The 112,091-nt window shown below is 69.5% G+C and carries 104 protein-coding genes, 1 tRNA gene and 2 pseudogenes (2 of these 107 cut by a window edge); 45 read left to right on the forward strand and 62 right to left on the reverse strand.

What is annotated here, in order from left to right; translation table 11 throughout:
* Positions 1-743 carry the 5' portion of an FAD-dependent oxidoreductase gene (locus ACVWWH_RS03445; protein WP_457315626.1) on the reverse strand. It extends 388 nt beyond the left edge of the window, so only the first 743 of its 1,131 coding nucleotides appear in the window; the start codon lies at positions 741-743; its stop codon lies beyond the left edge, outside the window.
* A 110-nt stretch (positions 744-853) separates the two neighbouring features.
* Positions 854-2,467 (reverse strand): AMP-binding protein, encoded by a 1,614-nt coding sequence (locus tag ACVWWH_RS03450; RefSeq protein ID WP_066500940.1) that lies wholly within the window; start codon positions 2,465-2,467, stop codon positions 854-856.
* Between the two features lie 315 nt (positions 2,468-2,782).
* On the opposite strand from ACVWWH_RS03450, the gene ACVWWH_RS03455 reads away from it, so the two are divergent.
* Both ACVWWH_RS03455 and ACVWWH_RS03460 read left to right on the forward strand, forming a co-directional pair.
* Positions 2,783-2,995 carry a helix-turn-helix domain-containing protein gene (locus ACVWWH_RS03455; RefSeq protein WP_229710858.1) on the forward strand — a complete coding sequence of 71 codons (213 nt, stop codon included), beginning with the start codon at positions 2,783-2,785 and terminating at the stop codon, positions 2,993-2,995.
* Positions 2,995-4,179 carry a type II toxin-antitoxin system HipA family toxin gene (locus ACVWWH_RS03460; protein ID WP_066500943.1) on the forward strand — a complete coding sequence of 395 codons (1,185 nt, stop codon included), beginning with the start codon at positions 2,995-2,997 and terminating at the stop codon, positions 4,177-4,179. Before ACVWWH_RS03455 ends, ACVWWH_RS03460 begins: the two co-directional genes overlap by 1 nt.
* A 27-nt stretch (positions 4,180-4,206) precedes the next feature.
* Here the strand turns inward: ACVWWH_RS03460 and ACVWWH_RS03465 are convergent, their stop codons facing one another.
* The gene (locus ACVWWH_RS03465; RefSeq protein ID WP_457315627.1) at positions 4,207-5,151 is read right to left on the reverse strand and encodes a helix-turn-helix transcriptional regulator; all 945 of its coding nucleotides are present in this window, start codon (positions 5,149-5,151) and stop codon (positions 4,207-4,209) included.
* A 166-nt stretch (positions 5,152-5,317) separates the two neighbouring features.
* On the opposite strand from ACVWWH_RS03465, the gene ACVWWH_RS03470 reads away from it, so the two are divergent.
* Positions 5,318-5,554 (forward strand): hypothetical protein, encoded by a 237-nt coding sequence (locus tag ACVWWH_RS03470; RefSeq protein ID WP_457315628.1) that lies wholly within the window; start codon positions 5,318-5,320, stop codon positions 5,552-5,554.
* Positions 5,555-5,584: 30 nt separating this feature from the next.
* On the opposite strand, the gene ACVWWH_RS03475 is transcribed toward ACVWWH_RS03470, so the two are convergent.
* Positions 5,585-6,874: a beta-ketoacyl-[acyl-carrier-protein] synthase family protein gene (locus tag ACVWWH_RS03475; protein ID WP_457315629.1), complete on the reverse strand. Its 1,290-nt coding sequence runs from the start codon at positions 6,872-6,874 to the stop codon at positions 5,585-5,587.
* Positions 6,875-6,885: 11 nt separating this feature from the next.
* On the opposite strand from ACVWWH_RS03475, the gene ACVWWH_RS03480 reads away from it, so the two are divergent.
* Complete coding sequence (locus ACVWWH_RS03480) at positions 6,886-7,503, forward strand: TetR/AcrR family transcriptional regulator C-terminal domain-containing protein (RefSeq protein WP_457315630.1); 618 nt, start codon at positions 6,886-6,888, stop codon at positions 7,501-7,503.
* Between the two features lie 185 nt (positions 7,504-7,688).
* Here ACVWWH_RS03480 and ACVWWH_RS03485 read toward each other — a convergent pair whose 3' ends face one another.
* The 3 genes from ACVWWH_RS03485 to ACVWWH_RS03495 all read right to left on the reverse strand — a co-directional run bounded on the left by ACVWWH_RS03485 (position 7,689) and on the right by ACVWWH_RS03495 (position 11,106).
* Positions 7,689-9,290, reverse strand: coding sequence for a 4-hydroxyphenylacetate 3-hydroxylase family protein (locus ACVWWH_RS03485; protein ID WP_457315631.1), 1,602 nt, complete (start codon positions 9,288-9,290; stop codon positions 7,689-7,691).
* A gap of 80 nt (positions 9,291-9,370) precedes the next feature.
* On the reverse strand, positions 9,371-9,931 hold the full coding sequence (locus tag ACVWWH_RS03490; RefSeq protein WP_457315632.1) for a flavin reductase family protein: 561 nt from the start codon (positions 9,929-9,931) through the stop codon (positions 9,371-9,373).
* A gap of 143 nt (positions 9,932-10,074) precedes the next feature.
* Entirely contained in the window at positions 10,075-11,106 is a 1,032-nt protein-coding gene (locus ACVWWH_RS03495) for an AraC family transcriptional regulator (protein WP_457315633.1), read from the reverse strand.
* A gap of 209 nt (positions 11,107-11,315) precedes the next feature.
* Between ACVWWH_RS03495 and ACVWWH_RS03500 the strand changes: the two genes are divergently transcribed.
* The gene (locus ACVWWH_RS03500) at positions 11,316-12,464 is read left to right on the forward strand and encodes an AI-2E family transporter (protein WP_457315634.1); all 1,149 of its coding nucleotides are present in this window, start codon (positions 11,316-11,318) and stop codon (positions 12,462-12,464) included.
* 19 nt (positions 12,465-12,483) lie between these two features.
* Here ACVWWH_RS03500 and ACVWWH_RS03505 read toward each other — a convergent pair whose 3' ends face one another.
* The 7 genes from ACVWWH_RS03505 to ACVWWH_RS03535 all read right to left on the reverse strand — a co-directional run bounded on the left by ACVWWH_RS03505 (position 12,484) and on the right by ACVWWH_RS03535 (position 19,969).
* Positions 12,484-13,116 (reverse strand): phosphatase PAP2 family protein, encoded by a 633-nt coding sequence (locus ACVWWH_RS03505; RefSeq protein ID WP_457315635.1) that lies wholly within the window; start codon positions 13,114-13,116, stop codon positions 12,484-12,486.
* Positions 13,117-13,158: 42 nt separating this feature from the next.
* The gene (locus ACVWWH_RS03510; protein ID WP_457315636.1) at positions 13,159-14,601 is read right to left on the reverse strand and encodes an MFS transporter; all 1,443 of its coding nucleotides are present in this window, start codon (positions 14,599-14,601) and stop codon (positions 13,159-13,161) included.
* Positions 14,602-14,725: 124 nt separating this feature from the next.
* Positions 14,726-15,076 carry a hypothetical protein gene (locus tag ACVWWH_RS03515; RefSeq protein ID WP_141305542.1) on the reverse strand — a complete coding sequence of 117 codons (351 nt, stop codon included), beginning with the start codon at positions 15,074-15,076 and terminating at the stop codon, positions 14,726-14,728.
* 10 nt (positions 15,077-15,086) lie between these two features.
* Complete coding sequence (locus ACVWWH_RS03520; RefSeq protein ID WP_457315637.1) at positions 15,087-16,523, reverse strand: dihydrolipoamide acetyltransferase family protein; 1,437 nt, start codon at positions 16,521-16,523, stop codon at positions 15,087-15,089.
* A gap of 10 nt (positions 16,524-16,533) precedes the next feature.
* Positions 16,534-17,514 carry an alpha-ketoacid dehydrogenase subunit beta gene (locus ACVWWH_RS03525; RefSeq protein WP_066500971.1) on the reverse strand — a complete coding sequence of 327 codons (981 nt, stop codon included), beginning with the start codon at positions 17,512-17,514 and terminating at the stop codon, positions 16,534-16,536.
* Positions 17,514-18,740 carry a pyruvate dehydrogenase (acetyl-transferring) E1 component subunit alpha gene (gene pdhA, locus ACVWWH_RS03530; RefSeq protein ID WP_457315638.1) on the reverse strand — a complete coding sequence of 409 codons (1,227 nt, stop codon included), beginning with the start codon at positions 18,738-18,740 and terminating at the stop codon, positions 17,514-17,516. The genes ACVWWH_RS03525 and pdhA overlap by 1 nt, the downstream gene beginning before the upstream one ends.
* Positions 18,741-18,898: 158 nt before the next feature.
* Positions 18,899-19,969: a histidinol-phosphate transaminase gene (locus ACVWWH_RS03535; RefSeq protein WP_457315834.1), complete on the reverse strand. Its 1,071-nt coding sequence runs from the start codon at positions 19,967-19,969 to the stop codon at positions 18,899-18,901.
* A gap of 156 nt (positions 19,970-20,125) precedes the next feature.
* On the opposite strand from ACVWWH_RS03535, the gene ACVWWH_RS03540 reads away from it, so the two are divergent.
* On the forward strand, positions 20,126-20,551 hold the full coding sequence (locus ACVWWH_RS03540) for a phage holin family protein (protein ID WP_066500981.1): 426 nt from the start codon (positions 20,126-20,128) through the stop codon (positions 20,549-20,551).
* Here the strand turns inward: ACVWWH_RS03540 and ACVWWH_RS03545 are convergent.
* Together ACVWWH_RS03545 and ACVWWH_RS03550 are read right to left on the reverse strand one after the other, a co-directional pair.
* Complete coding sequence (locus ACVWWH_RS03545) at positions 20,517-21,938, reverse strand: hypothetical protein (RefSeq protein WP_457315639.1); 1,422 nt, start codon at positions 21,936-21,938, stop codon at positions 20,517-20,519. The two genes, ACVWWH_RS03540 and ACVWWH_RS03545, sit on opposite strands and share 35 nt — an antisense overlap.
* Positions 21,935-22,465, reverse strand: a complete 531-nt coding sequence (locus tag ACVWWH_RS03550) for a hypothetical protein (protein WP_457315640.1) — start codon at positions 22,463-22,465, stop codon at positions 21,935-21,937. The genes ACVWWH_RS03545 and ACVWWH_RS03550 overlap by 4 nt, the downstream gene beginning before the upstream one ends.
* A gap of 185 nt (positions 22,466-22,650) precedes the next feature.
* Between ACVWWH_RS03550 and purB the strand changes: the two genes are divergently transcribed.
* Positions 22,651-24,102 carry an adenylosuccinate lyase gene (gene purB, locus ACVWWH_RS03555; RefSeq protein ID WP_066500991.1) on the forward strand — a complete coding sequence of 484 codons (1,452 nt, stop codon included), beginning with the start codon at positions 22,651-22,653 and terminating at the stop codon, positions 24,100-24,102.
* Between the two features lie 63 nt (positions 24,103-24,165).
* On the opposite strand, the gene ACVWWH_RS03560 is transcribed toward purB, so the two are convergent.
* Positions 24,166-25,233, reverse strand: a complete 1,068-nt coding sequence (locus ACVWWH_RS03560; RefSeq protein WP_066500994.1) for a YihY/virulence factor BrkB family protein — start codon at positions 25,231-25,233, stop codon at positions 24,166-24,168.
* A gap of 94 nt (positions 25,234-25,327) precedes the next feature.
* Here ACVWWH_RS03560 and ACVWWH_RS03565 point away from each other — a divergent pair.
* Positions 25,328-25,401, forward strand: a tRNA-Met gene (locus tag ACVWWH_RS03565).
* Between the two features lie 123 nt (positions 25,402-25,524).
* The gene (locus tag ACVWWH_RS03570; protein ID WP_066500996.1) at positions 25,525-26,094 is read left to right on the forward strand and encodes a hypothetical protein; all 570 of its coding nucleotides are present in this window, start codon (positions 25,525-25,527) and stop codon (positions 26,092-26,094) included.
* On the opposite strand, the gene ACVWWH_RS03575 is transcribed toward ACVWWH_RS03570, so the two are convergent.
* Positions 26,091-27,746 carry an FAD-binding dehydrogenase gene (locus tag ACVWWH_RS03575; protein ID WP_066500998.1) on the reverse strand — a complete coding sequence of 552 codons (1,656 nt, stop codon included), beginning with the start codon at positions 27,744-27,746 and terminating at the stop codon, positions 26,091-26,093. The two genes, ACVWWH_RS03570 and ACVWWH_RS03575, sit on opposite strands and share 4 nt — an antisense overlap.
* A gap of 55 nt (positions 27,747-27,801) precedes the next feature.
* Here ACVWWH_RS03575 and ACVWWH_RS03580 point away from each other — a divergent pair, with 55 nt between their 5' ends.
* Positions 27,802-28,473: a methyltransferase domain-containing protein gene (locus ACVWWH_RS03580; protein ID WP_066501001.1), complete on the forward strand. Its 672-nt coding sequence runs from the start codon at positions 27,802-27,804 to the stop codon at positions 28,471-28,473.
* Between the two features lie 39 nt (positions 28,474-28,512).
* On the opposite strand, the gene ACVWWH_RS03585 is transcribed toward ACVWWH_RS03580, so the two are convergent.
* On the reverse strand, positions 28,513-29,931 hold the full coding sequence (locus ACVWWH_RS03585; RefSeq protein WP_457315641.1) for a flavin monoamine oxidase family protein: 1,419 nt from the start codon (positions 29,929-29,931) through the stop codon (positions 28,513-28,515).
* A 103-nt stretch (positions 29,932-30,034) separates the two neighbouring features.
* Positions 30,035-30,796, reverse strand: coding sequence for a TetR/AcrR family transcriptional regulator (locus ACVWWH_RS03590; protein ID WP_457315642.1), 762 nt, complete (start codon positions 30,794-30,796; stop codon positions 30,035-30,037).
* A 276-nt stretch (positions 30,797-31,072) separates the two neighbouring features.
* On the opposite strand from ACVWWH_RS03590, the gene ACVWWH_RS03595 reads away from it, so the two are divergent.
* The 5 genes from ACVWWH_RS03595 (at position 31,073) to ACVWWH_RS03615 (ending at position 36,478) form a co-directional block, all read left to right on the forward strand.
* On the forward strand, positions 31,073-32,191 hold the full coding sequence (locus ACVWWH_RS03595; protein WP_457315643.1) for a nitrilase-related carbon-nitrogen hydrolase: 1,119 nt from the start codon (positions 31,073-31,075) through the stop codon (positions 32,189-32,191).
* Positions 32,188-33,234: an agmatine deiminase family protein gene (locus ACVWWH_RS03600; protein ID WP_457315644.1), complete on the forward strand. Its 1,047-nt coding sequence runs from the start codon at positions 32,188-32,190 to the stop codon at positions 33,232-33,234. The genes ACVWWH_RS03595 and ACVWWH_RS03600 overlap by 4 nt, the downstream gene beginning before the upstream one ends.
* Positions 33,235-33,346: 112 nt before the next feature.
* Positions 33,347-34,726: an APC family permease gene (locus ACVWWH_RS03605; protein WP_457315645.1), complete on the forward strand. Its 1,380-nt coding sequence runs from the start codon at positions 33,347-33,349 to the stop codon at positions 34,724-34,726.
* 91 nt (positions 34,727-34,817) lie between these two features.
* Entirely contained in the window at positions 34,818-35,918 is a 1,101-nt protein-coding gene (locus tag ACVWWH_RS03610) for a pyridoxal-phosphate-dependent aminotransferase family protein (protein WP_066501022.1), read from the forward strand.
* 65 nt (positions 35,919-35,983) lie between these two features.
* Positions 35,984-36,478 (forward strand): GNAT family N-acetyltransferase, encoded by a 495-nt coding sequence (locus ACVWWH_RS03615; protein ID WP_457315646.1) that lies wholly within the window; start codon positions 35,984-35,986, stop codon positions 36,476-36,478.
* A 156-nt stretch (positions 36,479-36,634) separates the two neighbouring features.
* Here the strand turns inward: ACVWWH_RS03615 and ACVWWH_RS03620 are convergent, their stop codons facing one another.
* Positions 36,635-37,300, reverse strand: a complete 666-nt coding sequence (locus tag ACVWWH_RS03620; RefSeq protein ID WP_457315647.1) for a GTP cyclohydrolase II — start codon at positions 37,298-37,300, stop codon at positions 36,635-36,637.
* Positions 37,301-37,454: 154 nt separating this feature from the next.
* Here ACVWWH_RS03620 and ACVWWH_RS03625 point away from each other — a divergent pair, with 154 nt between their 5' ends.
* Entirely contained in the window at positions 37,455-37,958 is a 504-nt protein-coding gene (locus tag ACVWWH_RS03625) for a GNAT family N-acetyltransferase (RefSeq protein WP_457315648.1), read from the forward strand.
* Here the strand turns inward: ACVWWH_RS03625 and ACVWWH_RS03630 are convergent.
* From ACVWWH_RS03630 to ACVWWH_RS03645, 4 genes are all read right to left on the reverse strand, one after another.
* Positions 37,948-38,997: an FUSC family protein gene (locus tag ACVWWH_RS03630; RefSeq protein ID WP_066502856.1), complete on the reverse strand. Its 1,050-nt coding sequence runs from the start codon at positions 38,995-38,997 to the stop codon at positions 37,948-37,950. The genes ACVWWH_RS03625 and ACVWWH_RS03630 overlap by 11 nt on opposite strands.
* A 121-nt stretch (positions 38,998-39,118) precedes the next feature.
* Complete coding sequence (gene rlmN / locus ACVWWH_RS03635; RefSeq protein WP_066501030.1) at positions 39,119-40,360, reverse strand: 23S rRNA (adenine(2503)-C(2))-methyltransferase RlmN; 1,242 nt, start codon at positions 40,358-40,360, stop codon at positions 39,119-39,121.
* A 125-nt stretch (positions 40,361-40,485) separates the two neighbouring features.
* Positions 40,486-41,670, reverse strand: coding sequence for a M20 metallopeptidase family protein (locus ACVWWH_RS03640; protein WP_457315649.1), 1,185 nt, complete (start codon positions 41,668-41,670; stop codon positions 40,486-40,488).
* Between the two features lie 38 nt (positions 41,671-41,708).
* A complete protein-coding gene (locus ACVWWH_RS03645) occupies positions 41,709-42,140 on the reverse strand; it encodes an ester cyclase (RefSeq protein ID WP_066501037.1) in 432 nt (143 codons plus the stop codon).
* Positions 42,141-42,311: 171 nt separating this feature from the next.
* Between ACVWWH_RS03645 and ACVWWH_RS03650 the strand changes: the two genes are divergently transcribed.
* Positions 42,312-44,534 carry an ATP-binding protein gene (locus ACVWWH_RS03650; protein ID WP_457315650.1) on the forward strand — a complete coding sequence of 741 codons (2,223 nt, stop codon included), beginning with the start codon at positions 42,312-42,314 and terminating at the stop codon, positions 44,532-44,534.
* Between the two features lie 13 nt (positions 44,535-44,547).
* On the opposite strand, the gene ACVWWH_RS03655 is transcribed toward ACVWWH_RS03650, so the two are convergent.
* From ACVWWH_RS03655 to ACVWWH_RS03680, 6 genes are all read right to left on the reverse strand, one after another.
* A complete protein-coding gene (locus ACVWWH_RS03655) occupies positions 44,548-46,461 on the reverse strand; it encodes an ABC transporter ATP-binding protein (RefSeq protein ID WP_457315651.1) in 1,914 nt (637 codons plus the stop codon).
* A gap of 74 nt (positions 46,462-46,535) precedes the next feature.
* Positions 46,536-47,258 (reverse strand): PadR family transcriptional regulator, encoded by a 723-nt coding sequence (locus tag ACVWWH_RS03660; protein WP_457315652.1) that lies wholly within the window; start codon positions 47,256-47,258, stop codon positions 46,536-46,538.
* A 98-nt stretch (positions 47,259-47,356) separates the two neighbouring features.
* A complete protein-coding gene (locus ACVWWH_RS03665; RefSeq protein WP_066501045.1) occupies positions 47,357-47,836 on the reverse strand; it encodes a carboxymuconolactone decarboxylase family protein in 480 nt (159 codons plus the stop codon).
* Positions 47,837-47,975: 139 nt separating this feature from the next.
* Positions 47,976-49,166, reverse strand: a complete 1,191-nt coding sequence (locus ACVWWH_RS03670; RefSeq protein ID WP_066501048.1) for a 4-hydroxybenzoate 3-monooxygenase — start codon at positions 49,164-49,166, stop codon at positions 47,976-47,978.
* A gap of 167 nt (positions 49,167-49,333) precedes the next feature.
* On the reverse strand, positions 49,334-50,083 hold the full coding sequence (locus ACVWWH_RS03675; protein ID WP_457315653.1) for an IclR family transcriptional regulator: 750 nt from the start codon (positions 50,081-50,083) through the stop codon (positions 49,334-49,336).
* A 143-nt stretch (positions 50,084-50,226) separates the two neighbouring features.
* Positions 50,227-51,306 carry a tellurite resistance/C4-dicarboxylate transporter family protein gene (locus ACVWWH_RS03680; protein WP_457315654.1) on the reverse strand — a complete coding sequence of 360 codons (1,080 nt, stop codon included), beginning with the start codon at positions 51,304-51,306 and terminating at the stop codon, positions 50,227-50,229.
* A gap of 89 nt (positions 51,307-51,395) precedes the next feature.
* Here ACVWWH_RS03680 and ACVWWH_RS03685 point away from each other — a divergent pair, with 89 nt between their 5' ends.
* The 3 genes from ACVWWH_RS03685 to ACVWWH_RS03695 all read left to right on the forward strand — a co-directional run bounded on the left by ACVWWH_RS03685 (position 51,396) and on the right by ACVWWH_RS03695 (position 53,790).
* Positions 51,396-52,016, forward strand: a complete 621-nt coding sequence (locus ACVWWH_RS03685; protein WP_457315655.1) for a HutD/Ves family protein — start codon at positions 51,396-51,398, stop codon at positions 52,014-52,016.
* A 185-nt stretch (positions 52,017-52,201) separates the two neighbouring features.
* On the forward strand, positions 52,202-52,912 hold the full coding sequence (locus ACVWWH_RS03690; protein ID WP_457315656.1) for an HD domain-containing protein: 711 nt from the start codon (positions 52,202-52,204) through the stop codon (positions 52,910-52,912).
* Between the two features lie 86 nt (positions 52,913-52,998).
* Positions 52,999-53,790: an IclR family transcriptional regulator gene (locus tag ACVWWH_RS03695; RefSeq protein ID WP_457315657.1), complete on the forward strand. Its 792-nt coding sequence runs from the start codon at positions 52,999-53,001 to the stop codon at positions 53,788-53,790.
* Positions 53,791-53,866: 76 nt separating this feature from the next.
* Here the strand turns inward: ACVWWH_RS03695 and ACVWWH_RS03700 are convergent, their stop codons facing one another.
* Entirely contained in the window at positions 53,867-55,405 is a 1,539-nt protein-coding gene (locus ACVWWH_RS03700) for a hypothetical protein (protein ID WP_457315658.1), read from the reverse strand.
* 239 nt (positions 55,406-55,644) lie between these two features.
* Between ACVWWH_RS03700 and ACVWWH_RS03705 the strand changes: the two genes are divergently transcribed.
* Both ACVWWH_RS03705 and ACVWWH_RS03710 read left to right on the forward strand, forming a co-directional pair.
* A complete protein-coding gene (locus ACVWWH_RS03705) occupies positions 55,645-56,196 on the forward strand; it encodes a flavodoxin domain-containing protein (protein ID WP_457315659.1) in 552 nt (183 codons plus the stop codon).
* A 38-nt stretch (positions 56,197-56,234) separates the two neighbouring features.
* Positions 56,235-57,470 (forward strand): MFS transporter, encoded by a 1,236-nt coding sequence (locus tag ACVWWH_RS03710; protein WP_457315660.1) that lies wholly within the window; start codon positions 56,235-56,237, stop codon positions 57,468-57,470.
* A gap of 255 nt (positions 57,471-57,725) precedes the next feature.
* Here ACVWWH_RS03710 and ACVWWH_RS03715 read toward each other — a convergent pair whose 3' ends face one another.
* Positions 57,726-58,436 (reverse strand): hypothetical protein, encoded by a 711-nt coding sequence (locus ACVWWH_RS03715; protein WP_457315661.1) that lies wholly within the window; start codon positions 58,434-58,436, stop codon positions 57,726-57,728.
* Between the two features lie 434 nt (positions 58,437-58,870).
* Between ACVWWH_RS03715 and ACVWWH_RS03720 the strand changes: the two genes are divergently transcribed.
* Positions 58,871-59,116: a hypothetical protein gene (locus tag ACVWWH_RS03720; protein ID WP_457315662.1), complete on the forward strand. Its 246-nt coding sequence runs from the start codon at positions 58,871-58,873 to the stop codon at positions 59,114-59,116.
* Between the two features lie 78 nt (positions 59,117-59,194).
* Here ACVWWH_RS03720 and ACVWWH_RS03725 read toward each other — a convergent pair whose 3' ends face one another.
* The 5 genes from ACVWWH_RS03725 to ACVWWH_RS03745 form a co-directional block, all read right to left on the reverse strand.
* On the reverse strand, positions 59,195-60,502 hold the full coding sequence (locus ACVWWH_RS03725) for an MFS transporter (RefSeq protein WP_457315663.1): 1,308 nt from the start codon (positions 60,500-60,502) through the stop codon (positions 59,195-59,197).
* Positions 60,495-61,952 carry an FGGY-family carbohydrate kinase gene (locus ACVWWH_RS03730; RefSeq protein ID WP_457315664.1) on the reverse strand — a complete coding sequence of 486 codons (1,458 nt, stop codon included), beginning with the start codon at positions 61,950-61,952 and terminating at the stop codon, positions 60,495-60,497. The genes ACVWWH_RS03725 and ACVWWH_RS03730 overlap by 8 nt, the downstream gene beginning before the upstream one ends.
* Positions 61,953-61,980: 28 nt before the next feature.
* Positions 61,981-62,769: an SDR family NAD(P)-dependent oxidoreductase gene (locus ACVWWH_RS03735; protein ID WP_447420187.1), complete on the reverse strand. Its 789-nt coding sequence runs from the start codon at positions 62,767-62,769 to the stop codon at positions 61,981-61,983.
* 98 nt (positions 62,770-62,867) lie between these two features.
* The gene (locus tag ACVWWH_RS03740; RefSeq protein ID WP_457315665.1) at positions 62,868-64,310 is read right to left on the reverse strand and encodes an FAD-binding oxidoreductase; all 1,443 of its coding nucleotides are present in this window, start codon (positions 64,308-64,310) and stop codon (positions 62,868-62,870) included.
* Between the two features lie 238 nt (positions 64,311-64,548).
* On the reverse strand, positions 64,549-65,148 hold the full coding sequence (locus tag ACVWWH_RS03745; RefSeq protein ID WP_447420189.1) for a glycerol-3-phosphate responsive antiterminator: 600 nt from the start codon (positions 65,146-65,148) through the stop codon (positions 64,549-64,551).
* Positions 65,149-65,329: 181 nt separating this feature from the next.
* On the opposite strand from ACVWWH_RS03745, the gene ACVWWH_RS03750 reads away from it, so the two are divergent.
* The 3 genes from ACVWWH_RS03750 to ACVWWH_RS03760 all read left to right on the forward strand — a co-directional run bounded on the left by ACVWWH_RS03750 (position 65,330) and on the right by ACVWWH_RS03760 (position 68,906).
* The gene (locus ACVWWH_RS03750; protein WP_066501085.1) at positions 65,330-65,671 is read left to right on the forward strand and encodes a YciI family protein; all 342 of its coding nucleotides are present in this window, start codon (positions 65,330-65,332) and stop codon (positions 65,669-65,671) included.
* Between the two features lie 187 nt (positions 65,672-65,858).
* Entirely contained in the window at positions 65,859-66,524 is a 666-nt protein-coding gene (locus ACVWWH_RS03755; RefSeq protein ID WP_066501109.1) for a peptidoglycan-binding protein, read from the forward strand.
* 12 nt (positions 66,525-66,536) lie between these two features.
* Positions 66,537-68,906 carry a hypothetical protein gene (locus ACVWWH_RS03760; RefSeq protein WP_457315666.1) on the forward strand — a complete coding sequence of 790 codons (2,370 nt, stop codon included), beginning with the start codon at positions 66,537-66,539 and terminating at the stop codon, positions 68,904-68,906.
* Positions 68,907-69,212: 306 nt separating this feature from the next.
* Here the strand turns inward: ACVWWH_RS03760 and ACVWWH_RS03765 are convergent.
* A pseudogene (locus tag ACVWWH_RS03765) lies at positions 69,213-69,395 on the reverse strand (hypothetical protein); the annotation flags it as partial.
* A gap of 673 nt (positions 69,396-70,068) precedes the next feature.
* Here ACVWWH_RS03765 and ACVWWH_RS03770 point away from each other — a divergent pair.
* Positions 70,069-71,013: an Ltp family lipoprotein gene (locus ACVWWH_RS03770; RefSeq protein WP_457315667.1), complete on the forward strand. Its 945-nt coding sequence runs from the start codon at positions 70,069-70,071 to the stop codon at positions 71,011-71,013.
* Positions 71,014-71,060: 47 nt separating this feature from the next.
* On the opposite strand, the gene ACVWWH_RS03775 is transcribed toward ACVWWH_RS03770, so the two are convergent.
* Genes ACVWWH_RS03775 through ACVWWH_RS03805 form a run of 7 tightly spaced genes read right to left on the reverse strand, consistent with a single transcriptional unit; the run spans position 71,061 to position 77,785 of the window.
* A complete protein-coding gene (locus ACVWWH_RS03775) occupies positions 71,061-71,465 on the reverse strand; it encodes a rhodanese-like domain-containing protein (protein WP_066501121.1) in 405 nt (134 codons plus the stop codon).
* A 2-nt stretch (positions 71,466-71,467) separates the two neighbouring features.
* The gene (locus ACVWWH_RS03780) at positions 71,468-72,100 is read right to left on the reverse strand and encodes a bifunctional 4-hydroxy-2-oxoglutarate aldolase/2-dehydro-3-deoxy-phosphogluconate aldolase (protein ID WP_066501122.1); all 633 of its coding nucleotides are present in this window, start codon (positions 72,098-72,100) and stop codon (positions 71,468-71,470) included.
* Between the two features lie 17 nt (positions 72,101-72,117).
* Positions 72,118-73,050 (reverse strand): sugar kinase, encoded by a 933-nt coding sequence (locus ACVWWH_RS03785; protein ID WP_457315668.1) that lies wholly within the window; start codon positions 73,048-73,050, stop codon positions 72,118-72,120.
* A 6-nt stretch (positions 73,051-73,056) separates the two neighbouring features.
* Positions 73,057-74,625 carry an N-acyl-D-amino-acid deacylase family protein gene (locus ACVWWH_RS03790; protein WP_457315669.1) on the reverse strand — a complete coding sequence of 523 codons (1,569 nt, stop codon included), beginning with the start codon at positions 74,623-74,625 and terminating at the stop codon, positions 73,057-73,059.
* Between the two features lie 24 nt (positions 74,626-74,649).
* Positions 74,650-75,963, reverse strand: a complete 1,314-nt coding sequence (locus ACVWWH_RS03795; RefSeq protein ID WP_457315670.1) for an alanine racemase — start codon at positions 75,961-75,963, stop codon at positions 74,650-74,652.
* A gap of 7 nt (positions 75,964-75,970) precedes the next feature.
* Positions 75,971-76,363 (reverse strand): RidA family protein, encoded by a 393-nt coding sequence (locus tag ACVWWH_RS03800; protein ID WP_457315671.1) that lies wholly within the window; start codon positions 76,361-76,363, stop codon positions 75,971-75,973.
* A gap of 51 nt (positions 76,364-76,414) precedes the next feature.
* Positions 76,415-77,785, reverse strand: coding sequence for an MFS transporter (locus ACVWWH_RS03805; protein WP_457315672.1), 1,371 nt, complete (start codon positions 77,783-77,785; stop codon positions 76,415-76,417).
* 151 nt (positions 77,786-77,936) lie between these two features.
* Here ACVWWH_RS03805 and ACVWWH_RS03810 point away from each other — a divergent pair, with 151 nt between their 5' ends.
* Positions 77,937-78,677, forward strand: coding sequence for a helix-turn-helix transcriptional regulator (locus tag ACVWWH_RS03810; protein ID WP_457315673.1), 741 nt, complete (start codon positions 77,937-77,939; stop codon positions 78,675-78,677).
* A gap of 865 nt (positions 78,678-79,542) precedes the next feature.
* On the forward strand, positions 79,543-79,896 hold the full coding sequence (locus ACVWWH_RS03815; RefSeq protein WP_457315674.1) for a hypothetical protein: 354 nt from the start codon (positions 79,543-79,545) through the stop codon (positions 79,894-79,896).
* Between the two features lie 439 nt (positions 79,897-80,335).
* Here the strand turns inward: ACVWWH_RS03815 and ACVWWH_RS03820 are convergent, their stop codons facing one another.
* The 5 genes from ACVWWH_RS03820 to ACVWWH_RS03840 form a co-directional block, all read right to left on the reverse strand.
* Positions 80,336-81,166 (reverse strand): type II toxin-antitoxin system Phd/YefM family antitoxin, encoded by an 831-nt coding sequence (locus ACVWWH_RS03820; RefSeq protein WP_457315675.1) that lies wholly within the window; start codon positions 81,164-81,166, stop codon positions 80,336-80,338.
* A gap of 271 nt (positions 81,167-81,437) precedes the next feature.
* The gene (locus ACVWWH_RS03825) at positions 81,438-82,574 is read right to left on the reverse strand and encodes a hypothetical protein (protein WP_457315676.1); all 1,137 of its coding nucleotides are present in this window, start codon (positions 82,572-82,574) and stop codon (positions 81,438-81,440) included.
* A 261-nt stretch (positions 82,575-82,835) separates the two neighbouring features.
* The gene (locus ACVWWH_RS03830; RefSeq protein ID WP_457315677.1) at positions 82,836-83,228 is read right to left on the reverse strand and encodes a hypothetical protein; all 393 of its coding nucleotides are present in this window, start codon (positions 83,226-83,228) and stop codon (positions 82,836-82,838) included.
* A 119-nt stretch (positions 83,229-83,347) separates the two neighbouring features.
* Positions 83,348-83,839, reverse strand: a complete 492-nt coding sequence (locus tag ACVWWH_RS03835; protein ID WP_457315678.1) for a hypothetical protein — start codon at positions 83,837-83,839, stop codon at positions 83,348-83,350.
* 393 nt (positions 83,840-84,232) lie between these two features.
* Positions 84,233-84,541 (reverse strand): hypothetical protein, encoded by a 309-nt coding sequence (locus ACVWWH_RS03840; RefSeq protein WP_457315841.1) that lies wholly within the window; start codon positions 84,539-84,541, stop codon positions 84,233-84,235.
* Here ACVWWH_RS03840 and ACVWWH_RS03845 point away from each other — a divergent pair.
* Positions 84,460-84,708 (forward strand): DUF1653 domain-containing protein, encoded by a 249-nt coding sequence (locus ACVWWH_RS03845; RefSeq protein WP_457315679.1) that lies wholly within the window; start codon positions 84,460-84,462, stop codon positions 84,706-84,708. The genes ACVWWH_RS03840 and ACVWWH_RS03845 overlap by 82 nt on opposite strands.
* A 63-nt stretch (positions 84,709-84,771) precedes the next feature.
* Here the strand turns inward: ACVWWH_RS03845 and ACVWWH_RS03850 are convergent, their stop codons facing one another.
* From ACVWWH_RS03850 to ACVWWH_RS03865, 4 genes are all read right to left on the reverse strand, one after another.
* A complete protein-coding gene (locus ACVWWH_RS03850; protein ID WP_457315680.1) occupies positions 84,772-85,356 on the reverse strand; it encodes a hypothetical protein in 585 nt (194 codons plus the stop codon).
* A gap of 1,774 nt (positions 85,357-87,130) precedes the next feature.
* A complete protein-coding gene (locus ACVWWH_RS03855) occupies positions 87,131-87,859 on the reverse strand; it encodes a hypothetical protein (protein ID WP_457315681.1) in 729 nt (242 codons plus the stop codon).
* Positions 87,860-88,058: 199 nt separating this feature from the next.
* Positions 88,059-88,400, reverse strand: coding sequence for a hypothetical protein (locus ACVWWH_RS03860; RefSeq protein ID WP_457315682.1), 342 nt, complete (start codon positions 88,398-88,400; stop codon positions 88,059-88,061).
* A 688-nt stretch (positions 88,401-89,088) separates the two neighbouring features.
* Positions 89,089-91,938 (reverse strand): ATP-binding protein, encoded by a 2,850-nt coding sequence (locus ACVWWH_RS03865; RefSeq protein WP_457315683.1) that lies wholly within the window; start codon positions 91,936-91,938, stop codon positions 89,089-89,091.
* Positions 91,939-92,118: 180 nt separating this feature from the next.
* On the opposite strand from ACVWWH_RS03865, the gene ACVWWH_RS03870 reads away from it, so the two are divergent.
* Both ACVWWH_RS03870 and ACVWWH_RS03875 read left to right on the forward strand, forming a co-directional pair.
* On the forward strand, positions 92,119-92,322 hold the full coding sequence (locus tag ACVWWH_RS03870; protein WP_457315684.1) for a hypothetical protein: 204 nt from the start codon (positions 92,119-92,121) through the stop codon (positions 92,320-92,322).
* Positions 92,323-92,380: 58 nt separating this feature from the next.
* Positions 92,381-93,049, forward strand: a complete 669-nt coding sequence (locus ACVWWH_RS03875) for an RES domain-containing protein (RefSeq protein ID WP_457315835.1) — start codon at positions 92,381-92,383, stop codon at positions 93,047-93,049.
* Here ACVWWH_RS03875 and ACVWWH_RS03880 read toward each other — a convergent pair.
* The 5 genes from ACVWWH_RS03880 to ACVWWH_RS03900 all read right to left on the reverse strand — a co-directional run bounded on the left by ACVWWH_RS03880 (position 93,046) and on the right by ACVWWH_RS03900 (position 97,219).
* Positions 93,046-93,984, reverse strand: a complete 939-nt coding sequence (locus ACVWWH_RS03880) for a hypothetical protein (RefSeq protein ID WP_457315685.1) — start codon at positions 93,982-93,984, stop codon at positions 93,046-93,048. The two genes, ACVWWH_RS03875 and ACVWWH_RS03880, sit on opposite strands and share 4 nt — an antisense overlap.
* A gap of 269 nt (positions 93,985-94,253) precedes the next feature.
* On the reverse strand, positions 94,254-95,129 hold the full coding sequence (locus ACVWWH_RS03885; RefSeq protein WP_457315686.1) for a hypothetical protein: 876 nt from the start codon (positions 95,127-95,129) through the stop codon (positions 94,254-94,256).
* Positions 95,130-95,422: 293 nt separating this feature from the next.
* Positions 95,423-95,914: a DUF6527 family protein gene (locus ACVWWH_RS03890; RefSeq protein ID WP_457315687.1), complete on the reverse strand. Its 492-nt coding sequence runs from the start codon at positions 95,912-95,914 to the stop codon at positions 95,423-95,425.
* Entirely contained in the window at positions 95,815-96,993 is a 1,179-nt protein-coding gene (locus ACVWWH_RS03895) for a ThiF family adenylyltransferase (protein WP_457315688.1), read from the reverse strand. Before ACVWWH_RS03895 ends, ACVWWH_RS03890 begins: the two co-directional genes overlap by 100 nt.
* On the reverse strand, positions 96,968-97,219 hold the full coding sequence (locus ACVWWH_RS03900) for a multiubiquitin domain-containing protein (protein ID WP_457315689.1): 252 nt from the start codon (positions 97,217-97,219) through the stop codon (positions 96,968-96,970). Before ACVWWH_RS03900 ends, ACVWWH_RS03895 begins: the two co-directional genes overlap by 26 nt.
* 192 nt (positions 97,220-97,411) lie before the next feature.
* On the opposite strand from ACVWWH_RS03900, the gene ACVWWH_RS03905 reads away from it, so the two are divergent.
* Together ACVWWH_RS03905 and ACVWWH_RS03910 are read left to right on the forward strand one after the other, a co-directional pair.
* Positions 97,412-97,708 (forward strand): type II toxin-antitoxin system RelE/ParE family toxin, encoded by a 297-nt coding sequence (locus ACVWWH_RS03905; RefSeq protein ID WP_457315690.1) that lies wholly within the window; start codon positions 97,412-97,414, stop codon positions 97,706-97,708.
* Positions 97,709-97,718: 10 nt separating this feature from the next.
* Positions 97,719-98,807 (forward strand): XRE family transcriptional regulator, encoded by a 1,089-nt coding sequence (locus ACVWWH_RS03910; RefSeq protein WP_457315691.1) that lies wholly within the window; start codon positions 97,719-97,721, stop codon positions 98,805-98,807.
* 97 nt (positions 98,808-98,904) lie between these two features.
* Here ACVWWH_RS03910 and ACVWWH_RS03915 read toward each other — a convergent pair whose 3' ends face one another.
* Together ACVWWH_RS03915 and ACVWWH_RS03920 are read right to left on the reverse strand one after the other, a co-directional pair.
* Positions 98,905-99,267 carry a hypothetical protein gene (locus ACVWWH_RS03915; RefSeq protein WP_457315692.1) on the reverse strand — a complete coding sequence of 121 codons (363 nt, stop codon included), beginning with the start codon at positions 99,265-99,267 and terminating at the stop codon, positions 98,905-98,907.
* 236 nt (positions 99,268-99,503) lie between these two features.
* Positions 99,504-100,274: a hypothetical protein gene (locus tag ACVWWH_RS03920; protein ID WP_457315693.1), complete on the reverse strand. Its 771-nt coding sequence runs from the start codon at positions 100,272-100,274 to the stop codon at positions 99,504-99,506.
* 52 nt (positions 100,275-100,326) lie between these two features.
* Here ACVWWH_RS03920 and ACVWWH_RS03925 point away from each other — a divergent pair.
* From ACVWWH_RS03925 to ACVWWH_RS03975, 11 genes and pseudogenes are all read left to right on the forward strand, one after another.
* Positions 100,327-101,112 (forward strand): annotated as a pseudogene (locus ACVWWH_RS03925) (IS110 family RNA-guided transposase); the annotation flags it as partial.
* A 392-nt stretch (positions 101,113-101,504) separates the two neighbouring features.
* A complete protein-coding gene (locus ACVWWH_RS03930; protein WP_457315694.1) occupies positions 101,505-102,860 on the forward strand; it encodes a cytochrome P450 in 1,356 nt (451 codons plus the stop codon).
* A gap of 29 nt (positions 102,861-102,889) precedes the next feature.
* Positions 102,890-104,008, forward strand: a complete 1,119-nt coding sequence (locus ACVWWH_RS03935; RefSeq protein ID WP_457315695.1) for a PEP/pyruvate-binding domain-containing protein — start codon at positions 102,890-102,892, stop codon at positions 104,006-104,008.
* A 36-nt stretch (positions 104,009-104,044) separates the two neighbouring features.
* On the forward strand, positions 104,045-105,955 hold the full coding sequence (locus ACVWWH_RS03940) for a PEP-utilizing enzyme (RefSeq protein WP_457315696.1): 1,911 nt from the start codon (positions 104,045-104,047) through the stop codon (positions 105,953-105,955).
* Positions 105,948-106,712 carry an SDR family NAD(P)-dependent oxidoreductase gene (locus ACVWWH_RS03945; RefSeq protein WP_457315697.1) on the forward strand — a complete coding sequence of 255 codons (765 nt, stop codon included), beginning with the start codon at positions 105,948-105,950 and terminating at the stop codon, positions 106,710-106,712. The genes ACVWWH_RS03940 and ACVWWH_RS03945 overlap by 8 nt, the downstream gene beginning before the upstream one ends.
* A 44-nt stretch (positions 106,713-106,756) precedes the next feature.
* Positions 106,757-107,080 (forward strand): 2Fe-2S iron-sulfur cluster-binding protein, encoded by a 324-nt coding sequence (locus tag ACVWWH_RS03950; protein ID WP_307007438.1) that lies wholly within the window; start codon positions 106,757-106,759, stop codon positions 107,078-107,080.
* A 1-nt stretch (position 107,081) separates the two neighbouring features.
* Positions 107,082-108,437 carry an NAD(P)/FAD-dependent oxidoreductase gene (locus ACVWWH_RS03955; protein ID WP_457315698.1) on the forward strand — a complete coding sequence of 452 codons (1,356 nt, stop codon included), beginning with the start codon at positions 107,082-107,084 and terminating at the stop codon, positions 108,435-108,437.
* Positions 108,434-109,156, forward strand: coding sequence for an HD domain-containing protein (locus ACVWWH_RS03960; protein ID WP_457315699.1), 723 nt, complete (start codon positions 108,434-108,436; stop codon positions 109,154-109,156). The genes ACVWWH_RS03955 and ACVWWH_RS03960 overlap by 4 nt, the downstream gene beginning before the upstream one ends.
* Positions 109,153-110,739 carry an aldehyde dehydrogenase family protein gene (locus ACVWWH_RS03965; RefSeq protein WP_457315700.1) on the forward strand — a complete coding sequence of 529 codons (1,587 nt, stop codon included), beginning with the start codon at positions 109,153-109,155 and terminating at the stop codon, positions 110,737-110,739. Before ACVWWH_RS03960 ends, ACVWWH_RS03965 begins: the two co-directional genes overlap by 4 nt.
* Positions 110,740-110,863: 124 nt before the next feature.
* On the forward strand, positions 110,864-111,664 hold the full coding sequence (locus tag ACVWWH_RS03970; protein WP_457315701.1) for an ANTAR domain-containing protein: 801 nt from the start codon (positions 110,864-110,866) through the stop codon (positions 111,662-111,664).
* Between the two features lie 53 nt (positions 111,665-111,717).
* A protein-coding gene (locus ACVWWH_RS03975; protein ID WP_457315702.1) for a VOC family protein crosses the window boundary here: on the forward strand, positions 111,718-112,091 show its 5' portion. It continues 307 nt past the right edge of the window; 374 of the gene's 681 nt are visible here — the first part of the coding sequence; the start codon lies at positions 111,718-111,720; its stop codon lies off the right edge, out of view.

The raw sequence follows: 112,091 nt of genomic DNA on the forward strand, positions 1-112,091 counted from the left end.
TGGATGAACGTGGGCCACGTCGCGGACGCCTCGGCCGGCGACTCGGCGTAGGGGAAGTGGTAGGCCTGCTCCTGCCGGACCTCGAGGTGCGGCATGGCGCCAAGGAACCCCTCCGGCAGGGGAAGCGCCCCGAGCAGCCGCGGCAGCCAGCCGCCCGCGGCGACGACCACCCGGCCGGCGCGCAGCGTCCGCCCGTCCTCCGCGGTCACGACGAACGCGGGCCCGTCGCGGACCACGGACTCGGCGGCCCAGCCGGTCTCGAGCCGGGCGCCGTGGTCCGCGGCGGCGCCGACCATCGCCATCACCGTCTCCTGGGCATCGATCACCCCCGCACCGGGGTGCCACAGCACGTCGGTGTCGAACGCGATCTGGGGCCACCTCCCGCGGGCCTCCTCGGCGCCGAGCAGCTCGTGCCCGACCCCGCAGGCCGCGAGGACCCCGGCGAGCGCCGCGGGGTCGCGCTCGGCGCCGTAGTCGACGGACCCGGTGGCGGTGATGAGCTCGCGGCCGCCGAGCCGGGCCAGCTCCGCCCAGCCCTCCTCCGAGCGCTGGAGGAGCCGCGTGTAGAACTCGTCCTCGTATGCGTAGCGGAAGATCCGCGCGGAACCGTGGGAGCTGCCGGCATCGTTCGCGGGGGTCGAACGCTCGAGGACGGTCACCTCGTGGCCGCGGGCCGCCAGGTGCCAGGCGGTGGAGGCGCCCGCCAGCCCGGCCCCGATGACGGCATACTCGGTCGATTCCATGGTCCTGCTCCTGAGTCTTTCCTGGATCCGCTGCCCTTCCAGTAATCCATCAGGGGCGCGCTCAGCGCCAACCGGGACCTGCTGCGCGCACCAACGTGTCGCCGGAGGCCTCAGCCCCGCTCCGCCGCCCGCAGCTCGCGCCGGAGGATCTTGCCCGAGGAGGACTTGGGGATCGCGTCGAGGAACTCGACGGCGCGGACCTTCTTGAACGGGGCGACGTGCTCGGCCACGAACGCCATGACGTCCTCGTCGCCCAGCTGGGCACCCGGCTGGCGGACGACGAACGCCTTGGGGACCTCCTCGCCGTCGTCCGCCCGCACCCCGATCACGGCGGCGTCCGCGATCTGCGGGTGGGTGAGCAGCACCGCCTCGAGCTCTGCCGGCGCGATCTGGTAGCCCTTGTACTTGATGAGCTCCTTGAGCCGGTCCACGATCGTCACCACGCCGTCCGCGCGGACCGTGGCGATGTCCCCCGTCCGCAGGAACCCGTCCGGATCGATCGTCGCGGCGGTCGCGTCCGGGCGGTTGAGGTAGCCGAGCATCACCTGCGGCCCCCGGACCAGCAGCTGCCCGGGCGCGCTCACGGCCTCTGGGCCCTTCTCCGCCGGGGGCAGCGGGATCTCCTCGTCCGTGGCCGGGTCGAGCAGCTTGCACTGCGTGTTGGGCACCGTCACGCCGACCGAGTCCAGGGGCATCCGGCCGGCCTCCGAGAGCGGCATGATGTGCGAGGCCGGGCTCAGCTCCGTCATGCCGTAGCCCTGCAGCATCGCGCAGCCGAGGCGGGCGGCGACCCCCTCGCCGAGCGCTGCATCCAGCGGCGCCGCACCGGAGAACGCGACGCGCACGCTCGAGAGGTCGTACTGCTCCACGAGCGGGTGCTTGGCGAGGGCCACCGCGATGGGCGGGGCGATGAACAGGTAGGTGCAGCGGTGGTCCTGGGTGATGCGCAGGAACTCGGCGAGGTCGAACTTCGGCATCGTGACGAGCCGCGCCCGCTGCAGGAAGGCCGCGTTGACGAGCATGGTGAGGCCGTAGATGTGGAAGAAGGGCAGGACGGCCAGGAGCGTGTCCTGGGCCGTCACCCCCAGCAGGGGCCTGCCCTGGGCCACGTTCGCCACGAGGTTGTAGTGGCTGAGCATGACGCCCTTGGGGGTGCCGGACGTGCCCGAGGAGTACGGCAGGACCGCGACGGCGTGCGGGTCCACCTCGACATCCGGCGCGTGCAGCCCGGCGGAGAGCGCCTCCCCGAGCGAGGGGTGCGCCGCGCCGGAGGGCGACGGGCCGCCGTCGAGCACCACCACCCGTTCCGGCGGGATGCCGGCCTCCCCCGCGGCGGGCTCGGCGCGGTCCAGGAACGGCGAGACGGTGAAGAGCCACGTGGCGCCGGCGTCGGCGAGCTGGCGGCCCGTCTCCTCGGCGGTGTAGAGCGAGTTGACCGTGGTGACCGCCGCCCCGGTGCGCAGGATCCCGTGGAACACCACGGCGAAGGCCGGCACGTTGGGGCACATGAGCCCGAGGGTGGTCCCCGGGCCCACCCCGTGCGCGGCGAGCCAGCCGGCGAGGGCGTCGATGCGGGCCACGAGCTCGCGGTAGGTGGTCTCGGCCCCGCTCGTGCCGTCCACCATCGCGACGCGGTCCAGGTCCTCTTCTGCCAGGCCGCCGAACAGGTACTCGTGGAGGGGCACCTCCGGGATCTCGACGTCCGGGTACGGGCTCGCGAACATGGGTTCTCCTTCGGATCCGGCGGATCGGCGCACGACGGCGGCACTCGCCGCTGTGGACATCGTGCTGTGCCGTCGGGGCCGGGGCAAGGGGCGGAGAGGCGCGCCGGGCCGGGGTGGCGGCGGGGTGGGCGGCTGGTCGACGCCGGGGTGGGCGGCGGGATGTTGCCGGATCCGGCCGCTGCAGGGCGTGGGCCCGCGGCCCGGCCGGGAAAGCGGCAGGATCTTGCCGGATGCGGCCCCAAGGGGGACACTGGTTCCCAATGACAAGCAGACCGGCAGGATCCTGCCGGGAGGAGCCTGCCGGGAGGAGGCGGCGTGGAGGACTCCGCGCGAGAGGCGCTGGCGGCGCTCGGTGCGAGCATCAGGGCCGCGCGCAAGGACGCCGGCATCACGCAGGCGACCCTGGCCGAGCTCGCCGGGACATCGGAGCGGACGGTGCGCGACATCGAGCGCGGCTCGCCGAGCCCGAGCATCGGTGCCGTGATCGCCGCAGCTCGCGCCGTCGGCCTCACGGTCGGCGCGAGCTGATGTCCCACGACCTCTCCGCGCTGAGGTTCATCGACGAGGCGGACGTGTACAAGGCCGGGGTCCTGGCCGGCAGGCTCTGGCGCGACGAGCGGGCGCGCATCAGCTTCGCCTACCGGGACGAGTACGTCGCGGCGCAGGGCCGGCCCGTGGCCCGGACGCTGCCGGTGGGGGCGGAGACCGTGGGGCCCCTGCACGGCCTCCCCGCGTTCTTCGCCGGCCTCCTGCCCGAGGGGCACCGGCTCAGCGTGCTGCGGTCCGCGGCCAAGACGAGCCTCGACGACGAGCTCACGCTCCTCCTCGCAGTCGGGGGCGACGTTCCCGGCGACGTCCAGGTGGTCCCCGCGGGCACGGCGCCGTCGGAGCCGGAGCCGCTCGCCGACCTCGACGCGGCGCCGGCGGACTTCTCGCGGCTCGCCGACGCCCTCGACCTGCACGGGCTGCCCGGCGTCCAGGACAAGGTCAGCGCCTCCATGCTCTCCGCGCCCGTCGCCTCCCCCCACCACCGCTGGATCCTCAAGCTCGATCCGCCCGGAACGCCGCACCTCGTGCTCAACGAGGCGCTGCACCTCGCGGCTGCCCGGGCGCTGCGGATCCCCGTCGCGTCCGCCCACGTGGTGCGCGACGCCCAGGGGGTGCCCGGGCTCCTCGTCTCCCGGTTCGACAGGATGCACGAGGACGGCCGCTGGCGCCGGCTCGAGCTGGAGGACGGCGCCCAGATCCTGGGCATCCTGCCCGCGGCGAAGTACTCCGTGGCGGCCGAGGACCTCGTCGCCGGCGTGGCGGGGGCGTGCCGGGCACCGGCGGTCGCCGTCCGCAACCTGTACCTGCAGTTCCTGTTCGCGTGGCTCACCGGAAACGGCGACCTCCACGCCAAGAACGTGGCCGTCCTGACCGGCCCGTCCGGGCATCGCGCCCCCGCGCCGGTCTTCGACCTCCCCAGCACGGTGCTCTACGGCGACATGACCATGGCCCTTCCGGTGGCCGGGCGGACCAAGGGCCTGCGGGCCCGGCACTGGGCCGAGTTCGCCGCGTCGATCGGCCTGCCCGAGCGGGCCGCCGCTTCCGCGACCGCGCTGGCACTCAAGGCCGCGGCCGGCGCGGACCTCGCGACGCTCCCCTTCGAGGGCTCGCCGCTCAACCGGGCCCTGCGCGAGCTGCGGCACCGGAGGGCGGAGCTCGACTAGTCCCCCACGGCGCCGCCCGCGCGCCCCTCAGGCCCCGGCCGCGGCGAGCCGCTGCGCGAGCTCGCGCATCGTGTCCCGCAGCTCCGGCGGGTCGATCACCGTGACGGGCCAGCCCAGCCGGACCACGTGGTAGGCCACGTAGTCGAGGTCGTCCGTACCGGCGGTGAGGAGGGTGGTCTCCCCCTCGGGCTCGACGACGGCCATGGTGGACGGCACCCGTTCGGCGACCTCGTGGGCCGGGGCGTGGATGCGGACCTTCGCGACGAACTGGTAGGGCGCCTGCGTGATGGACGACTGGATGTACTCGACCGCGTCCGGCGCCTCGCGGGGCCTGAAGCGCCAGCCGGTGCCGCGGGCGGCCGCCATGCGGTCCAGCCGGAAGGTCCTCCAGTCCTCGCGGTCCAGGTCCCACGCCATGAGGTACCAGCGGCGGGCCGCGGCCACGAGGCGGTACGGTTCGACCCGGCGCTCGGACCGCTCGCCGCCGGACTTCGTGTAGTCGAACGTGGCCCGCTCCGGGGTACGGATGGCCCGCGCGAGGGCCACGAGGACGTCGGCGTCAACGGCCGTCACGGGGCTGTCCAGGCTCACCGTCGCCTCGATGACGCCCTTGACCTCCGCGCGCAGCCTGGCCGGGAGGACCTGGTCGAGCTTCGCGAGCGAGCGGACCGCGGCCTCGCCGAGCCCGGTGACCGTGCCGCCCGCTGCAAGGCGCAGGCTCACGGCCACCGCCACGGCCTCCTCGTCGTCGAGCAGCAGCGGCGGCAGCGCCTTCCCGGCGCCGAGCTGGTAGCCGCCCCCGGTTCCGTGCTCGGCCCGCACCGGGTAGCCGAGCTCCCGCAGGCGGTCCACGTCGCGGCGGATGCTGCGTGTGGTGACCCCGAGCCGCTCGGCGAGCTCCGCGCCCTTCCAGACCGGGCGGGACTGGAGCAGGTTCAGCAGACTCAGGACGCGCTGCGTCGTGTCGTTCATGGCTCCATCATGGACTCCGACTGCGGACAGAAGCTGTCCGCAGTGCGGGTTCTCCTGCGCGTCGTGCCGACCGCCGAAGCAGCGGACCGCCCCTGTCCTGCACCCCCGGGACACTGGTCTCGGGACAGCGGGAAGCACCGGGAACGGGCAGGACAAAGGAGTGGCCATGGCCGCACAGGGGACCGTACAGCAGCTTCGGGGCAGGGCGTGGACCGGGCCCGGGAGCATGCGGGACACGGCGCGGGAGGCGGGCCGGCTGCCCGAGGTGCTGCGCGCCGTCGTGCGCAGGTGGGACGGCGCGCTCCGCGCCTGGCGCGCCGCGGACCGGCGGGGACAGGGGCTCGACGACCGGCGCGAGCAGGTGCGGCGGGACATCGCCCTGCTCGGCCCGCCCCCGTGGTGAGCTCCGCTGGCCGCCCGCGGGCGGCCGGCGTCAGGCGCGGGTGAGCAGCAGGCTCACGTTGTGGCCGCCGAACCCGAACGAGTTCGAGACGGCGGCCTCGACGCGCGCCTGGCGCGGGGCGCCGGCAACGACGTCGAGGTCGATCGCCGGATCGAGGTGGTCGAGATTGCGCGTGGGCGGGATGATGCCCGATTCGAGCGTGAGCGCGGTGAGGATCGCCTCGACCGCACCGGCCGCGCCGACGAGGTGCCCGAGCGCGCCCTTCGGCGCGGTCACCGCCACGTCCTCGCCGAGCGCCTCGCGGACGGCGAGGGCCTCGCTGATGTCGCCGACGTGGGTGCCGGTCGCGTGCGCGTTGACGTGCTGGATGTCGCCGCCGTCGATGCCCGCGCGGCGCAGGGCCTTGCGGATCGCCTTGATCTGGCCGATGCCCTCGGGGTCGGTGCCGGTGATGTGGAACGCGTCCGCGGTGACGCCGTAGCCGGAGAGGGCGGCGCGGGTCCGGGCCCTGCGCGCTCGGGCATGCTCAGCGCGCTCGAGGACCACGACGCCGGCCCCCTCGCCGAGCACGAACCCGGTGCGGCCCGCGTCGAACGGTCGGGAGGCGGCCTCGGGGTCGCCCTGGGCCTTGGAGAGCGCGCCGATCTGGGCGAAGCCGGCGATGGTCAGCGGGGTGATCGCGGCCTCGGCCCCGCCGGCGATCACGATGTCCGCCTCGTCGCACTCGATGAGCCGCGCAGCGTGGACGATCGCCTCGGCGCCCGAGGCGCACGCGGAGGCGGGGGCCATGGCGGCGGCCCTGGCGCCGTATTCGATGCTCAGCTGCGCGGCGGCGGCGTTGGCCATGAGCATCGGGACGGTGCGCGGGGAGACTCGGCGGGAGCCTGCGGCCTCGAGGATGTCGTCCTGGGCCAAGAGGGTCCCCACCCCGCCGATGCCGGTCCCGATCACGACGGCGAGCCGGTCGCCGTCGACCTCCGGCGCGCCCGCGTCGGCCCACGCCTCGCGCGCGGCGATGACGGCGGCCTGCTGGCTGCGGTCGAGGCGGCGCGCCTGGACCGGCTGCATGGCCAGCTCGGGCTCGACGGCGAGCCGCCCGGCGATGTGGACGGGGAGCGAGGGGTCGAACCCCGAGAGCGCGCGCACGCCGGAGCGGAGGGAGAGCATGCCTTCCCAGAGTTCGGGCACGGTGCCGCCGAGCGGCGTCGTGGCGCCCATTCCGGTGATGACGATCTCGGTCCCCATGATGTCCTCCGCGTAGACGAGCCCCCCGACGGCAGCTTGTATGCCGTACAAGAGGGGAGGCTGCTTGTACAGCATACAATTCAGTCATGGGTCCCGTCGAGACACGCGCCGCCGCCGCCGCACGGCGCCTCCTCGCCCCGCGCAAGGGGCGCGGCGCGGAGACGCGCCAGCGCATCGTCGACGCCGCGGCGGCCCTGTTCGCGACCCGCCCCGCGGACTCGGTCACGGTCAGCCAGATCGCCGCCGCCGCGCGGGTCTTCCCGAACCAGATCACCTACCACTTCGGTTCGAAGGACTCGCTCTTCATCCACGCCGCGTTCGTGCTGCTCCTGCGGGACGCCGGGCGCATCGAGGGCGTGGGAACGCGGCTCTCGACGGCCGAGGCGTTCCGGCGCGCCATGGCGCGGACGGTCCTCGTGACCCCTTCCCTGCCCGTGGTCATCAGCGCGCTCGCGCTCGCGCGGGCCAAGCCCAAGCTGAGCCCCGTGGTCAAGGGCCACCTGAGCCTGCTGTTCCGCATCTCCGAGCACCACCTCGAGAACGTGCTCGGGCTGCGCGGCTGGGCGATCGACCGCAGCCTGCGCCAAGAGGTCAAGACGTTCTGGTCTGCCGCCTTCGGCGCCATCCTCATCGCCGAGTCCGGCTACCCCGGCACCCAGGCCGACCTCGACCTGGCCGGCACCCTGACCATCCGGGAGCCCTAGGGGCACCCGCAGGAGGTGCCCTCCAGAAGCTGACCTCCAGAAGGTGTCCTCCAGAAGGTGACTCCCAGAAGGTGCCCTTCAGAAGGACATGGAGGCGACCCCCAGAGTCTGGGGGTCGCCTCCTGAAAGTCACGTCCTGAAAGTCACCTCCTGAGAGTCAGGTCCTGAGGGTCAGATCCTGCGGGTCAGCGGTTGAGGAAGATGCTCACGTCCTCGTTGCCGATGAGGTCAGGCACCGTCCAGCCGTCGAGGTCGTACTCGGCGAGGCACTGGTCCGCGAAGCCCTTCATGGCCGCCGTGGTGCCGTTGGCCTGGGCCGCCATGAGCGTCTCGAGCCGCACGCCCTCGTGGTTGCCCGCGTAGTTGCGCTCGTAGAGCTCGTGCCGGCCGCCGAACTCGCTGCCGATCGCGTCCCAGAGCAGCTTCATGAGCTTGACGCGGTCCACGGCCTGGATGCCCTCGGAGCCGCGGATGTACTTGTCCAGATACGGCCGGATCTCCGGGGTCTTGAAGTCCAGGGCGCTCGAGTTGAGGTAGATCAGCCCGGAGGCGACGTCCTGCTCGATGATCTCCTTGATCCGCGGGTACCCGACCGACATGAACACGCGGTAGGACATCGCGTAGTCCGCCTTCGGCAGGACCGTCCCGTTCGGGCCGGCGTCGGGGTTCAGCGCCATGGCGTCCGCGAGCCCATAGAACATGTTGCGCCAGGCGATCACCTCGCCGGCCCGCGCCTGCACCCCGCGGAAGTCCTTGGTGCCCGTGATCTCGAGGGCCTTGAGGAGCAGTCCGGCGATGAAGTCGAGCTTCACGGCCAGGCGGATCACGCCCTGGAAGGAGAAGCGGTTGAGGAAGCCGGTGGCCGGGGTGAAGTTGTTCATCTTGTCGATGTCCCCATAGGCGAACACGTTCTCCCACGGGACGAGCACGTTGTCGAAGACGAACACGGCGTCGTTCTCGTCCAGCCGGGAAGAGAGCGGGTAGTCGAACGGCGTCCCCATGACCGCGGCCTGGTGCGCGTACGAGGCCCGGGAGATGAGCTTCACCCCGGGCGAGTCCATCGGCACGGTGCAGATGAGCGCGAACTCCTTGCGCTTGATCGGCAGGCCGTAGTGGGCGATGAAGTTGTACTGCGTGATGGCCGAGCCGGTGGCGACCACCTTGGCGCCCGAGACGATGAGCCCGGCGTCGGTCTCCTTCTGGACCTTCATGAACACGTCCCCGGCCTGATCCGGCGGGAGGTGCCGGTCCACGGGCGGGTTCACGATCGCGTGGTTCCAGTACAGGACCTTCTCCTGCGACTCGTGGTACCAGCGGTTCGCGTTGTCCTGGTACGGCTCGTAGTACTCGGGCATGCCGCCGAGCGTGCCGAGGAAGGAGCCCTTGTAGTCCGGCGAGCGTCCGAGCCAGCCGTAGGACATGCGCGCCCACGCCTCGATGGCTGCGCGCGAGGCCTTCAGGTCCTCGACGCTGCGGGCGGCCTTGAAGAACGGGTGGGTGAGTCCGCCGGAGCCGGTGTCCGTGGGGACCAGGAGCGTCGATGCCGTCTCGTCGCGGTGGAAGCCGTCGTAGAGCCGCGCGACCATCCGGACGGAGTTCCTGAACGCCGGGTGCGTCGTGACGTCCTTGACGCGCTCGCCGTAGATCCACACCTCCCGGCCGTCGCGGAGGGACTCGATGTACTCGTCGCCGGTCTGCGGCTTGAGCGGGTTGGCGGGCGTGGTGCGGACGCTCATGTCCGGCAGGGCTGCGGCCTGGGTGCTGGGCTGGTCGAGGATCTCGGTCATGCGGCGGTTCTCCTTTCGCGCGGCCGACGGCGGCGCTGCCGCGGCCTGGGGTGGGCTGGCTGAGGTTTCGTGCGGGGAGCTCAGACGGAGGCGAACTCCCGCAGCGGCGTGAACTGGGCCCCGTGGCCGTCGCCGCAGTAGTCCCACGGCGCGCCGCCGACGAGGCCGCCGAGGTGGTGGAACTTCCCGCCGAAGAACAGCAGGGGCGGCACGGGGGCGATCTCGAGCGCGGCGACCTCGCCGACGACGATGAGGTGATCGCCGCCGTCGTACACGTTCCACGGGCGGCACTCGAGGGTGGCGGCGTTGCCCGCGAGGACGGGCACCCCGGTCGTGCTCGAGCCCCAGGCCGGGCCGCCCTTCATGGGGTGGCCGGCGAAGTGCAGGCACGTGTCCTGCTGGGCGAGGCTGAGGATGTTGATCGCGAAGGGCCGTCCGCCCGCGTAGTCGGCGAGCTTCGAGCCGCGCATGAGCGTGACCTGGGCGAGCGGCGGGTCGAGGGACACGGCGGTGAAGGCGCTCACGGTCGCGCCGTGGGCCTCCCCCTCGTCGTTGCGGGTCGTGACAACAGTGACGCCGGTTCCGAAGCGCCCGAACGCGTGGCGCAGTTCCCGCGGGTCGATGGCTGGGGTGGTGGTCATGTCGGTCCTCCTGGTGGTCCGGCGATCGGGCCGCCGGGACTTCCATGAGTGTTCCAGCTCACATCCGGGCCCTGCGCAGGTCCGGCGCCGCCTGTCGGGCTGGTGCAAAAAGGCGTCCGCAGGGTGCAAAAGGGTGCCGGCCGTCAGGCAGGGCGCACGGGCACCGCGGCGCCCCGATCGCGGCGGGCCTCGCGCGGCGTCGTGCCGAACCTCGCCCTGAAGGCCCTGGCGAAGTAGGCCTGCGAGGAGAAGCCGCAGCGGGCAGCGATGGCGGCGATCGGCGTCGTGCCCTCCCCCGGGTCGGCGAGGAGCGCAGCGGCCCGCTCGAGCCGGCGCCTGAGCACGTAGGCGCCTGGCGGCTCGCCCGCCTCGGTGAAGACCCGGGCGAGGTGGCGTTCGCTGATGCCCACCGCGGCGGCGATCTGGGCGGGGCAGAGCCCCGGGTCGGCGAGATGGTCGTCGATGAAGCATCTCGCGGCGGCGAGATACGCTTCGGCGGCGCCCCCGCCCCGGCCGATGAGGAGGAGGCGCAGGAGTTCGATGGACGAGTGTTCGACCCCGTCCGTGGCGGCACCGGAGCGCTGGGCGTTCGCCCCGTCGCGGTCGCAGGCGGCGAGCGCCGCGTGCACGAGCCGCGCGAGGGTGCGCATGTGCCGGTTGGCCGGCCCCGGCTCGTGGAAGTCCACGACGACCGGCCGCCGCAGCCGCCGGCCGCCCGAGAGCTCGAGGTACGTCCCGCGCGGGACGGTCAGGACCATCTCCTCGACGCCGCGGTGGAAGCCGCGCATGAACGGCTGGTCGGCGTCGTAGATCACGGCCTGCCCCGGCCGGAGGGCCTCGAAGCCCCCGGGGTAGTAGAAGAAGGCCTCGCCCTTGAGCGCGAAGAACACGCCGATGAGGTCCATCGGGTGCTTCCTGATGTAGCTCTCGGAGCGCTCGATCACCTGGGCGCTCCCCCTGACCCGGGCGAGCCTGACGGCGGCGAAGTGGAGGTTGACCTCGGTCGCGGCGAGCGGGGAATCGTCCATAGTGCGGATGTCGAGGTCGATCAGGGCCCTGGCGTTGTAGGCCGACCAGAGTTCGAGGCGGTTCGCGGCGGCGACCCCCTCGGTCGAGAAGGCCAGCGAGCGGGGACGGTCCCGGCCGTCGGCGGGGAGAAGCTGCTCAGCGGGCATCACTCGCCTTCCCGCCGGGGCGTCACTGCCTCCGGCTCAGGTGTGGTCTGCATCACTCATGGATTACCCGACGCTAGATCGGGGCATCACTAGAGGGGAATCGACCCCTTCCGCTGAGCTGAAGCAGAAGTAGCGCGGCTCCCCGGCGCTCCCGGCGGACGGCGGTACCCTGAGCACGCTCTACGGCAACCGACCGGAATGAGGACTCCATGTCCGTCACGCCCGACCCTCCCGCCAAGCGGCAGCTCGCCGCGCTCTTCACCGATACCCTCGGCCGGGCCGGCATCCGCTCGGTCCAGGCCCTCGCCGTCGGCGCCCTCGCCTGGGCCGTCATCTGGGTCCTGCTGAGGATCCCCCTCGTGGTGATCCCAGTGGTCATCGCGGCCATCCTCTCCAGCGCGATCGCGCCCCTCGTCCGCTGGCTGCACGCCCACGGGTGGCCGCGGGCCCTGGCGGTCCTGTCCTCCTTCGTGGCGATCCTCGCGGTCTTCGGCGGGATCATCACGGGGATCGTGTTCCTCATCCGGGCCCAGGCGCGCGAGCTCGCCGAACGGTTCACCGCCGGCTTCGAGCAGCTCCATGCCTTCCTCAACAACGGCCCGGCCCGCATCAGCGACCAGCAGATCACCCAGGCCCGCGATTCCCTCCAGCACTTCTTCACCTCGGGCAGCCTCGGAGCCGAGGCGCTCACCGGCGCCCGCACCGCGGGAGAGATCCTCACCGCGCTCATCCTCATGGCCGTGATCCTGTTCTTCTTCCTCAAGGACGGCAGGCAGATCCTCGACTTCGTGCTCTGGTTCATGCCGCCGTCCCATCGGGACAAGGCCCGGCTCGCAGCCGACCGCAGCGCGCACGTGCTCGGCGGCTACGTGCGCGGCACCGTGCTGGTCGCCGCCGCCGACGCCATCATCGTGGGCACGGGCCTGGTGATCCTGCACGTGCCGCTGGCCCCGGCGCTGGCCGTGTTCGTCTTCATCGGGGGCTTCATCCCGATCCTGGGCGCCACGCTCGCGGGCTTCCTCGCGGTCGGGGTGGCCCTCATCTCCAATGGCCCGGTCGTGGCGCTCATCGTCCTGATCGTGGTCCTGGTGGCGAACCAGATCGAGCACCACCTCCTCCAGCCGCTGCTGATGGGCCGGGTCCTCTCGATCCATGGGCTGGCGATCATCCTCGCCCTCGCCTCCGGGACGGTGCTCGCCGGCATCATCGGCGCCCTGCTGGCCGTGCCGGTCACGGCTGTGGCCTGGGCCATCATCAAGACTTTCACCGGCCGCGGGGAACCCGCGGAGCCGGCCGAGCCGACCGGACCGGTCGGGACGGACCTCGGCCCCGCGCCCACGGCCCGGTCCGAGTCCTAGCCTGCGGCCCGGGACGCGGTCAGCCGACCTCCAGGAACAACTGCCACAGGCCCACGATCACGATCGGCCCGAACAGGGCACCGGTGACCACCTGGGCGAGCGTGTGGGCGCGGAGCACCACGCGGGCCCAGCCGACCGCGAGGACCACGAGCAGCAGCGGCCACCACGCAGAGCCGAAGAGCACGAGCACCGACACCGCGGCAGAGGACACGGCCGCGGCGTGGCCGCTCACCTTCCACCAAATGCTCACGATTGCGAGGACGGCGATGCCCGCAATGAGCGCCAGGACCATCGCGACCACAGAGTGCGGCGCCCCCGCCCAGACGAGGACGCCGAGCCCGAGGAGCACGCACACGATCGCCATGGCGAGCACGGGGGCGCGCTGGGACCTCTTGCTCACGTGGTGGTCGACCACCTTGCCCGCACGCACGAGCGCGAGAAGCACCACGAACGGCAGCACCGACGTGAACAGGAGCGCGACGGCGCCGTACCACCAGGTGCCGGGCCAGCCGGGGCTCGCCGCCGGGCTCAGCAGAAGCTGGACCGCGATCGTGAACGGCGGCTGGAAGACCTCGCTGAGCGCCCGCGCGACGGCGGTGGCGCGCCCCTGCGGGGACGGCGCCGAGGGCGTCGGGCGATGGCTGGTGAGCACCGTTCCAGTGTTCCATGCCCGGGCTGGCCGGCGCCGCCCGGATCAGGGCGAGATGTGGTCGAGGTGCCTGTTGCGGGTGTGCGGGGTGAACTGCACCAGGACCGCGGCGATGACGAGGAACACGGAGATCAGCCCGAGCGCCCCGATCACGGGCAGCATCGGCAGGATCGGGGTGATGACCATGACGCCGATGCCGCCGCCGATGTGCCCCGCCCCGTCCACGATCGCGAAGCCCGTGGTCCGCGCCCGGGTGGGGAACGACTCGGCGGTCAGGGCGTAGGTCGGCGAGACCCACAGGTTGAACCCGGCGAAGATGAGGATGGAGCCGATCATCGCGATCCCCACGTTGGTCCCCGCGGCCGCCACCACCAGCGAACCGATCAGGGTCACCACGGCGCCGACGGGCAGCCAGTAGCGGCGCTCGAGCCGCTCGACGATCACGCTCATCACGGCGGCCTCGGCCACGAACCCGAGGGTCCCGACCGCGGCGATGACGCCGGCCTCGGGGGGCGGGTAGTGGAGGGCCGCGAGGACCACGGTGAAGCCGGCGGCGAAGGCGTAGACCGTGATGTACCCGATGAACCAGACGAAGAACAGCAGCACCATGCGCTTCACGTAGAGCGGGTTCGTGAAGAGGTCGCGGTACGGGACGGGCGACGGCGGCCTGGTCGCCCCGTGCACGTCCGTCACCACCGGTTCGGCGAGGGGCCCGTGCTGGGCGGCGCGCGCCTCCATGTCCTTCACCACGGCATCCGCTTCGGCGAAGCGGCCCTGCCCGATGAGCCAGCGCGGTGACTCGGGCAGCTCGAACCGCAGCAGCACCGCGACCACGGCGAGGATCGCCCCGACGCCGTACATCCACCGCCACCCGGTCTCGAACCCCGGCCCGGCCACCGCGAAGGGCAGGCCGAGCGGCCAGGGGGTGGCCGGCGTCGTGAGGATGAGCCCGAGCCAGATGCCCACGAAGGCGCCGAGGGCGGACATGATGAAGATGATCGTGGTGAACCGGGCGCGCGCGTGCCGCGGCGCCATCTCGTTGATGTACGTGTTGACGATCGCGAGGTCGGCACCGATCCCGATGCCGGTGATGGTGCGGGCGATGTTGAAGTTGGCGTAGTCGCCCACGAACGCGTTGTACAGCGACCCGAGGCCGGTGAGGAGCATCGTGACCATGAGCATGTTCCGCCGGCCGATCCGGTCCGCGATGGGGCTCAGGACCAGCGTTCCGAGCACGTAGCCGGCCAGGTTCAGCAGCACGGGCAGCGGCAGCGCCCCCAGCGCCGTCTCCGGGGTGCAGCCCTTGTTGAGCTGGACGCACGTCTGGATGAACGAGACGTTGATGTCGAAGATGTCGTAGAAGGTGAACAGGAACCCGAGGCCGATGATCCCGATGAAGAGGTAGGACAGGCTCCATACCTCGAGCCGCTCGAGCCGGGCGATGATCTGCGGGCCCGTCGCGGCGGCGCTCACGGATCCGGCATCCATGGATGCAGCCACATGGATCAACCTCCCGCAGCCCAGGGATGGTGCTCGCTGCGCCAGAGACTGCCCTGGCTGCCGCCTCCATGGTGCGCCCGCCGCCCAGCCGCCACAAGATGCGGCGGAGCCGTCAGCCCGCGGCGGGATCCGGGCGGACGTAGGTGAGGTCCCAGGGCTGCTGGCCGTGGGAGGACTCCAGCCATCCGTCCCGGGCGATCTCGGCCCGCAGCTCGGCCAGGCTCGCCTCGAGCCCCGGCGCCCAGGCCTCCCGGGGGGCGGTCCGCCCGAGGGCGGGCCCGGCGAACGTGGCCCCGCGGTAGAGGATCCGCCCGTCGTCGGCGCGTGCCACGAACCGCATGGGCGAGCGCCCGTACTGGGACGTGAGCGTGTACAGGACGCGCGCCCACCAGGGCACCGAGGCGGGGTCCTCGAGCTCGATCCGGAGCGTGCGCGCGCTCCCGGGCTGTTCAGCGCTGCCCATGGTCCCTCCCTCAGTCGAGCAGGAGCGCGGGCTCCTCCATGATCGCCGCGACGTCCGCCATGAACCGGGCCGACAGGTCGCCGTCGACCACCCGGTGGTCGAAGGAGCCGCCCAGCGTGGTGATCCAGCGCGGGATGACCTCGCCGGAGACCACCCACGGCTTCTGCCGGATCGTGCCGAACGCGACGATGGCCACCTCGCCCGGGTTGATGATCGGGGTGCCGATGTCGATGCCGAGGGCGCCGATGTTCGTGATGGTCATCGTGCCGCCCTGCATGTCCGCGGGCTTGGTCTTCCCGGCGCGTGCCGTGGTGGCGAGCTCGTTGAGGGCGATCGCGAGCTCGCGGAGCGAGAGGTCCTGCGCGTCCTTGATGTTCGGCACGAGCAGGCCCCGCGGCGTCGCGGCCGCGATCCCGAGGTTCATGTAGTGCTTGATGTGGATCTCGTCGCCGCCCGGCCCGGCGACCCACTCGGAGTTGACGCTCGGGTTGCGGGCCGCGGCCCAGATGACCGCCTTGGCCAGGATGAGCAGTGGGGAGACCTTCACGCCCTCGAAGTCGCGGGACTTCTTGAGCCGCTGCACGAACTCCATGGTCCGGGACGCGTCGACGTCCACGAAGATGCTCACGTGCGGCGCGCTGAAGGCCGAGTCGACCATCGCCTTCGCCGTCGCCCTGCGCACACCGCGGACGGGGACGACCTCGACGCGGCGCTCGCTCGGCCGCTTCGTGTGGTCCCAGAACGTGGGCGCCGCCGCCTGCTCGCGCTCGCGCTGGGCCTGGTAGGACTCGAGGTCGGCCCGGGTCACCTCGCCGCGGGCGCCGGTGGCCGGCACATCGGAGAGGTTGATGCCCAGCTCCTTGGCGATCCGCCGGACCGGCGGCTTGGCGAGGACGCGGGAGAGGAGGCCGACGACGGCGTTCCCCGGCTCGGGCTTCTGGCTCGCCTCTGCGGCTCCGCCGCTCGGGGTGCTGTCGCCCGCCGGCACCACCGTGGGGGTGGTGGGCTGGTGCGGGGCGGCAGGGGTCTGGCGGCGGGGGCGGCGCTTGGCCGCGTCCGCCTTCGGGCCGGAGCCGACCAGGGGCCCGCTCTCCACGCCGGGCTCCTGCATCGTCGGGACCGGGGACTCGACCGGAGCGGACGGCGAGGCGGGAGCGGACGGCGAGGCGGGAGCGGACGGCGCGGGCGCGGCGTCGTGCGCCTGCACGGCATCGCCGATCGCGATGATCGGGGTGCCCACCTCGATGGTGACGTGCTCGCCGGCGAGGAGCTCCACCACGGTGCCGGCGTACGGGCTGGGGAGCTCGACGAGGCTCTTCGCCGTCTCGATCTCGCAGATGACGTCGTTGATCGCCACCGTCTGGCCCGGCTGGACCTTCCAGGACACGATCTCGGCCTCGGTGAGCCCCTCGCCCACGTCGGGGAGGGAGAAGATCTGCTGCGTCACGGGGCGGCTCCTAGTACGCGAAGGCGCGGTCGAGGGCTTCGAGGATGCGGTCGATGTCCGGGAGGTAGTGCTCCTCGACCTTCGCCACGGGGTAGGGCATGTGGAAGCCGCCGACCCGGATGACGGGCGCCTCGAGCGAGAGGAAGGCGGCCTCGCCCACGCGCGAGGCGATCTCCCCGCCCATCCCGCCGAAGGTGGGTGCCTCGTGCGCGACGATGAGACGGCCCGTCTTGGTCACGGAGGCGATGATCGCGTCGAAGTCGATCGGGGAGATCGAGCGCAGGTCGATCACCTCGACGCTGCGCCCGTCCTCGGCGGAGGCCTCGGCGGCCGCGAGTGCCACGGGGACCAGCGGGCCCCACGCGACGACGGTCGCGTCCGTGCCCTCGCGCACCACGTGGGCCCGGAAGGGGTCCGCGCTCGCGCCGGGATCCTCGGTGTCCACCTCGCCCTTGAGCCAGTAGCGGCGCTTGGGCTCGAAGACGATGACCGGGTCTGCGCAGGCGATGGCCTGCTGCGTCATCCAGTAGGCGTCGTGGGCGTTGGAGGGCGTGACGATCCGCAGGCCCGCCGTGTGCGCGAAGAGCGCCTCGGGGGACTCGGAGTGGTGCTCGACCGAGCCGATGCCGCCGCCGTAGGGGATGCGGATGGTCACGGGGACCGTGAGCTGGCCGTTGCTGCGGGCGTGCATCTTGGCCAGCTGGGTGGTGATCTGGTTGAAGCCGGGGAACACGAACCCGTCGAACTGGATCTCGGCGACGGGCCGGTAGCCGCGCAGCGAGAGGCCGATGCTCGTGCCGATGATGCCGGACTCGGCGAGCGGGCTGTCGACGACCCGGTCGGGGCCGAAGTCGGACTTGAGCCCCTCGGTCACGCGGTACACGCCGCCGAGGGTGCCGATGTCCTCCCCCATGAGCAGGACGCTCTCGTCCTGCTCGAGGGCGGCGCGCAGGCCGGCGTTGATCGCCTTGGCGATGGTCATGGTGGGCATCAGCGGCCGCCTTCCCTCGTCGCCTCGGCAGCCGCGTCCGCGAAGCCTGCCTCGTAGTCGCGGTGCCACGCGAGCTCCTGCTCCACGAGGGGGTGGGGCTCGGCGTAGACGTTCGCGAACGCGTCCGCCAGCACGGGCGCGGTGAACTCGAGGATGTCGGCGCGGGCCTTGGTGGCGAGCGCGTCGCCGTCCGCGGCGACCTGCTCGAAGAACGCCTCGTCGGCGATGCCCTCGGCGCGCAGGTGCTTCTCGAAGCGGGCCAGCGGGTCCTTGGCGAGCCAGGACTGCTCCTCGTCGCTGAGCCTGTACTTCGTGGGGTCGTCCGCCGTGGTGTGGGCGCCCTGGCGGTAGGTGTAGGCCTCGATGAGGACCGGGCCCTTGCCGGCACGGGCCCGCTCGAGGGCCCACTGGGTCACCGCGTAGACGGCGAGCACGTCGTTGCCGTCCACCCGCACGCCGGGGAACCCGTAGCCCTTGGCGCGGTTGAAGAGCGGAATCCGGGACTGGACCTCGGCGGGAACGGAGATGGCCCATTGGTTGTTCTGGCAGAAGAAGACCACGGGCGCCTTGAAGCTGGCCGCGAAGACCATGGACTCGTGCACGTCGCCCTCGGAGCTCGCGCCGTCGCCGAAGTAGGCCACGACGGCGCCCGGCTCGCCTGCCTCCTCGCCCCGGGCGGCCGCGCGGGCCTGGTCGCGCTGCATCCCCATCGCGTAGCCGACGGCATGGGGCGTCTGGGCCGCGAGGACGAGGGTGTACAGGTGGAAGCCGGTGGCCCTGGGGTCCCAGCCGCCGTTGGAGAGGCCGCGGAAGAGCCGCAGCAGCTCGGCGAGGTCGACGCCGCGGGTGAGGGCGACGCCGTGCTCCCGGTATGTCGGGAAGACGTAGTCCTGGGCCTGGGCGGCGGTGCCGGAGCCGATCTGGGCGGCCTCCTGCCCGCGCAGCGGGACCCACAGCGCGAGCTGCCCCTGCCGCTGGAGCGCGGTGGCCTCGGTGTCGAACCGCCGGATCATGGCCATCTGCCGATACATGCCTCGGAGGGAATCTTCGCTCAGGCCCTTGATGGACTCCGCGAGCTTCGAGTCGCGCCGGAAGCGCCCGTCCTCGTCGAGGAGCTGGACCATGGCCCCGTGCCCCTCCGCGCCGTCGTGCGCGTGGGCCTCGAGCTCCATCGCGAGCTCATCGGGGATGTCGCTGAACTCGGTCGTGGGAAGTTCTACTCCCATACCGCCTCCTCGCCTGCCGTGGGGACCGATCCCGGAGCACCGGGCGGTGGGCCGGACTCATATTCCCCGTCAGGAATGCATTCTTGCGTCGGAATATAGGGGGCGACCCAGCTGACACTCTACCGAGGGGAGCTGGGCCGCCGCGAAGTGGAATTCTTCTAGGAAGACTGCGGGACCTTTGTGAAAGCCCTACAGAGTTCGATGAACCGCGAGTTCGCCTCGGACTCGCCGATGCTCACGCGGACGCCCTCGGTCCCGAAGGCCCGCACCGAGAGGGCCTGCGCGGCCGCCTGCTGGGAGAACTCGGGCGTCGCCTCGCCGAGCGCGAGCCAGACGAAGTTCCCCTGGGCGTCGGGCACGTCCCAGCCGAGCTCCCGCAGGGCCGCCGTGACGCGCTCCCGCTCGTCGACGAGCGTTTGTACCCTTCCTACAACATCGCCGAAGTGCTCGAGCGACGCCACGGCGGCGGCCTCCGCGATGGAGGAGACCGCGAAGGGCACGGCGGCGACCCGCAGGTACTGCGTCACCTCGGGGTGGGAGATCGAGTAGCCCACCCGCAGGCCGGCGAGGCCGTGGGCCTTGGAGAACGTGCGCAGCACCACGACGTTCGGGTACTTCCGGTACAGCTCAATCCCGTCCACGGCCTCGGGGTCGCGGACGAACTCCTGGTACGCCTCGTCCACCACGATCAGCACGCTGCCCGGGACCGACTGGATGAACCGCTCCGTCTCGGCGCGGCGCAGCGCCGGTCCGGTCGGGTTGTTGGGCGTGCACAGCAGCACGACCTTGGTGCGCTCGGTGACGGCGGCGGCCATCGCGTCCAGGTCGTGGCGTCCGTCGGCCAGCACCGGCACCTGGACGCTGCGGGCCCCGGCCAGCCCCACCGAGATGGGGTAGGCCTCGAAGGAGCGCCACGCGTACACGACCTCGTCCGGGGTGCCGTCGTCCTGCTGGCCCGCGAAGGCGGCGAGGATCTGGTTCAGGGCGCCGAGGCTGCCGCCGCCGGTGACGATGTCATCGGCCGGGACGTCCAGGAACCCCGCGAGCGCGGTGCGCAGGCGGGTGGACACCGCGTCGGGGTAGCGGTTGACCGCCGATTCGCGGGCGATCGCCTCGGCCACCGCGGGGAGCGGGCCGAGCGGGTTCTCGTTCGAGGACAGCTTGTAGCTCGTGAGGCCCTCCACGGGTGCGGGAGGGCGGCCAGCGGCGTACTTGGGAAGCCGGTCCATCACGGGTCGGGGGGTGACGCCCGTGGTGCCGGCCGCGACGGCGGCGGCGTCGGCGCCGTCGTGCTCGTTCAGCGGTGAAGTCATGACCTACAGCCTAACCGCCGCCCCCACACCTGTGCCGCGCTGGCGGGCCCGGCGCTGTGGGAGCATAGGCGCATGATGCGCTTCCTCCTGCACGTCATTGTCAGCGCGCTTGCCCTCTGGGTTGCGGCGTGGATCCTGCCCGGCATGGACATCACCACCACGGCCGCCGCGGGCGCGGCGGCGAACGCGGGCGCCGGCACGGCGAGCAACACCGTGGGGATCGTGCTCGGCTACCTGTTCCTCGGGCTCATCTTCGGGCTCGTGAACGCGGTCGTGAAGCCGATCGTGAGCTTCCTGTCCCTGCCCGTCACCTGCCTCACCCTCGGCCTGTTCGCGCTCGTGATCAATGCCGCGATGCTCGGGCTCACCGCGTGGATCTCGGGCTACACCCCGGTGCACCTCACCCTCGACTCGTTCGTGACGGCGCTACTGGGCGCCATCATCGTGGCCATCGTCTCCGCGGTCACCGGCTGGGCCCTGGGCCTGCGGAAGGACTAGGAGCACCCGCTCCCCCGGCCAGTCGTGGCGTCAGGGGCGTCGTGGTGTCGGTTCCCGTGTACACGAAGCGCTCGCGACGCGCCGCCGTGGGCGTCGCGCCTCCACCCGCCGCGCGGACCACTCCGGCGCCTACCACGCCCGTCCCGACCACGGTGCCGAGGACCGAGGCGTAGCCGCGGACGGACGGGTCGCTGGACAGGTCGAGCGCACGGGCATCTGCTGCGTACTGCGTGATGTCGTGGGCGCCCACGATCCCTCCGCCGTCTGCGTGCTCCGGCGTCTGCACGTCCACGACGTTGGGGCGAGGGACCGGGAACGACCCCGAGAGGGCAGGGACGACGTCGGCCTCGTTCGAGACGGTGAGCGCCGGGATGTCCTCCGGGATGGGGAACGCCGTGGGGATCCCGCCGAGCAGGGTCACGGCGGCGACGGGGTAGCGGGAGCGGAAGTCCTTGTCCCCGAGGAGTCCGAGGACATGCAGCGAGCCCTGGCTGTGCGCGTTGAAGACCACGGAGTCACCGGCCATCAGCTCCTGGTCCGCGAGGGCGCGCTCGATCAGCTGGCGCGCGTGGCTGTCCCTGCCGTCCATGCCGTCCAGGTTGCCCTCGATGTCGAAGACGCCGCCCTGGGCATCGTCCGGCGCCCACGATTGGGTGCCCGGGACCGTGACCACCACGGCGGTGGATCCGTCGGCCCGGGGGATGCGCTCCACGAGGACCGACGACGGCGGCACGGGCGTCCCGTCCTCGAGCGGCGCCGCGCCCTGCGCCTGCCTCAGGCTCTCCGCTGCGTAGGCGAAGGTGGAGGCATCCCCGCTTCCGGGGGCCACCTCGTGGCGGACGACGCTGATGCGGTCATCGGGCGCACCCGCCGGCATCCACGGAGACAGGCCCGGGACGGTGTCGCCCACCGCCGTGGCAACTCCCCGCAAGGCCGCCGCGCCCAGCCTGCCCGGAGGGATCCCGATGAGGTTCCACAGGTAGCCCGACGGCACCAGGCCCGAGACTGCCAGCCGTGCGCCGAGCGGCAGCCCGATGCCTCCGATCGCGGCCCACCCCTCCGCCGCAAGGTAGCCGGCCTTCGCGGCGGCGACGCCGTCCCTCGCGCTGCGGAGGTCGAGCGCCGCGCGCATCGCCTGCCCGACCAGGTCCGCGGCGCGGGCGTCGAAGGCAGCCCCGGTCGCACTGCCGGCGCAGACGCCCCGCCAGGCCGCGGCGCGCGCCGACTCCAGCCGGCCGATCACCGCGTCGGCACAGGAGAGCGCTGCCGTGAGGGAAGCCGCGGCCTCCTGGAGGGCCTCGGCGTTCACCCGGAAGGCCTCGCCGCCCGTGACCGTGAACGTCGACGGATCGCGCGCAGCCGTCCGATCGGACCCGTCCCCGCTCACCGGCACCCCGCCTCCGCACCCGGCGCGGAGGCCGGGTCCGGCAGCCCGCGCGCGAACACCGGGCCAACAGGCGCCGGAAGGCGCAGGGCCGGGCCGCGCGACGGCAGGGGCGCGATGGGACCCGTCCGCCCCTCGACCACCAGCCCCCTCGTCGGAGCCGCACTGGCGAAGGGCACGGGGGCCGCGCCGCGGCAGCCGGCAGCCTCCGACTGCACGGATCCCACGGTCAGCGCGAGGCCGGCCAGCGCCGTGGCGATCGGCGCGAGCTGGGCCGTGAGCGCCGCGGCCGTCCCCTTGAACGCGGACGCGGCCGGCCCGTCCCAGTCGGCGGCGCCGGCGCGGGCCACCGCGGCACGCGCGCCTTCGAGCTCCTCCCCTGCCGCGGCGAGCTGTGCCGCCGCTGCCCGCAGTTCCGCCTCGTCATGCCCGCACGGCCGGCCCTCTCCCGGCCCTCCCCCGGCCTCCGGCCCGTCGAGCCCCGAGGCCGACCCCCACCCGCTGAAGCCGCTGCCCGACGTCCCGGCCATGGTCCCTCCCCCGCTACCAGCGCTCCTGGCGGAGCCCCATGCCCCGACGCTAGGCGGGCGGGGAGATCCGCGGCGACCGACCGGCGTCGTATGTGGACAACGCGCCCGGCGCGCACGCGGAGGACCGCCGGGGCGGCCGCAACCGCCTGTCACAGCCTGCAGGGGCCCGGGCCGGGCATGGAAGAATGGAGGCCATGGCTGATTCCCCCTCGCGCATCCCGTCCGGACGTCTCTCCCTGGCCGTGGCCGGCGAGGACGCCGCCAGGCCCATCGCCCTCGGACCGCTCGACGGCCGCTACCGCCCCGCGGTCGCGCCGCTGGTCGACTACCTCTCCGAGGCCGCCCTGAACCGGGACCGTGTGGCCGTCGAGGTCGAATGGCTCATCCACCTCACCAAGAACTCCGTGCTCCCGGGCGCCGGGCCGCTCACGGCCGAGCAGGAGGCCGGGCTCCGGGCTATCGTCACCGAGTTCGACGCCGCCTCCGTCGCCGAGCTGGCCGAGATCGAGGCCGTGACAGTCCACGACGTGAAGGCCGTGGAGTACTACATCGGCCGCCGCCTCGAGGGCCTGGGCATCAAGGACCTGACCCCGATGGTGCACTTCGGCTGCACCTCCGAGGACATCAACAACCTCTCCTACGCCCTCGGGATCAAGGGTGCCGTCGAGGACGTCTGGCTGCCGGCGGCGCGCGCGCTCGTGGAGCAGGTCGCCCAGATGGCGCGGGCCAACCGCGACGTCCCGATGCTCTCGCGCACGCACGGCCAGCCTGCCACGCCCACCACCCTCGGCAAGGAGCTCGCGGTCATCGCCCACCGCCTCACCCGCCAGCTCGACCGCATTGCCCGCACCGAGTACCTCGGCAAGATCAACGGCGCCACCGGCACCTACGCCGCCCACTACGCCTCCGTGCCCGGCGCGGACTGGCAGCAGGTCTCCCAGACGTTCGTCGAGGGCCTCGGCCTCACGTGGAACCCGCTGACCACCCAGATCGAGAGCCACGACTGGCAGGCCGAGCTGTACGCGGACATGGCCCGCTTCAACCGGATCCTGCACAACGTGTGCACGGACATCTGGAGCTACATCTCGATCGGGTACTTCGCCCAGATCCCCGTCGCGGGCGCCACCGGTTCCTCGACCATGCCGCACAAGGTCAACCCGATCCGCTTCGAGAACGCCGAGGCGAACCTCGAGATCTCCTCGGCCCTCCTCGACACGCTCGGCGCGACGCTCGTGACCTCCCGCTGGCAGCGCGACCTGACCGACTCGTCCTCCCAGCGCAACATCGGCGTGGCGTTCGGCCACTCCCTGCTGGCGATCTCGAACGTCGCCAAGGGCCTCGAGCGCCTCGACGTCGCCGAGGACGTCCTCGCCGCGGACCTCGACACGAACTGGGAGGTCCTCGCGGAGGCCATCCAGATGGTCATGCGCGCCGAGGCGATCGCCGGGGTGCCGGGGATGGACAACCCCTACGAGCGGCTCAAGGACCTCACCCGCGGCCACCGCGTGGATGCCGCGCGCATGAAGGAGTTCGTCTCCGGGCTCGGCCTCTCCGCCGATGCCGAGGCCCGCCTGCTCGCCCTCACCCCGGCCACCTACAACGGGGTCGCCGGCCGGCTGGTCGACCACCTCGGCTAGCCTGCCGCGCACGACGGCGCGCCGGCACCTTGCGGTGTCGGCGCGCCGTTCGCGTCTCCCGGCCTACTCCTGCGGGCGGGCGAGCCCCTGCCGCAGCTCGCGCGCCTTGCGGATGTCCTCCTGCGCCACCTTCTGCTTCTTCTCGATCTGCGCGGTGTCCTTCGGCGGCAGCTGGATCGACTCCTCGGCCCCGATCCCCGCCTGAAGCTCGCGGCCGCGCTCCGTCTCGGCGTCGAACTCGGCGCCGAAGAGCAGGGACATGTTCACGAGCCAGAGCCACAGCAGCAGGATGATGACGCTGCCGAGGGCCCCATAGGTCTTGTTGTAGTGGCCGAAGTTGGCCACGTAGAACCCGAAGCCGGCGGTGGTCACCGCGAGCACGACCAGGGCCATGAGCGAGCCGGCAGTCACCCAGCGGAACTTGGGCTGCTTCACGTTCGGGGTGAAGTAGTAGAGCGTCGCGATGAGGACGATCACGAGGGCCAGCAGGACCGGCCACTTGGCGATGTTCCAGACCATGACGGCCACGCCGCCCAGCCCGATCACATTGCCCACGGCCTCCGCGACGGGGCCGCTGAGGACCAGCATGGCGGAGACGATCGCCACGAGGATCACCGAGGCGATCGTCACGGCGAGCATGGTGCCGCGGAGCCGGACGAAGCCCCGGCCCTCGCCGACCTCGTAGATGCGGTTCATCGCCCGTCCGAACGCGCCGACGTAGCCGGAGGCGGACCAGAGGGCACCGAGGATGCCGCCGATCAGGGCGAGCCCGGCGGCAGGGCTCTTCACAAGTTCCTCGACGGGCCCGCGGACCGTGTCCGCCGCGGCGCCGGGGGCCACGGACTGGACGATGTCCATCATCCCGTTCACGGTCGTCTCAGCCTGGCCGAAGAGCCCGAGGATCGAGACGAGGGCGAGGAGCGCCGGGAACAGGGAGAGCACCGCGTAGTACGTCAGCGACGCCGCGAGGTCTGGGCAGGCGTCGTTGCTGAACTCGCGGAAGGTCTTCAGGGCGATGTACTTCCAGGAAGGCTTCGTGACGTCGCGGATGCGTTCCGGCTTCACGTCGTCGTCGGGCGCTGGGGCCGAGGACTCCTTCTGCGCGGTCTGGGCAGCGTTCTGGTCGGTCATGCGCGGTACTTACCCAGACCGGCCGGGGGGCAATCGGACCATTCGGCCGCCGATTTCGCCTCCGGCCGCGGCGCGTGTAAAGTAGATCAAGCGCCGCGGGGTGGAGCAGTTCGGTAGCTCGCTGGGCTCATAACCCAGAGGTCGTAGGTTCAAATCCTGCCCCCGCAACTGACGAAGGCCCCCGGTCCACACGGACCGGGGGCCTTCTGCATGCCCGAACCCGCCGAGTCCGTGTACGGGGCGGCCAGCGGGGCCTATCATCAAGGGGACTTCCATCCTCAGGTGGTCGGCATGTCGGACTCCGAAGAACATCGTCCCCCGTCGTGGTGGAGCACCCTCCCCGGCATCCTCACCGGTGTGGCCGCGCTGATCACCGCCCTGGCGGGTCTGTTCTTCGGCCTCGTCCAGCTCAACTCGCAGGGGACGGCCGCCACCACCGTGAAGAGCTCGGCCGCCGCTAATCCGGCGCGCCCAGCCCAAAGCTCCATCCCGGAAACAGCCATCGCCTCGGCACCCCCTGCCGCCGTCCAGGTCACCAACCAGCCCCAGCGTGTCGGTGACCTCGAGTACACCGTGGTGAGCGCGTCGGCCAGGCCCGACGCCGACGGCCTGAGCGCCATCGAGTTCACCGTGCGCTGCTTCAACTACGGCCGGTATGACGCCAACTTCTGGGATGCAGGGTTCCGCGTCGCGGCCGGTTCGGACGTCTACTCACCCACCTCCGGCCTCGACGTGGTCGTCCCGTCGGACTCGAGCACCACGGGAGTGGTCCGGTTCGTCGTCCCTGCCAGCGCGCGGTCTCTCACCCTCACATTCAGATTCCCGGCTGGGGAGAGGTCCGTCCCGGTCTCGCTGTCCTAGGCCCCGGCGGAACGCCCCGCCACGCGGCCGGAGAAGAGGCAGCCGCCCAGGAACGTGCCCTCCAGGGCGTTGTAGCCCATCATCCCGCCGCCCCCGAAGCCGGCCGCCTCCCCCGCGGCGAACAGCCCGGGGACCGGCCGCCCCGACGGGGCCAGGCAGCGGCCGGAGAGGTCGGTCTCGAGGCCGCCGAGGGTCTTGCGCGTGAGGATGTTGAGCCGCACCGCGATCAGCGGGCCGTGCCGGGGATCGAGGATCCGGTGCGGCGCGGCGACCCGGATGAGCCGGTCGCCGAGGTACTTCCGGTGCGCGCGCAGGAAGGTGACCTGGGCGTCCTTGCCGAAGGCGTTCTCGATCTCGGCGTCGCGCGCCTCGAGCACCGCCCGCACGGCCGGCTCGGACACGAGCCCTGGCTCCCCCACCCGGTTCATCCCCTCGACGAGCTCGCCCAGGGTCCGGGCGACCACGAAGTCCTCGCCGTGCTCCTTGAACGCCTCGATCGGAGCCGCCGCGCCCGGCCGCAGGCGTGAGGCCAGGAGCCGGAAGTCCTTGCCGGTCAGGTCCGGGTTCTGCTCGGACCCGGAGAGCGCGAACTCCTTCTCGATGATCGACTGCGTGAGCACGAACCACGAGTAGTCGTACCCCGTGGCCCGCAGGTGCTTGAGCGTCCCGAGGGTGTCGAACCCGGGGAACAGCGGCGCCGGCAGCCTCCTGCCCAGGGCGTCGAGCCACACCGAGGAGGGACCGGGCAGGATCCGGATCCCGTGGTTCTCCCACACCGGATTCCAGTTCCGCAGCCCCTCCGTGTAGTGCCACATGCGGTCGCCGTTGATGACGCGCGCACCGGCCGCCTCGGCGATCGGGAGCATGCGCCCGTCCACGTGGGCCGGCACACCCGCCACCATGGTGCGCGGCGGGGTGCCGAGGCGCTCGGGCCACAGCCTGCGGACCATGTCGTGGTTGCCGCCGACCCCGCCGGAGGCGATCACGATCGCGCCCGCCTCCACCTCGAACTCCCCCACCACGCGCCGGCCGCTCGCCGTCCCGCGCTCGGCGTCCGACGGCGCGAGGCGGGCTCCGCGCACGCCGGTCGCGGCGCCGTCGTGGGTCACCACCTCGTCGACGCGGTGCCGGAACAGGAAGCGGATGCGGGCGGCGTCTGCGTGCGCCCGGGCGCGGCGGACGAACGGCGCGAGGACGCCGGGGCCGGTGCCCCAGACGAGGTGGAAGCGCGGCACGGAGTTGCCGTGGCCGTCCGCGCGCCCGTCGCCGCGCTCGGCCCAGCCCACCACCGGGAAGAAGCGCACGCCCATGCCGTGCAGCCACGCGCGCTTCTCGCCGGCCGCGAAGTCCAGGTAGGCCTCGGCCCAGAGCCGGGGCCAGTAGTCCTCGGGGCGGTCGAACTGGGCGGAGCCGAACCAGTCCTGCCGGGCCAGGGCGAGCGAGTCCCGCACGCCCATGCGCCGCTGCTCGGGCGAGCCGACGAGGAAGAGGCCGCCGAGGGACCAGTGCGCCTGGCCGCCGAGCGACTGCGGCGGCTCCTGGTCGAGGACCACGACCTCCCGGCCGGCGTCCGCGGCCTCGACCGCCGCCACGAGTCCCGCGAGCCCGGCCCCCACCACGCACACGTCCGCCTGGACCGTCTGATCTGCCATGGGCCCAGCCTTTCCGCCCATCCCGCGCGCGTCAACGGTGCCGCATACTGGAGCCATGTCCGGCTGCTGCGGGCCCGGCCCCGGGAACACCGACCCGACGAGGTACAGCGCGGTCTTCACCCCGTCCTTCTCCCGCAGCATCACGAGGCGCTACGAGCGGAAGGGCCTGCGCCCCGTCGAACAGCGGATCGTGGACTTCCTGGCGGGCACCGGCATCGAGGGTGCGAGCGTCCTCGAGATCGGGGGCGGCGTGGGCGAGATCCAGCTCGAGCTCCTCAAGCGCGGGGCCGGCCGCACCGAGAACCTCGAGCTCTCCGACGCCTACGAGTCCAACGCCGAGCGGCTCGTCGAACGGGCGGGGCTGGGCGGGCGCGTCTCGCGCCGCCTCGGGGTGGACATCGCGGAGACGCCCGACGCCGTCGGGCCGGCGGACGTCGTCATCCTCCACCGCGTCGTGTGCTGCTACCCCGACTACGTCAAGCTCCTCGGCGCGGCGGCCCGGCACGCGCGGCGCGCGCTCGTGTTCAGCTACCCGCCGCGGAACCTGTTCCACCGTGCCGGATTCACGGCCGTCAACGCCTTCATGCGCGCCACGGGCAAGACGTACCGGGGCTACACCCACGACCCCGCGGCGATGGTCGACGTGGTCCGCCGGCACGGGCTCGACCCGGTGTACGCGCACCGGGGCCTCGCGTGGCACATCACCGGTGCCGTGCGTGCCCGCTGACGCGCGTCAGAGCGGGGCCCGCGTCAGAGCGGGGCCCCGTCAGAGCGCCGGGGACAGCGCCTCGATGGCCTCCTCCGCGGCGCGCCGGCCCATGCGCAGGGCGCCGTCCACGTGCTGGTACCCCTCGGCCGCGAGGTCGGAGCAGGCCCAGTGGATCGGGCCGACCGGCCTGCGCTGGTCCGCGCCGTACCGGGAGAGGCCGCCGAGGTCGAAGCTCGCCGCGTAGGCGCCGCGGGTCCACTCCTCCGAGCCCCAGTCCGACTCGTAGTAGACCTCCGGGGTGAGGGCGTCGTCGCCGAGGTAGTGGGCGATCGAGGCGAGGATCGCGGCCCTGCGCTCCTCGGGCGAGAGGCGGAACACCGCGTCCGCCTTCTCGTCCGAGACGAAGCCCACGAGGGTGCCGCGGGAGTCGCCGTGGTTCGTGTTGTCGTAGACCTCCTGGACGAGCTGGTCCGCGCCGAAGCACGTGCCGGAGAGCTTGGCCTCGCGCCAGAACGGGCGGTCGTAGACGGCGTGGACCTTGATGACGAGGCCCATGGAGAGGTGCTGGTGCAGCTGGTGCTGGCGCCGCGGCAGGGCCGGGACGTAGGAGATGCGGCTGTAGAGCGTGGGCGGGACCGCGAGGATCGCCCGGCTCGCGGTGACCGTGACGCGGCCGGCGGTGCCGCCGTCGGCCGTCGCGGTGACGCTGCCGATCCCGCCCTCGCTCCCCTCCCACTCCAGGGTGCGGACCGGGGCGCCGAGGACCACGGCGTCGCCGAGCTCGGCGGCCATCGCCTCGCTCACGGACTGCATGCCGCCCACCACGCGCCTGTCGAGGATGAAGTCCTCGTCGAGGAGGTTGCTGAACGACCCGGCCGAGGCGGCCATGAGGACTGCCTGCAGGGCCGAGAACGCGTGGGCCGGCTTGGTCAGCATGCCGCCGGCGATGAAGAGGCCCACGAGGTTGCAGGCCTCCTCGTCAGCGGACTGGCCGCGGAGCCAGTGGTGGAAGCTGACCGTGTCGAGCCCGCGCGCCTTCGGGTGGGCCCACGGCTGCTCGGCGCCGAGCTCGGCGGCGAGGGCGTCGAGGATGGCGGTGAGGCGCTCGACCTCGGCGAGGGTGCCCGGGGAGACCGGGAAGTCCGCACCGGCGTAGACCGTGCGGGTGCCGTCCGGGGCGACGTAGACGTTCTCGCCCTCGCGGTAGCGCTGGAAGGTCTCCTTGCCGAGCTCGTCGACGAGGCCCAGGAGCTCGGTCTGGTCGGGGCTGATCCACTGGCCGCCGATCTCGAGGAACGCGCCGTCGATCGTGTCGCTCCAGGTGCGGCCGCCCACGCGGTCGCGGGCCTCGAGGACGACGACGCGCTGGCCCTCCTTCGCGAGGGTCCGGGCGGCCATGAGGCCGGCGGGGCCGGCACCGACGACGACGACATCGGCCTCGCGGGTCCGGGCGGCAGGGGTCTGGGGCTGGGACATGATGGTCTTCCTTCGACAGGAGGGGATGTGGGGGAGGTCTCAAAATGAATGTAGTTCATTAGAAGGCCCCCCACAACCCCCTCCCTCCCTCCCCGACGCGGGGTCACCTCCCACCCGACGCGGGGTCACCTCCCACCCGACGCGGGGTCACCTCCCACCCGACGCGGGGTAAGCCGCGTGTGGCGCGCACCGCCGCCAGCGTGCCCCGTAGACCAGCGACGAGTGCGCTGAGCCCCAGGCCGAAGGCGGCGTCAGCCGAGGCGGCACCCCTCGCCGGACGCGCGGAGACAGCAGCCGCGAAGGTGGGCGCGAGCTCAGGGCGATCGCCGACGTCAAAGATCCCCTCCGGGGCCGAAACATCCATGGCAGAACCGAGGACGAACGACTCGACCGCAACGATCACATCGACGACCATGTCCTCGGGCCATCCGCCATCGCGGAGCCCCGCAGCCACGCGCTCGTACATGGCGAGGGTGTGCGGGGCGCCGGCCACCGGGAAGACCGCGATGATGGGGATGAGCGGGGGATGCGGCGCGAAGGCCTCGCGGTACGAGTAGGCCCACCGCGTCAGCGCCAGGTCCCAAGGATCCGCGCCGAAGCCGGAAGTGTCGATCGTCTCGCAGACGTCGTCCTGGACCCAGTTGAGGACCTCGTCCTTGGACTTCACGTGGTTGTAGAGCGCGGACGGCGCGGTCCTGAGCTCGCGGGCAAGGGCTGCCATGGTGAGCCCCTCGTAGCCGGTCCGGGCGACGACGGCGAGCGCCGCCGTGGTGATCTTCCCCCGCGAGAGGACAGGGCTCGGGGGACGGCCGCGGCGGCGCGGCGCGGCCTGAGTGGACGCCTCGCGGGAGTCGGGGGATTCCATGCCTCGGAGTCTAGGGGACCGCGAGGAGCCCTTTTCGAGCTCGGGCGGTGGGACCTGACCCCGCGTCGCACGAGACCTGACCCCGCGTCGCACGAGACGTGACCCCGGGTCGCTGGAGACGCGACCCCGGGTCGCTGGAGACGTGACCCCGGGTCGGAGGGGGGGTTGACCGTGGCGCAGGTCACTGCTCTAATAAACGAACGCGATTCATTTAGGCGCCCACCCCGCGCCCCCTCCGGGTCATCTCAGACCCCCCAACTTCCCCGAAGGACTTCCATGCACGAGATCCTTGCCCTGCAGCCCCCGGTGTCGTGGGCCCGCACGGAAACGGACGCTCCGAGGCGCGCTCCCCTGTGCGTCGGCGTCGTCCAGCACCGCTGGCACGAGGACCCCGCGGCGACCGAGGCCGAGCTCGAGGAGGGCATCCGCCGCGCTGCCGCCCGCGGAGCAGCGGTCGTCTTCCTCCCCGAGCTCACGCTCTCCCGCTACCCGGCGGACACGCTGCCCGACTACACGCCCAGCAGCATCGCCGAGGACCTCGAGACCGGCCGCACGCTCGCGTTCGCCCGCCGCGCCGCCGCCGCCCACGGCATCTGCGTCCACGCCAGCCTGTACCGCAGGGGCGCCGCAGGGGGCCCCCTCGGCTACAACACCGCGATCCTCGTGGCCCCCGACGGCAGGCTCCTCGCCGCCACGGACAAGCTCCACATCCCGGTGACCGAGGGCTACTACGAGGACAGGTTCTTCCGCCCCGGCCCCGAAGCGGGCAGCCCGTACCCCGTCCACTCCCCCGCCGAGCTCGGCGGGGCTCGCCTCGGCCTGCCGACGTGCTGGGACGAATGGTTCCCCGAGCTCGCCCGCGCCTACTCGCTCGCGGGCGCGGAGATCCTCGCCTACCCGACCGCGATCGGCTCCGAGCCCGGTCACCCCGACTTCGACACGGAACCGCTGTGGCGGCAGGTGATCGTGGGCAACGGGATCGCCAACGGCACGTTCATGGTGGTCCCGAACCGCTGGGGCGCCGAGGGCCTCGTGACCTTCTACGGCTCGTCCTTCATCTCGGACCCGTACGGCCGGATCCTGGCCCGCGCCCCGCGCGAGGGCTCGGCCGTGCTCGTCGCGGACCTCGACCTCGACGCGCGCCGCGACTGGCTCACCCTCTTCCCGTTCCTCACCACCCGCCGCCCGGACACCTACGCCGCGCTCACCGCGCCCGTGGACCCCGCGCACCCGTTCGGCACCACCGGCCGGCCCGGCTCGCCCGAGCCGGCACCCCACTCCGGCGGGACGCACGACGGCGGCGACGCACCGGCGTCGTCCGGCTCACCGGCGGTCCGCTCACCGGCGGTCCCCTCGGCAGCAGGAACGCAGCAGCTAGAAGGGGCGCGCGCATGAGCTGGCGGATGCCCGCGGAGACCGACCCGCACGAGCGGCTGTGGATGGCCTGGCCCTCCGGCGGGTACACGCTCGGCGAGACGACCGAGGACGCCCACGAGGCGCGCGCGGCCTGGGCGGCCGTGGCCCACGCCGCGCGCCGCTACGAGCCCGTGACCATGGTGGTCCGGCCCGAGGACCGCGCGATCGCCGAGGCGTACCTCGGCCCGCGGGTCGGCCTGCTGGAGGCGGCCCTCGACGACGCCTGGATCCGGGACATGGGCCCGAGCTTCGTCCTCGGCACCCCCGCAGATGGCGGCCCCGCCCGCCTCGGCGCCGTCGACTGGGTGTTCAACGGCTGGGGCCAGCAGGACTGGGCCTCGTGGGAGGACGACGCCCGGATCGGCGGCACGGTCGCCCAGACCGCGGGCGCAGAGCTCGTCCCGAGCAGCCTCGTGAACGAGGGCGGCGGGATCCAGGTCGACGGGCGCGGCACGGTCCTGCTCACCGAGACCGTCCAGCTCGACCCGGGCCGCAACCCGGGCGCCACGAAGGCCCAGGTCGAGGCCGAGCTCGAGCGCACCATCGGCGCACGCCACGCCGTCTGGCTCCCCCGCGGCCTCACGCGGGACTCGGAGCGCTTCGGCACGCGGGGCCACGTGGACCTGGTCGCGGCGATCCCGAGCCCGGGCACCCTCCTGGTCCATGTCCAGCACAGCCCCGAGCACCCGGACCACGAGGTCACGGGCCAGATCCTCGAGGTCCTGCACGCCTCGCGCACCGCGGACGGGACGCCGTGGACCATCATCGAGGTCCCGGCCCCGGCCCAGCTGCACGACGGCGAGGGCTGGGTGGACTTCAGCTACATCAACCACGTGGCCGTCAACGGCGGCCTCGTGGCCTGCACCTTCAACGACCCGCACGACGAGAAGGCGCTGCGCATCCTCGCCGACGCCTACCGCGGCCGGCACGTGAGCGCGGTCGACGCGCGGGTCATCTTCTCCCGCGGGGGCGGGATCCACTGCATCACCCAGCAGCAGCCGGCCACCCCGGCGCACGCCTGACCACCACGCGCACAGCCTCCACCCGAGGGGTGACTGTCCCCAGCCCGGCCCCGGGCCCCACCCATCCGCCGCCGTTTGTGACGGCGGACACACACGAAGGACAATACTGCTGATGTCCCAGAACTCCTCCACGCTCAAGCGGTCGCTGGGCCTGTGGGCCATCGTCGGCCTCGGCCTCGGGTACATGACCCCGACCACTGTCTTCGACACGTTCGGCATCGTCTCCGGCGAGACCAACGGCGTGGTCCCGCTGGCCTACCTCGTGGCACTCGTCGCGATGGTCTTCACCGCGATCAGCTACGGCCGCATGACCCGCTTCTTCCCCTCGGCCGGCTCGGCCTACACGTACACGTCCGAGACCATGCACCCCAACGTGGGCTTCCTCGTCGGCTGGGCGTCCCTGCTCGACTACCTCCTCCTGCCGCTCGTGAACGCCGTGATCGTGCGCATCTACATGGAGTCCTTCTTCCCGGACGTGCCCTCGTGGATCTGGGTGGTGGCCTACGTGGTCATCATCACCGCGATGAACCTGTGGAGCATGAACTCGACCTCGAAGATCAACGGCATCCTCGTGGTCTTCGAGATCGTGCTGATCGGCGCCTTCGTGGTCCTGGCCTGGAACGCCCTCGCCCACGGCACCGGCACCGGCGCGGTGTTCAGCTCGGCCCCGCTCTTCCACGGCGGCGTGGACGCCTCCGCGGTCATCAGCGGCGCGACCGTGGTGTGCTTCTCCTTCATCGGCTTCGACGCGATCACGATGTACACGGAAGAGGCCAAGGACGCCACCACCGTGCCGAAGGCGATCGTCCTGGCCCTGCTGATCGGCGGGACCATCTTCTTCATCGCCGCCTGGTTCGGCCAGTCGGTGTTCCCCACGCTGGACGGCTTCGACAACACCGACGACACCCTGCCCGAGATGGCGCTCAAGGTCGGCGGCGAGCTGTTCAAGGTCCTCTTCACCTCGGCCGCCTTCGCCGCGACGGTGGCCTCGAGCCTCGCCTCGCACGCCTCGGTGTCCCGCATGATCTACGTGATGGGCCGCAACGGCCGCGGCCCCGTCTCGCGGTTCTTCTCCTTCGTCCACCCGCGGTTCCGCACCCCGTCCTTCGCGGTGCTGTTCGTCGGCGCCGTCTCCCTCCTCGCGATCCCGTTCACGCTCGAGTTCATCTCCTCGATGATCAACTTCGGCGCGCTCATCGCCTTCACGTTCGTGAACCTGACCGTGGTGGTGTTCTTCGTGCTGCGCAAGAAGGAGATCCGCACGCCGAAGGAGATCCTGGTCAACATCGTGCTGCCCGTGGTCGGCATGGTGCTGACCGGCGTCCTGTGGGCGAACCTGCAGATGGACGCGCTGGTGTACGGGGCCATCTGGCTCGGGATCGGCGCCGTGTGCCTGCTCGTGATCACCCGTGGCTTCCGCCGCACGGTCAACGTGAGCATGAACGAGGAGGACGCCGTGGAGCTCGAGCACCTCGCCGGCCCCCGCGTCTGACCTCACCTCCTTCCCCGACGCACGACGCCGCCGGGCCGGGTCCGCGACCCGGCCCGGCGACGTCGCGCCTCGCCGTGGGTAGGGTGGGCGCATGAGGGAGATCCTGCCGTTCCGCTACCTGTTCGGACCCGGCCCGGGGAACGCATACCCGGAGGTCATGGCCGCGCTCTCGTTCCCCGTGATCGGGCACCTGGACCCGGCGTTCATCGAGCGGCTGGACCGCGTCTCGGCCGGGCTGCGCGAGGTGTGGGGCACGGCGAACGCGCGCACATGGCCCGTCTCGGCCACCGGCTCGGGCGGCATGGAGGCGGCGTTCGTGAACTTCGTCGAGCCGGGCGACCCGGTGGTCGTGGCGGTCAACGGGCTCTTCGGCGAGCGGATGTGCGAGGTGGCCCGGCGCTGTGGGGCCGAGGTGGTGCGCGTGGACCACGAGTGGGGGCAGCCGGTCGACGCCGAGCGCGTCCTCGCCGCCCACCCGTCGCCGAAGATCATCGCGGCCGTGCACGCCGAGACGTCCACGGGCGTCCGCTCCGACATCGCCGCCCTCGGGGCAGGCAAGGGGGACGCGCTCCTGCTGGCCGACGCCGTGACGTCGATCGGCGGCCTCGAACTCCTCGCGGACGAGTGGGGCGTCGACATCGGCTACGCGGGCACCCAGAAGTGCCTCGGAGTCCCGCCCGGCCTGTCCCCGTTCACCGTCTCCGAGCGCGCGTTCGAGCGGCGGGTCCGCGAGCCGCGCTCCTGGTACTTCGACATCGGCCTGCTCGGCGGGTACGTCGGCGCCGCCCAGGGCCGCACCCGGACCTACCATCACACCGCGCCGGTGACCATGATCGCCGGGCTCGAGGCCGGGCTCGACCGGATCCTCGCCGAGGGGCTGCCCACCGTGTGGGCCCGCCACGAGGCCGCCGCGGACGCCCTGCGCGAGGGGCTCGAGGACATGGGACTGGAGCTGTTCGCCGCCGAGGGCAGCCGCCTGCCGAGCCTGACCACCGTGCGCGTCCCGGACGGCGTCTCCTCCGCGCGCGTGCGCCGGATCCTCCTCGAGCAGTACTCGATCGAGATCGGTGCCGGGGTGGGCGAGTTCGCCGACACCGTCTGGCGGATCGGGCTCATGGGCCCCAACGCCAACCCTGCCTCGGTGACGCTCGTCCTCGGCGCGCTGGGCGAGGCGATCGGCGCCGTGCGCTGACGCCCGTGGACTGGGCGGCCGGGGACGCCGGGGCGGCTTCGGGGTGGGGCCGAAGGAGCTGGGCCGTGCGCCCCGCCGTCCCGGGCGACCTTGCGGCCGTGAATGCCGTGGTCCGCGCCGCGGGGCGCCCCGACTGGGCGGCCGCCGCCCTCGCCCCGCGGCCGGACCGGATCGCCGTCGTGGCGCTGGCCGACGGGGAGCTGGCCGGCCCGGCGCTGGCCGACGGCCGGCTGCTCGGCTGCGCCAAGACCCACGTTTACCCCGCGCCGGACGGCGGGGCGCCGGCCGGCCACTACCTCGGCGGCATCGTGGTCCACCCCGCCGCCCGACGCCGCGGAGCCGGGCGCGCGCTCACCGAGGCCCGGCTGGCCTGGATCTGGGAGCGTGCCGACGCCGCCTACTGCATCACGAACGCGCGCAACGCGGCCGCGATCGCGCTGCACGGGGGCCTGGGGTTCCGGCAGGTCGCCTCGGGCGCCTCGTTCCAGGGGGTGACGTTCGACGGCGGCCGCGGCCTCGTGCTCGAGGCGCGGCGGCCGGCGTCGTGCGCCGGACAGTGACCGGCGAACGGGACCGGAATCCGGCGCCGCCCAAGACCGACCTGCTTTCAGCGCCCACGCCGCGTGTCGGGAGGGGACACGCCGCGCATCGGCGCCCGAGGCCGGTGAAAGCCGGTCGGTTTCGGCGGCCAGGGCAGGGCCCGGCCTGGCCAGGGGCTAGGCGGAGTCCACCTCGACGTCGCCGGCCGCGGCGAGGTCCAGGGTGTGGAAGGTGTGGTCGCGCTTGGCCTTGAGGTAGCGGACGTTGCTCGCGGAGAGGTGCACCGCGGTGGGCACCTGCTCGGCCACCTGGATTCCGAGGGCCTCGAGCTGGAGGGCCTTGTCCGGGTTGTTGCTCAGGAGCCGGATGCGCGTGGAGCCCAGCGCCTGGAGCATCTGGGCGGCGGCCTCGTAGTCGCGCTCGTCCTCGCCGCGGCCGAGGGCCCGGTTGGCGGCGTAGGTGTCGAGCCCCTGGTCCTGGAGGGCGTAGGCGTCCAGCTTCTCGTACAGCCCGATCCCCCGACCCTCCTGCCGGAGGTAGAGCAGGAACCCGCCGGCCGTGGAGATCCGCTCCACGGCCTCGCGCAGCTGGGGCCCGCAGTCGCACCGCTCGGAGCCGAGCACATCCCCGGTGAGGCATTCGCTGTGCGGCCGCACGAGCGGGGGCTCGCCGCCCTCGCCCGCCCGCTGCAGCGCGTCCTCCCAGTCGCCGAGGCCGAGCAGGAGGTGCTCGCGGCCGTCCACGAGGCCGCGGAACGTGAAGACGTCCGCCGTGACGGCGAACCCGCCGGCTAACCTGAGCGGCACTCGCACCCGCGTGCGCACCTGTGCTCCAGCTGACATGGCCCCTCCATCTTGGCGGGCACCCGGCGCCCGCCACGCTCTGCTTCTCGTGTACCGGACTTTACCCAGCCGTTCGACATTCCTCACAGCACCGTCATGGAGCCGAAACACACGCCCCGTAGCGTCAGGGCATTCCCTTCATGAAGGAGGCGGCATGCAGACCCACCCCAAGCTGACGATCCGGCTGGTCCCGTGGTCCAACCCCGTGGGACGCGACCTGCGCGCCGCCCAGCAGGCGGAGCTCGACGCCCGCTACGGCCACACCGAGCACGAGGCGGGGGACCCGCCGTCGGCCGCGGACACTGCCGTGTTCCTCGTCGCCTACGAGCGGGCCACGGGCCAGCCGCTGGGCTGCGGCGGCCTGCGGTGGGTCGAGCGCACCACGGCCGAGGTCAAGCGGGTCTATGTGCTCCCCTACGCACGGGGGGCGGGGATCGCGAGCTCGATCCTCGTGGCGCTCGAGGCCGAGGCCTATGCGGCGGGCGTGACGCTCATGCTCGCCGAGGCCGGGTCCGCCCAGCCCGACGGGAAGATGTTCTACGAGGCGTCCGGCTACCGCCGCATCGCGAACTTCGGCCCGTACGCGGACCTGGCGGACTCGGTCTGCTACGCCAAGCCGGTCATGACCCCGGTGCGGGTGCACGCGGTTACGGCGTGACGGGCCGGCTCCGCAACCGCCGCCAGGCACTGGGAGCCAGCACCACGGCCACGCCGACCGCCGCGCCGATCACCGTGTCGATGAAGCGGTCGTGCAGCAGGTCCAGCGGGTCCACGCGCACCACGAGGAGCGTGGACATGAGGGCGAGCGGGGTGACGCACACCTGGGCCAGGAAGTACTGCCGGGCGATGAGCATCTCGGCCCCGAACTGGCAGGCGGCGATGAGCAGGACCATCGCCCACGCCTCGGGACGGAGCGCAACGATCGCGGCGAGCACCGTGAGGCCCACCACCGTGCCGAGGACACGCTGCAGGCCCCGGGCCACGCGGTGCCGGGTCGTGTGGCCCACGAGCGGCACGACAGCGGCGACCATCGCCCAGTAGTTGTGCCCGAACCCGAGCAGCTGCCCCACGATCGTGGCGACCACCCCAGCGACCGCCGCCGCGACCAGGTAGCCGAGCGACTCGAGCCACAGGGCCCGGCGCTCCTCGGCACCGAGCCGCACCCGCCACGCGGCGCGGACCGCGCCCCACGTGAGCGGCGTGCGGTGCGCGGGGTGGACGCGCGACGAGAGGCCGATGAGCAGGCAGAGCACCACCGTCCCGGCGGCCGTGAGCATGGCCGGTCCGAGCGGGGGCTGATGCGGGACCGAGGCGATCGCCGCGTAGGCGAAGATGTGGAACAACGAGCCGGCCGGCCGCAGCCTCCAGTAGCCCACCACCACGGTGCACGCCGAGGCCACGATGGTGGTGCCGGCCACGATGGTCCACGGGCTCACGAGGTCGCCGGGGCTCAGCCGGGCGGTGAGCGTGGCCGCGAGGATCACGGCCAGCATGAGCAGGCCCGCGCGGACCTGCGCCACGATCCGCGCCCGGTGCGGCTCGTTGCGCCCGTAGATCCCGGCGAACGCGCCGAAGCTCGCGAAGATCGCCAGATCGAGCCGGCCCAGCACCACGAGGGCGATGAGCGGGATGAACAGCCCTGCCGCGACCCGGAGCGCCGCCTGGTGGTCCTGACGCGCCGGCCCGATGCTGAACAGCAGCTGGTGCACGAACTCCCGCAGCCGGGAGCCGGCGACGGCGAGCGGCCCACCTGGGTGCGTGACGGCGTCGTGCGCCGGGGAACTCGAGCCGGTGCTGCGCCCTTCGCTCACCGGGCCCCTACTCCGCGGCAGCAAGCTGGCCGCACGCGCCGTCGATCTCCTTGCCGCGCGTGTCGCGCAGGGTCGTGGGGACGCCGGCGGCGCGGAGGGTCTCGATGAACTCCTCCTGCACGTGGCGCTCGGAGGAGGTCCAGATCGAACCGGGGGTCGGATTGAGCGGGATGGGGTTCACGTGGACCCAGCCGCGGCCGCGCTGGTTGAGCTTCTTGGCCAGGAGCGCCGCGCGCCAGGCGTGGTCGTTCATGTCCTTGATGAGCGCGTACTCGATGCTCACGCGGCGGCCGGTCTTGACGTAGTAGTCGTGCGCGGCGTCGAGGGCCTCGTCGACCTTCCAACGGTTGTTGACGGGGATGAGCTCGTCGCGGAGCTCGTCATCGGGCGCGTGGAGGGAGAGGGCGAAGGTGACGGGCAGGTCCTCGTCGGCGAGCTTGCGGATCGCCGGGACGAGCCCCACCGTCGAGACGGTGATGTTGCGGGCGCTCATGCCCAGGCCCATCGGGACCGGGTCCACGAAGCGGTGCACGGCAGCCATGACGCGCTTGTAGTTGGCCAGCGGCTCGCCCATGCCCATGAAGACGATGTTGGTGACGCGCTCGTCGTCGTGCTCCTTCACGCCCAGCTCGCCGGCCGCGATGAGCCGGTTGGCGGCCACGACCTGGTCCACGATCTCGGCGGTGGACATGTTGCGGGTCAGGCCGGCCTGGCCCGTGGCGCAGAACGGGCAGTTCATGCCGCAACCGGCCTGGCTCGACACGCACAGGGTGATGCGGCCCGGGTAGCGCATGAGGACGGACTCGACGAGGGCGCCGTCGAAGAGGCGCCAGAGGAACTTGATGGTGTTGCCGTCGTCCGTCTTGAGGCGGCGGACCTCGGTCAGCAGCGGCGGGAACAGCTCCCCGACGAGCTCCTCGCGGCCGGCCTTGGGCAGGTCGCTCATGGCCGCGGGATCCGTGGTCCAGTGCTGGAAGTAGTGGGTGGAGAGCTGCTTGGCGCGGAACGCGGGCAGGCCCAGCTCCTTGACCTTGGCCTGGCGGTCCTCGAGGCTCAGGTCCGCGAAGTGCTGCGGGGGCTGCTTGACGCGGGGGGAGGCGAACTGGAGCAGCGGGCGGCCCTCGGCGGTGCGCTGCTGCTCCCAGCCCTCGGCCGTGGGCAGCACCTGGGGGCGCTCCTGGGCGCGCAATGGTGCAGTCCTGGCGGCGGGCTGGCTTTCCGGGTTCGTGGGTCGCGTCGGGGAAGTCATCCTTTCCATCATCCCACGTCCGTTTGTTCATCCTCCAGCCGCCCCACTATGATTCCGCTCTCCCTCGCCGCCCGCTCGCAGACGCACGACGGCGCGTCCCCCACCCGCGCGGTTCGCCCGCCCGTTCACAGATCCACCAGGCGGAGCAGCGCCCTGCAGAGGATGCGGGCTGTCCCGAGGACAGCGCGCTCATCGATGTCGAACCGGGGATGGTGGTGCGCGGCATGTCCCGGGCCCCCGCACCCGACTCCGAGGAAGAGCCCAGGCACCCTCTGGGAGAATTCCGCGAAGTCGTCGCTCGCGGTCTGCGGCGGGATCTCGACGATCTCCGCGAGAGCGTCCTGTTCGATCACCGCCCGCACTGCAGAGGCCAGCCGCGGGCTGTTGGCCAGGACCGGCGCATGCCCCGCCCATTCCACGCGCGCCCGGCAGCCGAGGGCCCCGGCAACCCCGGAGAAGATCTCACCGACCCGCCGCACAGCGCGCGCCCCCGCCGCCGGGTCTTCCCAGCGCACGTTCCCGAGGAGGGCCACGTCTTCCGGCGCCGCGTTCGCGGCGTCTCCGCCATGCACCGAGCCGATCCCGACCACGAGCAGCTCCCCGGCAGGCGTCTCGCGGGCCACGAGGGCCTGGAGCACGGCCGTGATGTGGGCCGAGGCGAGGACGGCGTCGGCGTACTGGCCGGGAGTGCCTGCGTGGCCGGCTCCCCCCGAGACGGTTGCGCGGAAGAAGTCAGCACCGGACAGGAGGGGACCGGGGTTGATGGCCACGGTCCCGTACGGCAGCGCGGCCAGGACGTGCGCGGTAAGGGCGGCGTCAACGCCGTCGAGCACGCCGTCGGCGAGCACGGCAGCGGCCCCGGCGAGGAGCTCCTCGGCGGGCTGGAAGCAAAACCTCACCGAGCCGGGGAGGGCGTCCCGGTGAGCAGCCAGGACAGTCGCGACGCCGAGCAGCGCGGCCAGGTGCGCATCGTGGCCGCAGAGGTGGGCGGCCGACCCGTCTGCGGCGAACTCCGATCCCGGCGCCTCGCGGACCGGGAGGGCGTCCAGCTCTGCCCGGACCAGGATGCGCGGGCCTGATGGAGCCCCCTCGAGGTCCCCGACGACGCCGGTGCGGCCGACCCCGGTCCTCACCGACAGCCCGAGGTCGCCGAGGAGCCGAGCGACCTCGGCGGCCGTACGGTGCTCTTCGAACCCGAGCTCGGGGTGCGCGTGGAAGTCCCGCCGCAGACGCACGAGCTGCGGCTCGAGCTCCACGAGCCGGCGGTCCGCCTCCGCTGCCAGGGCGGCCGCCGCGGGAGCGGACGGCATGGCCACTGTGGAGCTCGCCGATCTGACGGGTGCGGCGCTCACGGTGCCGCCCCCTCGGGGGCCGGCAGGAGTCCGAGCTGCGCGAGCATGGCGAGCTGGTCGACGACGTGCCAGTGCTCGGCGAGACGGTCCCCGGCGACGCGGTAGATGTCGATGCCGGCGATGTCGAAGGCCTTGCCGGTGGCGGGGACGCCGAGGAACGTTCCGACGTGGGTCCCCCGATGGCGCCAGCGGACGACGATGCGATCGCCCTCGGCGATGACGTCCTCGACCGTGAAATGCGGCTCGAGCGCGGAGACGAGTGCCGACACGCGGTCGTGGAGCCCCTCCCGGCCGTCTCCCTGGCCGGGAAGCGGATCGTTCTCGAGGTAGTCGGGGGCGGCGATCTCGTCGATGACCTCGAGGTGCCGGCCGTTGAGCACCTCGTCGTAGAAGCGGGCCACGAGCCTGCGGGATGTCTCGGTGGACATGGCATCCTCCTTGGTGGGTTGGGCGATGCCCTCAGGGTCCCTCGCGCCGGTCGCGGTCGCCATGACGGGTACCCACCGAGTAGCCCACCGAGTCGGCGCCCCGGGTTCGGGTGATCAGGCTCCCGCGATACCCGGGACGGCCCTACCCTTGGCGTAGGGAGAAGGTGGCGCATGGGAGCGGACCTCGAGCTCGCCCGCGAGCTCCGCCGGTTGCGTCTGGCCGCCGGGCTCACGCAGGAGGGCCTCGCCGAGCGCGCGGGCATCAGCGTCCGGGCCGTGAGCGATGCGGAGCGCGGCCTGCGCACCCGGCTGTATCCCGGCACCGCCACCCGGATCGCCGCCGCCCTCGGCCTCGACGGGACCGCTCGCAACGGCTTCGCAGCCCTGGCCCGAGGCCGCTCCGCGCCGGCCAGCGAGCTCGCCCCGCTCCCGGCGCCGCGAACCCCGCTGCTCGGACGGGTCGAAGCTCTGGCCGGCATCGTCTCCCTCCTGCCGGAGCCCTCGACCAGGCTGGTGACCCTCATCGGGACGGGAGGGGTGGGCAAGACGCGGCTGGCGCTTGCAGCGGCCAGCGAGTGCGCGCCGTCGTTCGACGACGGCGTAGCGTTCGTGCAGCTCGCCAGCTGCCACGACGCGAAGTCCGCCGGGCTCGCGATCGCGACGGCCGTGGGGGCGAACACCTCGCGGAAGACGGTCGTGGACATGGTCTGTGCGGCGATCGGCGCGCGCAGGATGCTCCTCGTGTGCGACACGTGCGAGCAGGTGCCGGACGCGGTGCCGCTGATCGGCGAACTGCTCGCGCGGTGCCCCGCGGCCACGGTCCTCGCCACGAGCCGAGCGCCGCTCCGGCTCGGCGCCGAGCGCCTCGTCCCGGTGGAGCCGCTCGGGCCGGCCCCCGCCCGCGAGCTGTTCGCCGAGCGCGCGGCCGCCGCTCGGCCGGCCCTGGATCTCGCCGGCTCAGAGCCGCTCGTGGATGAGATCTGCGCGCGGGTGCAGCGCGTCCCGCTCGCCATCGAGCTCGCCGCGGCGCGCGTGGCGCACCTCGGCCTCGCTGATCTGCGCGACCGTCTGGACAGCCAGCTGTCCGTCCTCACAGGTGGCCTCGTTGACGACGACGCCCGGCACCGCACGATCGAGGCCACGGTCGAATGGAGCTACGGCCTGCTCGGGGCACGCGCCCAGACGGCGATGGCCGAGCTCGCCGTCTTCGACGGCTGGACACTGGCGGCCGCCGGCCAGGTGCTCGGCACCGATCCGGTGCCCCTCGTGAGCGACCTCGTCGACCACAGCCTCGTGGGCGCGCCCGAGCCGACGGCCGAGCACGGGCGGTACCGGATGCTCGACGTCGTCCGCGAGTTCGCTGCGGCCGCGCTCGCAGCATCCGGCCACGAGGACGCCGTGCGGGACCGTCACGGCGCCTGGTTCCTCGACGCCGCCGGAGCCGCCTCCTCCGCCATGCGGCACGCGGACCAGCACCGTGTCCACCGGGAGATTGCCGCCGACCTCGGCAACCTGAGGCTCGCGTTCGACAGGCTCCGGAGCCTGGGCCGGGGCGGCGACGCGCTGCGCCTCGCGACCTCGCTCTGGATGTTCTGGCTGTGGCACGGCGGCTTCTCGGAAGGCCGCGCCTGGCTCCGCTCGGCCTTGGCGAGCCCCGGGGACGCCAGTCCGTCCCTCGCCGCCACAGCGCGGTGGGGCGCCAGCTGGCTCGCCTACCACCAGGGCGACGTGGCCGAGGCCCGGATCCACGCCGACGCCCTCGCGGCCCTCGCCGAGGCAAGCGGAGCGATCGGCGAACGCCGCAACGCGCTCACGCTGCACGGCATGATCGCCCTCGCGGACCGGCGTCTCGACCGCGCCAGCGGCCTGCTCACCGAGGCACTCGACGCCGCCCGGGAGCTCGCGGCCCCCTGGATCCTCGCCGTCTCCACGCTCAATGACGGCGCCGGCCTCACGCACATCGGCCGGCTGGACGAGGCCTCGCACCGGTTCGCCGAAGCCCGGGACCGGTTCGCCGAGCTGGGCGACGACACCTACCGGGCCCGGGCCCTGCGCCACCTCGCCGCAGTCCGGCTCCTGGCCGGCAGCCCGGCCGCCGCGCGGGAAGACCTCGAGGAGAGCCTCGCGATCGTCAGGGCAGCTGATGACCGGTGGGGCTTCGCCGAGACGGCCGAAGTCCTCGCCCACGCCGCTGCAGCCGCCGGCGACGCGGGGCGCGCCGGCGCGCTCGAGGCGAGGGCCGCCGTCGTGCGTCACTCCCTCGGCGTGGTCCCGCACCCCTTCGACGCGATCCTCGCGGACCGGCATCTGGGCCCGCTGCGCGGAACCGAGGCGTTCAGGCGGGGCTGGGCCGAGGAGGCTCAGGGCGCTGATCCGTCCTGGGCGCTGCAGTGAGGAGACGCGGGTCTCAGGGCTGCCGGGCCGGGGACGGCGCCGAGGCCTGCTCACGGTAGAGCCGGGCGTAGGCGCCGTCCGCGGCGAGCAGTTCCGCGTGGGTGCCGTGCTCCACGATGCGGCCGCGGTCGACCACGTAGATGACGTCGGCGCCCACGACGGTGGAGAGCCGGTGCGCGATCGCGATCGTGGTCCGGCCGTGCGAGGCGGCGTCGAGGGCCTGCTGGACCACGCGCTCGGAGATGGTGTCGAGGGCGCTCGTGGCCTCGTCGAGGATGAGGACCTCGGGGTCCTTCAGCAGCACGCGCGCGATCGCGATCCGCTGCTTCTCGCCGCCGGAGAGCCGGTAGCCGCGCTCCCCCACCACCGTGTCGTACCCGTCGGGGAACGAGGCGATCGTCTCGTGGATGTTGGCCGCCCGGCACGCTGCCTCGAGCTCCCCGAGCGTCGCATCGGCCTTGGCGTAGCGCAGGTTCTCGGCGATCGAGGCGTGGAACAGGTACGTCTCCTGGCTCACGACGCCGATATGGCTCACCAGGGATTCCCGCTGCAGGTCGCGCACGTCGTGGCCCGCGAACAGGACGGCGCCGGAGCTCGCCTCGTAGAAGCGCGGGATGAGGTAGGAGACGGTGGTCTTGCCCGCACCGCTCGGGCCGACGAACGCGGCGTACTGGCCGGGCTCGATCGTGAACGAGACCTCGTCCAGAGTGGCCCGGTCCTCGCCGCGGGCGTCGGGATAGCGGAACGTGACGTCCCTGAACGCCACCTCGCCGAGGCGGGGCGCCCCATCCGGCAGGGGTGCGGCGTGGGGTGCGTCGGCGATGGCGGGCCTGAGGTCGAGGTACTCGAAGATGCGGGCGAACAGGGCGCCGGAGGTCTGCAGGTCGAGGGCCACGCGCATGAGCGCGATGAGCGGGAAGAGGAGGCGCGCCTGGACGTTGGTGAAGGCCACGACGGTTCCGGCGGTGATCGCCTCGGTGCCGAGCGGCCCCGCTCCCCCCGTCAGCAGCAGCCCGGCCACGAGGTAGACGATCGCAGGGATCGAGGACATGAAGATCGTCACGAGCGCGAAGAAGTACTGCCCGCTCATGGCCTGGCGGATCTGCAGCCGCACGAGGTTGCTGTTCTCGGCGGAGTACCGGCCGATCTCGTCCGGCTGGCGGTTGAAGCTCTTGGACAGCAGGATCCCCGAGACGCTCAGGGACTCCTGGGTTATCGCCGTCATGTCGGAGAGGGACTCCTGCGTCTTCGTGGCGATCCGGGCGCGGACCTGCCCGACCCGGCGCTGCGCGACCACGAGGAACGGCATGAGCACCACGGCGATGAGCGTGAGCTGCCAGTTGAGCGCGACCATCGCCACGAAGGCCGCGATCACGGTCACGACGTTGCCGACCACGCCGCTGACCGTGTTCGCGAGGACGGTGGCCACCCCGCCCACGTCGTTCTGCAGGCGGGACTGGATCACGCCCGTCTTGGTGCGGGTGAAGAAGCTCAGCTCCATGGACTGCAGGTGTGTGAAGAGGCGCACCCGCAGGGAGCCCATCACGGCGTTGCCGACCGTCGAGGTGAGGTACGTCTGCCAGACCCCGAGCAGGGCCGAGAGCACGTAGGCGCCCACCATGAGGGCCACGAGTTCCCCGAGAACGGAGAGCACCGGGTGGCCGCCGGCGGGGAACAGGCCCTGGTCGAAGATCCGCTGGGTCAGCAGCGGCGGCGCGACGGAGAGCGCCGCGGAGGCAAGGACGAGCACCACCGTGAGCACGAGCGCGACGCGGTGCGGGCGGAACAGCTCCGCGATGCGTCCGAAGAGGTGCGGGATCTTCGGCGCCTCGGCGTTGAGCTTGCGCTGGAGCGCCGCGTCCGCGGCCGAGACGCGGCCGCGGACCACGGGGCCGCCGCCCCGCCAGGGTGGTGGCATCTGTGACATGCTCCTACTTTCCGCCCGGTTCCCGCGTAGCCCAAGCGATCCGTGTTCGCCCCGAGAGGATCGGGGCGTCCTAGCTAGTCCTCGGCAAGGATCAGGTAGAGGGCCTTGCGGGCCTCGTCGATCTTCGCGGCAGCCTGCGCGCGCTGCTCGTCCGTGGCGGCCGAGCGGAACTGGTGCAGCACACCCATGAACTTGCCCACGCTCTCCATGAACGCCTCGGTGGCCTCGCTTCTTCCGGGCGCGGCCTCCCAGGCCTTGGTGAGCTCCTCGGCGTGGTCCGCGACGTAGGCGCGGCCGGCCTCGGTCAGGGCGTACTCGGTGCGCTTGCCCTCGCCCACCTGCTCGACGAGCTCCTCGTCGACGAGCTGCTGCAGCGTGGGGTAGACGGACCCGGGGCTGGGCTTCCAGATCCCGTTGGTCTTGGCTCCCGCGGCCTGGATGATCCCGTAGCCCGTGAGCGGCTGCTCGGACAGGAGCGAGAGGATCATCGCCCGGACGTCGCCGCGGCTCGCCCTGCGGCCGCCGCGCGGTCCGAAGCCCGGCGGGAAGCCGTGGCCGCCGGGTCCGTGGCCGCCGGGTCCGTGGCCGCCGGGTCCGTGGTGGCCCGGGCCGAAGCCGTGGACGCCGAACCCGTGGCCGAAGCCGATGCCGCCCGGGCCCGGGCCGCCGGGCGTGAAGTCCCCGGGGCCTCCGGGGCCGAAGCCTCCTGGTCCGAATCCGCCCGGGCCGAAGCCCCGGCGCGGACCGCGAGGGCCGTCGTGGTGGTGCAGCGCGTCGTGATGGTGATGGGAACGCATGGTGGTTCTCCTCTCGTGATCGATACTCAACGATATATCGTTGAAGGTCGGAGAACAAGAGGTGGGACCACGAACGGCCGATCGCCGGGGAGGAAGGGCTAGGGCTGGACCTTGTGCCGGCTCACGATCGAGACCCGGTTGAACGCGTTCATCGTCACCGCGGCCCAGGCCAGCGCCGAGAAGCGGGCATCGCCGAGCTCGGCCCGCGCCTTGGCGAGGGTGTTCAGCCGCTCCTCGTCGTCGGGCAGAAGCGTGACGGCCTCGGCGACGTCGAGCGCGGCCCGCTCGAGCACCGTGAACAGCCCGGCCTCGCGCCACGCGGGCAGCACGTGCAGCTTCCGCTCGGGCACGCCCGCCTCGACCGCGAGCCGGCCGTGGAGGTCGAGGCAGTAGGCGCAGCCGTTGATCTGCGAGATCCGCACCGAGGCGAGTTCGACGACGGCGCGCGGCAGGCCGGCGTCGTCCGTCGCCTTCCGCACGGCGAGAGTGAGGGCGTTGAGGGCCTTCCACGACGTGGGATCTGACTTGTCGAGGTAGAAGGAGGGCTCGTCGGTGAGGTCCGGGGCAGGGTTGGTCATGAACCCATCTTCGCCCGCGGCCCCGCGCCGGGGCTGCAGCGCCCGGCCGCAACGCGCAGGAGGTGACCCCCAGATTCTGGGGGTCACCTCCTGAAAGTCAGCTCCTGGGAGCCACCTCCCGCGGGTGGGCGGCGCCCGGCTACTTGCCCTGCCACCCCGTGTAGCACTCGGCGATGTAGGCCCGGCCGTGCTCGGACTCGAGCAGCGAGCGGAGCTCGCCGAGCTGGCGCGCCCGGAAGAAGTCGTGGTTCTCCTCGCTCGGGACGGTGTGCAGGAGCGTGGTCATCCAGTACGAGAAGTACTGGGCCTTCCAGACGCGGTCGAGCGCGCGGTCCGAATAGGTGTCGATGAGCGCGGTCGAGCCGGACTTGAAGTACGAGTCGAGGGACTCGAAGAGGAGCTTGACGTCGTGCAGCGCGAGGTTGAGGCCCTTGGCGCCGGTGGGCGGGACGGTGTGGGCGGCGTCGCCGGCGAGGAACAGGTTCCCGTGCCGCATGGGGGCCTGCACGAAGGAGCGGAACGGCAGCACGACCTTGTCGGTGATCGGACCCTCCTTGAGCTCGAACCCGTTGCCGTTGACCCGCAGTCGCAGCTGCTCCCAGACCTGCTCGTCGGTCCAGTCGGCGGGGTTCGTCGTGGGGTCGCACTGGAAGTACATGCGCTGGACGGTGTCGGTGCGCTGGGAGATGAGCGCGAAGCCGTGGGCCGAGTTGGCGTAGATGAGCTCGGGGGAGCTGCGCGGGGCCTCGGTGAGGATGCCGAACCACGCGAACGGGTACGCGTTGAAGTAGGTCTTGCGGCTGGCTTCGGGGATCTGGTGGCGGCAGTAGGAGCGCGAGCCGTCGGCGCCCACGAGGATCTGGGCGCGCAGCTCGAAGTCGGCGCCGTCCGCGTCCGTGAAGTAGACCTTGGGGGTGCCGAGGAGGTCGTAGACGTCCGTGTTGGAGCACGAGTAGCGCACGTCGCCGCCGTCGGCCTCGCGACGGGCAGCAAGGTCGTCGAACACGTCGTTCTGCGGGTACAGCCACACGGACTGGCCCACGAGGCCCTTGAAGTCGATGCGGTGGCCCACGCCGTTCACGCGGAACTCGGTGCCCTCGTGCTCGTGGCCGTTGCGGAGCACGTTGTCCACGCCGGAGTTGACGAGCAGGTCCACGGACCCGGCCTCAAGGATGCCCGCGCGGATGGTGGCGGAGATCTCCTCGCGGCTGCGGATCTCCACAACCGTGCTCTCGATCCCGGCCTGGTGCAGGAGGTGGGAGAGCATGAGGCCGGCGGGCCCTGCGCCCATGATGGCCACCTGGGTGGTGATGACGGTGCGATCGCCCATGATCGTTCCTTTCGGGGTCGTGGAGCACTGGGCCGGCGGGATCCGCTGCGGCGTGCGTCTCCCTTGAGTGTGACGCCGCTCGCTCGCGCCGCGAACTCTGATTCCGTTGATCGGAACGACGAGCCGAAAACGAGAGTCGACGTCTCGGCGTCGTGCGCCCGGCGGCCCTACTCCCCCGGCACGCCGAGCTGCCGCCCGATCCCCCGCGCCGCCGTCTTGAGGGGCGGCACCAGCTGCTGCATCCGCACCTCGGCGAGGGGCACGACGACGCCGATCGCCGCCACCGCGCGCCGCTGGCGGTCGTAGATGGGGACGGCAATGCCCCACGTGTCGGGATCGACCACGCCGGCGAGCTCGGCGTACCCGTGCGTCGCGGCGGCGGCGAGGAGCTGGCGCACGTGCTCGGTGGTCGCCTTGCCGGCCGGATCGCGGAAGCGCGCGAGGTAGGCGGCCTGGACGTGCGGCGGCTGGGCGGACATGAGCGCCACACCTGCCGAGGAGACGTGCACGGGCATGCGCCCGGCCACCTTGGCCCGGTTCGCCACGGAGCCGCGGCGCGAGAGCCGCTCGACGAACAGGACGTCGTCCCCCTGGAGCACCGCGAGGTTCACATTCTGGTTGAGGACCTGGTGGATGTCGTCCATGAACGGCAGCGCGGCCTGGCGCAGCACAAGCGTGGGCGAGTTGCGGTTCACGAGCTCCCAGAGCCGCAGCCCGAGCTGGACCTTGCCGCCGGGCGCCTGCTCGAGGAGGCGGTGGCCGGCCAGCTGGTTGACGAGGCGGTGCGCGCTCGTGAGCGGCAGGCCCGCGCGGGCTGCCAGCTCGCCAAGAGGAAGGGAGCTGACGCCCTCGGGGAACGCCTCGAGGATGCGCACCACGCGGTCCACCACCGAGTCCCCCGATGCCGAGTTGGCCATGGCTCCGCTCTCTCACTCCTGACCGATTCCGTTCAATGGTCCCACGGATTCTGAAGGTCAGCTCCTGAAGGGCAGCTTCTGGAGAGCACCTTCTGGGAGTCACATGAGGTGACACTCAGAAGCTGACCCAAAGGAGGTGACACTCAGACGGGGCGGGGCGTCCGAGGCCGGGCGAGGGTGGACCACAGGTGCCAGAGCATCCCGACGAACGCCGCCGTGAACGCGGCCACGGCGACCCACAGCTCTGCCCGGCCGATGAACTCGACGATGGGCAGCCGGTCCGCCCGGCCAAGGTAGATGCCGGCCACGGCATACATGCCGAGCGGGAAGATCACGCTCCATAGGCCCGGCTCGTACGCGAGGGGGACGCGGTGCACGAGGTGCCGCCACCATCCGGCGGCGAGGAGCACCGGGAAGAGCCAGGAGGCGAAGGCCCAGAACACCACGGACGCCCCCGCCACGAGACCGCGCGTGGCGTCGACCATCGGCGCACCCGCCATCTCGGCGATCCGCGCCCCGGCCAGGACGCTGATCGCCATGGCACCCATCGCCACGAAGTAGTTCGGCCGCAGGTCCTCCGGCCGGATCGGGTACGTCATGAGCCGGAGCGACACGAAGATGCCCACAGCGGCATACAGGATGAGCCCTACCGACCAGGCCACCACGGCGATGAGGGCGAGCGCGGGCCGCCAGTCATCCCCGGCCGCCTGCTCGACCGACGCCGAGGCCACCGCCACCGACTGGCTCGCCACGCACCAGATGAACCAGGACCCGTTCGCGTGCCGGACCACCGGGCGTTCCTCCCGGCCCAGCACCGCTGTCCACGGCACCACATAGCCGAGCACCGCCCACGCGGCCGCGGCCACGGCGAGGAGCGCAGCCGTCGCGCCCAGCCAGCCGGTCATGCCGAGCCGGACACCGAGCACGTTCGTCCCGGCAATGAAGGTGAAGAACCCGAACGCCCGCCCGGGGTCCATGAAGTCCCGCGACATGTCGGCACGGAACCTCGCCAGCCGTGTCAAGCTCAGGACCAGGATCACCGCGTAGGAGGCGCCGCAGACCGCGAGCAGCAGGGCCGAGAGCCAGTGGATCTCCTCGAGCTCGAGCCCGACGGAGATGATCCCGGAGGCCATCGTGAGCGCGAAGTACCCGGGAGTGAGGGTGCGCACCGCCTCGCCCACGCGCGGGCCGAGGGCCTTCGGGAAGCTCGGGGCGGCACTCATGGCACCCAGCTTAGGCCGCGGCCGGGCCCCACACCCGCGGCCCGGCACGGGCGCCCCCGTAGCCTAGGAGCACCGACGGAAGGACGCCCATGCCCCCGCACATCATCCGCTTCGCCGATCTCGCGCCCACCTGCTGGCGCAACGGCGGCGGCACCACGGTCGAGATCGCCCGCGGCGGCGTCCCAGCAGGCGACCGCCAGGACTCCCCCGAGGACTGGGACTGGCGGCTCAGCATCGCGGACGTGGAGCGCGCCGGCCAGTTCTCGGCCTTCGAGGGGATGGACCGGGTCCTCACGGTGATCGAGGGCGAGCTGCTCGTGCTCACGGTGGACGGGCGCGAGCACGGTCTCGAGCGCTACCGCCCGCTGAGGTTCGACGGCGCTGCCCCCGCCAACGCAGCCCTCCCCACGGGCCCCATCCGCGACCTCAACCTCATCACCCGCCGCGGCGCCTGCTCGGGCTACGTGACCATCCTCGAGCTGTCGAAGAAGCGCGCCCTGCCGCTCGCCCCCGGCCAGCTCGGCGTCCTCCTGCAGGGCGATGCCGTGGCCGCGCTCCACGGGGACGCCGGCGGGGCAGCCGCGGACGACGGCGCCACTCCCCTCGCGCGCTACGACACCCTGGTCGGCGGCGAACCTGCTCCGACGGTGAGCGGCCGCGGCTTCCTGGCCGTGGTCTCCGTTGTGGAGGCCGAGGAGCGGGGTGCATAGCCCCGGGCATTTCGACACAACTCGTGGCCAGATCCGCCGCGATCTGCCGCAGGAGCCGCCGAGTTGTGTCGATATGCCCGGCGCCTGCCCCTCACAGCGTCCTGGAACCACGCGCCACAGCACCCCTTCCACCCAGCGGAAGCCCCCCGTGGCGCGGCCCACGCCCACCGCGGTGCACTGGTCCCATGGGTCCCAAACGTACCGCCGCCGCCAACCATGTGGGGCGCGATGTGAGCGCGTCCATCCCCGCCGAAGCGGACGGCGTGTTCGGGCTGGCCACCGGGCTCGGGGACCGGCTCGGCCTCGAACTGGCACAGATCTGGCCGCGCGCGGTGGTCCACCTGGGGGTGCGCAGCAACGACGCGCACACGCTCTACGCGGTGGCGATCGCCCGGTCGCTGCTCGCGGCCTACCCCGAGGCCGATGCCGGCGTGGTGCTGCCGGCGATCATGCTGCACGACATCGGCTGGTCCGCGGTGCCCCCGGGCGAGGTGCTCGAGGCCATCGCCCCCGGCGGCGGCCGGCCAGACCTCGTGCTGCTGCACGAGAAGGAGGGCGCCCGGCTCGCCGAGGGGATCCTCGCCGCAGCGGGCGTCCCGGACGAGCGGGCGGCCCGGATCGCGGAGATCATCGATGGGCATGACTCGCGCCGCGAGGCCCTCTCGATCGAGGACGCGATCGTCAAGGATGCGGACAAGACCTGGCGGCTCACCCCGCACGGCCTGGACACGGTGATGGACTGGTTCGGACTGGACCGCGGGCAGGCGCTGCGCCTGTGTGCCTCGCGGGTAACCGGGCACCTGTTCACCGACGCCGCGCGGTCGCTCGCCCGCGGCCTCGCGGCGGTCGAATCGGCCAACCTCTGGCCCGAGCGGGCAGCGCTAGAGTTGCCGTAGCCGCGCCGGCGCTGGATCCCGGCGGGGCAGGGCCGCCCCGAGGGGCGAGCGGAGAGCTAGGCGGGCAGGCGGGCGAGGAGGCGCGGATGGCTGGCGGCAGCAGCGAGCCCGGCCGCACCGTGACGTCCAAGGCGCTCGCGATCCTCTTCGCGTTCGAGTCCGGGCGCCGGTCGCTGAGCCTGTCCGAACTGGCCGAGGCCGCGCACCTCCCCCTGAGCACCACCCACCGGCTGGTGGGCGAGCTCGTCGACTCGGGCGCCCTGGCCCGCGACCAGCAGGGACGCATCCAGCTCGGGATCCGCCTCTGGGAGCTGGGACAGAATGCCGGCCGCGCCCTGCGCGACACCGCCCGCCCCTACCTGCAGGACCTGTTCTCCCTCACCGGCGAGACGTCCCACCTGGCCATCCGGGAGGGCTACGAGGTCCTCTACATCGACCGGATCTACGGCACCAAGCGGGTGCCGCGTGCCTCCCGGGTGGGCGGCCGCCTCCCGATGCATGCCACGGCGGTGGGCAAGGTGATCCTCGCGTTCGAGGAGGACTGGGTCCGCGACGCCTACTTCAACCGGCAGCTCGAACAGCCCACGGCGTTCACGCACGTCAATCCGGCGCGGCTCGCCGAGGAACTCGTGCAGATCCGCGAGCAGGGCTACGCCACCACGGCCGAGGAGGTGCGCCTGGGCTCCGCCTCCCTCGCGGTCCCGGTGTTCCACACGGGCCGGATCGGCGCGGGCCTGGGGATCGTGGTCCTGTCCTCGCAGGCACCCGGAATGCTGCGCCACCTGCCCACGCTGCGCGGCATCGCGGCCCAGATCGAGCGGGCCACGGCGCACATCCCCCTCGAGACGCTCCGCGCGAGCGCCAAGATCGAGAGGTGACGGACGACGGCGGGCCGCCGCCCGCCGTCGTCGGCCGCCGGAGAGCCGGCGCGCGGCTGCAGGCTCCGGCGGCGCGTCAGAGTCCGTCGACGATGGCGGCGGTCGCCTCGAGGTAGGCCTCCTGCGTCTCCGGGGCGAGGTTCTCGAAGATGATGTCGGCGCCGTCGTCCAGGGCCTCGTCATGCGGGGCGACCACGATCTTGCGCACGTAGTGGCCGAAGTGCTCGCGGATGCGGGCCAGCCGCTCCTCGTTCGCAACGGCCCGGGCCTTGCGGTTCTTGGAAGGGATGGCGGGCTGGGTGACCAGGAGGATGCCGCGGCTGAGCTTGTCCGCGAAGCCCATGTCCACGAGGGTGTCCACGGTTGCGGCGAGGGTCTTGGAGGAGTCCTCCTTGTTCATCGCCACGAGCACGATCTCGTCTGCGATCTCCACCGCGGCCTGCCAGGTCCCGGCGGTGGAGGCGTTGCCGGTGTCCACGAGCGCGAGGTGGTAGAACTGCCGCAGCACCGTGTGGAGCTGCACGAACGCGCTCCCGTCGATCACTTCCTTGTCCCCGGCCTGGTTCTGGGAGGCGAGGACGTGGAACTTGTTCTCGCCCTGGGCGCGGACGTAGTTGACGAGCTCGTGGGCGTTGGAGGGCTGGGCGAACCGGTCGATGTTCGCGAGGAGGTCCGCGGCCGTGTGGTCGTGGCTGGCCTGCATGGCGCGGTCCCCGAGCGTGCCCTTGTTCTCGTTGTTGTCCCAGGCCAGCACATTGCCGCCGCGGACGCGGCCGAGGGTTGCGGCCGTGAGGTAGCAGCTCGTGGTCTTCGAGGCACCGCCCTTGAGGTTCACGAACACCACGCACTTGTGGCCGGCCAGGCCCCGCTGCACCGAGGCGCGCCACTCGCGGCGGGTCATCTCGCGGTCCCCCGGCGCGAGCCGCAGGGCGCCGCCGGAAAGCGTATTCATCGCGCCCTGCCAGCCCTCGCGCGCCGGGCTCTGCGGCACGGCCGGCCGGGAGGCGGCGAAGTCGGCGGCCGTGGGACGGCGGCGGCGCTCGCGCAGGGGCGACTCGGCCCGGGCGTCGTCGCGGGCCCCGTCGCGGGTCGGCGCGGGCTCGGGTGCAGGAGCGGGCGCGGACCGCGGCGCCGCCGGCTCGAAGGAGGCCGGCTCGAACGACGCCGGCTCAGACGCGGCAGGCTCGAAGGCAGCCGGCTCGAAGGACGCAGCCTCAAAGGCCGCCGGCCGGGCGGGCGCGTGCGAGGGGAAGGCGGGCGCGACGGACGCGGGATCGACCTGGACCGAGGCGTGACCGGGGGCGTGGGCGGGCGCCGGCGGGAACCCGGAGGCGTCGAACCCGGTCGCCTCGAACCCGGTCGGGCCGGCGGAACCCTGCGGGGCGTCCACGGCGAACTCGCCGTTGCCGTGGACGAGCAGGCGCTGCTCGCCGGCCGGTTCGGAGATCTTCAGATGCACGGGCGCGTCGATCTCGGCGGCGGTGGCCACGGCGGTCGCGTGGACCGATTCGCGGGCCGTCTCGAGATCGGGATAGGCGGCGCGCCACGTTCTGCCGTCGGAGCCGGTGATCTGGGCCTCGCCCGTGATGGACAGCACTGCGTCGATCTGAGTCATCGGTCCCTCTCTCTTCCCCCGCGGTGGGCACCCCTGCCCCGGACCGGGGCCACGCGGCTGCGGGACGGGGCGGCCACCCCCCACACAGACCGCCAAGGCAGCTTACGGCATCAGTGAAGTCAGTGATAGTTCAGTGCCTCCGGCCGTCCCCGCCGATTCGGGTCTTTGTGCCGTGTCGCCTCCGGCCGACTCAGAACAGAATCGCTCTACAGCCCTGAGGACTCCTGGAGGGGGCGACCGTGAAGCGCGTTATCCTCGCCTATGGAGCGGCCGGCGGACACATCGCGAAGATCAGCGACGTGGTCTCGGAGGTCCTCCGCTCCCACGATATCGACGTCACGTTCCTGGACGTGAACGCGGACCGGGAGGCCGACCCGGCCGCGTACGACGGCGCGGTCGTGGGCGCCTCCATCCATCTGGGCCGGCACGAGAAGCACATGGTGGAGTTCATCCGGACCTACGTGGACGCGCTCAACCGCATGCCCTCGGCGTTCTTCTCGGCGAGCCTGGAGGTCGAGGCCGACCCGGACGAGGCCAAGGGCCTCGTGGAGCAGTTCGAGCGGGAGACCGGCTGGCGGCCGGACCGGGTCGCCCTGTTCGGCGGCGCGCTCGTTCACGCGCACTACGGGTTCGCCCGTCGGCACCTCATGAAGAGGCAGGACGAGGGGCAGAAGCCGGGGCTCGGAACGGACGTGAGCCGCGACTATGTGTACACGGAGTGGGACGCCGTCCGCCGGTTCGCTGAGGACTTCGCCGCGGACGTCAACGCGAGCGGGACGCACCGGGCCTGATCCTTGGCACCCTCTCCCCCGCGTGCAAGCCTCGGACCGTGACCCCCGTGAGGCGCCCGCGCTGGCTGACCCGCAACGTCGCCACGCTCTCCGGCGTGAGCTTCCTGCAGGACGCCGCGAGCGAGCTGCTCTACCCGATCCTGCCGATCTTCCTCACCACCGTCCTCGGCGCCCCGGCCGCCGTGGTGGGCGCGGTCGAGGGCGCGGCGGAGGGAGCGGCGTCGCTGACCAAGATCGCGGCCGGCCGCCTCGCGGACCGCTCCTCGAAGCGGCGCCTCATCGGCCTCGGCTACGGGCTCGCGGCGGTGGGGAAGCTGATCATCGCCCTCGCCGGCTCGTGGCCCGTGGTCCTGCTGGCGCGCTGCGTGGACCGGCTCGGCAAGGGGGTCCGGGGCGCGCCCCGCGACGCGCTGCTGATGGACGGGGTGGGCGAGGGCAGCCGCGGGAGGATCTTCGGCTTCCACCGCATGGCGGACACCCTCGGCGCAGTGGTCGGCCCTTCCCTCGGCCTCGTCCTCTACGAGCTCTTCCACCGGCAGATCCCGCCGCTGCTGTGGGTCGCCGTGGTCCCCGCCGTCCTCTCGGTGCTGCTCGTCGCCGCGGTGCGGGAACAGCGCAGGGCCCCCGCCGCCGTCGTGCGCCAGACAGCGCCGCGACGCACGACGCCGGCCGCGCACCCGGGTGCCCCGGCCCGCCTCCCGGCGCGGCTGCGGCTGCTCATCGGGGGGCTTGCGGTGTTCTCGCTCGTGAACTTCCCTGACGCGCTCCTGCTGCTGCGGGCGCACGATCTGGGCCTGACGACCGAGGGCGTGATCGGCGCGTACATCCTCTACAACGTCGCGTACGCGGGGCTGTCGTACCCGGCGGGGGCGCTCTCCGACCGGGTCCCCCGCCATCTGGTGTTCGCCGCGGGGCTGGCGTGCTTCGCGGCGGGCTACCTGGGGCTCGGGCTCATCACCGATCCGGGATGGGTGTTCCCGGTGCTGATCGTGTACGGCGGGTTCGCGGCGGCGACCGATGGTGTGGGCAAGGCATGGGTCTCGAGCCTCGCCCCGGCGCAGGTGCAGGGCCGGGCGCAGGGCCTGTTCCAGGGGCTCACGGGCGGCGGCGTCCTCGTCGCCGGGATCTGGGCAGGCCTCGCGTGGGGCGACGCCGGCCGCGTGCCGCTGCTGGTGAGCGGGGCCGCGGGGCTGGTGCTCGCCGTCGGCCTCGTCGTGGCGGGCCGTCGGCTGGGCGCGGCCACCCGGCCGGGCGCTGCTCCTCCCGCTCCGTGAGCAGCGGGGGCGGTGCCGAGCAGCGGCCCCGGACCGCGGAGGCCACGAAGGCTCCCGCGGCCCGAGGCGCGCTGCGGGCCCTCTACATGGGATCGGGCCAGTTGCCGATGCCGCTGGCGGGCTTGATCGAGGCGGGGGTGCCGAGGATCGCTCGGCGGCCGTGGATGTTCATGGTGCATCTCCTGGGTTGACATGGGCGCGCGAAGGCGCGGGGACGATATCTGTCGCCCGTGAAGAGGGCAGACTCGTCCCCTGTCAGCCGGGAGTTGAGCCGGGATCGAACGTGCGGGAGGCAGGCGCGGGGGAACGTGGGGCCCTGTCGCGCCCGAGGACCAGCAGAGCCGGGATGAGCACAGACCCGGCGAGGGCCAGCGGAAGCGGCGAGGGGGCGCCCAGACGGCGCGCGGTCCCGGGCGCCCCTGACGCCGGCGCGGGGGCCAGAGGCAGGGTCTGCCGGCCGCCCGGAGCCGTGGAATCAGTGCTGGCGGACCCTGCGCGGGCGCCCAACTGGGCCGACCCCACGGCGTGCAGAGGGTCCCAGGGCGCTGCGCTGCCCGAGATGCGGCCGGTCCGGACGGCTGCGGGAAGCGGGGTGGCTGGGTGCACCGGGGCCGCTGCGGGAGCGGGAGCTTCGGCGACAGCGCCGGAGGTGCGCGTCCCGGCCGACGCCGGAGCCCCGCGCGGGGACGTGGTGCCCGTCGGCGCTGGTAGCCGGCCCAGGATCGACGCGGGGTCGGCCACGGCGGACGCCACGCCGTCGCCGAGGGACCGCACCACGAGCGCGACCTGTGAGGCGGCGCTGTCCGCGACCGGCATGAGCGGCCTGAGCGGGCCCGCGAGCAGGGGCGCCGCCGAGGACGGTGCCGCCTCGACAGCCGAGGCGAGGGACGACGTCGTGGTCCGCACCGTGGAGGCCACGGCCAGCTGGGCGGTCTGGACCGCGGGCTGCCCGGCCAGCGCTGTCACGGCTGGAACGGGCGCGGGCGGCGCGGGCAACGAACCGCTCGATGCCGAGGCTGCGGAGGCTGCGGCGCCCGAGAGGAGAAGCCATCCGAGGCCGAAGCCGGCGGCGAGACCAGCCCGACGAGCGAGGGCTAGGACGAGCGCACGAGATCGTGACCCAGGCGTTGACCGCACTTCCCCCTCCTCCCAGACAAGGGTTCGCTTGCCACGCAGTGCGCCCATGCTAGGCCGGACGGACCGGCACCGCCAGACTCGGATCGGCGTCGTGGGCGGCCAGACCCGGCAGCGGGGACTCGGGCTTGTCCTGGCGGTTGTGCAACGGCTTCCGGCCAGCGGAAGCCAGCCCACATCTGGCTTTCCCTGTCCACAGCAGCGCCCCTACACTCGACCCCGCAGCCCTGTGGTCGTTAAGCAGAAGCGTCACGAGGAGGACCGTCATGGTCGATGTCACCGGCATGCTCCATTCCCTTCGGCCCGAGGAGCTCGAGACGCTCCGATCGCGCGGTCCCGCCCAGATTCTGGACGAGGCACTGCTGGAGGCCATCGATACCGCGGCTGGCGGTCCCGGGGAGGGACGCGGCTACTACGTGGTGCACGGGCACCTGTGGCCGGTGGAGAACCGGGAGTACCACCTCCGGTCTGACGTTGCCGAGGAGCTCTTCGGGCCGGAGGCGCCCGCCTGAGGGTCGTCAAGGTCGTGGAGGAGGGCGGTGGCCCGTTGCCAGGCTGCACCGCCCTCCTCCGTCCCTGAAGCTGCGGGACTAGCCTGCCGCGGGAAGCGCTGCTCCCACGCTGGCGGCCTCTGCGGTCCTCCGCTTCTTCATGAGCACCGCGAAGTAGGCCGCCGCACCGGCCCCGATGACGCCGATCGCCGCCGTGACGATGAAGAACAGGCTGTTGGCGCCCGCGACGTCCTTGCCGAACGCTGCGTAGATGGCCCCGCTGATCTGCGGGATGACGATGTCGGGGAGGTAGCCGACGAAGGAGATGATCCCGATCGCGATGCCGGTGGCCGCGGCGGGCACGCGGCAGTCGTCGAGCAGGGACCAGTAGACGCCGCGGATGGCGTAGAGGAACAGGCCCACGGCCACCACGAGCACGTCGGCCAGGGCGGTGGAGCCGCTGGGGAGGAGGCTCAGGCCGACCAGCCCTGCTGCCGCCGCGGTCATGGAGACGGCGAGAACGCGGGACTTGCCGAGCCGGTCGGCGAGGTAGCCGCCGCCGAATCCGCCGATCGGGCGCATCCAGAGCATGATCACGGTGACGACGCCGGCGTTGACGGGCGAGACCGCGAGGTTCACGTTGAGGAATCCGGAGAAGTAGTAGTGGGCCCAGAAAAGGGTGTAGCCGCAGAAGAGGACGATGCTCATGACCCAGACTTCGCGGATCTTGAGGATGCGGCGCACGGCGGCGAACGTGGACTCGACGGGCTCTTCCCGGGTGGCCTTCGCGGTGGTGTCCCCGTCAGAGAGGACGAAGAAGATCAGCACGGCGATGGCGATGAGGACCGCGCAGTACATGTAGACGACGGCCTGGAAGCCGGACTTGGAGGACGCAAAGTCGGGGGTGCCGCTCCCGGCGAAGACGGCGAAGAGTCCCACGGCGCAGCTGGCGAGGATCGCCTCGACGAGCCCTCGTCCGCCGTCGAGCGCCCCGAAGTACTTGCCCTCTTCGCTCTTGTCGGCCAGGAGGCTCACGGTCTTGAGGATCGCGCTCCAGAAGGTGAAGACGGTGGCGAAGCCCCACGCGAGGTAGACGTACAGCAGCGTGGACTTGTCCGGGACCTGGGCGTAGAACAGCCCGGTGATGGCGGTGACGGCCAGCGAGAACACGATCAGGTAGCGCACCGGGATCCGGTCGGCCAGCCAGCCGCTGGGGATGTAGCCGATCACGAAGATGATCCCCAGCATCGAGTAGAGGTCGGCGAGTTCCGCGTTGCTCAGGTGGAAGACCGTCAAAATCGTGGCTTCGAAGTTCTGGCGCAGGTAGACCAGGGGGTAGATCGAGCCGGCGGCAAGGATGAGCAGTGCAAGCTGAAAAATCTTCTTCGATCTGCCGAGCTTAGGCATGGGAGATGGCTCCTTTGTCATCTGTGAGGATCTGGTGGATTCGTTCGAGGATGGGGTCCGTCTGGCGGGGTATCTCCCCCGCGACGGCGCAGAGTTCGCCGTAGAGCCTGGCGTTGCCGGGCGTGGGCTCGAAGCGGTCGTGGCGGTGCACCATGTGCTCGCGGGCCTCGTCGAAGCCGGCGTAGATTCCGCAGGCCACGGCGGTGCAGATCGCGGCGCCGAGGCCGGCAGCGTTGCGGACGGAGTTCCTGACCACGGGGACGTTGAAGACGTCAGCGAAGATCTGTGCCGCGAGGTCGCTGTTCGAGCCGCCTCCGGAGAGGACGAGCGCCTCGAGGTCGAGGCTCCGCTCCGCGGCCATGGCGTCCATGTTCCGCTTCATGGTGAAGGCGATGCCCTCCAGCACTGCCCGGTACATGTGCGCATAGCCGTGGCGCTCGTCGAAGCCGATGAACATTCCCTTCTTGAAGGGCTTGTTCGGCGGTGCGAGCCAGTCGAGGACGCACAGCAGCCCGTCGCTTCCTGCGGGGACGGCCGAGGCCGCGAGGTTGAGGTGCTCCTCGCTGCTGAGGCCGGCCGCTGCCGCGGCGAGGGCGATCTCGGTTCCGAGCAGGTCACGGAGCCAGGAGACGGTCCACATGCCCCGTCTGATGCCGGCGCACTCGTAGAGGTACCGGTACGGCTCGGAGGCGAAGTTGGAGAAGTAGCTCTGGGGATCGGGGGCGAACTCCCTTCCCATGACCATGCCCGCGATGTACGTGCCGAGCGAGACGAGCCCGGTGGCGCCGTCGCGGAGCCCCGAGCCGAGCGCCTCGGTGGCCTTGTCGTTGGCGGTGTGCACCACCGGCAGGCCCTCGGGGATGCCGGTCTGGCTGGAGAAGGCGGCGTTGACGTATCCGCCGATGTCCCCGGGCATCTGCAGGCGGTAGAGCATCTCCCGCGGCACGTTGAAGGAGTCGAACGTCTCCTGGTCGTCGAACCAGTCCCAGGTCCGCACGTCCATCGGCCAGGGCCCGATGTAGTTGGCGATCGTGTCCGTCAGCTCACCGGTCAGGCGCCCCATGAGGTATCCGGATGCGGTGGTGACGTGGGCAACCTCCTGGTTGGTGTGCTCGTAGGGCCTCGACAGGCGCTCGTCCATCCAACTCTGGACGGGCTCGGCGAGGGTGCCGTCGCTGCGGACCAGGGCCCTGCAGCAGCGGATGCTGCAGAGCCCGATGCCCACGATGTCGGCGGGGTTGCCGGGGAATGCCTCCATCACCCGGGAGGCCGCGGCGACCACAGACGTGTAGAGGTCGTCGTCCGGGTGCTCGGCGATCCCGGCTCCGGGGGTGTGCATCGGCGCCAGGGGCTGGGTCGCCTCGCACACGACGTTCCCGTCGGTGTCGAAGATGGTGGCCTTCGAACTCTGCGATCCCCCGTCGAGTCCGATGATGTACTTGCTGGTCATGGTCGGTTCCCTCGTCTGCCGGGCGCGCTCAGCGCACCAGGTACCCGCCGTCGACGCTGAGGATGTGCCCGTTGACGTAGTCGGAGGCCCGGCTGGCCAGGAACACGGTGGCGCCCATGAGGTCCTGGGTCTGGCCCCAGCGGTTGGCCGGGATGTGGTCGAGGACCCGCTGGTTGGCCTCGGGGTTCGCCCGGGTGTCTGCGGTGAGCTCGGTGGCGTAGTAGCCGGGGGCGATCCCGTTCACCTGCACCCCGAACTGGGCCAGCTCGTCGCAGTAGGCCTTGGTGAAGCCGGCGATCCCGTGCTTGGTGGCGGCGTAGGCGGGCGACCACTGACCGCCGAGGAAGGTGAACACCGAGCAGATGTTGATGATCTTGCCGCTGCGCTGGCGGACCATGTGCTGGGCGCACTCGTGGGCCATCTCGAAGGCGGCCGTGAGGTTCAGCGCCACCATCGGGTCCCACTGGGAGCGGGTGTACTTGAGGACGTCGGGCTCGTTGATGCTCCGGCCGGCGCAGTTCACGAGGATGTCGACGCTGCCGAACTCCTCGACGCACGCGTCGACGACCTTCTTGGGGTTCCCGGGGACGGTGATGTCGGACATGACGTAGGAGTACTTCGATCCGGTCTCCTCCACCATCGCCGCGGTGCGGCCGTCGTCGGGCATGATGCTGGCCGCGAGGACGTTGGCTCCCGCCTTCGCCAGCGCAAGGGTGAAGGCCTGGCCGAGGCCGGTGTTGCCGCCGGTCACGATGGCGTTCTTGTTCTTCAAGGAGAAGAAGTTCATCTGGAAGTCGACGATGCTCGACTCGGACATGCGTGCTCCTGCTGGGTTCCTGGTGGTTCATGGGGGGCGGGGCTGAGGCGACGGCTCGGCCCCGTGGAGGTGTGCGGTGCCCTGCTCGGGCTCGGCCTTCAGAGCGGGATGATGGTCCCCGGGTTCATGATGCGGTTCGGGTCGAAGGCGGACTTGAGCGTCTCGAGCATGTACAGCGAGGATCCGTACTCCTCGGCGAGGAAGTGCGTCCGGTGCTTGCCGACGCCGTGGTGGTGGCACATCGAGCCGCCGCGCTTGAGGGTCTCCTCGACGATGATGTCCTGGATCGGGTCGTGGTAGACCGTGCGCTCCTCGGTCGGGTCCACGTCGATCTTGTAGTAGTAGACGAAGTACATGTTGGTGCCGTTGAGATAGCTGTGGCTCGAGTGCCCGCCGAGGAGGGTGAACTGGGCCGGCACTTCGCGGCGGATCCGCTCGAGGGCACTGGTGTAGATGTCATTGATGACGCTCCAGTTGCCCGAGATCTCGGTGGTGAACCCGTTGTTGAGGGTCTCGCGGATCTCGACCCTCTCCTCCTCGATCTTGGAGACGTCCCAGTTGAGGTGGTTGAACCAGTCCTCGATGAGCGAGTCCGCGACGCGGTCGACCCCGGAGTGCTGGGACACGATCTGCTCGATCGCCGCCCCTGTTGCGTCGGCGAGCGGCTGGGGGCCCTCAGCCATGAAGATGAGCACGCAGCGGCCGTCGGAGAAGTGCTTGAAGTGGTAGAGCCCGTCCTCCTGGTCGTAGAGCCGCGCGACGGAGGGCCGGTAGCCCTGGGTGACGACCTCCCGGAGGATCTCGAAGCCCGTCTTCATGTCGTCCAGCAGGTACCCGTAGAAGCGGTTGTTCTCCGGGTAGTAGCGGAAGATCTTCACGCTCACTTCGGTGATGAAGTTGAGGGCCCCCTCGTTGCCGAGGATCAGGTGGCGGATGTCCGGGCCGGCCGCGCGGCGGGGAACGTTCTTGATCCGGCAGATCTCGCCGTTGGCGAAGACGGTCTCGGCCCCCACGAGCATGTCCTCGATCCCGCCGTAGAGCGTGGAGAACTGTCCGATGGACCGGGTCGCGACCAGGCCGCCGAACTGGGCGATCGGCTTGGACTGGGGAGAGTGCCCGGTGGTGTAGCCGATCTTGCGGAGTTCGTCTTCGAGATCCTGGAGGCGGACGCCGCACTGGACGGTGGCCAGCATGTTCTCGGTGTCGATCTCGATGATCTCGTTCATCAGGGACCCGTCGACGACGACCGAGTCCTCGACGATGGTCTCGAGGCCGCCCTCCGTGGCCGACCCGCCGGTCTTCGGCACCACGGCGATGCTGTACGCATTCGCCAGCTTGAGGACCGAGGAGACCTCTTCGGGGGTTCGGGGCTTCACGACCGCCGCCGGCAGCGGCAGCGAGTAGATGCCGAAGACGTTCTCCACCTTGTAGTAGCGGTCGACGCTGTTCTCGCGGAGGGTCTGCTCATCCGTGATGACGCGCTCGCTGCCGAGAATGTCGACATAGGCGCTGACGATCTCTTCGCGTGTGAGGTTAGCCAATTCCGATTCTTCCGTTCCATGAGTTGATGGGCTCGAGAACACCAAAGGTGCTCGGAAACGTGCACGAAAAAGTGCACAAAAAAAGAGAACAGCGATCCCCTTGGAATTGGGGGTCGCTGTTCTCTGGTTTTCGAGCAACCGCTTCGGGACATGTCCCGAAACTGTATGAAGTTCTGAGGTGTGACGACTCTAACACAGCCTTCCGGGGGCTGTGAAGGGGTCTCCCGAGGCCGCCCGGCTACATGAGCCAGACGCCGCGGTTCGACGACGCCACGGCCACCGCCCCCGCGCCCAGCGCCCCGATGACGTCCTCCTTGTCGCACACCAGGCCGCCCGCGATGAGCGGAAGGTCCACATCCTCGCGGAGCCACGAAATGACGCGGGGCATGCATCCCGGCAGAATTTCAATGGCATCGGCGCCCGAGAGGCCCACCTGCTTGGGCACGTTGTTGTAGCTGAAGGAGTCGACGAGGAAGAGCCGATGGATGGCCATCAGGCCCGCGGTCTTCGCGGCGCGCACAATGGCCGCCTTCGAGCTGAGAATTCCGTCCGCCTGCGTGCTCGCCTTGAGGAAATCGACGACCACCGGCTTGCTGGAGAAGCCGTCCAGGAGGTCTACATCGACGAATACCGTTTTCCCCGCGGCCTTCAGGGTCCCCACGATTCCGCCGACGGTCATCACGGACCCGAACAGGACGAAGACCACTGGGCACGGGGCCCCGAGGACCGCTCGGAGTCCGTCGTCGTCCTTGACGCTCGCGATGACCGGGTGGCGCGACAGGACGGCGTCGATCTCGGCTGATTCCTTGGGCGTGCGGCGTGGCGTGGTCAAGGACATGGCCTGCATCTCCTGCTGTGAAGCTCTCGTCCGTCGGACGGCAGCGCGGGTGCCGCCCTCGAGAAAGGTCGACTAATGCTACCGTCCCGCCCGGCCGATGGGAGAGGCCCATCTTCTCCGCCGCGCCGGCTTCGGCGAGGATGAAGGCGACCCACCCAGCCGCGACGAAGGAGTCGACGCCGTGACCAAGTACCTGATCTCGTTCCCCAGTGCCGCGATGGACGTGCCCGAGGGAGAGCTGCAGGCCGTCGCGGATGCGGCGCACGCGGTGGTGCAGGAGGCGAAGGACGCCGGCGTCTGGGTGTTCGGCGGCGGCATCGACGAGAGCATCCCGCCGGTCGTGGTCCACGGCGACGGCACGGTCCAGGAGGGCACCTACCCGCAGACGGCGCAGCTAGAGGGCGGCTACTCCGTCCTCGAGCTGCCCTCCTACGAGGCGGCCCTGGAGTGGGCGGCGAAGATCGCGGTCGCCTGCCGCTGCGCCCAGGAGGTGCGCGCCTTCCAGTACGACCCGGCGAGTTAGTCGTCGGAGGCAGACGGACGACGGCGGTGGGGCACCTTCGGTCTGCAGCCGACGGACCGCGCGACACGCCGGACGAGCTCCGACCTAGACAGACCGGTCTGTCTACTAATACTGTTCCAAAGCACGGGCTACAGAAGCACCGGTACAGCTGAGAAGGCGCGTCCCAGCGCCGGAAGGGAGCAGGATCATGGGGGAAAATCCGGAACTGCAGCCGCTGTCGGATGAGGAGCTTGCCGCGGAAGGCATTACGGCGCTGCCGGACAAGGAAGTGGCGTCCATCCTTGATCTCAATGCCGATCTGAATCTGGGGATCCAGGCCGCTGCCCCCATCGACCTCGGAGTGGCCGCGAACGCGAATGTGGCAGCGCCCATTGATGCGTCTGCATCGGCCAATGTCCTGTCGGCTGGCTCTACCGCGGCAGGGGTTGCACACCAGGGGGCCCTGATCGACCAGGGCATCAACGCTGACGCCACCGCCAATTCGGTGCAGGACAGCAGCGTCGGGCACGCGGCTGGAACGGGCACGACGGACGGGTCGACGGCCCCTGCCCCTGCACCCACCGGGGGGACGACCGGTGGTGCCACGACGACGACCGATCCGACCGGAGCCAACGGCAGCCTGCTGGACGTGAACGTGAACCTGGACGCCAATGCCGGGATCGCTGCGCCGATCAACGGTGCGGCAGCAGCAAACGCGAATGTCGCCGCACCCATCAACGCAGGTGTGGCGGCCAACATCGGGACGGTGGGCAGCACGGCCGTCGCAGATGCCCAGCAGGAGGCGGTCATCAGCCAGCACGTGGACGGAGCTGCGACAGCGAGCTCTGACCAGCACTCGAACCTGCAGCAGTAGGCTCCGGTGACGGTGCCTCCAGGACGCGCGCCTGCGGCGCCGGCGTCCTCGGCTCCGCGCATCGGCGGGCCTGTCCCGGCGCGCGCGGACGGCGTCGAGCTGATCGGCGAGCTGAAGGGCTCCGGCTATCGGGACGCACCGGCGCTCGTCCGGCGCGCGGACGGCCAGACGCTGCAGCTGACCCCGCTGCTCTATTCGGTCCTCTCCGCCGTGGACGGAAGGAGCAGCGTCTCTGAGATCGCTGACCGGGTGAGTCGGGGCTCCGGCCGCCGGGTCACGGCGGAGAATGTCCGCACGCTCATGGACTCGAAGCTGCTTCCCCTGGGGCTGCTCGCGCGGGCCGACGGCTCCCAGCCGGAGGTTCGCCGGTCGAACCCACTGCTGAGCCTGCGTTTCCGCTACACGGTCACCGACAAGGAGAAGACCCGGCGCCTCACGGGCCCTTTCGCGGCCCTCTTCCGCCCGTGGATTGTGGTCCCGCTCGTTGCAGCCTTCCTGTTCGTGAGCTGGTGGGTGCTGGCGGAGAAGGGACTCGCCTCGGCGACCTACCAGGCGTTCGACAGTCCGGGCCTCCTTCTGCTCGTCGTCGCCGTGACGGTCTTCTCCGCGGGATTCCACGAGTTCGGCCATGCCGCGGGCGCACGGTACGGCGGCGCCACCCCGGGTGCCATGGGAGCCGGCCTCTACCTCTTCTGGCCGGCCTTCTACACCGACGTCACCGACTCGTACCGTCTCGGCCGGGCCGGACGCGTCCGCACCGATCTCGGCGGGCTGTACTTCAACGCCATCGTCACGGTGCTCATCGCCGGCATCTGGTGGGCGACGCAGTACGACGCCCTCCTCCTGGTCGTCCTGACCCAGATCCTGCAGATGATCCGCCAGCTCACGCCCCTCGTGCGCTTCGACGGGTACCACGTGCTCGCGGACGTCACCGGCGTCCCCGACCTGTACCATCGGATCCGCCCCACGCTGCTGGGCCTGCTGCCATGGCGCTGGGGACATCCCGAGACGAAGGCGCTCAAGCCGTGGGCCCGCGCGGTCGTCACCCTCTGGGTGCTGATCGTGGTCCCGGTGCTGCTCGGCAGCCTCGCCCTGATGGTCATCACACTCCCACGCGTTCTGGCGACTGCCTGGGCGAGCACGGTGCGCCGTGAGGGCTCCCTTGCTGCTGCCCTTGGCACCGGCGACCTGCTGGCCGCTGGCGCGCAGGCGGTCATGATCCTCGCCGCCGCACTCCCCGTCCTCGGAATGGGCCTGATCCTCTTCCGGATGCTGACCCGCGGAGCACGCAGCGTATGGCAGAAGACGCGCGGACGCCCAGGTCGCCGCGCTTCGGCGGTGATCGCCGGCGTCGCCCTCGTTGCCGTCCTCGCCACCCTCTGGTGGCCCAATGGGTCGACCTACCGCCCGATCCGGCCCTACGAACGCGGCACCGTCGCCGACGTCCTCGCCGCGCGGGCTCCCGTCACGGATCGCCTCGTGCAAGGACAGGAGGGGCGGGTCGCCGCGATCTGGCCGCAAGGGGTAGCCAAGCCGACGGCGGACAAGCCGCAGCTGGGAATGGTCCTCGTACCCCGCACCGGCCAGGCCCCCGCGCCGGGGAACGCCTCAGGTCCGGCACCGGCCCCAGCACCGGCCTGGGTCTTCCCCTTCAGCAAGCCCAGCCCGCCCGGCGACGGAGGAAACCAGGCGTTGGCCGTCAACACCAAGGACGGATCGGTGGTCTACGACGTCGCCTTCGCGATGGTCTGGGTCCAAGACGGCTCCGCGCTCAACGTGAACGAAGCGGACGCGTTTGCCAGCTGCCGGGACTGCGCCGCCGTAGCCGTCGCCTTCCAGGTGGTGCTCCTCGTCGGCCAGGTCCACGCCGTCGTCCCGCAGAACCTGGCGGTAGCCGCCAACTACAACTGCACCCAGTGCCTCGCCTACGCGGTCGCCAACCAACTCGTCCTGACCCTCGACCAACCGCTGAGCCCCGCCGGACTGGCCCAGCTCTCCACGCTGTGGAACGACATCAACGCGTTCCAGGCCACCATCCAAGATCAGCCTCTAACGCAGATCCAAGCCCGCCTGAACCAGTACGCAGCACAGATCCGGCAGATCATCCAGCAGGACCCTTCGACGACGCATCAGGCGCCGAGCAGCGCCCCAGCGACGACCGAACCGGCCGGTCCTTCGGGGGCGCCGGCCAGCAGCGCCCCCACTCCCGGCGCCAGCGTCCCCGACACCGTCACGACCCCGTCGGCTCCGGGCGCAGGAGCGCCCGCGGCCCCAGCCAGCGAAGCCCCCGCCCAAACAGCAGCACCGGGATCCACCGACGCGCCGCCGTCCCCCGCCCCCGCAGAAACGGCCATGCCTGTGCCCACCGCCTCCCCGAGCTGAGTCGTCGATCTCGTAGGCCAGCTTCGCCTCCACGAAGGCCAGCAGGTCGCTCTTCGAGACCACCGCCACTTCCCTACCGGCACGGGCCCGCCGGAGGTGCCGAGCAGTTCCGCGAGCTTGGGAAGCTGGGACGGGTCCTCGAGCGCCGACCCGACGGCGACGACCCGACGACGACGACCCGCGCGCCCGCGGCGAGGAACTCCCCCCCGTTCCCGGCATGCATGCCGCCGGTCGTGACGACTTGGCCGCCGGGAAGGGGCCCTTCATCGCCTTGATCCACTCGGTGCCGAGCACGGAGGCGGGGAAGGCCTCCAGCCAAGTCAGCCCTTCCTTGAGCGCGATCTGCACCTCGCTCGGCGTCGCCACCCCGGGCAGCGGCAGCAGCCCGGCCTCCGACGAAGCCCGCACCACCTCGAGGTCGAACCCCGGGCTCACCGTGAAGTGAGCCCCCCGTCGCCCTCGCCCCGCAGTGCATCTCGAGACGACCACGCCCAACGTGGAGGTCCAAGAGGTGGCACGGGCCTGCTACCACGGTTGGCACCAGGCCATCGCCACCGGGCTGCCTGAGCTCAGGGAGGGGATCACCACCACCAGCTCGGCACCGGGCCACGGCATCGAATTGGGGGCCGCGTTCCTCTCGAGGAAAGACACGTCCCGGCGACTGACGGCCCTGTAGGCATTCCACGTCAGCGAGGGCGGCGGACGATGGCGGCAGGGCGCCTCAGGTCTATGGGTTCGACGGGCGCGCGGCCGCTCAGCAGGTCCACGGTTGCCCCTTTCGCCGGTGACGGCGCTTCAGCCTCGCGAACCGCATAAACATCCAATAAGGACTAAAGCCTCTGGGCAAGACGACTCCTCAAAGGAGCGCTAATCGACGGATTTCGAATACTTCCAGATTTCGACTGTCAGCCGGCCAGAGAATCCTGAAGGGTTGTTTCCAGGCCTCACCTAATGGCTGCAGTGGGGGTATGATCCCGTTTCACGGGCAGTCACGCCCGTGACGCTATTGGGGGAATCTGAATGCATGCAACGACCGACTTGGTCGATGTGCTGCGGGTGCGGCCTGCGGTCCTCGCGACGTTCCTTCATGTGCGCCTATCGACGCACCCACCCCGCACGATTCGTATTGCACGTCGGTGAGGTGTCCTACGAAAGGACTCTCATGAGCCATCCTAACCTCGCGCCCTATCCTCCCAGCCCCGACTACGGGAAGGTACAGCAGAGCAGCAAGTCGTTCCTCGTGACCTGGTTGCTCTCTCTTCTCGTCGGCATCTTCGGCGTGGACCGGTTCTATTTGGGCAAGATCGGCACCGGCATCCTCAAGCTGATCACTTTCGGCGGCTTTGGCATCTGGGCCCTCATTGACCTCATCCTCGTCCTGGCCAATAAGGCCCGGGACAAGCAGGGGCTCCCGCTGGAGGGCTACGACAAGCACAAGAGAATGGCCCTCATCGTCACCGCCGCGGTCATTCTCCTGAGCATCATCGTCAACTCAGCGCGGGCTTCGTCCGCTCCCACTGCGGCGCCCGCTGCCTCGGCGTCAACACCCGCCGCGGCCGCTGCCAGCGCTGCCGCCGCGGCAACCCCGACAAGGGACCCTGCTGCCGAAGCCTCGGCGTCCGCCAAGGCCGAGGCGGATGCCTCCGCGAAGGCCAAAGCCGACGCGGATGCCAAAGCCAAGGCTGACGCGGAGGCCGCAGCCAAGGCAAAGGCCGACGCAGATGCCAAAGCCAAAGCTGACGCGGACGCTGCCGCCAAGGCAAAAGCCGACGCTGCGGCTAAGGCTGCGGCTGACGCTGCCGCGGCTGCCGCGGCTGGAACGGTAAGTCAGCAGAACGCCCTGCAAAAGGCTGAAGACTACCTCGGCTACACGGCTTTCTCACGCACGGGTCTAATCCAGCAGCTGGAGTTCGAAAAGTATTCGGCTGCGGACGCGACTTGGGCCGTCGATCGGGTGCCCGTCGACTGGAACAAGCAGGCAGCTCTGAAGGCGAAGGACTATCTGAATTTCACTTCCTTCTCCCATGCCGGTTTGGTCGACCAGTTGGTCTTCGATGGCTTTACTCCCGCTCAGGCAGAGTACGGAACCAGTCAGGCCCGCCTCTAGGGAACTGGCTCCAGATGCCCCGGTCCAGATCGGATCGGGGCATCTTCCTACAGGTGCGTGACGAGCGGGTCCGGCTCCGCCTTCTCGACCCCGTCTCCCCGCTCCACCGCGAATCCGTTGCGCACCCAGTACTCGTAGCCCCCGATCAGCTCGCGCACCGCAAATCCCTCGGCCAGCAGGCGCCGCGCAGTGTGCGTGGCCCCATTGCAGCCGGGGCCCCATCCGTAGACGATCAGGGTCCGGTCGGGCGGCAGATCGGCCAGACGGTCGTCCAGGGCATTGTTGGGAAGGTGCAGCGCGCCGGCGATGTGCCCCTGGTCCCACGACGATTGCCTGCGGGTGTCCACGATGACGGCGGTGCCGTCGGCCTGCGCCTCGGCGGCCGCGACGACGTCGATCTCGTAGGCCAGCTTCGCCTCCACGAAGGCCAGCAGGTCGCTCTGCGAGACCACCGCTACTGCCCTGCCGGCACCGGCTGGCCGGAGGTGCCGAGCAGTTCCGCGAGCTTGGGGAGCTGGGACGGGTCCTCGAGTGCGGACCCGACCGCGACGACCCGCGCGCCCGCGGCGAGGAACTCCCCCGCGTTCCCGGCATGCATCCCGCCGGTTGTGACGAACTTGGCCTCGGGGAAGGGGCCCTTCATCGCCTTGATCCACTCGGTGCCGAGCACGGAGGCGGGGAAGGCCTTGAGCCAGGTCAGCCCTTCCTTGAGCGCGATCTGCACCTCGCTCGGCGTCGCCACCCCGGGCAGCGGCAGCAGCCCGGCCTCGGAGGAAGCACGGACCACCTCGAGGTCGAACCCCGGGCTCACCGTGAAGTGAGCCCCCGCCTCGACCGCCTGCCGCACGTGCTCACGGGAGACGACGGTGCCCGCGCCCACGACCTTGCCCCTCTCGCGCCCGGCGGCCGCGACGGCGCGCAGGGCCTCGACGTCGTCGGGGGTCTGGATGGGCAGTTCGACGACGTCGATGCCGAGGTCCCAGGCGGTGGCCGAGACGGCCAGGCTCCTCTCCACCCCGATGCCGCGGAGGATCGCCATGAGCGGCGCTCCGCCGAAGATGCTGCTGAACTCAGAGTTGTCGATCATCGAAAAGACCGGTCCTTTCAGGAGGTGGGCTGCGTGAGCGCTGCCGATGCGGCAGCGGGAGGATCTGCGACGAAGTCGCTCATCGAGAGCAGGACCAGTCTCGCCCGTTCGTGGCCGGCGCGGAGCCGCCCGGAGGCGCCCGCCCCGTTCAGGTCGGCTGCGAGGTAGCCCGCGGCGAAGGCGTCGCCGGCGCCGACCGCCTCCAGGACCTCGGTGGGGATCGCGGGCTCGAACACGGTTCCGTCCCTGCCCAGTTCGGTGGCGCCGACGTCGCCGTCCTTGACCACCACCCTGTCCGGCCCGGGAAGGAGGGCCCGGACGTCGTCCGGCGTCGCGCAGCCCCACAGGGCCTGCGCCTCGTCGAGGCCCACGAAGACCACGTCTGCCCGGTTGGCCAGCTGGCGCAGGACGTCGGCAGCGGTGCTCTCGGGCCACAGGGAGGGGCGGTAGTTGACGTCGAAGGTCAGCGTCGCGGTGCTCGCGCCGACACGCTCGATCACGGCGTCGACCAGGGCGGCGCAGGTCGGGGACAGCGCGGGGGTGATCCCGGAGAGGTGCACGACGTCGGCGTCCTCGAGCGGAATGCCCGCGACGGTGGCCGGGCTCATCCGGGACGCGGCAGACCCGCGCCGGTAGTACAGGACGCCGTGGCCGGGGTCCTTGAAGTAGACCCCAGTGGGAGCCGTAGGGTCGGCCGTGACCCAGCGGGTGTCGACGCCGCGGCTCTGGATCGACTCGACGATCCGGCGTCCGAGGACGTCATCACCGACGGCGCTGACCCAGGCCGAGTGCACCCCCAGGTGGGCCATGTGGCAGGCAACGTTGGATTCCGCGCCGCCCGGGTGGAGGCGCACGTCGTCGGCCGTGGCGAGGGACTCGGCGCGGGCGGGCGTCACCATCATCATCGTCTCGCCGATGGTGATCAGGCGTGGGTTCGAGGTGTGCAGCATGACTCCCTATTCTCCGATGTGCTCGCGTCTGAGGCCGCGACCCGGGGCTCCGTCGATGAGCGCGCCGCGGGCGAGCACCGGCTGGCCCGCCACGAGGACGTCGTCGATGCCCACAGCCTCGCCGAGCGGCTCCTCGTACGTGGCGGTGTCGGCGACCGTCTGGGGGTCGACGACGATGAGGTCGGCGACCCACCCCGGTGCCACGCGCCCGCGGCGGCCCAGGCTGAACCGCGCCGCCGGGCCGGCGGACAGGTGGCCGGCAGCCTCCGGCCAGGACCACGTCGGCGTCTCCCTCACGAACTCGCGCAGGTAGCGCGCGAAGGTCCCGCGGGCCCGGGGATGCGGGTGGGCGCCGATGAAGATGCCGTCGGAGCCGCCGAGGTGGCGGGGGCTGGAGAAGATGGCCGCGAGCTCGGAGGTCGGCCGCTCGTGGCGCACCGCCATGATGGCGTTGACCTCGAGGCGGGACGCCGCGAGCACGTCCAGCGCGAAGTCGATGGGATCGGCGCCGTTCCGCGCGGCGGCCGCGTCGAGGGTGAGGCCGTGGGCCCACGCGAACTCGGGGGCTGCGATGTGGGCGAGGGTGATCATCGACGGCCACTCGGGTCCGAGGCTCGCGTTGCGCTCCACTTTGGGGAACCACTCGCGGCGGAGCTGTGCCCGCTGGGCCGGGTCGCTGATGGCCTCGACGACGGCGTCCGGGGGCAGCAGCGAGAGGTCCGGCGGCAGCAGCGGCATGGCCAGCAGCGTGCAGCCGCGGGTGTAGGGGTAGGCGTCGAAGGTGGCGTCCACGCCTGCGCGGGCGAGGGCGTCGAGCTGCTCGGCGACGATGTGCGCCTGGGCGTGGAAGTGCGAGATGTGGACCCGGGCGCCGGAGGCCTCGGCGATGCGGGCGATCTCGTCGACCCCCGCGGCGGAGTTGGCCTCGTACCCGCCCCGCATGTGCGTGACGTAGACGCCGCCGGCCTCGGCCACCGGGGCGCACAGCGCCGCGATCTCGTCGGTGGTGGCGAAGATCCCGGGGGCGTAGTCGAGCCCGGTGGACATCCCCACCGCGCCCTCGCGCATGCCGTCCTCGACGAGGGCGGCCATGGCGGCGCGCTGCTCCTCGTCCGCGGGGGCAGTGGAGCGCCCGCAGACCTCCCAGCGCACCGTGCCGCCCGGCACGAGGTAGGCGGAGTTCAGCCGGGACCGGCCGTCGTCCGCGGCGAGATAGGCCGCGACGCCGCCTCCGGCGTAGCGCGGGTGCGGGCCGTTGATGGCGGCGAAGTACTCGCTCGCGTAGGCTCCGTCCCCCGGCGCGTACGAGACCCCGTCCTGCCCGGCGATCACCGTGGTGACCCCCTGCTTGAGCAGGGCCCGCTGCACCGCCTCGTCCTCGAGAAGGCCGTCGGCGTGCGAGTGGGCATCGATGAATCCGGGCAGCACGTAGCGCCCGGTGCAGTCGATGATCTGGTCATCGGGGTCGGGCGCGATCTCGCCGATCTCGGTGATCAGCTCACCGTCGACGGCGACATCCGCCGTCCGCATCCCGGTGCTGTGGACGACTGTGCCGCCGCGCAGGAGCAACCGCATCGTGCGCCTTTCCGTGTAGAGGGGTCAGAAGAAGGTCTGGACGAGGTCGACGACGCGGTCGTCGTCCTGCGAGGCCACGACCGGCAGGAAGCGCCACTTGTCGAAGGTTGTGCAGGGGTGCGACAGCCCCAGCGTGACGACCGAGCCGAGGGCTACGTCCTGGCCCGCCAGCCCCAGATAGCTGTGCTGGTCATTCATGGCCAGGATCGAGGCCTCCGCGAGGGGCGCCCACTCGCCGTCCAGATCGCTCGCGACGGCGCGGGGCACCGGCAGCCCCTCGTCGAACGGGAAGTCCCGCTTCCCGCCGTCGAGCAGCGCGAGGCCGCGCTCCGGGTGGGACACCACACGGGCGACGCCGCGCATCGCCGAGCGCAGTCGGCTCGCCGTTGCGGGGCCGGCGGCTCGGGCGCTCCCCTCGTCGAACGGAGAGATCTGGCGGTAGAACCCGTCGTCGTGCGTGATGTAGGCGCCGCTGCGCAGCGTCCACAGGGTGCGCGAGTCGCCAGTGCGCGAATCGTCGGCCATCGCGCTGCCGAACACGTCGGCGACCACGTCGGGGTAGGCGCTGCCGCCCGCCGTGATGTAGAGGTCGCCCTCGCCGTCGTACAGCTCGGTCAGGTCGCGGTGCAGTTCGACCTGCCGCTCCACGTAGGAGCGCACGGCGGCGAGGGACTCGTCCGACCGGTCGTGCGCGAGCGAACCTTCGTAGCCGGAGACCCCCGCCAGGCGGAGGACGTCCGAAGCGGCAGCCCGCCGCGCGACGTCGTGCGCCTCGGCGACCGTCCGCGCCCCGGTGCGCCCACCGGCGGCGCCCAGCTCGACGCACACGTCCACCGGCCGGGGCGTGCCAGCTCGGCGGAGCCCGCGCTCCATCGCCTCAAGCGTCGCGATCGAGTCCGCCCAGCAGACGAAGCGGAGCTCCGGGTCCGCCAGCTCACCGGCGAGGTAGGCCAGCGAGCGCTCGTCGACCACGGAGTTGGCCAGCATGATGGACGCCAGGCCGAAGCTGCGCGCGGTGCGGACCTGCCCCATGGTGGCGAGCGTGATGCCGAGGCTGCCGGCGTCGAGCTGCTGCTGCCACAGCGAGGGAGCCATGGTGGTCTTGCCGTGCGGCATCAGCTCGAGCCCGCGGTCCGCGCACCATCGGCCCATCACGGTGAGGTTGTGCCTGATCCGTTCGCCGTCGAGGGCGACGATCGGCGTCCAGAATTCCGAGAGCCTCGGCCCGCTGGCGAGGAACTCGGCCACCGTCATGCCGACGGCGCGGTCCGGGATTCCCTTGTCACGTGGGGAGAGCCGGGTGGTGCCCAGCTCCCCCAGTCGCAGCTGCCCTGCCATCCGTTCCTCAGCGGCCCTCGGGCACTGCGGCGACCACGTCGATCTCGACGAGGATGTTCGCCAGCTGCGACCCGACCGTGGTGCGCACCGGGTAGGGCTCGGAGAAGAACTCCTGGTATGCCTCGTTGAAGGCGGCGAAGTCGGCCAGGTCGGCGAGGTGCACGGTGGTCTTGACGCAGTCGTCCAGCGTGAGGCCGCGCTCGGCGAGGACGGCCTGGATGTTGCGCAGCACCTGACGGGTCTGCTCGGCGACGGAGTCGGAGACGGCGCCGGTGGCGGGATCCTGCGGGCCGAAGCCGGCCGTGTAGACGAACCCGTTGGCCTCGATCGCCTGGCTGTAGGGGCCGGCGGGCTGCGGGGCGTTGGTGGTGTGGAAGGCGGTCTTGGTCGTGACGGTCATGAGGTGTCCTTCTCTCTGAAGTCTCAGTGGGTGGGTCTAGTGGGTGGGGGTCTAGTGGGTGGAGGTCTCGGTGGCGGTGGCCTCAGCCGCGGGCTCGTGCAGCCGGCCTGCGTCCTCGGTGTCCGGCCGGAAGGAGGCGTAGGCGGTGGCGACGACGCCGATGAGGGCGATCACCGCGACGTAGATGATCACAGGCCACACGCTGCCGAAGGCGGCGGAGAGCGCGGTCGCGATGAGCGGGGCGAAGCCGCCGCCGATCGTGTTCGAGATCTGGTAGCCGATGTTGACCCCGGTGGTGCGGGCCTCGACGTCGAACATCTCGACGAGCATCGTCTGGAGCGTGCCCTGCATGGCCACGCCGGGGATCACGAAGCCGACCACCATGCCCAGCCAGATCAGGATCGCGGTCTGGGTGCTGAAGAGCGCGAAGGCGGGGTAGACCAGGAGGGCGAACCCGATGCAGGCGCCGATGTAGACCTTGCGGCGGCCAATCTTGTCCGAGAGGCTGCCCCACATCGGAGCGACGAAGATCTGCAGGACGCCCACGATCATGGTGCCGATGAAGCCCACCTGCGCCTGAGTGCCCTTGGAGACCATGTAGGCGAGGCCGAACGTCAGGACAACGTACCCGGCGATGCTCTGCGGGAGGCCGATGAGGATGCCGAGGATGGCGTTCTTCGGGTGCCGGAAGACCTCGCGGAGCGGGGACTTGCGCTGCGCGCCCTTGCGTTCGCGGTTCGCCGACAGCTCCTTGAACTCCTCGGACTCCTCCAGCTTGGACCGCAGCACGATCGCCACGATGGCCAGCACGAGGGCGAGGAGGAAGGGAACGCGCCAGCCCCACTCCATGAAGAACGACTTGGGTCCGGCGCCGAAGGCCGCCATCAGGCCGGCCGAGGCGACGTTGGCGATGCCGGCGCCGCTGATGAGCAGCGCGCCGTACAGGCCGCGCTTGCCGGCCGGGGCGTGCTCGACGACGAGCGCGGCCGCGCCGCCCATCTCGCCGCCGACGAACAGCCCCTGCAGCATGCGGAAGAAGAGCAGGAGGATCGGTGCGGCGATCCCGATGGAGCTGGCCGAGGGGATCAGGCCGATCGCCGCCGTCGAGATGCCCATGCCGATGACGGTGATCATCAGGGTGGTCTTCCGGCCCATGCGGTCGCCGATGTGGCCGAAGACCAGCCCGCCGATCGGCCGGAGCAGGAAGCCGAACGCGAAGCTGGCGAACGAGGAGAGCGTTCCGACCACGGGGTTGTCGCCCGGGAAGAACACCGCGGGGAAGACGGTGGCCGAGGCCAGCCCGTAGAGGTAGTAGTCGAAGTACTCCATGAGCGTGCCGATCGCGCCGCCAGCGACCGTGCGGCGCTGCTTCGCTGAGATCGAGCGCCACCCCGATTGCGGTACCTGGTATGCCTGTGCCACGAGAGCCTCCTTGCCCCGATGTGTGCAGATGCGGTGAGTGCGGGCGGCGAGTCGCCCGGCCCTTCGTTGTCGAAGCTAGCACCCCCTTGAACAGTCTGTCTATGGCCAATACAATTTGTCTATGGCCTTCGGCGACGCGTAGGACTGACCCATGAGCGAGGTAGACATGACCCTGACTTCGGCCCAGCCGGCGGCGGACCACCCGCTCGCCCGCATGGGAACGTACGAGTCCGTGGACGAGATCCTCGCCGTGTTCCGCCCGGCCATGCACGCGATGGCGGCCGCCGTGGGCCCCGGGTGCGAGGTGGTGCTGCATGACCTCTCAGCCCCCGACGTGGACCTCGGCCACACGATCGCCGCGATCGAGAACGGGCACGTGACCGGGCGCGAGGTGGGCGGCCCGTCGTCGAGCCTTGGCGCCGGCGTGCTCCACAACCAGGGCGCGGAGCACAACGCGTTCGGCTACCGCGGCTTCACGGCCGACGGCCGCGAGCTGCGGTGCTCCTCCGTCTACTTCCGCAATTCCGCCGGGCGCATCATCGCCGCCCTCTGCATCAACTTCGACATCAGCACGATCCAGCGCCTGCAGTCCCTCCTCCAGGGCCTGCTGCCGGCGGCTGCCTCGGACTCCCCCGAGCAGCCGAACGAGTTCTTCGGCCGGGACCTCGTGGCCGTGATGGACGCCATGGTCACCGAGGCCATCCGCGAGGTCGGCAAGCCCGTGGACCAGATGAGCCGAGACGACCGCATCGCCATCCTCACTAAGCTCGACCAGCAGGGCGTGCTGCAGATGCGGAAGGGCATCGACCGCGTCGCGGCGCGGCTGGGGATCTCGCGGGTGACGGCGTATTCGTACCTTGATGAGGCACGGAACCACGTCGCGGGCGAGTGACGGCGCTGTGGCCCACAGCTAGCGCCGGAACGGTAAGCGTTCCGCGACCAGCGCGCGCCGAGAATGGATCTTATGTCAAGCAAATGATGATTCATACCTAGTTGTATTGCGCCGCTATTGGCACCCAGGGGAGAGCGGCTTCGGGGGCTCCCCAAGCCCAGAGCCAGCAGCTTGGCGGCGCCGCGTAATGTCTCCCTTCGACCGGTTTGCCTGCACCGAGCGGACCGCGGCGTACGGCAACTCCTCTAGGAGGACAGATTGCCCACGGAACGACTCCAGATAATCCTCAGACCATCCGGGGTGGCCACGGGCACGAACGGAATGTATGCTCTACGGTCGTACTGAATCTGCGGCCACGACCGGAGCGCCGGGACCATGAACCAGGCCCAACCGGCTGGCACGACCAACGTGCCGGGAAAAAGGGAGCGTAACTGCGCCCTCTTCGAGGTTTTCGCCCGCTTGACGCCCTTCGCGAGGCCCCAGACCATGGAGGGCCATAGCATAAGGACTGCGACAGCAGCCACTTCCGGCGTTCCACCCGTCCCGCACTATATCGCGATCCAGGCGGTAGAGTCAGGGACCCAAGAACAACAACGCGGCACGACAGACAGCAGCTAACCTCGCGCCTTCACCAGTCCCCCGTCGTCAGGCTCTCCATAGCTGGCCCCGCTCTACCGCAGTCCGCCTCCACAGACGCCGCGCACACGCCGGCCGGTCCTGATTACGACAGGACAGAACCAGCCCGTGACATTGCAGCTTCAGCTCAGCCGTCTCACGACACAAGCTTCGTTCAATATCCTCGCCTGCTCGCCATCGGTCCACTAAGTTAGTCAGGTGACTGGCGACAGCGAGGCCAAGGTGATCCGTGAAGCGTTACATTGAGATTTCAGTGGTTGAGAAAAACCCGGACGGTTCGCCCTCACAATTGGTGACCCTTGACCTTCCCGACCAAGCCACCCAACGCAAATACTACCGGCTTCTCAAACTCCTATCCGATGCAGAAATTCTCGCAGGCGCACCCTTCGAGATCCCCAGAGGCGACAAGGGGTCCTGGATAATTTTCGGCCTGGGCGACCGCCATGCCGTAGGCCAATTCAATAAGGGAAATCCTAAGTTCTGGGATCAAGGTCTCCGCTTGGGGACCCTTTGCGTGGCCCGGATCATGACACCCGAAGAAATGAACCGACTCATAGAGCAAGGACGAAATCCACTGACATGAAGACCGTAGGTGTCATCATCAGCACGCTCCAGAATCTAGTCGTTCCGGTAGCCGTCCTGTTACTCAGCTTTCTACTGGCCCCCAAAATGGAAACTGCTACACAACTCGGCTTTTTCTCATTGATGAGCCAGATTCTTGCTACCCTACTGATCGCAGTGGCCCTTCTTCCCCGGTTCCTCAACCAATCTGCCATTCATTGGAGCACTCCAGTCTGGGCAGGATTAGGAGAGATCGCCGCCATCTACGGAGCCATACCCGTCTGGTCAGAGCAAATCTGGCAACTGTGCTTCGCCCTTGTCCTAGCATCAACTGCAACGGTCGTTTTCGCTCTCGTCGCAACTATCAGCCCCGCAAACAGGAGTTTGCACATTCATGAAGATTTGGAGGCCCTAGCCAAAAGAGCAGAGGAATTGGACCCCTAAGGCCCAGACCGCATAAGTCAGCGACGCCGCAATAGCCGACGAGGACTGGACTCCCTAGGCTTTGGGCCGTCGGAGGTACTCGAAACCGCAGCAACCTGCAGCGGAATTTCCGAACTACGCACCAACGCGGACCTTTTTGCAAAGGCGACCCCACCTCGAAGTTCGGTCTCAATCGCTTCGCCAAGCTCCCCCAAAGCCTGATCCTTAAGCGCGCTGGTGACCACTTCATTATTCACCTCGAGAACGATCCGCCGCGCATTATGTAGAGCAGTGCGGTTAGCCTTAAGCGAAACCTCGCGCAGCTCGTTCTTTTTCCGACGACCAATTCTCTTGTGGGCTCGAAAACCGCCCGTTCGACCCAGTTCGTCAAAGAAAATGATCCGCACCAGCTCGGAGTTGAGTTGGTGGATTCTTTCAATCCACTGTCGATCTGGTTGAGAACTAGCCGCCACTGAAGCCACATTCTTTATCGTGGCGTCCGTGATGTAATCGGCGGTCTTTGTGATATCTCTTGCCACCTCTTCGCTCGAAGTCCCCGCTTCCGCGACTTCCAAAGTATCCGAAGCCTCGTCTTGCGTCGTCGTCGATTCTTCTTCTAGCCTTATCAAAGCATCATCCAGGGATGTCGCTCCCCCGTCGGCAATAACCTTTTCAGCAGCATTCTGCATTTCGACAATTTCAGGATTCGATGCCAGCAGCAGCGTTTCCGCCTGATCCTTGTCTATCGGCATTAGGGCGGCGAAAGGATGACCGTTGCGGGTCACGACGATTGGCGTTCTCTCTGCACTGAGGGTTTCAAACACGCGTTTTGAGTCCCGCACGAGTTCTCGCACCGTGATAGTGGCCACGAACAACCTTCTCCCCGACGTCGTCTGACACCTGTCTGACATCTAGAGTACCACGTCATGGGGAAGCCGGGAAGAGCCTATAGCTCTGATGGCAACGTGGACCTTGGCCTGCTCCAATGGGCGCTCCGGGGGCCTAGGCCTTCACCGGTTCCTTCCTGGTTCCGGCGCCCGATTGAGTGGCGCATTCACGTACCTTGGTGTCGTTGGTATCTGCGCTCCGCGGGACGTCCAGTTGCAGCTCAACGTCGAGGCATGCAGGGGATACTCGCTCTCATTGAACTTCGCCTTCTTCAAACGGCTTCTGCCACCAACCCGCACGACGAACCGTTGGATCAGCCCCGCTCATGAAGTTGATCGGCACTTGTGCAGAGCCGAGGGCCGGCCAAAAGCTGATTGATGTCGAGCGCTTCTGAATTATCGCTTCTGGAACATCAATCGACTTTCGGGAAGCAGCCTCGCCGATGCTACGCCTCTCACCTGACGGACTTCTCCATACTCCCTTGTAGATTAAAACTTCCAGAGCAGCCAGCTCCATTCGCTCGACGATCGGGCTGACGTCCACGTTGAGTATTTGCTCATCCGTGCGAACGTCCCCGTGAATAACGGCTCCGCGCTGCTTGATCCAGTCATCAACTTCCCGCGGTTTGAAGCCGTGTTTAGATTGGGCCAAAAGTCGGATTAGCGGACCGGCCAAACGACCAGAGGCCAGACGAAATGCGTATTCAAAGTATCGAATCAGCTCTCTATATCTTGCAGGGGGCCACTCTTGGGAGATGGCATCCGATAGGAGTTCCACGCCGCCGATGCGATCAGAAAAGACGTCGCCGGGGAGTTCATGAAGGTCAAAATGGTAGCGATCCTCCATGCGCACCTCTAGGCTGTTTAGGTGGCGGATGCCCCTGGTTCTATTCAACCATTCAAGCTCTTCGGCATTTTCGGCAACGAGAGCAATCGGCATTCGCGGGTTGGAGACGTTCTTTTGCCCTCGATACACCAAAGCTATTACGTCAATGAGGTTCTCTGTCAATTCTATCGAGTGGCGAAGTTCGAACTCAGGGATGTCAATGGCGCCGTCGGCTGCAACCTCGAGCTGCTCTGGCATCGCGACTTCGGCCTGAATTACCTCCATTACTCCGCCACAATAATTGATGGCGCAGTAAGGCTTGCCGGCGTCATCGACTGCACTGTTTATTGTGTCAAATTTGGCCAGCCAAACAGGGCTGATTTTATCCGAATTGTCAGGATGAACCGACTGCTCAAGCGCTTCAACATCGCCAGTGGCGTCATTTAGGTAAAGGATTCGAGTTGAGTCTTTTGAAGCCAATACTTTGCTCATGATGAAGGGGTGTGATGCGGGTAGGGGCATTCTTGCCACCCAGTCCACCGCTGAACCGTTCTCGCTGGACAATCTGAGTCGCCTAGCATCAATTGATGGTGCGGGCGAAAGTTCGACGAAGACTGTGCGAATTAGTTTCATATCAACTCCTATATTCCGAGCCATGTACTGCGCAGCTGCCGGCTCGGCCGAGTGCGCCGCGTTGAGCTCGTTAGGTTCTGCCAGTCGGGGCGCATCCGGAGCGCCGGCCGCCTGCTAGGGAGAGTGTGCCACCAGAGCCCGTGATGGCGTAGCTTCGCAAAGCCGTCGCTACAGAAGCGGTCTGGGCCAACTCTAGGGGTTGTCAGCAGCACCAACCGGTAGCCGCTTGCAGACAAAGTCGCCACGCTGTTCGCGAATCAAGAACTCCTCGCCTCGCAGGTTCTCGTAGATCTCTGCCACGGCGAGCGCGTCGTCCGCCGCCTTGCAGTGGGCGCCGTCGGATTCCATCTCGATCAGGTAGGCCACCGAGCACGCACACATTGCCACGAAGGCGTAGAACTGGCCTCGCAGCGCCTCCCTCAGCAATGTGGGCGGGTAATAGAGGCTGTGCTTTCGGCAGAGAGCTGGGAGTCTCACCATGCCGTCGACGATCTCGCTTTGTGGCAGAGCCGTTGCTGGAGCCCAGGGGCGCAGCTCAACACCGTCGACGGCAGATCGCAGCATTTTCCCGTCGGAAAGGTCCAAGAACAACGCTGCCGTGCAGGGCTCGCCCGAGGGCAGCTGGAGAGGACCACTGGACGGCCAGAGCTGAGGCATATCTAGGGTGCTCTCTACGCTGATCTCTAGCGTCGGGGTCGTGAATCTTAACCCATGCATGATGAGCCGCCGAGCACGATAGTGAAGAGATACGCTTGCGGCGTAGCCGGCTCCGGAAGTCCGCCCACGCGCACGGCAAGCGGTGTGACGCGGACCGCCCAGAAACCCTCGGGCCCCTCGTATCGGCCGAGCCAGAAGCGGCTTGCATCGAGCGGCTGCTTCAGGTGTCTCTGGCCGTACAACGCGTCATACTCAGAAGGCGGGAGGCCGTACCCGGCGTCCCGCTGGTCTTGGCTCGAAAGAAGCATCGCGGTGAGTGCAGTCTTCTGGATCCACTTCGCGATCTCCGGCTGATCGTCAATAGCTACGCTCACCGCGTTTCCAAGGATCAGCGGCGTCAAGGCGCGCTGTGCGATGACGTCAAGTCGACTCATCCAGCCGTTGTTGCATGCCGCGCAGACTTTCACGGTCTGTCGGTATGGGGGCTGCCTGCCCATGTCACGGCTGAGGCCGTTCAGAGGGCCGGCCTTGTGCTGCACAGGACTCAAGTCAAGACCGGTTCTGCTGACCCATTGACCGAACACGTGCTCGCGAGTCAGAGAACCAGTCGAGCCGCAGAAGATGCAGGAATTAGCCACAGCACTCATTGTCCGTGGAGCCCCCTCGCCCTCCTGGTCTGCAGCAGACGTTGGGCTTCGAGCTACGGCGGATGGATCTTGAGCACCGGTGACCAGAGCAGGGTGCCGGACACAGCCTAGCGACCGGGGCCGGTGACCAGCCTGACGAAGTCTCATCAGCTGACAACTGTGATGTCCTCCGTCCCCGCTCCGGGCGGTCGCGGACTAGGTCACCAAGGGCGCGCCCATCGCACTCGCGCAAAGTCTCACCCGGATCCAGGCGCCTCGGCAGTCCGGACGAGGACGCTGTGAGTCTCAGCGGCTCACGCCCTTCTGCAGGAGCTTGGTCTGGCCGTTGGCTCCGCGGGCCTTGGGGCTGCGTCCTGGTGCTTTGGCGACAGCTGCGGTGGGTGGGGTGGCTTGGTCCTGGTCGGCGCTGAGTCGTGCCTGCACGGCCTCGCGGTCGGAGAGGCCTTCGAGGCTGTCCGCGAGCTCCTGGCGGCGCTCGGCCGAGTCGTACAGGTGGCCGGCCTCGTCGGCCAGTGTCTCGGGGCGTTGCTTCTCCTGGTCTGCGTCGTGCGGGCGGTCGCGGTCTTCCCGGTCGGCCTCGGCCATCAGCTCCATGGCCTGGGCTGTCTCGGCCCGGGACCCACAGCGAAACCGGCGAGGCGCTCGTACTTTACCGCACTCTCTATGGCAATTACAGCTATTGGGCCAGACCAGTCAGAATGTTCGAGGAAACAGTAGAGCGGAATGGCTACATCGGGCCAAGGTTGGTGCGAGTTGCCTAGATCTGAGGAAAAAGTTGAGGCATTCGACCGACCGAGACGGCCGAAAGCACGGGTGGCGCGCCGTTACGCTTCGTCTATAGTCGATAATGGGTTCAGCACTGACCATTCGGCTGGGAAGGTCCGAGCGAGGAATTTTGCGGCATTCTCTCCCGGTTTCGGAATTTCATTCTTGTCGGCTCTCTTGAGGGTGTGATCCCTCTGGAGGGCAGTGTTTGTTCCTACGGAGTACATGTAGAAGCCGCCAGCCGGAACCAGGCTCTTCCCATCCGAAGCGAGGTTAACCACACCGTACCCGTAAGAAGTAGTCTGCAAAGACGTTACATCTTTAGTTGCAAACACATAAATGTATTCCGACTTATCCTGTCCAAAATGGCTTTTCACGGTTCGCCAATAACAAAACGGCCTTCCGTCGTTATGATAGTTAGTGCCGTCGAACACGTACTGACTTGTGAACGCCCGGCGTTCAATGACGCCGACACTGAAGCATCGGTCGTCGCCACTCTCAACCCATTCCGCCCAAGCGCCCTTGATGTCCACGCGACCGAAGCGGACCCGGTCAACGACTAATGCCCCCACGAGCCATATTGCGGTGGCTGCTAGCGCTGCAGGAACGCTAAGTAGCACACCCAGCCATGCTTCAGGACTCATGGAAGCAGTCTGATGCAAAACCTTGATGACGGCTAGCATTTCCCGTGCTGCAACGTCCTGTGGCCTGGCGCATCCTCAGGGCTCGGCGAAAGGAACACGGCCTGAAGGGCAGCGCAGGCTGAATCGAACGGCTTCAGGAGGACCGGTTCCCGCCCTCCTGAAGCCATCTACGAATTTTTCACCGGACCTTCTCGATCAGCGATCAGAACCAGACGAATGGGCCCGTGTACCAATGCCAAGTAGCATCCGGGGTACCTCCCCCGTTACGGCACGCCGCGTCGTAGTCTCTGTACTCGTTTATGCAAGCGACGTTATAGATGGCTAGGCAAAGACCACCGGCCACCGCTGCACCTACTGGGCTGGCGGCTGCACCGCATGCCGCGAGCACGCCGCAGACCATGGTGCCCCGGTTCTGGCAGGCAACCTGGACGTTTGCAGCTTCAGCACCACAATCACGCGGCGGGTCCGGCAAGGGCACAGCTGGCCTTTCGTCGTCGGGCACCTGACTGTCAACTTTGTTGTTAGCACCGTCGGTCGGCTGGCTCGGCTCCGTCGACCCGCCCGGCTCGGTCGACTGATTCGGCTCCGTCGACCCGCCCGGCTCGGTCGACTGATTCGGCTCCGTCGACCCGCCCGGCTCGGTCGACTGATTCGGCTCCGTCGACCCGCCCGGTTTGGTCGACTGATTCGGCTCCGTCGACCCGCCCGGTTCGGTCGACTGATTCGGCTCCGTCGACCCGCCCGGCTCGGTCGACTGATTCGGCTCCGCCGACCCGCCCGGCTCGGTCGACTGGCCCCTCGATTCGTCGCTGGCCGCTCCCGCCGAGCCGCCTCCCCCGCCTCCTTCCGAGCCGCCACTTCCAGCCGAGCCTCCAGAACTGGTTGCCTGGCCGTCGCCACTATTGGTGACGTCGTAGCAGTAGTGGTCCGCTCCTATACAGACCAGATGGGCAGGACTATCCGGGTTGACCGAATCATCGGCCCGAGCAGGAGGATCGCCGAAGCTTCCCACTAGAAGCGCCGAAGCAAGTCCGACAGCAAGAGCAAGCGGTCGTATTCCACTCCACAATGGCGTGATCACTGTTCATTTCCTCTCATCAGTAGATTCCAAGTTCTCCGGCGACAGGAGGCTCCTGTCCGAGATTAAGCAAGCGCCAGACTGCCGAAGAATGGGAGCGGCCCGTGGGTCCGTTCCCACCCATTCCTTCGCAGGCGACATCCGTTTCGTGGCCAGCACATTCGTACGGAACACCACGATTGAAGGAGAACTGCGGCTCAGCAGAAATCCAGTTCGGCCCGCGCTCGGGCAACGGAGACGGAGAAGGGACAGGGGACGAGAAGGAAGCGATTCGAGCAGGAGTGACCGCGATCTTGGGCCCGGGCCGCTCAGGGAGAACCGGATCGCCGCGGCGGACTGGCTCTGAATCCCTCAGATCGGTACATGGGTGCCCGTATGAGCAGTCGACGGGAATGGCTGGTGCTTCCAGAGCGTGCGCTGGTCCGGCCACTCCGACGGCGCCGAGGATCACGACGATAGCTGTAGCGGTCGGAAAGGGGCTAAGCAGCTTCAGAGTATTCATATATAGTCATCTTCTTTCAATTTTACAGTGATCTGCCATTAGAGGGAGAAGTTTCGGACTCACCCAAAGTCAGGATGATGCTTTTGATGGCAGCCATTGGTTGACTGCTGATCGAGAAACTAAATTGACGCCTTATCACCACTGAAAATAGGCGACCCAAGGATGCGGGGCGTTAGGCAATGCGCTATCGGTTATCAGCCCAGTCGCATGCGTGCCGCCTGCCATGGGCCTGCGTAGTAGCTAGTGTCACCTATACCGGTGATTGCGTTGGACTGCGCCTGCAGAAGATCTGTGAGAGTCGCCTGGTAGCCACCGGGGTTAAAGTACGTAGAGGCACACGGCATGTCCTCCATTTTCCAGTCAAGGACCTCCCCGGGTATTGCCTGCACATCGTCGACTTGACCGCCGTGCTGGAACAGGATGTAGCATGCTCGCCCACCGTTAAATGGGCTCGTTGCTCCCAAGACGGTGTCCTCGAAGAACCAGATAGAGAAGGCGCATGGGCATCCCTCCACCGCATATTGCCCGGAGTCACTGGTGACCGCTTCGAGTGCGGAGATGTCGCTGATTCCCCCCGAAGGCCCCACGCCGGACGGGTAGACGAGGAGCTCCACATTGGAGGCAGGTCGGCCGTCGGGCCAATATACGGTCCCTGTCACCAGACCCTGCCCCTGTTCCACGCGGTTCGTCCCCAGCGGGTCTTCTCCGCTCGGTTGGGCTGCCTTGTCGACCGGCGGAGCGGTGTCTGTCGCCCCCGGTCTTGAGGCCTCGGCCGGAGGCGGCGATGTGCCGTAGGAGGTGCTGTTATCGGTCGGACTTGCCGGCGCCGGCGCACCGCAGCCGGATGCGCCGAGGAGCACAGCGAGGCCGAATATGAGCAGCAGACTGAGCGTATGAAGTTGTAAAGTGTGGCTGTCGACCATTTGAATATTCCATTTCTATCGATCAGAGATGAGTGAAGATGCGTTGGAGTATTGCTGAATCGACTCCCATCTTCTTGCTACAAACACTGGCCGCTCCTCAGGTTTTGAGTAACGCGACTAGACGTTGAACGAACGAATATATGCCCGGCTCAAGAGAGGCGGCTCTGCTGGAAGGGGGGCAAAGAGTCGAGACTGCTATTCAGGAGTTCACAATGCACCCCTTCGGATCAAGCCGGTGGTCCGAAGCCTGCGCGGGCGTTGGCTCATACGGACCGAAACCTTCACGGGCAAGGTCCTGCAGGAGTTGGTGGTAGCTAGAGAGCGCCAACGCCGGAGCCTGATGGAGGTCTTCGAATGTCGCGCGGGGACGGTCGACTCGAAAAAGGGCCAGGATGACCCTGTCTTCCTGCTCGTCGTCAAGCGTCTGGTAGGGGCCGATGGGCCGGTGCGCAACGAGCGCGTGGGCATAGAGGCTGAGCCGGTTCGCCGGGAAGCTGCTACCGTTGCGGTGCCATATCCGGGCGACATCAGCGGGATCCATCATGACTCCTCACTGGGAGCAGCAGATCAGGGGCAGCGATCCACGAGTGCGTGGTCACCGGAAGAGGGACCCGGCTGGGGTTCATGGTGGCCTCCTTGCTAGTTCAGAGCGGTTGCTAGTGAACTAGTACAAGGCTGACTGTTCGCTGGTGTACCGCGGATCTGCCACATGGCGTAGTTGTGCCAGCAAGTCCTTTAGATGGCCGGGAAACAAGTCCTTCTGAGCGAGCCGGTTCTCAGATCGAACACGCCATGCATCACCAGCCCGACATACGTCACTGGTTCTGCTCGGGTTGGACCGTACCGGCTGTGAGGGAAGCGAATCGCCCGAAAAAGCGGAAGATTCGGACGCTCGCAATGAGGCTGAGCTTGCCCGGGGCGAACGCGAACCCTTGCTCCGTAATGAGGAGAGGCTGAAACTGAGCTATCAAGGATTGGAGGAGCCATGCCGGGACCAGATGGCGAGCGGCTCGAGGACGACAAGGCCGAGTTCAATGAAGAGAACCGGGAGCCGGTCGGCGCCGCGGCAGATGAAGCGGCCGTGGATTCCGGGGAGAAGTCACAACAAGCTAGTGACGTGCCTCGGGTTCAACCGGACCCACGTAAGTGGTCGACGCCCGGGAAGGTGCATCCCGACGGGGCACGCGAGCATCCTGCTGAGGGCTCGAGCTAGCCGCAGGGCGAACGCATCACAGCCCCAGTTGTCGCGCGACGGCCGCCGCTGCGGTACGGTTCGCTACCCCTAATTTCGCGAGCACATGAGCGACATGAACACCGGCGGTACGCTCAGTAATCCCAAGCATCCGGCCAATCTTTCGGTTAGTCAGGCCTTGCTGTAGCAGGCCCAGCACCTCGTTCTCCCGTTGAGTGAGTTGCTCCCGAAGCCCTAGGTCTGGCTTAGCCGGAGGAGACACGGCGGCGAGGGGTAAGCGTTCTTGAAGTGCGTAGACCTCTACGGCGGAAGCCAGCGGTCTGGCACTCAGCTCCTCTGCTAACAAACGTGCCTGGGCGAGCAGAGCGGAAGCCAGATTGCGCTCACCTCGGACCAGCCTTCCCTGCGCTTCTCGATAGAGGGCGTATGCCCTTTCGTAAGCCTGGTCGCCAGCTTGGGACGCCGCGTGCTGCCACAGTTCCGGCACCGCGCCCTCGGCGATGCGACCCATCTCGGCGGCGATCAAAGCCGCGGTGTAATCGCCCCTCTCAGCGATGCCTGCACCAAACTTATCGAGAAGTTCAGCGGCCTGCGTCCCCCAGTTGGTGCGATCCGCATCTCGACCCCTTAGTCGCGCAAGGTCGGTTAGGTCGCCGATGGCTCGGAGGCACCAACTGAGAAGATATCCTCGATCAACGGCTGAACCGGTCGTATCCAATGCTGACGTCGCCATCCGCAGGGCTTCCTCCGGTTGATGCCGCCAGAGCGCGAGTTCTGCTGTGGCAGCCGCCCGAGCCGATCGTGTAGACGCCTCTTCGAGGCTCAGATCGTCCAGAGTGGAGAGGTCGGCCTCCGCCTCAGAGAATCGGCCCATCGAGGCGTTGAGCTGCGCGCGGGTACCCAGCAGCCAGCCGCGGTCGTGGTAGATGTCCCCGGGCTCGTCAATCGCCAACTGCAGGCGCTGAGCGGCCTCGGGCCAGCGGCCCAGCTCAACGAGCACCGCAATCGCGTTGGCTTCGGCCACAGAAGCAGGGCCGCCCTGATGCCGAATACCCGCACGGCGGGCGAGTTCGATTGCCTCTGTGGCGGCCGCAAGTCCTGCAAGCCGATGCCCGCTAGACACCAGCGCAAAGCATAGATTGTTGGCCGCTCGGATCGTATCGTCCACTGTGCCGTAGGTTGCTGCAAGCAGCCGGGCGCGGCGCAGAGAGCTGACAGCAGCATGCAGGTCGCCTTCGTCGAACTGCGAAACCCCTAAGGTGCACAGCGCGCGACTCTCAAGAGCCGGGTCGCGAGCGTCCTGGGCGGCCGTCAAAGCGCTAGCTGCCAGTTCTCCAGCTTGCTTGACGTCTCCGCCCAGCATTACCAGACGGGCATGTTCTGCGATCACTGCCGCCCGGAGGTCGGACGGGTCATGAGTGTCAAGAAGGGACGCCGCGACCTCGATGTCGGTCAACGCCTCCTCGAGTCGTTCGCAGAGCCGCCAGAAATGGGCTCGCTGGCCATGGAACCGCGCTCGAACGGCACGCTCTTGGGTTGTTGTGATTGAGAGGGCCGACGTGATCAGGTCCACCGACCTCCGAGGGTCACCCCGCCACCGGGACGCGGCGGCTGCAGACGTCAGCGCTTCTAAGCGAAGAGTTCGATGGCTATGTTCCCTTTCTTCCAAGAGGTCCAGGCACCTGAGCAGGGACGACCAGAGCTCGTAGGCCTCGTTGAACGCGAACACGGCATCGGCTTGTCGTGCTGCCCGGGCAAGGACCGGGATAGCTCGGCGCACGTCGCCGGCTGCGAGCCAGTGCCGAGCGACAGCCGCTGGACCCATCCCTACGACTCCTTCAGCAGCCAGTCGCTCGCCGATCTCGGCGAGTTCGCTGTGAAGACTCCTCATCTGGGGGGGCACCATCGCGTCCAGCAGAGCATCGCGGTAAAGGCTGTGTCTGAGCTGGAGACCCGTGCCGGACACCATCACGACACGACTAGCGGCTACTTCCGTCAGGGCCGATGCTGCATCCTCGCCGAGGGCCACCTCTACCATCCTCGGTGGCAGGGGATCGCCGGCGACGGCGAGGATGTCCGCAACGTGTCGTGCGGCAGGCCCAAGCGCCGCGGCCTCCCGGAGGAGAAGCGTGCGCAGCCCGAAAGGCGCCGACTTGGACACAGACGTGAGGACTTCCTCGACGTAGAAGGGGTTACCCCCCGTGAGCTGGTGCAGCGTTTCAAGGTCGGATGGCTCTGGTGCGTGTCCCCACGCGGCTTGAAACGCGTGAGCGAGCTGTGACCGGTCCAACGGCTGGAGGGGCAGCGACGTCAGGTGAACAGCATGACGGAGATCCTCGACAGCCTCGTAAACGCTCGTTGGTGCGCGGTCTCGAGATGCCAGCAGAATGAGCAACCGCTCATTCGTCAGGTTGCGCACCAAGAAGCTAAGTAGTTCGAGAGACGACGGGTCCGCCCACTGAAGGTCGTCGACCATGAGAACGGCAACGTTGTCGAGATCGGCGAAGAACTCAAGCACCGCCTCAAACATACGAGTGCGGGTCTCATTGACACCGGAGTCTGTCCCCGCAGCAGGATCGATCAATCGACGAAGGGATGACACGGCTGAATGGTTAGCCGTACCGCGGCGCCACAACGGGCGAAGAGCGTCGGCAAACGGAGCGAACGCGCCCCCGGTCGCACCCTCACTGCATACGCCCCGAAGAGTCGTGGCACTCCTCGTCGCCTCAGTGAGGAAGGCCTCTACAACGGTTGACTTGCCCGACCCCGCTTCACCCGTGATCATAGCTACTTGGGGACGCCCCTGCTGAGCTTTGAGTAGCAGCTGGGAAAGTACCGCAAGTTCACGCTCACGCCCGATCAGCGGGAGGCCCCGGTGCTCGTCCATGCACCTATTGTCCTGGACAACCGACTTGCCCACGAGCCGTATCCCACGCTCAGATCGCCCCGAATGCGCCTGACCCTGATATGCAAGGTGCCAGAAGCCGTTTCAAATAGCCGGCGGCTTGTTTCATAGCTGAGATCACGGTTCACATCTTGGACGAGGCACTGCCGAGGGCGATCCCCGGTGCAGCGGGATCTGCGCCACGCCTACCATGTCGCAGCGCTGCTGGCCGAGCGGGACTCCCGGTCGGTGGTCCAGGCCTGGTTCCAGGGCATGAACCCGCAGCTGGACGACGTCCCGCCGGCGCGGCTGCTGCGCGAAGGCCAGCTCGAGGACGCGGCGCAGGCTGTCCTCGCCGCCGCCCGGGCCTTCGCAGCGGCAGGCTGACGGGTGGGCCTCAGACAACAACTGGCAACGGTCACTGCGGACGCCCGGGGTATGGCGCATCGGCTTCCGCCCCGAGCCCTGGGCGTGGAGCGGCTGGGAATGGGCGACCGACGGCCGGTTCCCGGGCCGATGGGATGACCTCCACGGGAACTTCCGCACCCTCTACGCAGGCTCCACCCTGCACGCCTGCCTCCTCGAGGTGCTCGCCGGATTCCGCCGCAATGCCCGCCTCACCGCCGAGCTGGACGAGATCGCCGAGGACGACGAAGACGCCGTGCTGCACCCCACCGTGGCCCCCGGCGAGGTTCCGCGGGAATGGCTCGACGCCCGCACTGCCACCTCGGCCGAACTGTCCGGGACCTACTGCGCCGTCACGGACTCCCGGACTGTCGCGGCGCTGTACCCGCACTTCATCGACCTCGCCCTCACCCTCGGCCTTACGGACCTCGACGCCACAGCCCTGAAGGACGCCCGCCCACGGCAGCTCACCCAGGCCGTGGCCGCATGGCTGTATGAGACCACCGACACCGATGGTGTCACGTTCTCATCCCGCCACGGAGACGATCTCCACCTGTGGGCCCTGTTCGAACGCCCCAGCGACCCGCCGGTAAGCCCCAGGCTCGCAGCCATTCGAGCCGAGGAACTCGACCCCCGACAGCGTTGCAATCAAAGAGGCTTTCCAGACGCTCGGCCTGACCTGGCATTGAGATCTTCGACCGGTGCCTAGCCGCCGGCGTAGGGGTTGACGGTTCTGTCGGTGAACGGGGTGAACCACGCGGAGAAATCGAGATCGGCGATCCCGAGATGCGCGAAGGCCGGGTCGTCGCTGATCCCATCGCGTGATGGGTCATAGAGGAGTTCGTGGTCCAGGTCCTCGAAGAGCGAGTCTTCCACCCGCCCCCGCCATCCCCCGGCGATCTCCAGAGAGGGGTACATGTCGCTCAGCATCTCCACGCCGTCCAGTACCAGCCGGAGGGCGAGTTCCTGGGCGACGCAGCTGGGTGACTGGAATCCGCGGGCCATGTCTGACCCCAGTTCTATCGTCACAGCAAGAAACTGCTGGGCGAACAACGGCCCGTATTGGGTGCGGTAGAGGGGCGGGAGGTCGGAGATCCGCCTAGTCCTCGCCACCGATCCTGGAGTATCGGCGAGGGTCCTGATGTCTTCGAACAGCTCCTCGACCAGAATCTCGTACGACCAGCTGATCGCGCCTGCCACGGCGCGAGCCGAGCGGAGCGAACGAGCCTTTTCATCCGGATCGGCCTCGTGCGCGTCGTAGCCGAGCCGATCGAGGTCCAGCCCGCTGACCTTGTCCCCAGAGCCGAGAATCTCGTTGACGATCTCCTCCTCGCTCCTTTCAGGATCACCGGCCGGGCGAGGGACCTCCAATGCACCCGCGTCGCGGTCGCCGGCTTCGCCGACCCACCATTGCGCACGGACATCCCTGACTCCTGGGAGTTCATCGACCAAGCGCCAGGGCTCCACAATGGCTTCCAGAGCCGCCGCAGGGCCAGTCTCCATGTCGCGCAGGACTTCGGCCAGATCCTCGGCGTCCTCGATCTGCTCCTGCACATGATCACGAGCGTAGATTTTCAGCTCTTCGGGATCCTCGACATGTACGTTCAGTTCGACATGGAGCTTGAAATCATTATGATCCGCCATGAGTTCAAACTACTTCTTCGCAGTAGCCCGGACACTAAACTTCGGCCCGGTCACGCTCAGACCGCCTGTGATGGTTGGTCTCCCATGAGCTTCCGGCCGTCTGGTTCAGTCGGCCCCTCCAGATTGGAAGGCTGCGTGCAGCCGGTCGCTGATGGAAGGCGTGAGCGGTTCTCCCGGGTCGGCGCGCGGCGAGTTCGTCGAGAGCCCGCTGATGCCTCTTCTGGAGAGTAGCCACGGCCATTCTTGATGCACCCCCTTGGATGCTCCACTCAGACAGCTTCCAGCCTGGGTTGCGCCAGATCGTAATCGCCATAGCAAGAAGGGGAGCCAGCGACCGCAACGCCGTCGCGGAATGGGCGTTGGGATCCTATCGCTACCCCGAGGGCGACTCCCGACAGCGTCGTGAAAGCTGGAAGGAGCCATGACACGCCCTTGGTGAGCCAGCCGGAAGAAATCTTCGTGTCGTAGACGGTGTACAAGTTGATGCCCAGCTGGACAAGCGCTGCCAAGAACAGGAGGACCCAGAATGCAATCGCAGACCTCGAGCCGCCCAGCAGGACCGGCATGACCGCGAAGGTCGCTACGACAGCCGCATTTGCCAGCAGAACGGCCCACGCCGCGCGTCCGGCGGCCTTCTGCAATGCTGGCAACTGGTTCGTCGTGCAAGCCAGGGTCGCCCGGGCTCTGGCTCGGCGGATCTCCCGTTCGAAGACGACGAATGCCCCGAGCTGAATGCCGAGGAACCAGATGATTCCGCCAACCGGGATGAGCACGAACAGGGCGCTCCATCTCGTCGGGTGCTCCGCACAGTAGATCAGGACGATCGCCAGCGTCGGGACGGTAGAGGCTGCCATCAGCTCGGCGAAGAACCCCAGATTCCGACGAGTTCGCGCTGCCGTCACCCGACTGCCGACGATCTGCTCGCCGCCGATGACGGCGTAGAACGCTAAGAGCACCGCGACGTAGATGCCCCATGTCCAGCCCAGTTGATCGAGCAGCAGCTTTGCGGATTTCGCAGCCCACAGCACTACCTCGAGACCGCTCCCGCCGCCGAGGGCGAGGTAGACGATCGCCGCGGAAACGTAGGTGCATCCGAAACCCAAGAAGAGGATTTCGGCAACTGCCTCCTTCGGCTGACGCAGCAACGGGTCTGATCCGATCTCACGCCTAGCCGGAACCGACGTTCTCAATGAGGTCTTCCGTGGACATCGCATCGCGCAGAGAACAGCGAGATGTCCGGGAGGATTGGGGAAGCTGCTACCAGCCAAAGCATTGGCTCTGCCACGCTCGTGTTGTCCCTTCTGTATGTGCTTGTCCTCCGCTGTCGGGGCACAGGTCCGCCCAGTGCGCAGTGAACAGACGACGACGTCGCGTTCCTTCCACCGCTGGCCAGTTCATGGCTTCGGGCGCGTAGCCGGCTCTGATCCTGGGCTGCTCACTAGCGGCCTCGGCCTCTCCGGGTTGGGAGGGGCCGAAGGAGCCGGCGCCAACCGACCGGGGTGTCTGGGCCCTTCCAACCGTCGCGCAGCATCCCCTGGGCTATCTGATCGGGGGTCAGATCGTTGCACCAGACGGGCTGGCCGCGCTTGATCACGTAGTGCGAGCGGCAGGGCAGGCCCGCGCTGCCGACGGATGGCGAAAGGCTTATCGATTCTCCGTCGTAGGTCATGCTCCATCGGTTTGGGCGCAGCGGAGTGAAGACCTGGTATCCGCAGCCGCAGCAGCAGAGGTGAGCTGCCGTGGTGAAGAGGATGCTGATGTAGAGGACGCCCGGGACGAGCTCGTTAGGGAAGCTGTCGGTGAACTTGGCAGCGAGTCGGTTTGTGCGGCTCACTCGTCGGCCTCGTTGAGGATCTCGTGGGTGAAGAGGCTGTAGGTGGCGTTCCACTCGCCGCCGTGGTCGGCGTAGAACCTGAGGGCGCGTTTCCATCGCCCGACGGCGAGGGCTGCGTTGAGCATGTTGAGGTCGGCTATCTGGATGTTGCTGCCATATTCGCCTCCCGGCCGATCGGCGTGGGCTGGTATGCGGTTTCGTGCCGCCTCGCGCTGGCCAGGGAGGCTGGCGGTCACCCTGAGGGTGCCGCTGAGGCCGGCCTCGTGCTTCTCGATCCCCATGCCGACATCGACGAATGGGATGCCGCGGGCCTCGAGGAAGTCGATGATCTCCGGCTTGGCCGCCAGTTCGTCCGCGGACAGGAAGACCCATGTCATCCCCTCCAGTTGCGTGACGGTTTCTGGGCCGACGTACACGGGGTGGGGGAAGATGCCCTTCCGCATGCGTGAGTATTCGCCGGCCAGATAGTCGACCTTCTTGGGCCGTGCGTCGAGTACCTCGATCGAGGCAGCACCGGGCGCTCGGAAGGCGTTGTGGTTGACGAACTCGTCGCCGTCGAACAGGTGGATCTGCTCCACGGGCGTCTTCGCGATCAGGTCGAGGATGTATGACCCCGTGCCCCCCAGGCCCACGATCGCGATGCGATGTCCGCGGAAGACCTCATTGAGGACGTCGGTTCCGGCTCGGCTTGACGCCGAGTCGCGGTAGACGAACGGGGAGTCGTCCCCCATGTCGGGTGCCGGGCGGTAGAGCTGGGCAGTGGCCTCGGGATCCACCTGTGCCGCGTGGACACCCAGGAGCCGGACGTAGGAGGTGAACTTCGCGTAGTTGTCCGGGTAGGTGCCCTCCGCCGGCTTCTGAGAGAAGTAGAAGTTCACACGGAGACCGGGGTACACCTCTTGGCCGGCCGAGCTGTTGATGAGCTGCACGAGCGGCATGCCGGAGGAGTCGCTGGGAGTGGTGCCCTGGAAGTGGACGGTGTGGTCGTTCATCCCGGACACTCCGTCGCCGGCAAAGGTCACGGGCGAGACGAGCACACCCCTCTCTACGCGCCGATCCGGGGTGACGTAAGGGACGTCGCGCATGACGAGGTGTGATCCGCTGAGCTCAACGGTGTACCCCTCGTCCCGGAGCCTCTTCAGGTCGGGGTTACGAGCGAATGGTCCGGTAGACATCGAAGACCATCCCCTTCTTGACCTCGACTTCTCCCCCGGCCGTGAGCGAGCCAGAGCCGTGACCTCCCGGTCCGCGCGAGTAGGTGACGGTGAACGCCATCTCCGGCGTCACCGGCTCGCCCGGGTAGGCCAGCACGATGAGCTCGTCATAGGCGATCTTCTTCTCGGCCACGTCCACCTCGCGCGTATTGACGAAGATGGCCGTGGTTTTCGTGGGTGCGCTCACGGCGTCCTCCACCTTCCTGGCCCCAACCGGACCGTAGTCATCGAGCTCTCAATGGGGAGCCCTTTCGATACACTACTTCACCCAAAGGGTGAAGGCAAGTAGACGAGTATCTATCCAGCGTTTACCCTTGGCTGTGTACACTCGACCACGAACGCTGAGCTTCAGCTCAAGGGTGATGGAGTGGGGTCGAGCTTGCGGGTCGAGTACAAGGACGAGGAACTGCGACTCCTGGCCATCGATGCGACCTGCATGGCGAAAGGACTGAGCCGTGATGTCATCAAGGCCTATCGCAAGGTCATCCAGCTCATCGGTGCCGCAACCGATGAGCGCGATCTCTACGCGCTGCGCGGCTTGCGCCTGAAGCAGTTGCAGGGCAACCGAGCCGGAACGCACTCGATGCGACTGAACGACCAGTACCGCTTGATTGTCACTTTCAGGAGCGACGCCGAACGAGTTGCCGTCGTGATTGAACTTGTTGATTACCACTGAAGGGGCTGCAATGGAGACCACCCTTGCCGAGGCATTTCCCGCTGGAGAACATCTGGCAGACGAACTCGGTGCGCGTGGCTGGACGCAGGCCGAGTTCGCCGAGATCCTTGGTCGGCCGACCCAATTTGTCTCCGAGATCATCTCGGGCAAGAAGGAGATCACCCGCGAGTCAGCCGCCCAGATCGGCGCCGCTCTGGGCAATAGCGCCGAGTTCTGGCTGAAGCTTCAGGACTCCTTCTTCCTCTGGAAGCAGAGACAGGATCCGCAGTCCCGCGAAGCACTTGGTGAAGTCGAGACCCGCGCCAAGCTAAACAGCCTGGCGCCAATGGCGGCACTTCGGAAGCGGGGCATCATCACGGCTTCCTCAACACACGAGCAAGCCGACCAGCTGCTCCGACTAATGGGCATCAACAGTCTCGACGAACGTCCCAGCTGGTGCCTCGCCGCAAGACGTTCCAACAGGGGTGAGCCCCTTTCGCCAGCACAGAACGCATGGTTTGCCTGCGCCAAGAACATTGCATCTTCCCTGACGGCAGGACCCTATGACAGGGAACGCCTAACGCACCTCGCCGCCAGCGTGAGTCGCTTGGTCAAGAAGCCATCCGGCTTAGAAGACCTTCCCTCGGCATTCGCCTCAGCAGGAGTTCGACTCGTCTTCTTCGAAGCCTTTCCATCGAGCAAGATCTCGGGCGCTTCATTTCAGGACGACCGCGGTCCCGTCATCGCACTCTCCGGACGAGGCCAGCGCCTCGACAAAGTCCTCTTCACCCTCCTGCACGAGGCTGCCCACATCGCACGGGGCGATACCGACTCAGGCGCCGTTGTAATCGACGAAGACGACCATACGCTCGGCGACGAGGATCGAGCCGACGAGCTGGCCGCGAACTGGATGATCACGACAGACCTGCCGACGCCCCCCACGCGCCTGAGCAAGGAGTGGATCGAGGACGTGGCCGAAGATCTCGAGGTCCATCCGATCGTCGTCATAGGGCGTCTCCAGCAAGAGCAAGTTATTCCTTGGCGAACGACGCTCGTCAAGGACGCCCCCAACGCGATCGAGCACCTACGGAAGTGGCCTGGGCACCTAAAGGCAAGCTAGAGGTGCCACACCCGCAGCGGAGCATCCTGAAATAGCTCAGTAGACGTCAAAGGGCGACTTGAGCATCGGGCACCTCGTCGCACGTCTCAGGCTTCCCTCAGCGGCTCAGCCCTTTCTGTAGGAGCTGGCTCTGGCCGTTGGCGCCGCGGGTCTTGCGGGTCTTGCGGGCCTTCGGGCTGCGGCCTGGTGCTCTGGTGACGGCGGCGGTGGGCGGGGTTGCCTGGTCCTGGTCGGCGCTGAGGCGTGCCTGCACGGCTTCGCGGTCGGAGAGCGCTTCGAGGCTGTCCGCGAGCTCCTGGCGTCGCTCGGCGGAGTCGTACAGGTGGCCGGCCTCGTCGGCCAGTGCTTCGGGGCGGTGGTTCTCCGCGTCCGCGCCCTGCTGGCGGTCGCGGTTCTCCCGGTCGGCCTCGGCCATCAGCCCCACAGCCTGGGCCGGCTCGTCGCGGCCGGCGCGGCTCAAGTCCCAACTGGCACAGACGCTCAGTGCATCTCCGGTTCGTTCAGCGGCCTCCCGGCGCGTCTCCTCCGGCTTCGTGCGTGGACAAAGAGCCTCGCCCCGAAGGAGTGCCACGGGGCTGACAATCACCGCAGCTACCGCCGCCCCTTTCTGGAGATCCACAGAGGGCAATATCGCGTACCACTCGGACGGCTAGATAAGGACAGAGAGTGCACTGAAATATTACGGTGTGTGCATAGTCAGAGATGACGAGGGCCTAGCTCGTCACGACCATCCTCAAGGGCAGTTTCGGCCCTAGCCGCTTCCCTGAAGAGGAAGGCAGCGGCGAGCTGTGGAACCGCCCGCCCTGGCCCCCGGCCGAAATGGACCCCCCAGAAAACGGCAAGGAACATCAGCAGCACCGATACGCTTGCACCAATCAGGACGAAGTACCGTACACTTCCGTCGTAAATTAAAAACAAAAACGCAATCCAAATCAAAAAGATGCACGCCTGGATCAGCTTGAAAAGCTGCGCAAACCATTTCGCTTGTGCGCGTGCGATCAGGATGCTTCCTGTCCATGCAGCAGCCACAAGCAGGGGTCCTGTGGTGATGACGTCATATGAAAAAAAGAATGTGACCGATCTTAGACATCCTCCAATGCCCCCAGGCGCAAACCTCTGGCCTACCGCGATCGGAAACATTATCGATTGGGCCAATGCTTGAAGCGCCAAAATTGCTGCAATCAAGCAAATTAGGCGTCCCTTGTAACTACGCATTGACTTCAGACCAGATTGTACGTTGGGCCAGCCCTTGGCAATTAACCCCTGAAGATCTTGCTGAGCCTTCCTAGCAGCCTCTAACGCTTCTGCTCTAACGGCACGGTGACCCGTGAGATTCTCACGGGAACCGAGATGGCCTTCTGCGCCCTCGATGGCTAAGTCCGAGACTCGAAAGCATAAAAGTCCAACGAAAATCAGACCGGCGGCCAGTCCGGGCTTTTCTTCTAACTGAGTAATGCCGATGGCCACAGAAACCCCTTCCGCAACCAGTACAACGTTCTGGCTATTATCGAACCAGCCGCTGAGCGGGTTCGACGACGACCTCGCGGGGGAGGTCACCGCGGTCTCCAACCGGCTCCGCGGCCTGCTCACCCAGATCCACCCCGCCCTCGAGCGCGCCCTCGGGCCGCGGATCTCCCACCCCGCGGTGGCGGACCTGCTCACCCGCTACCCCACACCCGCCAGGCTCGCTTCCGCCGGGCGGGGGCACGTGCGGGCGAGGCTGAAGAAGCACGCCCCGCGCCTGGCCGAGAGGCTGACCGAGGAGATCTTCACGGCCCTGCGCGAGCAGACCGTCGTCGTGCCCGGCACCGACGCCGCCGGGGTCGTGATCCCGATCCTTGCCGAGCAGCTCGCCACGCTCACCCGCCAGCGGGCCGAGGTCGCCGCCCAGGTCGAGGTCCTCGTGGAGGCCCACCCTCTTCACAAGGTCCTGACCTCGCTCCCCGGAGTCGGGGCCAGGACCGCAGCCAGGATTCTCACCGAAGTCGTGGGCAAGGACTTCAAGGACGCCGCACACCTTGCCTCCTACGCCGGCATCGCCCCGGTCACCCGAAGATCCGGTACCTCGATCCGGGGCGAGCACGCACCGCGCGGAGGGAACAAAAGGCTCAAACGCGCCCTGTTCCTCTCCGCCTTCGCCTCCCTGAACCACCCGCCGTCCAGGGCCTACTACGACCGAAAACGAGCCCAGGGCAAACGGCACAACCAAGCCGTGATCGCCCTCGCCCGCCGCCGCTGCGACGTCCTGTTCGCCATGCTCCGCGACGGCACCCTCTACGAGCCGCAGACAGCCTCAGCGGCTTGACGAAAACCATAGAGGCACCCCCCCGCATCGGGCACTGCCGCGGAGGGTCAACGAAGTCCTAGGACTGAGGATGTCTCGGGAAGGCGTCTCACTTCGTCCATCTCAGCATTAGGGGTGCTAAGCCTTTGATGGGACGGGCCGAGCAGCGCCGGCTCTCAAGCTGATTGGCCTTGCATCCGATCGTTGCCGGCACCTCAATGCACGCGGGGCAAGCACAGGAACGGAAGATGATGCTCAGGGCGTCGAGCGGTCCGGGCCCCCAATCTGGCCAAGCAACTTCCACTCAGCGGAAGGTGACCCAGCACGCTTGTCGGTGACCAGGACCACACTGGAACAAGACGCAGAGGCCCGGCTCCCAGCCGCGCCGATGGCCACCAGATCAAGGAGTGCTGATGTCACTGGAGACTCAGGGAACCGGCTGCCCGTTCGGGTTCGGCGCCCAGGCTGGCACCGACACAGGTGCGGCGCCCGCGAGCGCCGGCCACGCGCCGTCGTCCGCCCCCGCAGCAACGCACGGCGCCACCCACCACGGCTACGAGCCGTTCCAGATGAAGAACCCCTTCCCGGCCTACGCGGCCCTCCGCGCCGAGGAGCCGGTCATGTACGACGAGCGGATCGACCTCTTCGTGGTCACCCGCTACGACGACATCAAGGCCGTCTTCGACGACTGGGAGACCTTCTCCTCCGAGAACGCCCAGGCCCCGGTCCGCAAGCGCGGCCCGCAGGCCACCCAGATCATGAACGAGGGCGGCTTCACCGCCTACTCGGGCCTCTCGGCCCGCATCCCCCCGGAGCACACCCGCATCCGCGGCATCGTGCAGAAGGCGTTCACGCCGCGCCGGTTCAAGGTCCTCGAGCCGTTCATCCGCCAGAACGTCGCCGACCGCCTCGACGCGATGATCGGCCGCGGCCAGGACGCAGCCGCCCACCACGGCGAGATCGTCAAGGACCTCGCCTACGAGGTCCCCACCATCACCATCCTCACGCTGATCGGGGAGGACCTCGCCAAGCTGGACGACTACAAGCGCTGGTCCGACTCGCGCGCCGCGATGACCTGGGGCGACCTCACCGACGAGGAGCAGATCCCCCACGCGCACAACCTCGTCGAGTACTGGCAGGCCTGCCTAGCCCTCGTCGCGAAGGCCCACGCCGAGGGCGGAGACAACCTCATCGCCGACCTCGTCACCGCCCAGAAGGACGGCGCCGAGATCTCCGACCACGAGATCGCCTCGGTGGCCTACAGCCTCCTCTTCGCCGGCCACGAGACCACCACCACGCTCATCTCCAACGCCCTCCGCCTCCTCGCCGCGGACACCGAGACGTGGCAGAAGCTGGTCGAAGACCCCAAGAAGATCCCCGGCGCCATCGACGAGGTGCTCCGCTACTCCGGCTCGATCGTCGCCTGGCGCCGCAAGGCCCTCAGGGACGCCGAGATCGGCGGGGTGAAGATCCCGAAGGGCTCCGGCATCCTGCTCGTGATGGGCTCGGCCAACCGCGACGAGTCCAAGTTCGAGGACCCCGAGACCTTCGACATCGGCCGCCCCAATGCCCGCGAGCACCTCTCGTTCGGCTTCGGCATCCACTACTGCCTCGGCAACATGCTCGCCAAGCTCCAGGCCAAGATCGCCCTCGAGGAGGCCACGGCCAAGCTCCCCCACCTCACGGTGGATGACCCGGGGAGCATCGAGTTCCGCGAGAACCTCTCCTTCCGCGTCCCCGTCTCCGTTCCCGTGAGCTGGACCGAATGAACGCGCCGACCACAACCATGGAGCAGACCATGCAGGACACCGACTTCCAGGACACCGAGTACATCCAGTTCTTCGACGGCGGCACCGAGCCGACCCTCGCGAACCTCGGCGGCAAGGGCGCCTCGCTCGTCACGATGACGTCCGCGGGCATGCCCGTCCCCCCGGGCTTCGTGGTCACCACCGCCCAATTCGATGCGTTCATGGCGGAGAACCAGATCACGGAGAGGATCCACGCGCTCCTGGCCGGCCTCAACCCCGAGGACGTCGCCGAGGTCGACGCCGTCTCCGCCACCATCCGCGCGAGCATCGAGGAGTGCCCGGTCCCAACCGAGGCCCGCGCCCAGACGGTCGCCGCCTACGAGGCCCTCCAGTCCCGCTTCGACTCCCCCGTCCCGGTCGCCGTCCGCTCCAGCGCCACTGCCGAGGACCTCCCCGACGCCTCCTTCGCCGGCCAGCAGGACACCTACCTCTGGCTCGAGGGCTTCGACGCGGTGGGCGAGCACATCCGCAAGTGCTGGGCCTCCCTCTACACCTCCCGCGCCATCATCTACCGCCTCAAGAACGGCATCCCCAACGGGGGCCTCTCCATGGCCGTGGTGGTGCAGAAGATGGTCAACGCGAAGGCCTCCGGCGTTGCCATGACCCTCGACCCCACCAACGGCGACCGCTCCAAGATCACCATCGACGCCTCCTACGGCGTCGGCGAGATGGTGGTCTCCGGCCAGGTCACCCCGGACAACATCGTCCTGGACAAGGTCACGCTCGCCCTCGTCACCGAGCACCTCGGCGACAAGCACGCTGAGCTCGTCCCGGACGCCGCCACGCGCCGCCTCGTGGAACGCGAGGTCGACGCCGAGCGCCGCTCCCGCCGCTGCCTCACCGACGCGCAGCTCACCGCGGTTGCCACGCTCGCCAAGCGCGCCGAGAAGCACTACAAGACCCCGCAGGACATCGAGTGGGCCCTCGACGCCGACCTTCCCGACGGCGAGAACCTCCTGCTCCTGCAGGCCCGCCCCGAGACCGTGCACTCCTCCAAGCCCGCCACCGCACCCCAGCCCGTGGTGAGCCAGAGCGCGCAAGCCGGCGCCGCGCCGTCGTCCGCCACCACCGGCGGCTTCAGCTGGGGCTCCATCAAGCTCACCGCCTGACCCTTCCGTTCGCCCGAACAAGCACAGGACACACCAATGTCGATGAAGTCCTTCCCGAAGCCGTCCGAGCTCCCGGTCCCCGCCGGAGCCGAGGGCTGGGAGAAGCTGTACCCCTACTACCTCGTGTTCCAGGACAAGCTCAAGGAGCAGGAGGACGCCAAGTTCTGGTTCTGCGACAGCCAGCACTGGCCCACCGTCTTCAAGCCGTTCGAGACGATCGGCGGCGAGTTCGCGGTCAAGTGCCTGGGCCAGTACAACGCCCGCCACCTCATGATCCCCAACGCCAACGGGATCGAGTTCCGCATCCACCTCGGCTACCTCTACATGAGCCCCATCCCCGTGCCGGAGGACCAGATCGCCGCGCGCGTGCCGGCCTTCGAGGAGCGCGTGGGCTACTACTTCCAGAACTGGCCGCGCCTTCTCGAGCAGTGGCACACCAAGGTCAAGGGCACCATCGACGAGATGGAGAAGATCACCTTCGCCAAGCCCCCGGCCATCGTCCCCATCGAGGACATCCACTCGGGCAAGGCCAAGGACGGCTCCGAGGTCCTCCTCGACAACTACGACCGCCTCATCCAGCTCGCCTACCAGAACTGGCAGTACCACTTCGAGTTCCTCAACCTCGGGTACATCGCCTACCTGGACTTCTTCAACTTCTGCAAGCAGGTCTTCCCGAACATCCCGGACCAGTCCATCGCGACGATGGTGCAGGGCGTGGACATGGAGCTGTTCCGCCCCGACGACGAGCTCAAGGGCCTCGCCGCCCTCGCCGTCGAACTCGGCATCCAGTCCGCCTTCGAGAACGCGGACGACGCCGACGCCACCTTGGGCGCGATCCGCGCCTCCGCCGGGGGTGACCACTGGATCCAGCGCTGGGAGGAAGCGCACGAGCCCTGGTTCAACTTCACCGTGGGCAACGGCTTCTACGGCCACGACAAGTACTGGAACGAGCACCCCGAGATACCGCTCAACTACATCAAGGACTACATCGCCCGGCTGGACGCGGGGCAGGAGATCCTCCGCCCGGTCGAGGCGCTCATCGCCGAGAAGGAGCGGATCGTCGAGGAGTACCGCGAGCTGCTCGAGGGCGACAACCTCGCCGCGTTCGACGCCAAGCGCGGCCTGGCCGCCCAGTGCTACCCGTACGTGGAGAACCACAACTTCTACATCGAGCACTGGACCATGGGCGTCTTCTGGCGCAAGATCCGCGAGCTCTCCCGAGTGTTCCACGCCGAGGGCTTCTGGACCCAGCCGGACGACCTCCTCTACCTGGGCCGCAACGAGGTCCGCGACGCACTGTTCGACCTCGTGACCTGGTGGGGCGTGGGCGCCTCCGAGCCGATCGGCCCGAGCTACTGGCCCGAGGAGATCGAGCGCCGCCGCGTCATTGTGGACGCGCTCAAGACCGCCCGGCCCCAGCCCGCGCTCAACACCCCGCCGGCCTCCATCACCGAGCCGTTCACCCGCATGCTCTGGGGCATCACCACCGAGCAGGTGCAGCAGTGGCTCGGCGAAGGTGAGGCCGTGGAGGGCGGCGGCCTGCGCGGCATGGCGGCCTCCCCCGGCGTGGTCGAGGGCCCGGCCCGCGTGGTCACCGACGCGGACCAGCTCTCCGAGGTCCAGCAGGGCGAGATCCTCGTCGCCACCGTCACGGCGCCGTCCTGGGGCCCGATCTTCGGCAAGATCGCCGCGACCGTCACGGACATCGGCGGCATGATGAGCCACGCCGCCATCGTGTGCCGCGAGTACGGCCTCCCCGCCGTGACCGGCACCGGCTCGGGCTCCACGACCATCCGCACGGGCCAGATGCTCCGCGTGGACGGCACGAAGGGCACCGTGGAGATCCTCGACGGCGCCCCCGCCGCCACCGTCTCCGGGCCCGGCGCGCACAGCCACGCGCACGGCGAGTCAGGTCACGAGCACAGCCAGGAGCCGGCGCATGCCTGAGCAGACCGCACCCCAGTCCCCCCGGCTCGCGCTCATCACGGGCGCGGCCGGGGGCCTGGGCCGGGCCTTCGCCCTCGGCTTCGCCTCACGCGGCTACAAGGTGGCCGTCGCGGACGTGAACGCCGCCGGCGCCGAGGAGACCGCGCAGCTCCTGCGCAGCCAGGGCTCCGAGGCCCTCGCCCTCAAGGTCGACGTCACCGACGTCGCGTCCACCGAGGCGATGGCCGCGGAAGCGGCCGAGTTCGGCGGCGGCGGGATCGACGTCGTCGTCAACAACGCCGCGATCTACGCGACGGTGACCCGCAGCCCGTTCGAGGAGATCGACCCGGCCGAGTGGGACCTCGTGATGGGCGTCAACCTCAAGGGCCCGTGGCTCGTGACCCGCGCGGCCAGCCCGTACCTGGGCGACGGCGGCCGCGTCATCAACCTCTCGAGCGCCACGATCTACTCCGGCTCCGAGCAGTGGGCCCACTACGTGGCGTCCAAGGGCGGCGTCGTGGCCCTCACCCGGGTCCTGGCCAAGGAGCTCGGCAAGCGCGGGGTGACGGTCAACGCGATCGCCCCCGGCTTCACGCTCACCGAGGCCAGCTACGGGCTCATGGAGAACGCCGCCACGTACGGCGTGGACCGCGGCGCGATCAAGCGGGCCAGCCAGCCCGAGGACATCGTGGGCGCCGCCATGTTCCTCGCGAGCCCCGACTCCTCCTACATGACCGGCCAGACCCTCGTGGTCGACGGCGGCCGGCAATTCATCTGAACCCTTTAGACCACCCTGACACCGATTCTCAGGAGAGCACCCCAATGACCACCACCGTCCACTACACCGACGCGGAGGGCACCGTCCGGGACATCGAGGGACGCCCTGGCGACTCCGTCATGGAAACCGCCGTGCGCAACGGCGTGCCGGGCATCGTCGCCGAGTGCGGCGGCTCGCTCTCCTGCGCCACGTGCCACGTGTTCGTCCGCGAGGACTGCCTCGACGAGCTCCCGCCCATCGAGCCCATGGAGGACGAGATGCTCTACGGCACGGCCGTGGACCGCGAGGAGAACTCGCGCCTGTCCTGCCAGCTCAAGCTCACGGACGGGATGGACCTGTACGTGACCACCCCGGAAACCCAGGTGTGAGATGACCGCCCCAGACGCACCCACCGCAGAGCCCACCGGCCTGCTGATCATCGGCGCGAGCCAGTCCGGCATCCAGCTGGCCATCTCGCTCCGCGCCCTCGGCTTCGAGGAGCACATCACGCTCCTCGGCGAGGAGAACCACCGCCCCTACCAGCGCCCGGCCCTCTCCAAGGAGTGGCTCCAGGGCGAGGTGGGCAACGAGTCGCTCATCTTCCGCTCCAACGAGTACTGGGACGAGCATCACGTCACCCTCGTCAAGGACGAGCGGATCACGGAGATCCGCAAGAATCCTGATGGGTCCGGGGTCGCGATCGCCGCCTCCGGCTCCAGCTTCCCGTTCAAGCGCCTGGCGCTCACCGTGGGTGCGCGGGCGCGGAAGCTCGCGATCGACGGCGGCGACCTGGCCCGCGTCGTCTATCTCCGCAACGCCGACGACGCCCTGGCGCTGAAAGCCCTCGTGGGCAGCGCGACGGACGTCGTGGTGGTGGGCGGGGGCTTCATCGGCCTCGAGGCTGCCTCGAGCCTGAAGAAGATGGGCAAGAACGTGGTGGTCCTCGAGGCCGGCCCGCGGCTCGTGGGCCGCGCCGTGGGCGAGGAGACCGCGCAGTTCTTCCTCGACGCCCACCGCGCCCGCGGCCTCGACATCCGCCTCGGCGCGAAGATCACCCGCTTCGTGCCGGGCAACGGCGGAACGGCTTCCGCGCACGACGGCGCTCCTGCGGTCGCCGGCGTCGAGCTCGCCGCGGGCGAGGGCACGGAAACCGAGGTCATCCCCGCGCAGATCGTGCTCGTGGGCATCGGCGTCGTCCCCAACACCGAGCTGGCCGAGCAGATGGGCCTGACGGTGGACAACGGAATCGTCGTGGACCAGTACGCGCTCGCCTCGGACGGCACCACCGTGGCCGTGGGCGACTGCGCGAACATGCCCAACCCCGTGCCCGGCTCCCCCGCCGGCGAGCGCATCCGCCTCGAGAGCGTCAACAACGCGATCGAGCACGCAAAGGTCGCGGCCTACTCGCTCATGGGCCGGCGCGAGGAGTACGCGGGCATCCCCTGGTTCTGGTCGAACCAGGCCGACCTCAAGCTCCAGATCGCGGGCCTGTCCATGGGCTTCGACCAGACCGTGGTGCGCCGGGACGACGAGCGCGGCAAGTTCTCCGTGCTCTATTACCGCGCGGGCCGGATCATCGCCGCCGACTGCGTCAACGCTCCGCTGGACTTCATGGCCGTCAAGAACGCCCTCGCCAAGGGCCAGAACATCCCGGCCGAGGCGGTCCAGGCCGCCGCCGCGGACGTGCAGCTGAAGACCCTGGCCATCCCGCTCGCCACCGCCGTCGCCGCGGGAGGAACCCGATGACCGAGAACACCCTCGAGATCGACGCCGCCCGCGCGGGCGCGTTCGCCGCCGCCTACCCCGTGCGGCCCGTCCCCGCCGAGGGGCCCGTGGACACGCGGCCCATCTGCGAGACGCCAGGGACCGCGGGCCCCGGCGGCCGGCTCGACCCGCTGTGGAAGGCCGTGGTCCGGTACACCCGCACCCGCGGCAACGACATCCACCTGCCCATCTCGGTGGCCTACGCCGAGCGGCTGTGCGACGCGTACCCGGGCGCCGACCGCGAGCTCGTGCTCGTCGCGACCCTCCTGCACGACACCGGCTGGGCCCGCGTGGACGAGTCCCGCATCCTCTCCGAGGGCTTCACCGGGGACTGGCGCAAGGCCCAGATCCGGTACGAGCACGAGCACCAGGGCTGCCTCGTGGCCCGCGAGGTGCTGCCCGGGCTCGGCTATTCGGAGGAGTTCGTCGAGCGCGTCACCGCGATCATCGAGGGCCACGACACCCGCCACGTGGCCTATTCCCTCGAGGACGCCCTCATGCGGGACGCCGACCGGCTCTGGCGCTTCGACCGCGCGGGGATCGCCCTCGCGTCCTCGTGGTTCAAGATGGACCCGTCCACGTACGCCGACCGGCTCGCGGCCGAGATCGTTCCCGAGCTCATCACCGCCGCGGCCGTCGAGATGGCCACCGCAGACCTCGCGCGCTCCAACGCGCTGCTCCAGACGGGAGTGCTCCGATGACTGTCCCCACCCACACCGGTGCCACGACCGCGGGAGGCGAGCGGCCGGCGTCGTCCGCCTCCGGCCCCGACGCCCGGGCGCGCCGCGCCGCCCTCTCCCTGCCGTACACCCGCGTGGACGACGTGTTCATCGACGGCGCCTACGTCCCCGCGCAGGCGACCGGCCGCAACCCCGTCACCGATCCCGCGACGGGCGAGGCCTGGGGATCGGTGCCGGACGGGTCGGCGGAGGACGTCGACGCCGCCGTCGCCGCCGCGCGCCGGGCGTTCGACGCCGGCCCCTGGCCCCGCCTCTCGCCCTCCGAGCGCGCGGCGTACCTGCTGAGGATCGCGGACGAGATCGAGGCCCGCGCCGAGGCCCTCGCGCAGACGAACACGCGCGAGAACGGCTCGCCGATCACCGAGACGCGCGGGGCGGCGGCGAACGCGGCCGGGATCTTCCGCTACTTCGCCACGCTGGCCGAGTACCTCGAGCGCGAGGACGTCCGTCCGTTCCCCTTCGCCCGGGGCCAGGAGTCCGTGGTGCGGCGCGACCCGGTCGGCGTGTGCGCGCTGATCGCGCCGTGGAACTTCCCGATCAACCTCGTGGTCATCAAGCTCGCCCCGGCGCTGCTGGCGGGCTGCACCGTGGTGATCAAGCCCGCCTCGCCCACGCCGCTGTCGATCCGGTTCATCGTCGACGCGGTCGCAGCGGCGGGGGTGCCGGCCGGCGTCGTGAACCTCGTGACGGGGTCGGGCCGGATGGGGGACGTGCTCGTGAAGCACCCGGGTGTGGACAAGGTCGCGTTCACGGGGTCGACGCCGGTGGGCCGGCGTATCGCCGCCGCGTGCGGGGAGCTGCTGCGGCCCGTGACGCTCGAGCTCGGCGGGAAGTCGAGCGCGATCGTGCTGCCGGATGCGGACCTGGACGCGATGTCGAAGGTGCTGATCCGGTCCTCGATGCGCAACACCGGCCAGACCTGCTACATCTCCACGCGGATCCTCGCGCCGGCCTCGCGGTACGCCGAGGTGGTGGACATGGCCGCGTCGGTCATCGCGGCGGCGCCGCAGGGCGACCCGCTCGACCCCGCGACCGTGTTCGGGCCGAGCGCCACGAAGTCCCAGTTCGACACGGTCATGGGGTACGTCGAGTCGGGCCTCGCGGAAGGCGCGCGGGCCGTGGCGGGCGGCAGGGCGGCGTCGTTCGCGGCCGGAAGCGGACTCGAGGGCGGGTACTTCGTGGAGCCGACCGTCTTCGCCGACGTCACCCCGTCCATGCGGGTAGCCCGGGAGGAGATCTTCGGCCCGGTGCTGACCATCCTGAAGTACAGCGACGCGGGGCCGGGTCGTGGGGCCGACGAGGCCGTGGCGCTGGCGAACAACACCGAGTTCGGGCTGGGCGGGCTCGTGTTCTCCTCCGATCCCGAGGCGGCCCTGGCCGTCGCAGACCGGGTGGACACCGGCTCGATCGGCATCAACTTCTTCGCCTCGAACCACGCGGCGCCGTTCGGCGGCCGGCACGATTCCGGCCTCGGGACGGAGTACGGGATCGAGGGCCTGGGCGCGTACCTGACCTACAAGTCGATCCACCGGAAGGCGCGGTAGACGGAAGGGGCCGCGGGCCCGTCATCTCGGGCCCGGCCCCCTCCCGATGGGTGGAACGGCGTAGGCTTGGGATCGCACCATACGGGGCCATCGTGAGGGCCCCGCGCAAGGAGGCTGACCCAGCATGGACGAGACCATCGCCGGACAGGGTCCGGACGCTGCATTGGCCGCCGGACAGGTGCCGGAAGCTGTACTGGCCCGGGCGCAGGAGGACGAGCTCCTCGACCTGTTCCTCGGGAGCGTTGACCTCGCGACGTTCCTGGCGCGCGTCGCCGTCGTCGCTGCCCACGACCTCTCGAAGGACCCCACCGTTCCAGGCACGGTCACGTGCAGCGTCACGGTGGGCCGGCACGGGCGTCGGGCCACGGTGGGCAGCAGCGACCCGGCCGCGGACGTCATGGACGAGCTGCAGTACGCGAGCGGCGAGGGCCCGTGCTCCGAAGCCGTGGCCACGGGCCGCACGGTCTATGTTCCCGACCTCAGCGTGACCACCCGGTATCCGCGCTATCGGGCCGCCGTGGCCGGGGCCCCGCTCCGCTCGGTCTTCGCGACGCCGATCCCGCTGCCCACCTCCGCCGACGCCGAGGCCGCCCTCAACTGCTACTCGGCCAAGCCTGACGGCTTCCCCGACGAGCTCCGCGCGCGTGCCGAGGAGCTCGCCTCCCTGGCGTCCCGCTCGGTGCACCTCGCCGTGCGCTTCGCGCGCGAGACCGATCGGGTGTCGGACCTCGAGTCCGCCCTCGAGTCGCGCACCGCGATCAACCTCGCGGCCGGCGTCATCATGGCGCAGTCCAACTGCACGGCGGACGAGGCCATCCAGGTCCTCAAGACCGCCTCGATGAACCGCAACCAGAAGCTGCGCGACGTCGCCGCGCTGATCCTGTCCCGCTACGGCAGCGAGGACCCGAAGACCATCTTCACCTGACAGGCCGGGCGGCCCTTGACCTCAAGGTCGCTTGAGCCTGTTGGGTGGTTCCCATGCGCATCATCTCGGTCGCCTTCGACACGGACGATCTGGGCCGGGCCGAGTCGTTCTACGGCGCGGTTCTGGGGCTACCCACCCGCTACGGGGACGGCGCCTTGACGGTGCAGGCGGGCGCTTCGCGGCTGGTTCTGCGCGAAGGCGGTCCGGGCCCGGGCAGGCAGCACCTCGCGTTCACCATTCCGCGGCTCATGTTCGACACCGCCAAGCGCTGGATCTCCGAACGGGTGCCCCTCCTGCGCGATTCCGAGGGCAGAGACGACTTCGAGACGTCCCCGCACTGGAACGCGCACTCGCTCTACTTCGAGGACGCCGACGGCAACATCCTCGAGTTCATCATCCGCCGGGACATCGCCGATGACCGCACCGG

The sequence above is a fragment of the Sinomonas sp. RB5 genome, from assembly GCF_054063535.1.

Excerpts from the sequence above, each read along its gene's own strand:
- ACVWWH_RS03470 (WP_457315628.1), top strand. The coding sequence starts at position 5,318 with ATGGCCGCACAGGGGACCGTACAGCAGCTTCGGGGCAGGGCGTGGACC.
- ACVWWH_RS03640 (WP_457315649.1), bottom strand. The coding sequence starts at position 41,670 with ATGCCGTCCGCTCCCGCGGCGGCCGCCCTGGCAGCGGAGGCGGACCGC.
- ACVWWH_RS03680 (WP_457315654.1), bottom strand. The coding sequence starts at position 51,306 with ATGAGTGCCGCCCCGAGCTTCCCGAAGGCCCTCGGCCCGCGCGTGGGC.
- ACVWWH_RS03535 (WP_457315834.1), bottom strand. The coding sequence starts at position 19,969 with ATGGACCGGCTTCCCAAGTACGCCGCTGGCCGCCCTCCCGCACCCGTG.
- ACVWWH_RS03700 (WP_457315658.1), bottom strand. The coding sequence starts at position 55,405 with ATGACTCAGATCGACGCAGTGCTGTCCATCACGGGCGAGGCCCAGATC.
- ACVWWH_RS03945 (WP_457315697.1), top strand. The coding sequence starts at position 105,948 with ATGCCTGAGCAGACCGCACCCCAGTCCCCCCGGCTCGCGCTCATCACG.
- ACVWWH_RS03595 (WP_457315643.1), top strand. The coding sequence starts at position 31,073 with ATGCACGAGATCCTTGCCCTGCAGCCCCCGGTGTCGTGGGCCCGCACG.
- ACVWWH_RS03560 (WP_066500994.1), bottom strand. The coding sequence starts at position 25,233 with ATGACCGACCAGAACGCTGCCCAGACCGCGCAGAAGGAGTCCTCGGCC.
- ACVWWH_RS03735 (WP_447420187.1), bottom strand. The coding sequence starts at position 62,769 with ATGTCCGAGTCGAGCATCGTCGACTTCCAGATGAACTTCTTCTCCTTG.
- ACVWWH_RS03655 (WP_457315651.1), bottom strand. The coding sequence starts at position 46,461 with ATGTCACAGATGCCACCACCCTGGCGGGGCGGCGGCCCCGTGGTCCGC.
- ACVWWH_RS03660 (WP_457315652.1), bottom strand. The coding sequence starts at position 47,258 with ATGCGTTCCCATCACCATCACGACGCGCTGCACCACCACGACGGCCCT.
- ACVWWH_RS03690 (WP_457315656.1), top strand. The coding sequence starts at position 52,202 with ATGGGTCCCAAACGTACCGCCGCCGCCAACCATGTGGGGCGCGATGTG.
- ACVWWH_RS03790 (WP_457315669.1), bottom strand. The coding sequence starts at position 74,625 with ATGCGGTTGCTCCTGCGCGGCGGCACAGTCGTCCACAGCACCGGGATG.
- ACVWWH_RS03575 (WP_066500998.1), bottom strand. The coding sequence starts at position 27,746 with ATGGCAGATCAGACGGTCCAGGCGGACGTGTGCGTGGTGGGGGCCGGG.
- ACVWWH_RS03480 (WP_457315630.1), top strand. The coding sequence starts at position 6,886 with ATGGGTCCCGTCGAGACACGCGCCGCCGCCGCCGCACGGCGCCTCCTC.
- ACVWWH_RS03590 (WP_457315642.1), bottom strand. The coding sequence starts at position 30,796 with ATGGAATCCCCCGACTCCCGCGAGGCGTCCACTCAGGCCGCGCCGCGC.
- ACVWWH_RS03855 (WP_457315681.1), bottom strand. The coding sequence starts at position 87,859 with ATGGTCGACAGCCACACTTTACAACTTCATACGCTCAGTCTGCTGCTC.
- ACVWWH_RS03625 (WP_457315648.1), top strand. The coding sequence starts at position 37,455 with ATGCAGACCCACCCCAAGCTGACGATCCGGCTGGTCCCGTGGTCCAAC.
- ACVWWH_RS03570 (WP_066500996.1), top strand. The coding sequence starts at position 25,525 with ATGTCGGACTCCGAAGAACATCGTCCCCCGTCGTGGTGGAGCACCCTC.
- ACVWWH_RS03500 (WP_457315634.1), top strand. The coding sequence starts at position 11,316 with ATGTCCGTCACGCCCGACCCTCCCGCCAAGCGGCAGCTCGCCGCGCTC.
- ACVWWH_RS03525 (WP_066500971.1), bottom strand. The coding sequence starts at position 17,514 with ATGCCCACCATGACCATCGCCAAGGCGATCAACGCCGGCCTGCGCGCC.
- ACVWWH_RS03865 (WP_457315683.1), bottom strand. The coding sequence starts at position 91,938 with ATGGACGAGCACCGGGGCCTCCCGCTGATCGGGCGTGAGCGTGAACTT.
- ACVWWH_RS03850 (WP_457315680.1), bottom strand. The coding sequence starts at position 85,356 with ATGAGTCCTGAAGCATGGCTGGGTGTGCTACTTAGCGTTCCTGCAGCG.
- ACVWWH_RS03580 (WP_066501001.1), top strand. The coding sequence starts at position 27,802 with ATGTCCGGCTGCTGCGGGCCCGGCCCCGGGAACACCGACCCGACGAGG.
- ACVWWH_RS03540 (WP_066500981.1), top strand. The coding sequence starts at position 20,126 with ATGATGCGCTTCCTCCTGCACGTCATTGTCAGCGCGCTTGCCCTCTGG.
- ACVWWH_RS03955 (WP_457315698.1), top strand. The coding sequence starts at position 107,082 with ATGACCGCCCCAGACGCACCCACCGCAGAGCCCACCGGCCTGCTGATC.
- ACVWWH_RS03730 (WP_457315664.1), bottom strand. The coding sequence starts at position 61,952 with ATGACCAGCAAGTACATCATCGGACTCGACGGGGGATCGCAGAGTTCG.
- ACVWWH_RS03620 (WP_457315647.1), bottom strand. The coding sequence starts at position 37,300 with ATGTCAGCTGGAGCACAGGTGCGCACGCGGGTGCGAGTGCCGCTCAGG.
- ACVWWH_RS03840 (WP_457315841.1), bottom strand. The coding sequence starts at position 84,541 with ATGGAGCTGATGGCCGAGGCCGACCGGGAAGACCGCGACCGCCCGCAC.
- ACVWWH_RS03890 (WP_457315687.1), bottom strand. The coding sequence starts at position 95,914 with ATGGAAACGCGCCCTCAGGTTCTACGCCGACCACGGCGGCGAGTGGAA.
- ACVWWH_RS03665 (WP_066501045.1), bottom strand. The coding sequence starts at position 47,836 with ATGACCAACCCTGCCCCGGACCTCACCGACGAGCCCTCCTTCTACCTC.
- ACVWWH_RS03860 (WP_457315682.1), bottom strand. The coding sequence starts at position 88,400 with ATGGATCCCGCTGATGTCGCCCGGATATGGCACCGCAACGGTAGCAGC.
- ACVWWH_RS03770 (WP_457315667.1), top strand. The coding sequence starts at position 70,069 with ATGAGCCATCCTAACCTCGCGCCCTATCCTCCCAGCCCCGACTACGGG.
- ACVWWH_RS03465 (WP_457315627.1), bottom strand. The coding sequence starts at position 5,151 with ATGAACGACACGACGCAGCGCGTCCTGAGTCTGCTGAACCTGCTCCAG.
- ACVWWH_RS03675 (WP_457315653.1), bottom strand. The coding sequence starts at position 50,083 with ATGGCCAACTCGGCATCGGGGGACTCGGTGGTGGACCGCGTGGTGCGC.
- ACVWWH_RS03460 (WP_066500943.1), top strand. The coding sequence starts at position 2,995 with ATGTCCCACGACCTCTCCGCGCTGAGGTTCATCGACGAGGCGGACGTG.
- ACVWWH_RS03610 (WP_066501022.1), top strand. The coding sequence starts at position 34,818 with ATGAGGGAGATCCTGCCGTTCCGCTACCTGTTCGGACCCGGCCCGGGG.
- ACVWWH_RS03515 (WP_141305542.1), bottom strand. The coding sequence starts at position 15,076 with ATGGGCAGCGCTGAACAGCCCGGGAGCGCGCGCACGCTCCGGATCGAG.
- ACVWWH_RS03510 (WP_457315636.1), bottom strand. The coding sequence starts at position 14,601 with ATGGATGCCGGATCCGTGAGCGCCGCCGCGACGGGCCCGCAGATCATC.
- rlmN (WP_066501030.1), bottom strand. The coding sequence starts at position 40,360 with ATGACTTCCCCGACGCGACCCACGAACCCGGAAAGCCAGCCCGCCGCC.
- ACVWWH_RS03910 (WP_457315691.1), top strand. The coding sequence starts at position 97,719 with ATGGAGACCACCCTTGCCGAGGCATTTCCCGCTGGAGAACATCTGGCA.
- ACVWWH_RS03970 (WP_457315701.1), top strand. The coding sequence starts at position 110,864 with ATGGACGAGACCATCGCCGGACAGGGTCCGGACGCTGCATTGGCCGCC.
- ACVWWH_RS03550 (WP_457315640.1), bottom strand. The coding sequence starts at position 22,465 with ATGGCCGGGACGTCGGGCAGCGGCTTCAGCGGGTGGGGGTCGGCCTCG.
- ACVWWH_RS03695 (WP_457315657.1), top strand. The coding sequence starts at position 52,999 with ATGGCTGGCGGCAGCAGCGAGCCCGGCCGCACCGTGACGTCCAAGGCG.
- ACVWWH_RS03450 (WP_066500940.1), bottom strand. The coding sequence starts at position 2,467 with ATGTTCGCGAGCCCGTACCCGGACGTCGAGATCCCGGAGGTGCCCCTC.
- ACVWWH_RS03795 (WP_457315670.1), bottom strand. The coding sequence starts at position 75,963 with ATGGCAGGGCAGCTGCGACTGGGGGAGCTGGGCACCACCCGGCTCTCC.
- ACVWWH_RS03600 (WP_457315644.1), top strand. The coding sequence starts at position 32,188 with ATGAGCTGGCGGATGCCCGCGGAGACCGACCCGCACGAGCGGCTGTGG.
- ACVWWH_RS03475 (WP_457315629.1), bottom strand. The coding sequence starts at position 6,874 with ATGCTGTACAAGCAGCCTCCCCTCTTGTACGGCATACAAGCTGCCGTC.
- ACVWWH_RS03780 (WP_066501122.1), bottom strand. The coding sequence starts at position 72,100 with ATGATCGACAACTCTGAGTTCAGCAGCATCTTCGGCGGAGCGCCGCTC.
- ACVWWH_RS03585 (WP_457315641.1), bottom strand. The coding sequence starts at position 29,931 with ATGTCCCAGCCCCAGACCCCTGCCGCCCGGACCCGCGAGGCCGATGTC.
- ACVWWH_RS03940 (WP_457315696.1), top strand. The coding sequence starts at position 104,045 with ATGTCGATGAAGTCCTTCCCGAAGCCGTCCGAGCTCCCGGTCCCCGCC.
- ACVWWH_RS03895 (WP_457315688.1), bottom strand. The coding sequence starts at position 96,993 with ATGTCTACCGGACCATTCGCTCGTAACCCCGACCTGAAGAGGCTCCGG.
- ACVWWH_RS03685 (WP_457315655.1), top strand. The coding sequence starts at position 51,396 with ATGCCCCCGCACATCATCCGCTTCGCCGATCTCGCGCCCACCTGCTGG.
- ACVWWH_RS03755 (WP_066501109.1), top strand. The coding sequence starts at position 65,859 with ATGGGGGAAAATCCGGAACTGCAGCCGCTGTCGGATGAGGAGCTTGCC.
- ACVWWH_RS03930 (WP_457315694.1), top strand. The coding sequence starts at position 101,505 with ATGTCACTGGAGACTCAGGGAACCGGCTGCCCGTTCGGGTTCGGCGCC.
- pdhA (WP_457315638.1), bottom strand. The coding sequence starts at position 18,740 with ATGGGAGTAGAACTTCCCACGACCGAGTTCAGCGACATCCCCGATGAG.
- ACVWWH_RS03935 (WP_457315695.1), top strand. The coding sequence starts at position 102,890 with ATGCAGGACACCGACTTCCAGGACACCGAGTACATCCAGTTCTTCGAC.
- ACVWWH_RS03950 (WP_307007438.1), top strand. The coding sequence starts at position 106,757 with ATGACCACCACCGTCCACTACACCGACGCGGAGGGCACCGTCCGGGAC.
- ACVWWH_RS03485 (WP_457315631.1), bottom strand. The coding sequence starts at position 9,290 with ATGACCGAGATCCTCGACCAGCCCAGCACCCAGGCCGCAGCCCTGCCG.
- ACVWWH_RS03645 (WP_066501037.1), bottom strand. The coding sequence starts at position 42,140 with ATGTCCACCGAGACATCCCGCAGGCTCGTGGCCCGCTTCTACGACGAG.
- ACVWWH_RS03960 (WP_457315699.1), top strand. The coding sequence starts at position 108,434 with ATGACCGAGAACACCCTCGAGATCGACGCCGCCCGCGCGGGCGCGTTC.
- ACVWWH_RS03880 (WP_457315685.1), bottom strand. The coding sequence starts at position 93,984 with ATGGCGGATCATAATGATTTCAAGCTCCATGTCGAACTGAACGTACAT.
- ACVWWH_RS03670 (WP_066501048.1), bottom strand. The coding sequence starts at position 49,166 with ATGGGCGATCGCACCGTCATCACCACCCAGGTGGCCATCATGGGCGCA.
- ACVWWH_RS03650 (WP_457315650.1), top strand. The coding sequence starts at position 42,312 with ATGGGAGCGGACCTCGAGCTCGCCCGCGAGCTCCGCCGGTTGCGTCTG.
- ACVWWH_RS03965 (WP_457315700.1), top strand. The coding sequence starts at position 109,153 with ATGACTGTCCCCACCCACACCGGTGCCACGACCGCGGGAGGCGAGCGG.
- ACVWWH_RS03720 (WP_457315662.1), top strand. The coding sequence starts at position 58,871 with ATGGTCGATGTCACCGGCATGCTCCATTCCCTTCGGCCCGAGGAGCTC.
- ACVWWH_RS03800 (WP_457315671.1), bottom strand. The coding sequence starts at position 76,363 with ATGACCGTCACGACCAAGACCGCCTTCCACACCACCAACGCCCCGCAG.
- ACVWWH_RS03745 (WP_447420189.1), bottom strand. The coding sequence starts at position 65,148 with ATGTCCTTGACCACGCCACGCCGCACGCCCAAGGAATCAGCCGAGATC.
- ACVWWH_RS03605 (WP_457315645.1), top strand. The coding sequence starts at position 33,347 with ATGTCCCAGAACTCCTCCACGCTCAAGCGGTCGCTGGGCCTGTGGGCC.
- ACVWWH_RS03810 (WP_457315673.1), top strand. The coding sequence starts at position 77,937 with ATGAGCGAGGTAGACATGACCCTGACTTCGGCCCAGCCGGCGGCGGAC.
- ACVWWH_RS03725 (WP_457315663.1), bottom strand. The coding sequence starts at position 60,502 with ATGCCTAAGCTCGGCAGATCGAAGAAGATTTTTCAGCTTGCACTGCTC.
- purB (WP_066500991.1), top strand. The coding sequence starts at position 22,651 with ATGGAGGCCATGGCTGATTCCCCCTCGCGCATCCCGTCCGGACGTCTC.
- ACVWWH_RS03490 (WP_457315632.1), bottom strand. The coding sequence starts at position 9,931 with ATGACCACCACCCCAGCCATCGACCCGCGGGAACTGCGCCACGCGTTC.
- ACVWWH_RS03495 (WP_457315633.1), bottom strand. The coding sequence starts at position 11,106 with ATGCCCGCTGAGCAGCTTCTCCCCGCCGACGGCCGGGACCGTCCCCGC.
- ACVWWH_RS03785 (WP_457315668.1), bottom strand. The coding sequence starts at position 73,050 with ATGCTGCACACCTCGAACCCACGCCTGATCACCATCGGCGAGACGATG.